Source organism: Mesorhizobium calcicola (genome assembly GCF_042682105.1).
GTDB lineage: Bacteria > Pseudomonadota > Alphaproteobacteria > Rhizobiales > Rhizobiaceae > Mesorhizobium > Mesorhizobium calcicola.
Genome location: NZ_JBHUGY010000014.1, coordinates 1 through 108,116 on the forward strand (window position 1 = coordinate 1; position 108,116 = coordinate 108,116).

The 108,116-nt window shown below is 63.9% G+C and carries 116 protein-coding genes, 1 tRNA gene and 4 pseudogenes (1 of these 121 running past the window's edge); 55 read left to right on the forward strand and 66 right to left on the reverse strand.

Annotation, left to right across the window (positions count from 1 at the left end; all coding sequences use genetic code 11):
- Positions 1-431: 431 nt before the first annotated feature.
- The 8 genes from ACFSQT_RS06670 to ACFSQT_RS06705 form a co-directional block, all read right to left on the reverse strand.
- On the reverse strand, positions 432-1,460 hold the full coding sequence (locus ACFSQT_RS06670) for a hypothetical protein (RefSeq protein WP_379017671.1): 1,029 nt from the start codon (positions 1,458-1,460) through the stop codon (positions 432-434).
- Positions 1,461-1,988 carry a hypothetical protein gene (locus ACFSQT_RS06675; protein WP_379017672.1) on the reverse strand — a complete coding sequence of 176 codons (528 nt, stop codon included), beginning with the start codon at positions 1,986-1,988 and terminating at the stop codon, positions 1,461-1,463.
- 3 nt (positions 1,989-1,991) lie between these two features.
- Entirely contained in the window at positions 1,992-2,711 is a 720-nt protein-coding gene (locus tag ACFSQT_RS06680) for a hypothetical protein (protein WP_379017673.1), read from the reverse strand.
- A gap of 113 nt (positions 2,712-2,824) precedes the next feature.
- A complete protein-coding gene (locus ACFSQT_RS06685; protein WP_379017674.1) occupies positions 2,825-5,284 on the reverse strand; it encodes a phage tail protein in 2,460 nt (819 codons plus the stop codon).
- Positions 5,284-5,883: a phage connector family protein gene (locus ACFSQT_RS06690; protein WP_379017675.1), complete on the reverse strand. Its 600-nt coding sequence runs from the start codon at positions 5,881-5,883 to the stop codon at positions 5,284-5,286. The genes ACFSQT_RS06685 and ACFSQT_RS06690 overlap by 1 nt, the downstream gene beginning before the upstream one ends.
- A 198-nt stretch (positions 5,884-6,081) precedes the next feature.
- Positions 6,082-7,071, reverse strand: coding sequence for a Coat protein (locus ACFSQT_RS06695; RefSeq protein ID WP_379017676.1), 990 nt, complete (start codon positions 7,069-7,071; stop codon positions 6,082-6,084).
- Positions 7,072-7,246: 175 nt separating this feature from the next.
- On the reverse strand, positions 7,247-8,152 hold the full coding sequence (locus tag ACFSQT_RS06700) for a hypothetical protein (protein WP_379017677.1): 906 nt from the start codon (positions 8,150-8,152) through the stop codon (positions 7,247-7,249).
- Positions 8,153-8,535: 383 nt separating this feature from the next.
- A complete protein-coding gene (locus ACFSQT_RS06705; RefSeq protein WP_379017678.1) occupies positions 8,536-9,108 on the reverse strand; it encodes a hypothetical protein in 573 nt (190 codons plus the stop codon).
- A gap of 313 nt (positions 9,109-9,421) precedes the next feature.
- Here ACFSQT_RS06705 and ACFSQT_RS06710 point away from each other — a divergent pair, with 313 nt between their 5' ends.
- On the forward strand, positions 9,422-9,739 hold the full coding sequence (locus ACFSQT_RS06710; protein ID WP_379017679.1) for a YMGG-like glycine zipper-containing protein: 318 nt from the start codon (positions 9,422-9,424) through the stop codon (positions 9,737-9,739).
- A gap of 344 nt (positions 9,740-10,083) precedes the next feature.
- Here ACFSQT_RS06710 and ACFSQT_RS06715 read toward each other — a convergent pair whose 3' ends face one another.
- The 6 genes from ACFSQT_RS06715 to ACFSQT_RS06740 all read right to left on the reverse strand — a co-directional run bounded on the left by ACFSQT_RS06715 (position 10,084) and on the right by ACFSQT_RS06740 (position 16,453).
- Positions 10,084-10,398, reverse strand: coding sequence for a hypothetical protein (locus ACFSQT_RS06715; protein WP_379017680.1), 315 nt, complete (start codon positions 10,396-10,398; stop codon positions 10,084-10,086).
- A complete protein-coding gene (locus tag ACFSQT_RS06720) occupies positions 10,395-10,673 on the reverse strand; it encodes a hypothetical protein (RefSeq protein WP_379017681.1) in 279 nt (92 codons plus the stop codon). Before ACFSQT_RS06720 ends, ACFSQT_RS06715 begins: the two co-directional genes overlap by 4 nt.
- 337 nt (positions 10,674-11,010) lie before the next feature.
- Positions 11,011-11,448 carry a hypothetical protein gene (locus ACFSQT_RS06725; RefSeq protein ID WP_379017682.1) on the reverse strand — a complete coding sequence of 146 codons (438 nt, stop codon included), beginning with the start codon at positions 11,446-11,448 and terminating at the stop codon, positions 11,011-11,013.
- Positions 11,448-14,015 (reverse strand): hypothetical protein, encoded by a 2,568-nt coding sequence (locus ACFSQT_RS06730; protein ID WP_379017683.1) that lies wholly within the window; start codon positions 14,013-14,015, stop codon positions 11,448-11,450. The genes ACFSQT_RS06725 and ACFSQT_RS06730 overlap by 1 nt, the downstream gene beginning before the upstream one ends.
- Before the next feature lie 336 nt (positions 14,016-14,351).
- Complete coding sequence (locus ACFSQT_RS06735) at positions 14,352-14,675, reverse strand: Bbp19 family protein (protein WP_379017684.1); 324 nt, start codon at positions 14,673-14,675, stop codon at positions 14,352-14,354.
- Positions 14,672-16,453, reverse strand: coding sequence for a portal protein (locus ACFSQT_RS06740; protein ID WP_379017685.1), 1,782 nt, complete (start codon positions 16,451-16,453; stop codon positions 14,672-14,674). Before ACFSQT_RS06740 ends, ACFSQT_RS06735 begins: the two co-directional genes overlap by 4 nt.
- A gap of 105 nt (positions 16,454-16,558) precedes the next feature.
- Here ACFSQT_RS06740 and ACFSQT_RS06745 point away from each other — a divergent pair, with 105 nt between their 5' ends.
- Entirely contained in the window at positions 16,559-17,176 is a 618-nt protein-coding gene (locus ACFSQT_RS06745) for a class I SAM-dependent methyltransferase (protein WP_379017686.1), read from the forward strand.
- Positions 17,177-17,404: 228 nt separating this feature from the next.
- Here ACFSQT_RS06745 and ACFSQT_RS06750 read toward each other — a convergent pair whose 3' ends face one another.
- Positions 17,405-17,974 carry a hypothetical protein gene (locus tag ACFSQT_RS06750; RefSeq protein ID WP_379017687.1) on the reverse strand — a complete coding sequence of 190 codons (570 nt, stop codon included), beginning with the start codon at positions 17,972-17,974 and terminating at the stop codon, positions 17,405-17,407.
- A gap of 143 nt (positions 17,975-18,117) precedes the next feature.
- Here ACFSQT_RS06750 and ACFSQT_RS06755 point away from each other — a divergent pair, with 143 nt between their 5' ends.
- Positions 18,118-18,489, forward strand: a complete 372-nt coding sequence (locus ACFSQT_RS06755; RefSeq protein ID WP_379017688.1) for a nuclear transport factor 2 family protein — start codon at positions 18,118-18,120, stop codon at positions 18,487-18,489.
- A 95-nt stretch (positions 18,490-18,584) separates the two neighbouring features.
- Here the strand turns inward: ACFSQT_RS06755 and ACFSQT_RS06760 are convergent, their stop codons facing one another.
- The 5 genes and pseudogenes from ACFSQT_RS06760 to ACFSQT_RS06780 form a co-directional block, all read right to left on the reverse strand.
- Entirely contained in the window at positions 18,585-19,013 is a 429-nt protein-coding gene (locus tag ACFSQT_RS06760; RefSeq protein WP_379017689.1) for a hypothetical protein, read from the reverse strand.
- 580 nt (positions 19,014-19,593) lie between these two features.
- Positions 19,594-20,349, reverse strand: coding sequence for a phage terminase large subunit family protein (locus ACFSQT_RS06765; protein WP_379017690.1), 756 nt, complete (start codon positions 20,347-20,349; stop codon positions 19,594-19,596).
- Positions 20,350-20,572: 223 nt separating this feature from the next.
- Positions 20,573-21,299, reverse strand: a pseudogene (locus ACFSQT_RS06770) (terminase large subunit domain-containing protein); the annotation flags it as partial.
- Entirely contained in the window at positions 21,229-21,624 is a 396-nt protein-coding gene (locus ACFSQT_RS06775; RefSeq protein ID WP_379017691.1) for a hypothetical protein, read from the reverse strand. The gene ACFSQT_RS06775 and the pseudogene ACFSQT_RS06770, both read right to left, overlap by 71 nt.
- Complete coding sequence (locus ACFSQT_RS06780) at positions 21,617-22,141, reverse strand: hypothetical protein (protein WP_379017692.1); 525 nt, start codon at positions 22,139-22,141, stop codon at positions 21,617-21,619. The genes ACFSQT_RS06775 and ACFSQT_RS06780 overlap by 8 nt, the downstream gene beginning before the upstream one ends.
- A gap of 594 nt (positions 22,142-22,735) precedes the next feature.
- On the opposite strand from ACFSQT_RS06780, the gene ACFSQT_RS06785 reads away from it, so the two are divergent.
- Both ACFSQT_RS06785 and ACFSQT_RS06790 read left to right on the forward strand, forming a co-directional pair.
- Entirely contained in the window at positions 22,736-23,005 is a 270-nt protein-coding gene (locus ACFSQT_RS06785; RefSeq protein WP_379017694.1) for a hypothetical protein, read from the forward strand.
- Positions 23,006-23,111: 106 nt separating this feature from the next.
- Positions 23,112-23,417, forward strand: a complete 306-nt coding sequence (locus tag ACFSQT_RS06790) for a hypothetical protein (protein ID WP_379017696.1) — start codon at positions 23,112-23,114, stop codon at positions 23,415-23,417.
- Between the two features lie 64 nt (positions 23,418-23,481).
- On the opposite strand, the gene ACFSQT_RS06795 is transcribed toward ACFSQT_RS06790, so the two are convergent.
- Entirely contained in the window at positions 23,482-23,952 is a 471-nt protein-coding gene (locus tag ACFSQT_RS06795; protein ID WP_379017698.1) for a DoxX family protein, read from the reverse strand.
- A gap of 223 nt (positions 23,953-24,175) precedes the next feature.
- Between ACFSQT_RS06795 and ACFSQT_RS06800 the strand changes: the two genes are divergently transcribed.
- The 4 genes from ACFSQT_RS06800 to ACFSQT_RS06815 all read left to right on the forward strand — a co-directional run bounded on the left by ACFSQT_RS06800 (position 24,176) and on the right by ACFSQT_RS06815 (position 25,589).
- The gene (locus ACFSQT_RS06800; protein WP_024501602.1) at positions 24,176-24,355 is read left to right on the forward strand and encodes a DUF3606 domain-containing protein; all 180 of its coding nucleotides are present in this window, start codon (positions 24,176-24,178) and stop codon (positions 24,353-24,355) included.
- A gap of 87 nt (positions 24,356-24,442) precedes the next feature.
- The gene (locus tag ACFSQT_RS06805; protein WP_379017700.1) at positions 24,443-24,886 is read left to right on the forward strand and encodes a GFA family protein; all 444 of its coding nucleotides are present in this window, start codon (positions 24,443-24,445) and stop codon (positions 24,884-24,886) included.
- Positions 24,887-24,985: 99 nt separating this feature from the next.
- The gene (locus tag ACFSQT_RS06810) at positions 24,986-25,216 is read left to right on the forward strand and encodes a DUF982 domain-containing protein (RefSeq protein ID WP_379017702.1); all 231 of its coding nucleotides are present in this window, start codon (positions 24,986-24,988) and stop codon (positions 25,214-25,216) included.
- A gap of 127 nt (positions 25,217-25,343) precedes the next feature.
- Positions 25,344-25,589, forward strand: coding sequence for a DUF982 domain-containing protein (locus tag ACFSQT_RS06815; RefSeq protein ID WP_379017704.1), 246 nt, complete (start codon positions 25,344-25,346; stop codon positions 25,587-25,589).
- Positions 25,590-25,802: 213 nt separating this feature from the next.
- Here the strand turns inward: ACFSQT_RS06815 and ACFSQT_RS06820 are convergent, their stop codons facing one another.
- Positions 25,803-26,099 carry a hypothetical protein gene (locus ACFSQT_RS06820; RefSeq protein WP_379017706.1) on the reverse strand — a complete coding sequence of 99 codons (297 nt, stop codon included), beginning with the start codon at positions 26,097-26,099 and terminating at the stop codon, positions 25,803-25,805.
- Positions 26,100-26,243: 144 nt separating this feature from the next.
- On the opposite strand from ACFSQT_RS06820, the gene ACFSQT_RS06825 reads away from it, so the two are divergent.
- Positions 26,244-27,170 (forward strand): alpha/beta fold hydrolase, encoded by a 927-nt coding sequence (locus ACFSQT_RS06825; protein WP_379017708.1) that lies wholly within the window; start codon positions 26,244-26,246, stop codon positions 27,168-27,170.
- A 5-nt stretch (positions 27,171-27,175) separates the two neighbouring features.
- On the opposite strand, the gene ACFSQT_RS06830 is transcribed toward ACFSQT_RS06825, so the two are convergent.
- Positions 27,176-28,264, reverse strand: coding sequence for a sensor histidine kinase (locus ACFSQT_RS06830; RefSeq protein ID WP_379017710.1), 1,089 nt, complete (start codon positions 28,262-28,264; stop codon positions 27,176-27,178).
- Between the two features lie 193 nt (positions 28,265-28,457).
- Positions 28,458-28,793, reverse strand: a complete 336-nt coding sequence (locus ACFSQT_RS06835; RefSeq protein WP_379017712.1) for a hypothetical protein — start codon at positions 28,791-28,793, stop codon at positions 28,458-28,460.
- Between the two features lie 22 nt (positions 28,794-28,815).
- On the opposite strand from ACFSQT_RS06835, the gene ACFSQT_RS06840 reads away from it, so the two are divergent.
- The 3 genes from ACFSQT_RS06840 to ACFSQT_RS06850 all read left to right on the forward strand — a co-directional run bounded on the left by ACFSQT_RS06840 (position 28,816) and on the right by ACFSQT_RS06850 (position 30,408).
- Positions 28,816-29,085, forward strand: coding sequence for a hypothetical protein (locus ACFSQT_RS06840; protein ID WP_379017714.1), 270 nt, complete (start codon positions 28,816-28,818; stop codon positions 29,083-29,085).
- Between the two features lie 106 nt (positions 29,086-29,191).
- A tRNA-Gln gene (locus ACFSQT_RS06845) sits at positions 29,192-29,265 on the forward strand.
- Positions 29,266-29,871: 606 nt separating this feature from the next.
- A complete protein-coding gene (locus ACFSQT_RS06850; protein ID WP_379017716.1) occupies positions 29,872-30,408 on the forward strand; it encodes a J domain-containing protein in 537 nt (178 codons plus the stop codon).
- Positions 30,409-31,064: 656 nt separating this feature from the next.
- Here ACFSQT_RS06850 and ACFSQT_RS06855 read toward each other — a convergent pair.
- Entirely contained in the window at positions 31,065-31,373 is a 309-nt protein-coding gene (locus ACFSQT_RS06855; protein WP_379017894.1) for a DUF1236 domain-containing protein, read from the reverse strand.
- 289 nt (positions 31,374-31,662) lie between these two features.
- Between ACFSQT_RS06855 and ACFSQT_RS06860 the strand changes: the two genes are divergently transcribed.
- Entirely contained in the window at positions 31,663-31,902 is a 240-nt protein-coding gene (locus tag ACFSQT_RS06860; protein WP_379017718.1) for a hypothetical protein, read from the forward strand.
- Between the two features lie 147 nt (positions 31,903-32,049).
- Here the strand turns inward: ACFSQT_RS06860 and ACFSQT_RS06865 are convergent, their stop codons facing one another.
- A complete protein-coding gene (locus tag ACFSQT_RS06865; protein ID WP_379017720.1) occupies positions 32,050-32,520 on the reverse strand; it encodes a hypothetical protein in 471 nt (156 codons plus the stop codon).
- A 125-nt stretch (positions 32,521-32,645) separates the two neighbouring features.
- Between ACFSQT_RS06865 and ACFSQT_RS06870 the strand changes: the two genes are divergently transcribed.
- The gene (locus tag ACFSQT_RS06870; protein WP_379017722.1) at positions 32,646-33,650 is read left to right on the forward strand and encodes an aldo/keto reductase; all 1,005 of its coding nucleotides are present in this window, start codon (positions 32,646-32,648) and stop codon (positions 33,648-33,650) included.
- Positions 33,651-33,777: 127 nt separating this feature from the next.
- Here the strand turns inward: ACFSQT_RS06870 and ACFSQT_RS06875 are convergent, their stop codons facing one another.
- From ACFSQT_RS06875 to ACFSQT_RS06890, 4 genes are all read right to left on the reverse strand, one after another.
- Complete coding sequence (locus ACFSQT_RS06875; RefSeq protein WP_379017724.1) at positions 33,778-34,218, reverse strand: lipid-binding SYLF domain-containing protein; 441 nt, start codon at positions 34,216-34,218, stop codon at positions 33,778-33,780.
- Between the two features lie 321 nt (positions 34,219-34,539).
- Positions 34,540-35,673: a substrate-binding protein gene (locus ACFSQT_RS06880; protein WP_379017726.1), complete on the reverse strand. Its 1,134-nt coding sequence runs from the start codon at positions 35,671-35,673 to the stop codon at positions 34,540-34,542.
- A gap of 69 nt (positions 35,674-35,742) precedes the next feature.
- A complete protein-coding gene (locus ACFSQT_RS06885) occupies positions 35,743-36,015 on the reverse strand; it encodes a hypothetical protein (RefSeq protein WP_120018142.1) in 273 nt (90 codons plus the stop codon).
- A gap of 91 nt (positions 36,016-36,106) precedes the next feature.
- Entirely contained in the window at positions 36,107-37,684 is a 1,578-nt protein-coding gene (locus ACFSQT_RS06890) for an HD domain-containing phosphohydrolase (protein WP_379017728.1), read from the reverse strand.
- Between the two features lie 229 nt (positions 37,685-37,913).
- Between ACFSQT_RS06890 and ACFSQT_RS06895 the strand changes: the two genes are divergently transcribed.
- The 3 genes from ACFSQT_RS06895 to ACFSQT_RS06905 all read left to right on the forward strand — a co-directional run bounded on the left by ACFSQT_RS06895 (position 37,914) and on the right by ACFSQT_RS06905 (position 40,418).
- On the forward strand, positions 37,914-38,087 hold the full coding sequence (locus tag ACFSQT_RS06895; protein WP_379017730.1) for a hypothetical protein: 174 nt from the start codon (positions 37,914-37,916) through the stop codon (positions 38,085-38,087).
- Positions 38,088-38,327: 240 nt separating this feature from the next.
- Entirely contained in the window at positions 38,328-39,728 is a 1,401-nt protein-coding gene (locus ACFSQT_RS06900; RefSeq protein WP_379017732.1) for a selenium-binding protein SBP56-related protein, read from the forward strand.
- A gap of 24 nt (positions 39,729-39,752) precedes the next feature.
- Positions 39,753-40,418, forward strand: a complete 666-nt coding sequence (locus ACFSQT_RS06905) for a hypothetical protein (protein WP_379017734.1) — start codon at positions 39,753-39,755, stop codon at positions 40,416-40,418.
- A 219-nt stretch (positions 40,419-40,637) separates the two neighbouring features.
- Here the strand turns inward: ACFSQT_RS06905 and ACFSQT_RS06910 are convergent, their stop codons facing one another.
- Positions 40,638-41,519 (reverse strand): alpha/beta fold hydrolase, encoded by an 882-nt coding sequence (locus ACFSQT_RS06910; RefSeq protein ID WP_379017736.1) that lies wholly within the window; start codon positions 41,517-41,519, stop codon positions 40,638-40,640.
- A 135-nt stretch (positions 41,520-41,654) separates the two neighbouring features.
- A complete protein-coding gene (locus tag ACFSQT_RS06915) occupies positions 41,655-43,178 on the reverse strand; it encodes a bifunctional AfsR/SARP family transcriptional regulator/alpha/beta hydrolase (protein ID WP_379017895.1) in 1,524 nt (507 codons plus the stop codon).
- 813 nt (positions 43,179-43,991) lie between these two features.
- Between ACFSQT_RS06915 and ACFSQT_RS06920 the strand changes: the two genes are divergently transcribed.
- From ACFSQT_RS06920 to ACFSQT_RS06935, 4 genes are read left to right on the forward strand one after another with little or no spacing between them, the layout of a single operon-like run.
- On the forward strand, positions 43,992-44,852 hold the full coding sequence (locus ACFSQT_RS06920; protein ID WP_379017738.1) for an FAD binding domain-containing protein: 861 nt from the start codon (positions 43,992-43,994) through the stop codon (positions 44,850-44,852).
- Entirely contained in the window at positions 44,852-45,328 is a 477-nt protein-coding gene (locus ACFSQT_RS06925; protein WP_379017740.1) for a (2Fe-2S)-binding protein, read from the forward strand. Before ACFSQT_RS06920 ends, ACFSQT_RS06925 begins: the two co-directional genes overlap by 1 nt.
- A 2-nt stretch (positions 45,329-45,330) precedes the next feature.
- The gene (locus ACFSQT_RS06930) at positions 45,331-47,595 is read left to right on the forward strand and encodes a xanthine dehydrogenase family protein molybdopterin-binding subunit (RefSeq protein WP_379017742.1); all 2,265 of its coding nucleotides are present in this window, start codon (positions 45,331-45,333) and stop codon (positions 47,593-47,595) included.
- Positions 47,596-47,618: 23 nt separating this feature from the next.
- Positions 47,619-47,864 (forward strand): MoaD/ThiS family protein, encoded by a 246-nt coding sequence (locus ACFSQT_RS06935; RefSeq protein ID WP_379017896.1) that lies wholly within the window; start codon positions 47,619-47,621, stop codon positions 47,862-47,864.
- Between the two features lie 142 nt (positions 47,865-48,006).
- On the opposite strand, the gene ACFSQT_RS06940 is transcribed toward ACFSQT_RS06935, so the two are convergent.
- Entirely contained in the window at positions 48,007-49,998 is a 1,992-nt protein-coding gene (locus ACFSQT_RS06940) for an AI-2E family transporter (protein WP_379017744.1), read from the reverse strand.
- Between the two features lie 382 nt (positions 49,999-50,380).
- Between ACFSQT_RS06940 and ACFSQT_RS06945 the strand changes: the two genes are divergently transcribed.
- The 3 genes from ACFSQT_RS06945 (at position 50,381) to ACFSQT_RS06955 (ending at position 51,463) form a co-directional block, all read left to right on the forward strand.
- The gene (locus tag ACFSQT_RS06945) at positions 50,381-50,626 is read left to right on the forward strand and encodes a DUF982 domain-containing protein (protein ID WP_379017746.1); all 246 of its coding nucleotides are present in this window, start codon (positions 50,381-50,383) and stop codon (positions 50,624-50,626) included.
- Positions 50,627-50,753: 127 nt separating this feature from the next.
- Positions 50,754-51,056 carry a DUF982 domain-containing protein gene (locus ACFSQT_RS06950; protein ID WP_379017748.1) on the forward strand — a complete coding sequence of 101 codons (303 nt, stop codon included), beginning with the start codon at positions 50,754-50,756 and terminating at the stop codon, positions 51,054-51,056.
- A 116-nt stretch (positions 51,057-51,172) separates the two neighbouring features.
- On the forward strand, positions 51,173-51,463 hold the full coding sequence (locus ACFSQT_RS06955; RefSeq protein ID WP_379017750.1) for a DUF378 domain-containing protein: 291 nt from the start codon (positions 51,173-51,175) through the stop codon (positions 51,461-51,463).
- Between the two features lie 182 nt (positions 51,464-51,645).
- Here the strand turns inward: ACFSQT_RS06955 and ACFSQT_RS06960 are convergent, their stop codons facing one another.
- The 3 genes from ACFSQT_RS06960 to ACFSQT_RS06970 form a co-directional block, all read right to left on the reverse strand.
- A complete protein-coding gene (locus ACFSQT_RS06960) occupies positions 51,646-52,713 on the reverse strand; it encodes a D-alanine--D-alanine ligase family protein (protein ID WP_379017752.1) in 1,068 nt (355 codons plus the stop codon).
- Positions 52,714-52,737: 24 nt separating this feature from the next.
- The gene (locus ACFSQT_RS06965; RefSeq protein WP_379017754.1) at positions 52,738-53,301 is read right to left on the reverse strand and encodes a C39 family peptidase; all 564 of its coding nucleotides are present in this window, start codon (positions 53,299-53,301) and stop codon (positions 52,738-52,740) included.
- Positions 53,302-53,416: 115 nt separating this feature from the next.
- On the reverse strand, positions 53,417-53,836 hold the full coding sequence (locus tag ACFSQT_RS06970; RefSeq protein WP_379017756.1) for a VOC family protein: 420 nt from the start codon (positions 53,834-53,836) through the stop codon (positions 53,417-53,419).
- 369 nt (positions 53,837-54,205) lie between these two features.
- Between ACFSQT_RS06970 and ACFSQT_RS06975 the strand changes: the two genes are divergently transcribed.
- Positions 54,206-54,454, forward strand: a complete 249-nt coding sequence (locus tag ACFSQT_RS06975) for a hypothetical protein (RefSeq protein ID WP_379017758.1) — start codon at positions 54,206-54,208, stop codon at positions 54,452-54,454.
- Between the two features lie 41 nt (positions 54,455-54,495).
- Here ACFSQT_RS06975 and ACFSQT_RS06980 read toward each other — a convergent pair whose 3' ends face one another.
- The 3 genes from ACFSQT_RS06980 to ACFSQT_RS06990 form a co-directional block, all read right to left on the reverse strand.
- Positions 54,496-55,695 carry an aminotransferase-like domain-containing protein gene (locus ACFSQT_RS06980; protein ID WP_379017897.1) on the reverse strand — a complete coding sequence of 400 codons (1,200 nt, stop codon included), beginning with the start codon at positions 55,693-55,695 and terminating at the stop codon, positions 54,496-54,498.
- Positions 55,696-55,857: 162 nt separating this feature from the next.
- On the reverse strand, positions 55,858-56,310 hold the full coding sequence (locus ACFSQT_RS06985; protein ID WP_379017760.1) for a GNAT family N-acetyltransferase: 453 nt from the start codon (positions 56,308-56,310) through the stop codon (positions 55,858-55,860).
- A gap of 126 nt (positions 56,311-56,436) precedes the next feature.
- Positions 56,437-57,189: a pyridoxamine 5'-phosphate oxidase family protein gene (locus ACFSQT_RS06990; protein WP_379017762.1), complete on the reverse strand. Its 753-nt coding sequence runs from the start codon at positions 57,187-57,189 to the stop codon at positions 56,437-56,439.
- Between the two features lie 5 nt (positions 57,190-57,194).
- On the opposite strand from ACFSQT_RS06990, the gene pdxR reads away from it, so the two are divergent.
- Positions 57,195-58,637: a MocR-like pyridoxine biosynthesis transcription factor PdxR gene (gene pdxR, locus ACFSQT_RS06995; RefSeq protein WP_379017764.1), complete on the forward strand. Its 1,443-nt coding sequence runs from the start codon at positions 57,195-57,197 to the stop codon at positions 58,635-58,637.
- 2 nt (positions 58,638-58,639) lie between these two features.
- Here pdxR and ACFSQT_RS07000 read toward each other — a convergent pair whose 3' ends face one another.
- Positions 58,640-60,361 (reverse strand): BTAD domain-containing putative transcriptional regulator, encoded by a 1,722-nt coding sequence (locus ACFSQT_RS07000; protein ID WP_379017766.1) that lies wholly within the window; start codon positions 60,359-60,361, stop codon positions 58,640-58,642.
- A 143-nt stretch (positions 60,362-60,504) separates the two neighbouring features.
- Here ACFSQT_RS07000 and ACFSQT_RS07005 point away from each other — a divergent pair, with 143 nt between their 5' ends.
- Both ACFSQT_RS07005 and ACFSQT_RS07010 read left to right on the forward strand, forming a co-directional pair.
- The gene (locus tag ACFSQT_RS07005; protein ID WP_379017768.1) at positions 60,505-60,780 is read left to right on the forward strand and encodes a DUF4242 domain-containing protein; all 276 of its coding nucleotides are present in this window, start codon (positions 60,505-60,507) and stop codon (positions 60,778-60,780) included.
- 64 nt (positions 60,781-60,844) lie between these two features.
- A complete protein-coding gene (locus ACFSQT_RS07010; RefSeq protein ID WP_379017770.1) occupies positions 60,845-61,045 on the forward strand; it encodes a YjiS-like domain-containing protein in 201 nt (66 codons plus the stop codon).
- A 45-nt stretch (positions 61,046-61,090) separates the two neighbouring features.
- Here the strand turns inward: ACFSQT_RS07010 and ACFSQT_RS07015 are convergent, their stop codons facing one another.
- Positions 61,091-61,582, reverse strand: a complete 492-nt coding sequence (locus tag ACFSQT_RS07015; protein ID WP_379017772.1) for a hypothetical protein — start codon at positions 61,580-61,582, stop codon at positions 61,091-61,093.
- A gap of 109 nt (positions 61,583-61,691) precedes the next feature.
- Between ACFSQT_RS07015 and ACFSQT_RS07020 the strand changes: the two genes are divergently transcribed.
- Positions 61,692-62,288, forward strand: a complete 597-nt coding sequence (locus ACFSQT_RS07020) for a DUF922 domain-containing Zn-dependent protease (protein WP_379017774.1) — start codon at positions 61,692-61,694, stop codon at positions 62,286-62,288.
- Here the strand turns inward: ACFSQT_RS07020 and ACFSQT_RS07025 are convergent.
- Entirely contained in the window at positions 62,260-62,823 is a 564-nt protein-coding gene (locus ACFSQT_RS07025; RefSeq protein ID WP_379017775.1) for an RBBP9/YdeN family alpha/beta hydrolase, read from the reverse strand. The two genes, ACFSQT_RS07020 and ACFSQT_RS07025, sit on opposite strands and share 29 nt — an antisense overlap.
- Positions 62,824-62,931: 108 nt before the next feature.
- Here ACFSQT_RS07025 and ACFSQT_RS07030 point away from each other — a divergent pair, with 108 nt between their 5' ends.
- Complete coding sequence (locus tag ACFSQT_RS07030) at positions 62,932-63,411, forward strand: Lrp/AsnC family transcriptional regulator (protein ID WP_379017777.1); 480 nt, start codon at positions 62,932-62,934, stop codon at positions 63,409-63,411.
- 156 nt (positions 63,412-63,567) lie between these two features.
- Here ACFSQT_RS07030 and ACFSQT_RS07035 read toward each other — a convergent pair whose 3' ends face one another.
- A complete protein-coding gene (locus ACFSQT_RS07035; protein ID WP_379017779.1) occupies positions 63,568-65,100 on the reverse strand; it encodes an acid phosphatase in 1,533 nt (510 codons plus the stop codon).
- Positions 65,101-65,483: 383 nt separating this feature from the next.
- On the opposite strand from ACFSQT_RS07035, the gene ACFSQT_RS07040 reads away from it, so the two are divergent.
- Positions 65,484-66,740 carry a cytochrome-c peroxidase gene (locus ACFSQT_RS07040; RefSeq protein ID WP_379017781.1) on the forward strand — a complete coding sequence of 419 codons (1,257 nt, stop codon included), beginning with the start codon at positions 65,484-65,486 and terminating at the stop codon, positions 66,738-66,740.
- Between the two features lie 45 nt (positions 66,741-66,785).
- Here ACFSQT_RS07040 and ACFSQT_RS07045 read toward each other — a convergent pair whose 3' ends face one another.
- From ACFSQT_RS07045 to ACFSQT_RS07055, 3 genes are all read right to left on the reverse strand, one after another.
- Positions 66,786-67,844, reverse strand: a complete 1,059-nt coding sequence (locus tag ACFSQT_RS07045; protein WP_379017783.1) for a Gfo/Idh/MocA family protein — start codon at positions 67,842-67,844, stop codon at positions 66,786-66,788.
- Between the two features lie 101 nt (positions 67,845-67,945).
- Complete coding sequence (locus tag ACFSQT_RS07050) at positions 67,946-68,650, reverse strand: SDR family oxidoreductase (protein ID WP_379017785.1); 705 nt, start codon at positions 68,648-68,650, stop codon at positions 67,946-67,948.
- Positions 68,651-68,777: 127 nt separating this feature from the next.
- Positions 68,778-69,239, reverse strand: a complete 462-nt coding sequence (locus ACFSQT_RS07055; RefSeq protein WP_379017787.1) for an Lrp/AsnC ligand binding domain-containing protein — start codon at positions 69,237-69,239, stop codon at positions 68,778-68,780.
- Positions 69,240-69,371: 132 nt separating this feature from the next.
- On the opposite strand from ACFSQT_RS07055, the gene ACFSQT_RS07060 reads away from it, so the two are divergent.
- On the forward strand, positions 69,372-70,367 hold the full coding sequence (locus ACFSQT_RS07060; RefSeq protein WP_379017789.1) for an ornithine cyclodeaminase family protein: 996 nt from the start codon (positions 69,372-69,374) through the stop codon (positions 70,365-70,367).
- Between the two features lie 138 nt (positions 70,368-70,505).
- Here ACFSQT_RS07060 and ACFSQT_RS07065 read toward each other — a convergent pair whose 3' ends face one another.
- On the reverse strand, positions 70,506-71,060 hold the full coding sequence (locus ACFSQT_RS07065; protein ID WP_379017791.1) for a cytochrome b: 555 nt from the start codon (positions 71,058-71,060) through the stop codon (positions 70,506-70,508).
- Between the two features lie 234 nt (positions 71,061-71,294).
- Here ACFSQT_RS07065 and ACFSQT_RS07070 point away from each other — a divergent pair, with 234 nt between their 5' ends.
- Positions 71,295-71,978 (forward strand): YoaK family protein, encoded by a 684-nt coding sequence (locus tag ACFSQT_RS07070; RefSeq protein ID WP_379017793.1) that lies wholly within the window; start codon positions 71,295-71,297, stop codon positions 71,976-71,978.
- Here ACFSQT_RS07070 and ACFSQT_RS07075 read toward each other — a convergent pair.
- Positions 71,975-72,445: a MarR family winged helix-turn-helix transcriptional regulator gene (locus tag ACFSQT_RS07075; protein WP_379017795.1), complete on the reverse strand. Its 471-nt coding sequence runs from the start codon at positions 72,443-72,445 to the stop codon at positions 71,975-71,977. The two genes, ACFSQT_RS07070 and ACFSQT_RS07075, sit on opposite strands and share 4 nt — an antisense overlap.
- A gap of 126 nt (positions 72,446-72,571) precedes the next feature.
- Here ACFSQT_RS07075 and ACFSQT_RS07080 point away from each other — a divergent pair, with 126 nt between their 5' ends.
- On the forward strand, positions 72,572-73,387 hold the full coding sequence (locus ACFSQT_RS07080; RefSeq protein WP_379017797.1) for a p-hydroxycinnamoyl CoA hydratase/lyase: 816 nt from the start codon (positions 72,572-72,574) through the stop codon (positions 73,385-73,387).
- Between the two features lie 32 nt (positions 73,388-73,419).
- A complete protein-coding gene (locus ACFSQT_RS07085; RefSeq protein WP_379017799.1) occupies positions 73,420-74,940 on the forward strand; it encodes an AMP-binding protein in 1,521 nt (506 codons plus the stop codon).
- 13 nt (positions 74,941-74,953) lie between these two features.
- On the opposite strand, the gene ACFSQT_RS07090 is transcribed toward ACFSQT_RS07085, so the two are convergent.
- Positions 74,954-75,679, reverse strand: a complete 726-nt coding sequence (locus ACFSQT_RS07090) for a 3-keto-5-aminohexanoate cleavage protein (RefSeq protein WP_379017801.1) — start codon at positions 75,677-75,679, stop codon at positions 74,954-74,956.
- Positions 75,680-75,896: 217 nt separating this feature from the next.
- Between ACFSQT_RS07090 and ACFSQT_RS07095 the strand changes: the two genes are divergently transcribed.
- A complete protein-coding gene (locus tag ACFSQT_RS07095) occupies positions 75,897-76,091 on the forward strand; it encodes a hypothetical protein (protein ID WP_379017803.1) in 195 nt (64 codons plus the stop codon).
- A 59-nt stretch (positions 76,092-76,150) separates the two neighbouring features.
- Here ACFSQT_RS07095 and ACFSQT_RS07100 read toward each other — a convergent pair whose 3' ends face one another.
- Positions 76,151-78,247 (reverse strand): EAL domain-containing protein, encoded by a 2,097-nt coding sequence (locus ACFSQT_RS07100; protein WP_379017805.1) that lies wholly within the window; start codon positions 78,245-78,247, stop codon positions 76,151-76,153.
- A gap of 257 nt (positions 78,248-78,504) precedes the next feature.
- Here ACFSQT_RS07100 and ACFSQT_RS07105 point away from each other — a divergent pair, with 257 nt between their 5' ends.
- A complete protein-coding gene (locus tag ACFSQT_RS07105; RefSeq protein ID WP_379017807.1) occupies positions 78,505-78,954 on the forward strand; it encodes an ester cyclase in 450 nt (149 codons plus the stop codon).
- Positions 78,955-79,023: 69 nt separating this feature from the next.
- Here the strand turns inward: ACFSQT_RS07105 and ACFSQT_RS07110 are convergent, their stop codons facing one another.
- Complete coding sequence (locus ACFSQT_RS07110) at positions 79,024-79,560, reverse strand: hypothetical protein (RefSeq protein ID WP_379017809.1); 537 nt, start codon at positions 79,558-79,560, stop codon at positions 79,024-79,026.
- Between the two features lie 121 nt (positions 79,561-79,681).
- Complete coding sequence (locus ACFSQT_RS07115; RefSeq protein ID WP_379017811.1) at positions 79,682-80,008, reverse strand: DUF1330 domain-containing protein; 327 nt, start codon at positions 80,006-80,008, stop codon at positions 79,682-79,684.
- Between the two features lie 176 nt (positions 80,009-80,184).
- Here ACFSQT_RS07115 and ACFSQT_RS07120 point away from each other — a divergent pair, with 176 nt between their 5' ends.
- Complete coding sequence (locus ACFSQT_RS07120) at positions 80,185-80,877, forward strand: winged helix-turn-helix transcriptional regulator (protein ID WP_379017813.1); 693 nt, start codon at positions 80,185-80,187, stop codon at positions 80,875-80,877.
- 40 nt (positions 80,878-80,917) lie between these two features.
- Here ACFSQT_RS07120 and ACFSQT_RS07125 read toward each other — a convergent pair whose 3' ends face one another.
- Positions 80,918-81,316: a helix-turn-helix domain-containing protein gene (locus ACFSQT_RS07125; protein WP_379017815.1), complete on the reverse strand. Its 399-nt coding sequence runs from the start codon at positions 81,314-81,316 to the stop codon at positions 80,918-80,920.
- Positions 81,316-81,612, reverse strand: a complete 297-nt coding sequence (locus tag ACFSQT_RS07130; protein ID WP_379017817.1) for a type II toxin-antitoxin system HigB family toxin — start codon at positions 81,610-81,612, stop codon at positions 81,316-81,318. The genes ACFSQT_RS07125 and ACFSQT_RS07130 overlap by 1 nt, the downstream gene beginning before the upstream one ends.
- A gap of 138 nt (positions 81,613-81,750) precedes the next feature.
- On the opposite strand from ACFSQT_RS07130, the gene ada reads away from it, so the two are divergent.
- The 4 genes from ada (at position 81,751) to ACFSQT_RS07150 (ending at position 84,722) form a co-directional block, all read left to right on the forward strand.
- Entirely contained in the window at positions 81,751-82,881 is a 1,131-nt protein-coding gene (ada, locus tag ACFSQT_RS07135; protein ID WP_379017898.1) for a bifunctional DNA-binding transcriptional regulator/O6-methylguanine-DNA methyltransferase Ada, read from the forward strand.
- 9 nt (positions 82,882-82,890) lie between these two features.
- Positions 82,891-83,127, forward strand: coding sequence for a hypothetical protein (locus ACFSQT_RS07140; RefSeq protein ID WP_379017819.1), 237 nt, complete (start codon positions 82,891-82,893; stop codon positions 83,125-83,127).
- Between the two features lie 309 nt (positions 83,128-83,436).
- A complete protein-coding gene (locus tag ACFSQT_RS07145; protein WP_379017821.1) occupies positions 83,437-83,982 on the forward strand; it encodes a methylated-DNA--[protein]-cysteine S-methyltransferase in 546 nt (181 codons plus the stop codon).
- The gene (locus ACFSQT_RS07150; RefSeq protein WP_379017823.1) at positions 83,979-84,722 is read left to right on the forward strand and encodes a 2OG-Fe(II) oxygenase; all 744 of its coding nucleotides are present in this window, start codon (positions 83,979-83,981) and stop codon (positions 84,720-84,722) included. The genes ACFSQT_RS07145 and ACFSQT_RS07150 overlap by 4 nt, the downstream gene beginning before the upstream one ends.
- Positions 84,723-84,730: 8 nt before the next feature.
- Here the strand turns inward: ACFSQT_RS07150 and ACFSQT_RS07155 are convergent, their stop codons facing one another.
- On the reverse strand, positions 84,731-85,633 hold the full coding sequence (locus ACFSQT_RS07155) for a LysR family transcriptional regulator (protein ID WP_379017825.1): 903 nt from the start codon (positions 85,631-85,633) through the stop codon (positions 84,731-84,733).
- Between the two features lie 117 nt (positions 85,634-85,750).
- Between ACFSQT_RS07155 and ACFSQT_RS07160 the strand changes: the two genes are divergently transcribed.
- Positions 85,751-86,665: an alpha/beta fold hydrolase gene (locus ACFSQT_RS07160; protein WP_379017827.1), complete on the forward strand. Its 915-nt coding sequence runs from the start codon at positions 85,751-85,753 to the stop codon at positions 86,663-86,665.
- Here the strand turns inward: ACFSQT_RS07160 and ACFSQT_RS07165 are convergent.
- The 3 genes from ACFSQT_RS07165 to ACFSQT_RS07175 form a co-directional block, all read right to left on the reverse strand.
- Complete coding sequence (locus tag ACFSQT_RS07165; protein WP_379017829.1) at positions 86,654-86,998, reverse strand: hypothetical protein; 345 nt, start codon at positions 86,996-86,998, stop codon at positions 86,654-86,656. The two genes, ACFSQT_RS07160 and ACFSQT_RS07165, sit on opposite strands and share 12 nt — an antisense overlap.
- 109 nt (positions 86,999-87,107) lie before the next feature.
- On the reverse strand, positions 87,108-87,989 hold the full coding sequence (locus ACFSQT_RS07170; RefSeq protein ID WP_379017831.1) for an SDR family oxidoreductase: 882 nt from the start codon (positions 87,987-87,989) through the stop codon (positions 87,108-87,110).
- A gap of 129 nt (positions 87,990-88,118) precedes the next feature.
- Positions 88,119-88,706: a dihydrofolate reductase family protein gene (locus ACFSQT_RS07175; RefSeq protein ID WP_379017832.1), complete on the reverse strand. Its 588-nt coding sequence runs from the start codon at positions 88,704-88,706 to the stop codon at positions 88,119-88,121.
- 152 nt (positions 88,707-88,858) lie between these two features.
- On the opposite strand from ACFSQT_RS07175, the gene ACFSQT_RS07180 reads away from it, so the two are divergent.
- A complete protein-coding gene (locus ACFSQT_RS07180) occupies positions 88,859-89,281 on the forward strand; it encodes a winged helix-turn-helix transcriptional regulator (RefSeq protein WP_379017833.1) in 423 nt (140 codons plus the stop codon).
- 34 nt (positions 89,282-89,315) lie between these two features.
- Positions 89,316-89,408 (forward strand): annotated as a pseudogene (locus ACFSQT_RS07185) (DUF899 domain-containing protein); the annotation flags it as partial.
- Positions 89,409-89,453: 45 nt separating this feature from the next.
- On the opposite strand, the pseudogene ACFSQT_RS07190 reads toward ACFSQT_RS07185, so the two are convergent.
- A pseudogene (locus ACFSQT_RS07190) lies at positions 89,454-89,771 on the reverse strand (DUF899 family protein); the annotation flags it as partial.
- 208 nt (positions 89,772-89,979) lie between these two features.
- Here ACFSQT_RS07190 and dinB point away from each other — a divergent pair.
- Positions 89,980-91,227, forward strand: coding sequence for a DNA polymerase IV (dinB, locus tag ACFSQT_RS07195; RefSeq protein WP_379017834.1), 1,248 nt, complete (start codon positions 89,980-89,982; stop codon positions 91,225-91,227).
- Between the two features lie 129 nt (positions 91,228-91,356).
- Positions 91,357-91,698 carry a hypothetical protein gene (locus ACFSQT_RS07200; protein WP_379017835.1) on the forward strand — a complete coding sequence of 114 codons (342 nt, stop codon included), beginning with the start codon at positions 91,357-91,359 and terminating at the stop codon, positions 91,696-91,698.
- A 17-nt stretch (positions 91,699-91,715) separates the two neighbouring features.
- Here the strand turns inward: ACFSQT_RS07200 and ACFSQT_RS07205 are convergent, their stop codons facing one another.
- Entirely contained in the window at positions 91,716-93,713 is a 1,998-nt protein-coding gene (locus ACFSQT_RS07205; RefSeq protein WP_379017836.1) for a DNA/RNA non-specific endonuclease, read from the reverse strand.
- A 299-nt stretch (positions 93,714-94,012) separates the two neighbouring features.
- On the opposite strand from ACFSQT_RS07205, the gene ACFSQT_RS07210 reads away from it, so the two are divergent.
- Positions 94,013-94,987: a DUF3616 domain-containing protein gene (locus ACFSQT_RS07210; RefSeq protein ID WP_379017837.1), complete on the forward strand. Its 975-nt coding sequence runs from the start codon at positions 94,013-94,015 to the stop codon at positions 94,985-94,987.
- Here ACFSQT_RS07210 and ACFSQT_RS07215 read toward each other — a convergent pair.
- From ACFSQT_RS07215 to ACFSQT_RS07240, 6 genes are all read right to left on the reverse strand, one after another.
- Positions 94,977-96,578, reverse strand: coding sequence for an FGGY-family carbohydrate kinase (locus ACFSQT_RS07215; protein WP_379017838.1), 1,602 nt, complete (start codon positions 96,576-96,578; stop codon positions 94,977-94,979). The genes ACFSQT_RS07210 and ACFSQT_RS07215 overlap by 11 nt on opposite strands.
- 180 nt (positions 96,579-96,758) lie before the next feature.
- Entirely contained in the window at positions 96,759-97,484 is a 726-nt protein-coding gene (locus tag ACFSQT_RS07220; protein ID WP_379017839.1) for an SDR family oxidoreductase, read from the reverse strand.
- Between the two features lie 22 nt (positions 97,485-97,506).
- Positions 97,507-98,766, reverse strand: a complete 1,260-nt coding sequence (locus ACFSQT_RS07225; RefSeq protein WP_379017840.1) for a sugar ABC transporter permease — start codon at positions 98,764-98,766, stop codon at positions 97,507-97,509.
- On the reverse strand, positions 98,763-99,602 hold the full coding sequence (locus ACFSQT_RS07230; RefSeq protein WP_379017841.1) for an ATP-binding cassette domain-containing protein: 840 nt from the start codon (positions 99,600-99,602) through the stop codon (positions 98,763-98,765). Before ACFSQT_RS07230 ends, ACFSQT_RS07225 begins: the two co-directional genes overlap by 4 nt.
- Positions 99,603-99,748: 146 nt before the next feature.
- On the reverse strand, positions 99,749-100,825 hold the full coding sequence (locus ACFSQT_RS07235) for an ABC transporter substrate-binding protein (protein ID WP_379017842.1): 1,077 nt from the start codon (positions 100,823-100,825) through the stop codon (positions 99,749-99,751).
- A 251-nt stretch (positions 100,826-101,076) separates the two neighbouring features.
- The gene (locus ACFSQT_RS07240) at positions 101,077-101,961 is read right to left on the reverse strand and encodes an AraC family transcriptional regulator (RefSeq protein ID WP_379017843.1); all 885 of its coding nucleotides are present in this window, start codon (positions 101,959-101,961) and stop codon (positions 101,077-101,079) included.
- A gap of 546 nt (positions 101,962-102,507) precedes the next feature.
- Here ACFSQT_RS07240 and ACFSQT_RS07245 point away from each other — a divergent pair.
- The 6 genes and pseudogenes from ACFSQT_RS07245 to ACFSQT_RS07270 form a co-directional block, all read left to right on the forward strand.
- Positions 102,508-103,290 carry an SDR family oxidoreductase gene (locus ACFSQT_RS07245; protein WP_379017844.1) on the forward strand — a complete coding sequence of 261 codons (783 nt, stop codon included), beginning with the start codon at positions 102,508-102,510 and terminating at the stop codon, positions 103,288-103,290.
- 91 nt (positions 103,291-103,381) lie between these two features.
- A pseudogene (locus ACFSQT_RS07250) lies at positions 103,382-103,510 on the forward strand (ABC transporter permease); the annotation flags it as partial.
- Between the two features lie 524 nt (positions 103,511-104,034).
- Complete coding sequence (locus ACFSQT_RS07255) at positions 104,035-104,700, forward strand: hypothetical protein (RefSeq protein WP_379017845.1); 666 nt, start codon at positions 104,035-104,037, stop codon at positions 104,698-104,700.
- Between the two features lie 94 nt (positions 104,701-104,794).
- Complete coding sequence (locus ACFSQT_RS07260) at positions 104,795-107,362, forward strand: OmpA family protein (RefSeq protein ID WP_379017846.1); 2,568 nt, start codon at positions 104,795-104,797, stop codon at positions 107,360-107,362.
- A gap of 13 nt (positions 107,363-107,375) precedes the next feature.
- Entirely contained in the window at positions 107,376-107,870 is a 495-nt protein-coding gene (locus tag ACFSQT_RS07265; protein WP_379017847.1) for a Rab family GTPase, read from the forward strand.
- A gap of 3 nt (positions 107,871-107,873) precedes the next feature.
- Positions 107,874-108,116 carry the beginning of an adenylate/guanylate cyclase domain-containing protein gene (locus ACFSQT_RS07270; protein ID WP_379017848.1) on the forward strand. Its footprint extends 828 nt past the window's final position, so 243 of the gene's 1,071 nt are visible here — the first part of the coding sequence; it begins with the start codon at positions 107,874-107,876; its stop codon lies off the right edge, out of view.

The following is a 108,116-nucleotide window of genomic DNA, read 5'->3' on the forward strand; positions in this document are numbered from 1 at the left end:
GGGTTTAGCAAGGCTGGAACGCTCGGCGAGCCTTGCCAACACCTGGCTGCCAACTGCACTAAGCCCTTCGGCAAGGACATTGCCGCCGGCACCCCAAAGCGCGCCATTGGCAATCCCCAGGGGATACTCCCGCCAGTGTTGTAGGCGGATGCCCCGCCAAAAGCGCCACCCGCCGCGCCCCTAGCGGCGGTTCGGGCGGCAAAGCCAGTCAAGCCGCTCTCCGCCGCCGCGCCGATCCCTGCCCGACCCAGCAAAGCCACTACGCCCTTCGCCAGGCCATATCCGGTCAAGCCAGCGCCGAGAGCCTCCGCCGCCGAACCAGGCGATCCATGCCGAGCTTCGGGATTTTGAACCCGGCCCCAACGGCTCGCCGGAAGAGCGCGAGCAATACGCACGGCGCATTTTGAAGAATGCATCGGCGACGCCGGTCGTTAGATTGAATATCTGGAAACGGACCGCGCCCTCGTCGGCGCCGTAGATGTTGACGAAATCCTGTGCGGCTGGTTTCTCCTCGGGATATTCGCCCGTGCTGGCGATGACCGCCGGCGCATTCTGCTCTGCGAGTTGCACCCTGGCGCGGGCATCGACCATTTGCGCGGCCGTTGCCGTGTTGGCCTGATCTCGTAGCGCGGCAATATCACCGGGCGCCAAATAGGTGATGGCGTCGAGGGGTGCAGTGGCCGTGTTGCCATCCAGCGTGTCGAGCTGGTTGCGCCAACCGCCTCGGCGGTCTCATCCTTGGCCCGGCCTCCAGCCTGCGCCGCCGCAAGCATCTCGGCAGCCCGCTTCGGATCCTGCGCGATCATTGCCTGGACCAGCGCCCTGGCCGTGTTGCTGCGCCAGGCCACTTCCGCCGCTTGCCGGGCGAGCGGGTTGCCGATCTTGGCGATCAGGTCGGATCCGCTCTGCCGGATCGCTGCGAAGGTCGCCGTGTCGTTCGGATCGCCTCGCGCAATGGAGCTGGTGGAGATGTTGTCGACCTTGGTCCACTCGGCCAGCTCATAGTCGTCGCGGCGCGCAAGCTGCTTCGCGGCCATGCGCTCGGAACCAGCCGCGCGCATCGCCTCCTTCTGCCTGGCGAAATTGGCGCGCTGGCTCTCGGGCATATCAGGCAAGGCATCGTCGAACAGCGCATCGAACAGGCCTGATTTGACCACCCGGCCGGTGCGCGGATCGACCTGGCCCCCGTACATCGCGTCATGCAGGCCTGCGGCGTCAGCAGGTGCTTTCGCCGTCACCTCGTCTTCCGCCTGCGCGATCCGGCCGTTGAACCGGCGGCGCGCGATCTCGGCGTCGAAGGCTTCCTGCTGCTCTTTCATCTGCTGGTAGCGCTCGGCGACGGCGGAAAGCTCGTCGCCAAAACCCTGCATCGCCCTGCCGACCGGCGAGCCCTCGGGATAGGAGACCGCATTGCCGGTATCGAGCCGGCGCTGGGCTATATGGAGCGGAAGGGTCGCCATTTAGGTGTTCCCCGCCCATGGAGCCCTGAGGGTCGAACCGCCGAAGGTCACCGACCGCGTTGGCGCGCCGGCGGTCGTGCTTGAGGCTGTCGCCTTCGTCGGGTCTTGGATTTTGGAGAGGCCGCCAACGAGCGCATTGCCGGCGTTGAAGATCGACGCCGTCACCGCCTGCCGGCCTGAGAAGCGCGAGATGGCAGCTTGGCTATTCAGATTGTTCTGGCGCAGCTGCGAGCTGTACCGGATCGCCTTGATGTCGATCTGGCCCTGCCGGGCATTGGCCGCCAGCACCTCGGCCGGCGAGCCTGCCATGCCGACGCCCGAGGCGCCGGCCTGGGCGCGCGCCTGCGACAGCAACAGGTCCTGCTTGTGGCGCTCCTGGCCCTGCTCGAAGGCGGCACTTTGCGCGTCGGCCCGCGCCTGCTGCTCGTAGGCCCTGGCCTGGGCGTCGGCCATCTGCTTCGACTGCTGGCCCTCGGCCAGCGCGCCGCCGACCGACAGTGCGGTGCCGAGAAGAGCGAGTGTGCACATGGTTCAGCCTCGTTCGCCCAAGGGTTTGCTTGCGGGGGTGCTTGCGGGAAGGAACTTGCTTTTGACGCTCCCGAAGCGCGTGACGTCGGCACGCTTGACTTCGGTGCGCTTGACCGGCGCGCCGAGCACCGGGCGCGGGTCGAGCGCGCCGCCGGGGCTGAGGAAGGAAAGCAAAAGCCTGTCGGCCTGCAGCGCCGGCCGGCCGAGCCGGGCGGGTGCGGCGGCACGCGGCCCGGCCATGGCGGTGCGCCGCGTGGTGGTCAGGTTGACCTTCAGCTCGGCGACGCCGGCGGCGTCGAACAGGCCGTTGGCGGTGACGATGGCGCGGGCCAGCGCATCGGCCTCGAACAGGTGCTGGCGCAGCTCTTCGACCAGCCGGTGGACGCTGCGCCAGCGCTCGCCGAGCAAAGCGGCCCTGGCCTTGATCTCGTCGCCAAGCGCGGCGATGTCGGCACGGGCCTCGCTGGCGGCGGCGTCAGTGCGGCGCTTGCCGGCGGCGTCGATGGTTCTTTCCAGCAGCGCGACCCTGTCGTTGCAGTCGTCGAGCGCGGCACGCGCGGCGGCCAGGTCGCCGTCGCCGAAGACCGCCCGGTCCTCGGCCTGCGCCAGCGCGCTTCTGCAGGCGATCAGGTCGTTGAGATCGGTGTCGAGCAAGGCGATGACGGCAGCGTATTCGGCAGCCGTCCGCGCCCTGCCGAGCTGTTCGGCATGGGGGGACGTCATGAGTGGGGTCCTTTTGGAGAGGAGTGAGAATGGATTTGCGCAGGGGAGCGCGGCACAGGAGCTGCCAATCTCCCCCCACGAAGGGGGAGATTGGCAGCTCCAGCGGCTCGCCGCTAAGGCTCCGCGTCGAACACCGGCGTCAAGGCGCGGATGGTGCAGGGCGTCGGGTTGACGTGGCGGATCCTCACCCTTCCCTGCCCTTCCCAGCTGTCGTCGATCGGCACCTCGACATTGCCGGTGAACAGCGTTGCCCGCCCATTGGGCGCGACAATCGAGGGCATCCGCACCGGCTCCCAGCGGCCACGCATGAAGGACTGGACTTCGAGCCCGGTGGTGTCGGTCTCGAGCAGTGACAGGATCACTTTCGCCACCTTCTTGCGGCGGCCGATGATGGAGCCGTCGCGACCGCCGACATCGAGCTCCAGCGTGTCGGCGCCGGCCGCATAGGGCAGGCCGAGCTGCCATTTGGCGGCGGCGGCCGATCCGGCCGGCAACGCCACCGTGCCGCCGCCGCTCACCGTCAGGCCGCGATAGACCTTGCCGTCGGCGAGCACATCGACGGACTGGCCGGCGAGGTGTACCGCGCCACTCACCGTGGTCACCGCGGCACCCGAGTAGGTCAGGCCGCAATCGACCTCGAAGGCGTCAGCGATCGCGCCATACTCGAACGGCGCGGTCTTGATCTCGATATAGCGCCTGGTCGCGCCGCCGATATTGCGCTTGACCACCAGCCAGAGATTGTCATTGCCGTCCTGGCCGGGGGTCACCGTGGCGCTCTCGACGGCCGCCCAGCTGGAGCCACTGAAGGTGCCGCCCAGGCGGTGCCGGTGCATGCCCCTGACATCCTGGGATGGCTGATGGGTGTAGCCGCCAAGCTCGCCATTGGCGAGCGGGAACCACAGCAACGGGTCGGGGTCGGTCTGAAAGGCGAGTTCGACCACGCCCTGCTTGGGGATATGCTCGGAAATCTGGCCGACATCATCGGAGGTGAAACGGCTCTGCGCGGTCTGCGTCAGCTCGGCGATCGATTTGCGCGAGCGGGTGACATAGAGGAACGACTGGCCGGCATCGACCGGGCGGATGCGGGCGCAACCGAAGGTGCGCGAACGCCGGTTCTTGAACGAGGTCGGCGTCAGCGCCTCGTCGATGCCCGAGCCCGACAGCGCCCGCACGCCGCCCGAGGTGCCGATCAGCAGCGCGCCGTCGGACTCGGCGATCCAGACGATGTCGTTGGCCTGGCCGCCGCCGGCCTGCACGAACTCCAGCGCGTCGTCGTCCTTCTCGCCCAGCGCGAAATTGTCGAAGTCGCCGGTGGCCGACGCATAGACCGAGAATTTGCGGCTGAAGGCCAGGCGCTCCTCGTAGAGCGAGCCCGACTGGACATACTTGCCGGGAACGAAGGTGCCGAGCCGCCAGCGGGTGATCGGGCTGAGGTTCGGCAGAGCGAAGCCATAAAGCTGGATGGCGACCACGGTCGTGCTGGTGCGCGCGATGATCTTGGCCCAGCGCCAGCGCCCATCCGAGCCGAACAGCCTGACGGCGCGGCCGACATCGCTGGTCTGGAAGCCGGTGCCGCCATTGATTCCGACGGTCGAGGAGGCCGTCAGGTTGAACGGCGTCTGGCTTGCGGCGGCGCGATTGAAGGTCAGTTCGGCGAAGTCGACATCGGTGGCGCCGTCGATCGCCTTCCATGTGAAGCGATGGTATTCGAATCCAGTCTTGTTGACGAACTCATAGAAGCGGGTTTCACCGGCGTTCCAGCCAGTCTCACTGGTTTGGCTGTCGAGCGCCACCCATGTCGTGCCGTTATTCGACCCCTCGAGCACCCAGTTGGTTGGCGTTCGGTCCTGCGTGCCGCCCGAGCGCGCGGTGAGCGTATAGTTTTCGACGATGACCTGCGCGCCGCCGGCCGTGCGGTAGGTGACGGAGCCGGCATCGCCGACAGTACCGACGTGACTGACGCTGTCTTTGTCGAACACTCTCCACGCGTCTGTGGACCCGCTGAAGCCGGACACCGTGCCGCTTGGCGCGGCGTTGGATGTCATCGGCGGCGTCAGCGAGCCATAGTCGGACGGTGAGAGCGTGGTCGCCGTGGCGTTGATCGGGTCATAGGGACCGTCGAGAAATTGGTAGTCGCTCAGCGCCCATGCGGTGTGCGCCGTGCGCGTCAGCACCTTGGTCGGGTAGTTCTCATGGGTGATCCACATCTGGTCCGCGGATTGCACGAATTGGAGGACGAACAGGTCTGCTTCGAGATACGGCGTGACCACCTCGACCGTGCCGACGCGGGCGCCATAGGCATAGACGCGGATATAGAGCTCGCCGAATTCGAGCGCGTAGGCCTGGTCGGCCGAGAAGATAAACGGGATCAGCCGCGTCTTCTTCGTCGAAATCTTCACCTCACCGGCAAAATAGGTGCCGCCGCGCTTGCGGATGCCGCCATGCGGCAGCGTGACGAAGTTCTCGCATTTGGCCAGTGCCGCCCGATAGAAATCGAGCGACGCGCGCGCATGCAGGCGCGGCGAGATCTCGCCGCGGGTGAAGACGTCCTGGACGGGATAGAGCGTCGTCATCAGCGCAAAACCCTGTTGTCGCCGCGCTGGCTCGCCCAGGATGCGCTGTAGAGCCGGCCGCCGCGCTGGATGGCGTTTGCATTGGTTGCGGCATCCAGCGCCCGGTCATAGGCCGAGCGGGCAATGTCGATCATGCCCGACTTGTGGGTCAGGGGATGCGCCACCTTGATGGCGAGTGCCGCCACCAGCACTTCGGTGAACAGCGCGTCCCAGTCGTTCGGGTCGGTGAGGTTGGCGACGTAGCGGATCGCCAGCGGCCCCGGCTGGTCGCTGTAGATCAGGTCGGCCTCCTGGCGCCACGAGACCGGAACGCCGTCGGGTTCGCCATTGCGGGTCGGTGGCAGCGGCCGCAGGCAGTCGGCGGGCAACTCATAGGCGAAGTTCAGCGTGCAATCGCCGCAGCCGGTATCCGAGCCCACGACCGTGGCGCGCAGGATCGCGAACACCCAGGCATATTTGGTCAGTTCCGCCTCGCGCGTCAGGTCGAAATGCAGATTGAGCAGACGCGCCGCCTTGACGTCCTGGTCGAGACTGTCGATCGGCGCCTCGTCGAGCACGGCGAGCGCCATGTTGGCGATGTCCAATGGGGTGATGGCCATGGGGCCTCCGTGAAGGATGTTGATGGGGCGGGCGTGAAAAAAGCCGCTGCGAAGCGGCTTGGGGATTGGATGGCGATATTGAGAGATCGCGCTCTACGGCGCCCCCGGCAGGACAGAGGGGGGCGCGAAGGAATGCTGTCTGATTGAGATCCATCGATGGGGCGGGCGCAACGCCCCCGCCCCCTCGCCTCGGCCCGATCAGGCCTCGGTCGTCCTCAGCGCGATGAACGTCATCGCCTTGACGCTCGAGGCGGTGCGGTCCCAGTTGGCCGCCAGCGCCAGCTCCGCATCGGTGGCGAACTCGCCGGCCGAGGAGGCGTCGAGGAAGCGGGTGCCGGGAACATGCGGGACGAAGTGCCGGCGCCCCACCATTTCGGTGACGCCGCCGCCATGGCCCTGGCGCGGCTTGCGGTCGAACTCGAGCGGCCCGCCTTCGGTGTTGACCGGCAGCTCGTTCCACAGGATCGCCTTGTCCTTGAACATGAAGGCGGTGTAGACGCCCGCCACCACCGGAATGTCGTCGTCGACCACGGCCCGCAGCCCCATGTAATAGGGGATCAGCGGCCCACCCTGCTGCGACGACGGCACGTAGTCGATGAGGTCGGCGAGCTTCAGCGCCTTCATCTGCTTGGAGTGCATCCAGATCGTCTTGAACTTGTCGGCGCGGTCGCCCATCAGGTAGGCCGCCTCGATGATGTCGGTGTCGACGATGGAGGCGCCGGTGGTGCGCACCAGGTCGCCGCCGTCATTGGCGATGTTGTCGGCGACGACACCTTTCAGGATGCCGAGCAAGGTCAGCTTGTTGGCGCGCTGCCAGTACTCGGTCTGCCGCTTGACGATCAGCTTCTGCGGATCGTCGCCCGCCAGGATCGAGGTCAGGTCCGGAACGCCCCACGCCTGGGCGCGGACATTGCGGGCGGCGACCTCGCGGCGCGAGCCGATCTTCTTCATCTCGATGGAATCGGCCGGATCGTCATTGACCGGCTCGGACGGGTCGTTGCCGAGATCCTTCCAGCCGGGCATGTCGACGGAGCGGCCGCCCATCGACAGTTTCGAGGCGATGGCTGGGTCGGAAAACAGGATTCCGGCCTGGTAGATTTCGAGCGACTGGACATGTTCCTCGAACGCATATTGCGCATAGACGGACGGAACGATCGCGTCCGCGATACGGGTGTAGGCATCTGCCATTTTTCTCTTCCTTCAGGTTGGTTTGGCGGAGAAGGTGTGTCGGGATTCAGGTCAGGCCGAGCCGAAAACGGTGGCTTTCGAGAACCGGAGCGGCGCGGACATTTGGGTCCGTGAGCACCGGAAGCGCGGAAAGCCGTCGTTTGCAGGCCGGCATCACCTGAATATCGACACAGCTTTAGAGGGGGTTGTTGGGCATCCATTGATCCGGATTTTCTCCGGCCTCGCGGGCCAGCCGCCGGGCGCGGGCGGGGTCGCTTTTGACGAGGGCTGAAATCGCCGAAATGTTGCGTTCGCCGGCGGCGTTGCGCTTGAACGGATTGCCTCCGCTGAAGGCAGCACCGCCGTCGATCGTGTCTTCCGTGAACATCGCCTCGCCAATGGCGTGGAACGCCTTGGCGATCTGCGGGTCGGTCAGCGCCCCGTCAGGCAGAAGGATGCCCTTCACCTTGTAGGCGTCGACCAGGCCGAGCTTCTTCATCGCCCGGTTGGCGACCTCCAGCTTCTGGCGAAAGCCGTCGCTGTCGGTCGGCCCCCAGTCGCGGACAAGATCGTCATGGGTGGCCTCGACCGAGCGGGCGAGCGCGATCTCCCGGCGCGCGGCCTGCTCGGCCATGTAGCCGATGAACTTGTCGTGATAGGCCTGCGCGATCTTCGGCGAAGCACCCGCTTCGACCGCCCAGGCCTTGGACGCAGTGGCGAGCTCGTCCGAATAGGCGAAGTTTTCCGGCAACCCTTCCGGGCGCCGGTATTCGACCTTCTCGGACGAGGTGAGCGGACGCATGGCCTCGGGCAGCCGGGCATGAAACCGGTCCCAGTCTTCCCGAGATGCGTCCGAGGCGGGAACGCGCAGGCTCTCACCCTGCTGCCGCTCCAGTTCCGCATAGGATGTGAAAACCCGATCGAGGCTTTCAGGCTTGGTCCAGCCCTTGGTTTCAGCGAGCTTGCGGTTGCCTTCGGAAAGACCGTCAAACCAACTTTTGGCCGGTGGCGCGGCGGACCCATTGTCCGCACCGGCCGGTGGCCGTACTGGGTTGCCCGCCGGCCGCATGGCCACGGACCCGGCGTCTGCCAGATCTGTCATGTGAGATTTCCTTTCTTCTCCTTCTCCTCCTGTGGGAGAAGGTGGATCGGCGCGCAGCGCCGAGACGGTTTGAGGGGTGTTGGAAGAAATGAGGCGTTGATGAATCCGCGCCTAGGCGCGACTTCGGACCGAGGGATGCGTCAAGCTGGAACACCCCTCATCCGACCGAGCTTCGCTCGGCCACCTTCTCCCACAGGGGGAGAAGGGAGAGCGTCAACGTCAGCGCCGCAAATCGGGCTTAGGGCATGTCGAGATTCCGGTCAGGCCGAGCCGAAAATGGCGGCTTCGAGAACCGGAGCGGAGCGTACGTTTGGGTACGTGAGCACTGGAAGCGCAGAAGACCGCCGTTTGCAGGCCGGCCTCACCGGAATATCGGCATGCGCCTAGACATTATCGCCCCAGTTCTCCCAGAGCAGCGTGATCGTCCCCGTCACGGCAATCGTCCCGTCGGCATCGATGTCGGTGCCGGTGGCGAAGGCGAGGTTGAGATAGAGATCGACGGGCGTCGTGGTGCCATCGAGCGTCGCCGCTGGCGCGATGTCGGCGGTCGAGGCGGTGGAGAGCGCGGCACCGGCACCATCCAGTGTGCGGGCGGTCGAGGCCAGCACATTGACCATGGTGCCGGCCAGCGTCGCGCTCGATGCCGGCGCCGAGCCTAGCGACCAGGTCAGTGCCGCATTGTCGTTGATGGTCGAGGCGCGGGTGCCGAGCACCGCGAACTGCAGCCGCGCCGTGCCGCCCTTGATGCGCACCTTGCCGTCGATGAAGTCGAAGATCTTCTGGCTGGCATAGGCCAGCGCGTCGGTGACAGGGACCGGCATGCCGGCGAAGGTGAAGACGGTGCGGAAGGCACCGCCCTGCCCTGTAGTGACGGCTTTCAGGCCGGGTTTGGGCGGGGCAAGGCCGGCCTCGCGGGCGGCGGCGCGGACAAGTGTTCGGGGAAGACCTCGGGTCATTTCATTTCTCCATTGTTGGGTGAGGAGTGGTGCGCACAGCGCATGGGACGCCAATTGCTTGGCTTTCCTGATGAGGAACGCCCGGAGCGACGGCGGAGGGCCGGCGTAGGCCAGGGCGAACCGCCAAACCTGAATCATCTTGACAAAGGTTTGGCGCTATCGCCTTGTTCGAAAGGGTTGTTTTCGCCTCTCGGTCTATCAACGCCCGAGAAACCATGACTCACTTCGTGAGAAAGCGCGCCGCCGTTCCGCCGCAATGCAACCGCACTTGACTGGGCATCGGCCCGCGTGGCCTCAAAAGGAGGTTCTTCAGATGATCATCAAGAAAGCGATTTTGGCCGTCCTCATGACCGCGGCACTTGCGGGCTGCGAGACGCAGACCGAAGGCCAGCAGCGTGCCACCACCGGCGCGCTGGTCGGCGGCGCCGGCGGCGCTCTCGTCGGCCAGGCCATCGGCGGCAACACCAAGAGCACGGTCATCGGCGCGGCCAGCGGTGCCCTGCTCGGCGCCGTCGTCGGCTCAGCCACGACACCGAAGCGCCGCGGTGAACAGATGTGCCGCTACCAGGCCCGCGACGGGCGCATCTACACCGCGCCCTGCGACGACCGGTACTACAACGGCGACTATTGAGGCGCCAGCGCCGGTCTTCCCTTCTCCCCTTGTGGGAGAAGGTGGCCGTGCAGCGGCCGGATGAGGGGTGTTCCAGAAAGCACCAGCGTCTCACTCCGTCCAGCATCCCTCATCCGTCTCGGCGCTAACGCGCCGATCCACCTTCTCCCACAGGGGGAGAAGGCAAGCGCTTAGGACTGCGCCCCGCGCCGCCTTCTCCAGCGCCACCAGCTTCGCAACGCTTTATTGGCGCCCGTAAGCGGCAAGGCATTTTTTCCATGTCGCTGCGGCTAGGCGCGGAGCTGTGAAGCTAGTGAACGGCAGGCAGGATAAGGGGCGCAATCACCGCAATTCCAATCAAACATTCAATTTCTGAAATTTTCGTCCACGAACATCTCGGCAAATTTCTGAGGTGGCAGGGTCACGTCGTTGACGCGGCCGATTTCGAGATTCCTTGCCCACATATCCCGGATGGCCGCCGGCATTTCCTCGGGCATGTGCATCGACCGGGCTATTGCGTCGTGCCATTGTCCGTCGCCGCCATAGATAGATTGCAATTTGGGGCCTATCCTTTTTAAGCCATCCTCCGACTCTTGAGAAAGTTCTCCGATCGCCCAGAGCACATAAAGCTCCAGCAGCCTGAGCAGCGGCTGTCCGTCATAACGTGGGTCAGTCGTCACGCATCATAGGTGGCGTAGTAAATCAGTCTTTCGCAGACGGCCGACAGGCTGGGCTTTTCTTTCAGCGATGCAACCCAGCCCTCGGTAACCTCGATCGCAATGTGGATTTCGAGAAAGTATGTCAGACCCTCTTTGGCTGCCTCCGCTGGCACCAATGCCCCTTCCGGCTGAGGCGCAACCATTGCATCTGAATTTTCGGTCCAAGGCTCCGACACATAAATCGTGTCCGCCTCGTCAAGTTCCGACAACCGTCCAACGATATCCAGTAACTTCATTATTTGCCCCATAAAGATATCCTCCCCGGCGCTTCGGATGTTGTGTTTTCTGGAAGATAGTGATGCCAAGTATAGTCGGGGGGGGGGCGCTCTGCGGGGAACGAGTCCTCTCTTTGTCCGCTGAAGGTTAATTCCTGCTTCTTGCAGAATTTTCGCGAAATCTGGCTCTCTTTCCATTAGCACCAACAGGGCTTCGTTGGCTGCCTGGAAATGGCGCGGGCGCGAAACATTCGGGTACAATGCCGGATCGACCCTTGCTGCGCGTAAACAGATCCTGCCCTCCGAGTTCGACCTTGGCCCTTTGGGCGCAATAGACGTACGAAGTCACCAGGATCATTCAATCCTTTTCCGGCTCGTCGAATGAACGAATCCCGGCTGACTCATTGCCGAGCCGCTCAAACACGTCTAGGGCACGTTCTGAGACGACAAGCTCGTGGCCGGGAGCCATGCCGAAGTCGTCATGTCCCGCCTGCCCATGGATCTTCATCCAGACGAAAGATGGAAGGTTCGTCCTTGGCTGCAGCCTTTGAAACAGCTCTGAGGCTGTCACCTCGACATCGGCAAACGTTACCCCTGATACACCTATCTTCAGCAATTCCCGCTCAGCTTCTTCGGTGACAAGATAGCAAGGAAAGCTCGTTATCAGGACATCGCCGATCCAGACATCGACTTCATAGTGGAGTTTGTGCACTATCGGCGGGTGAACGCGGTTGTCGAGAACTGTATTTCTGCCAAAGTCACCAGCGACAAATGGCTTTACGCAATAATAATCCATTACTCACCTACATTTTTTCCGACAGGCGGCACGAAATGATGGCCATATTTCTTATCCATCATTGTTGAATGGTCCAGAAGCTGCTGCTCCGTTGGGTTCGGGTACTTTGCGTAGAATTCGCTATTTTCAGCCCTGAGGATAACAAGGTGCAGAATATCGTTTAAACCCTTAGGGATCCCGCGAAGATTTTCGACTGAGTTAATCTTTTTCTCCGATATGAAATTTGGAAACCTCTTTAGTAATTGCTGCTCCGCTTGATGATGAATTACCAAATCCTCGATATTTACGCCCGGGTTCGCCTGAGAATACCCTTTCCGGTAATTATTTGTAGTCGCCTCGCCAAATTTTGCGCCGGGGTGCTCTACGCGGTTGGGGTCTCTGGCGAATAGCTCGCTCGCCACTTCGGCGATCATCTTGCGGTCCAGCTTTGACTTCCGAGGCGAACGGGTCGTCTGGCGTCCGCCTTGCGCGAGGCTGGGTGTCGTAACGCCGGAGAGGGCGTTGGAGTCAGCGACCAGAGGCTCCCCTGCGGCATTAAGCGACGTCGTGGGTTGCTTGGAGACGTTCTCTGGCTGTGGCTTTGCCGGTATGGCTCCTTTTGCGCCTTCGCCGGCACCTAGCTTCTCAACCTGCCTAGAAGCGACTTTAGACGTTGGTATATTTGCGGCTTCCAGATTGCCGATGGATTGTTCAGTTCGCGCCGCTGCTCCGGAACCAACCGCCTCAACCGCTCGCGCTATCCCTTCCTCGGCAACAGCAGCTCGACCAACTCCAGGCCACGGTATCGCCCAACCCAACGCATCAGACCCCTGATGCATCGCCAGATTCTCAACACGGTTCGCCGGGTTGTAATAGGCACCCTTGTAGTCTGGAGGGCTGATCGTTCCTCCGGACATGCCGTAGGCAACCCAATCGTTTACGTTGGCCAGGGCAATCCCTGCATTGGCAGCGACCTTGCCAAGGCCTTTCGCATATGATGCGAGCACCGAGAGCGTCGAAGGGGCCTCGTAGCCAGCACCCGGAATGATCCAGCCCAGATCGGCATCGGCCAGTTGCTGGGCCACGGCTGCTCGAGCAACAGGGCCTGACGTTCCCGCAAGCAGCGTGCTTACCCTCGAATTTTCGTCCTGCTGATAAGTACTTTTGCTGTCATAATTCTCGGAGAGATCACGGATAATGGACAACGGCACGGGCTGAGGGTTCTCAATACCCAATTGTTCCTGCGCAGCGACAGACATGGCTATCGCTTTGTCATAGGCGTCCTTGTCATAGCCGTTTGGATCCTCAAGTCCGCCGCCGATCACGGCTTTCCAGGCGGCAGCGATATTGGGGAACACTTCGCTGACGTAGCCGCCGGCATCGGCTCGCCTGTGATTCATGACCAGCCCTACCGCAACGGCGGTCGCCTCACGGCGCGCCTGGTCTTCCGGCGAACCGTTCGGCCCGGGCTCGGCATCGCGAAGGGCGGCATGGATCGCCTGGCTCGGCATGGTGCGCATGCCGAAAACTTGCCTGCCGACATCGGTCCACAAGTCGAAATCCCGGAAGCGTTTGTCGCCCTCGTCGAGCCCATAGGCGATCCTGAAGGCATCCCGGCCGGGCACCTTGCCGGAATAGGTGCCAGTCCGTGCGATAGCGCCCGGCGCGTTCTGCTCGGCAAGACCGATGTTGGTGCGAAGCTCAACCTGCTGAGCAGCATTAGTCGCCTGCGCCTTTTGGGTCAGCGCTGCCTGTTCCGGTGGGGAAAGGTCGTTCTGAAACGCCCGCGCCAGCATTTCATCCGGCGTCTGCTTGCCGACGCGGTCACCTTTCCCCGCCGCTTGTGCGGTATCGCCGATGGCATCGCTGCCGGAGGCCGGCGTCCCAACGCCGAACAACTCCAGCGCGCGCTTCGGGTCCTTGGCGATCAGCGCTTCGAAACGCAGCTTGGCGGCGGTACCGAACCAGTCCTTGACCTTCTGCTGCCTGATCCCCGGGTCGAGACCCATCTTGTCGATCAGGTCGAGCCCCTGCTGGCGGGCCGCTTCGAAGGTGACGTGATCGTCGGGATTGGCGTTGCCGATGGCGATGGCGCTGGTCTTCAGCGCCGTGTCGACCTCGGCCTGCTCGTAGTCACGACGCCGCTGAAGCTGCCGTGCCGCAATGCGCAGCGAGCCGGCTTCTCGCATCGTCTCCTTTTGCCTGGCGAAAGCGGCGCGCTGGCTCTCGGGCATGCCGGGCAAGGCAGCGGCAAACAACTTGTCGAACCGGCCAGTCTTCACCACCCGGCCATTGTACGGATCGACTTGGCCATACATGGCGTCATGCAGGCCGGCACCGTCGGCCGGCGCGTTCGCCGTCGCCTCGTCTTCGGCCTGCGCGATCTGGCCGTTGAACCGCCGGCGCGCCAGTTCGGCGTCGAACGCCTCCTGCTGGTCCTTCACCTGCTGGTAGCGCTCGGCGACGGCGGAAAGCTCGTCGCCAAAACCCCGCATGGCGTCGCCGATCGGCGATCCCTGCGGGTATTGCACCGCATTGCCAGTATCGAGCCGGCGCTGGGCAATCGTGAGGGGGATGATGCTGACCATTGACCGTTCCCTGATCGAGTGGCTTTGAAACAAAGGGACAGCTGCGCTGGCGATCACGGCGGATCGCACGCTGGCGGCTGCGTTTGCGGGCTTTGTCGGGTCGGAGGGTCTTGAAGAGACCAGTCGCTGCGCAGTTGGCCGGAACGGACTTTGCCGTCCCAAGGCGGAGCAGGGAGCGAAGCGACGCGGCGCCCCCGGGATCACTGCCGCGACCTCAGAGCGCTTCTACGGCGCGCATTCTGACGTGCTGCGCTCCTCGGCTGATGTCGCGGCACGGATTATCAAGTCGGGGCCGGAGGCGCCGTGACCACGCGGGGCTTGCACTGCAAAAGTGCCCTACCTCTCCTCCGCCCGCGCCGCTCTCTCCAGCGCCGCCAGCTGCGTCTCGTCCAGGGTCAGAAACCCCATGATGTGCTGCACCACTTCGGCACGCGCATTGCTGAGCGCGCTGTGCAGCTCGAAGCCTTCGGGCGTTCTGGTCCTCGCCATCCATTCGCCATAGGACGGCCGGCGGTAGTAGCCGACGGTCGCCGCGAGGTCGGCCAGCACCATCTCACCGTCCTCGCCGGAAAAGACGCGCAGATACGCCTTGGTCAGCGCGTCCCGCGCCTTGGCCGGGCCGCCGGCCTGGCCGGAGCGGGCGAAGCGTTTGCCGCTCATGCGCCGCCTCCCGCCGGCGCCTGGCCACCCGGTGTGCCTTGCCCGGTCTGAGCGCCCTGCCCGCCAGCCGCGCCCTGCAGCATGCCTTGCAAGCCATCGAGCAAACCGCTGTCGCGCGCCTGCACTGCCGCCGGCACGGCATCCTTGGCCGCCTTGCCCGCGGTGGCGATCGCCGCCATGCCGGCCTGCGCCTGGCTTGCCTTGGCGCGCGCATCGCGCATGCCGTCGACCTCTTCCTTGCGGCGGAAAATGCGCTGCGGGCTGCGGCTGGCGCCCTGCACGATCTTGATCGCCTCGTCGCTGTCGATGTTGTCCATCACGCCCGGATCGAACTGCGCAATCTGCATGGCCGTCGTCACCACCTGGATGGTGTCGCGCGCTTCGGCCGAGCGGCGCAGCACGTCGAGCGGGCCGGTGAAGGTCGGCCGCACCGCCTTGCCGGCCAGGCTCGCCGGCGGCAGGAAGCGGCTGTCCTCGTCATAGAGCCCCTTGTCCTCCAAAATGCCGAGCTCGCGGTCGAGATTGGTGGCAAAGCCGGCCTGGATGATCGAGCCGGAAGGGCCGAGCAGCGCGCCCTTTTCCTCCTGGCGGATCAGCGCTTCGGTGGCCGTCATCTGCGGGTTCTGCACCAGCGTCTGGAACAGATTGACGAACATCATGTCGCGGATCTCGTCGGCGCGGCTCTGCGCATAGTTGAAGGCATAGGTCGGATTCTGCCCGGTCGAGATCGGCACGATCATCGGCCTTCCATTGTCGTCGATCAGGCCGGGATAGTTCTCGCCCGGGTTGAGCACCGGCACATAGTCGAGCCTGGCTTTCGAGGCGGTCGCCGGATCGGTGATCTGCTGCAGCGCGCGAAGCCCCGAGCGGCGCACGGCATTTTCCTTGCGCACGGTCGTCAGCGCCTCGATGGTCGGCGAAATGCCGTAGGGGTCGCCCTCATAGCGGCGCCAGTTGAAGGTCGACACCGGGAAGGTGCGAAAGCCGCTTTCCCTGACGATTTCCTCCTCGTCCTCGATGACATGGTAGGAGGCAAAGGCCGTGTCGAGATACTGGGTGTGGCCGCCGAGCCTATACATCTTGCGCTCGTCGCGCGGCTGGATGCACTGGACCAGCGAAATCCTGGTCTCGCACTTGGCCGGATCGTCGACCAGCACCTTGATGCGTGCCGGCAGTTTCTCATAGCCGAGCAGCTGCGCCGCCTGCCGCGCGGTGCGCTCGTAGCGGCGGTGGAAAATGTCGACCTGGCCCCAGCGGTTGCGGCTGAGATAGCCTTCGACCACGGGGATCGAGGCATAGCGGATCAGCGTCGAGCCGAACCCCTCCTCGGCATAGAGATAGGCCGGGCCATAGCGCACGACATTGCGCAGGCAGGCCTGTGTCGCCGGCACGAAATTCGAATTGGCGGAGTAGCGCAGCGAGAACAGGAAATCGCGCAAGGCTTCCGCCCATTCCTTCTCCTCGTCGGTCTCCTCGTCGTTCATCTGCGCGGTCGACAGCCCGTGCCATTTTTCCGACTGCGGAATGATCAGGCTTTCCAGCCCGGCGGCGAGCCGGTTGGCGGCCGAGTTGATGGTGTTGGCATAGACACGCGCACCGCGCCGCTCCTGGCGTTCGGCCTGCGAATCCGCCCCGCCGCCGCGCCGGCCGCTCCAGATGTCGGGTGCATCGGGGTCGCAGAACTCCGCCACCTGCTCCCACACCGCCTCATACTGGCTGCGCTCGCTTTCGAGCTCGGACTGGCGGGACAGGATATCGCGGGCACGGGAATCGGTCATGTCAGATCTCACTTTGTTTGGCGCGACGGCATCGCGGCCCTGTCATTCTTTTGCGCGGTTCTCGGTCTAAGAAGGTCTCGCGGCGGGTTTTTGGAGGAGGTCGATGTGACGACGAGAAGCCTTGCCGGCACCCTGAAAAACCGTGGCAAACAGGTGGCCAAACGGCTGCTTGGCTATGATTCGCGCAACTGGCTGCGCATCCGCCAGATCGAGGCGTTCACGCTCTTCCTTGAAGCCGGAAACCGCAAAGCCGCCGACGTGATCGAGATTTCGCCCGGCTGGAACCGCACCTGGCGGGCGATGTGCCCCAACTACCGCTGCGTCGATTTCCCCGACTTCGACATCTGCAAGGACCGCACCGACGAGCAATATTCCATCGTCATCGCCGACCAGGTGCTGGAACATGTGCAGCGGCCGCTGGCGGCGGTGCAGAACATCCACGCCATAACCCGGTCCGGCGGCTGGGCGATGGTGGCGACACCCTTTTTGTTCAGGGTGCACGCCAGGCCGCACGACTACAACAGATGGACCCCCGCCGGCCTGAAGCAATTGATGGTCGAGGGCGGCTTTTCCGAAGCCAGCGTCAAGGTCCACGGCTGGGGCAACAAGGCCTGCGCCAGGGCCCACATCGGCGGCCCCGTCCGCGCCTACGGCCTGTGGCGCGATCTCAGCAACGACGAGGAATACCCGCTGATGGTCTGGGCCTTCGCGAAGAAGGGGTGAGCGGTGGATCTGCCGATCTCCCCCCTCGTGGGGGAGATTGGCCAATCACCGCCGCTTTACCAGCCGTGCATGCCGGCGCCAATACCACCACGCCAGCACGCGCTTCCTGAAACTGCGCTTCATCGCGGTCATGATCAGAGCCCCAGAAGCACGCGGCGCTGGCCGGTGAGGCTGCTTGGCGCGAGATCGGTCTTGATGGTGCTCAGCGTTCCTTGGCGCTGTTCGAGCTCAGCCTGGAGCGCTGCCTCGCGCGCCTGCACATCCTTGTCCTCGGCCGTCGGTGTCGGCGGCAGCGGCTTCAGTTCCGGTGGTTTTTGAAACAGGCACATGGGTCCAACCTTCTCTTGTCCAGTCGTAGAGGAAAAAATCTTCGCCGTTCCGGCCGTAGCCCGGCAGCCGGCAGCGTTGCGTCGCGCCGAGCCGGCCAAGCCAGCGCAGCGCCAAATCATTGGCGGCCAGCGCCCGGGCCTCCACCCGCCAGGCACCGCGTGCCGCGACTTGGGGTCCAAGTACGGCGTTAAAAAACGCGGTAATCCCCGGCACGCAGCGCCTCATGCGGCGCGTGCCCCAGCTCCAGGCGATCCACAACCCGCCACGCTGTTCGGCGGCGCCAAACCCGGCCTCCGGATTGCCGTCGAGTTCGGCGACATAGGCAAATCCCTGCAGCGCCGTCAGCGCCAGCAAAGCCGGCGACCATTGGTCGAGCTGGCAGTCGATCTCGGCGCGGTCTTCCGGGCGCAGGTTCGCGGCGATGTAGGAGAGGTCGCGCAGCGTAGCGGGGATGATGCGAAGGGTCATGAGCAGGCCGGAGCGATAGAGTGCGCTTCCTGTTTTTGGGCGGAGTCTCGAAGGCCCGCGCACTTGACCGGCCCCGTCGCCGGTGACCTACTTCGGACATCGAACGCGCAGCTATCTTTCATCCGACTGGAGGAGACGGGCGAATGGACATTCGAGCGACATTGACTGAGCTATGCGACGCCTTCAACGCGCACGATCTCGATCGCATCATGGCGTTCTTTGCCGACGATTGCGTCCTGGAGATGCCGAGGGGAGCCGAGCCTTGGGGCACGCGTTGCGAGGGCAAACGCAATGTACGAGACGCGCTGGCGACACGCTTCGAAAGCCTGCCCGATGTCCACTACGGCAATGGCGAGCATTTTGCGGATGCAGCCGCCAATACCGGCATATCGAAATGGACCCTCACCGGCACCACCCGCGACGGCACGAGAAAGGAAGTCCACGGTTGCGACTTCTACACGTTCCGCGACGGCAAGGTGATCCGCAAGGATTCCTACTGGAAGATCGTGGAGTAACCCACGGCGTCGGCTTCTTCGAATTACGAATTGAATTACGGTGACAGTGCACTATTCGCCGGTCGGGCATGTAAAAGTGCACTGTCACCGTAATTCTACTGGCCATCGTAAGGCTCGATCATAGCGAATGGAATTCCCAATGATTCCAGCAAATCAAGAACGCGCTTGGAGATGACGAGGAGATAATTCGCTGCGATCCCGAAGTCATCGCGGCCTGCCTTCCCATTCACTTTCAACCAGACGAAGGGTGGAAGTTCCTGCCCAGGTTGATCCTCATGAAACTCTTCGGATGTTGTCACTTCGACGTCAGCGAACGTCGCACCTGAAAAGCCCATCTTCTGCAGTGCGCGTTGGGTTTCTTCAGTGACGAGGTAACACGGGAACGTCGTAACGAGCACATCACCAAACCAGCCCTCTACCTCGTAGTGAAGCTTGGTCACAATCGGCGGATGGACGCTCGAGTCAAGAACGGTGGGGTTGCCAAGCCCACCGGCGACGTTCGGTTCTATGTAAAAATATTGCATCACTCACCTATTGGTGGATTGAACAGATGTCCGTACTTTTTGTCGATGTAAGTGACGTAGTCCAGCACTTGCTGGCGGGTTGGCTGCGGATGCGACCTATAAAATTTATTCCATTCGAATCGAAAATCAGTCTTGTGCAAAAGATTATCTAATCCTTTTGGTATGCCGCGAAGATTTTGAAGAGAGTGCATCTCATCTTCAGCAACAAGGTCGGAATATCTGGTCCATATTTGTCGCTCTGCAGTGGACGACAACCTCTCCCTCCAGATTCGGGTCGCGGCAGGGCCGGACCGCATCACATACGTACCCGCCACCGCGTTTGCGGGTTCCGTCGGATCAAAGGGTCTTGAGAGGCCCTGCCAGGGGGAGATGGCCGGAACGGACTTTCGTCATCCACGGGCGGAGCAAGGAGCGTAGCGACGCGGCGCAGACCCGAGGATCCATGCCGGGACTCTCGAGCGCCGCAATGGTGCAGAATTTCGCTCCGCTGCACTCCACGGCAGAGGTAACGGAATGGATCCCAGGGTCTCCGCGACGCCGCTGCTTCGCCTGGGATGACGAAGCAACAACTCTTCGCGTCCTACCGAAACGCCCCCAACGGATCAGTCTGTCCCACCGGCCGTCTCGCCGCCCTGAACTCCGCCGGATCGACCACCGCTTCGCGCAACATCATCACGCCATAGCGGGTCGCCGCCATCAGGTCGTCGCGCAGCTTGACCACCTGGCCGTCCTTGCGATGGAAAAGCCGAAACTCCTCGAACCAAGGCGCAAGCGTCGAAAACACCTTGAAGCGGCCGGATTGCATGCGGTCGAGCATTTCCATCAGCCCGGCCTCGACCGAGACCGAGCCGTCCGGGAATTGCGCGTGGCGGGTCAGCATGTTCAGCCCGTGCGCCGCATATTGCCGGGCGAGCGCCACGCCCGCCCCTTCCAGCGTCTCGCGGCGGCCGTCGCGCGGCCAGGCAAAGGGCAGCCATTCGCCCCACGGTTTGAGCGTCAACGCCTGCATCGCCGGCGTCTGCTGCGAGGCGCGGGCTGCCTTGGCGACATAGACGACATCGGCCTCCGTGTCCCAGGCAAGCTCGACCGCGGCCGACGGATGGTCCCAGCCGAAGTCGAGCGCCCCGATGCGCGGCCAGTAGCGCGGCAGCTTGAACGGCTCGCAGGCGATCAGCGCCTCGGCCACCGGAAAGATGCGGCCCGAGCCCAGCACCGGAATGCCGCGCGCGCGGGCCTCGCGCTCATGCGCCGGATAGGCGGCCACGATCGCCGCGCGCTCCTGCGGCGAATAGTGCTCGGCATCGTCGATGGTCATGAAGGTGACGTGACGGGTCATGGCGATTTCCTGAATCACCTTGTGAGGTGGCGGCGGTATGATGTTGTATTGATATGATTTTCTTGACCTGACGCGCCGGTCTTCCCTTCTCCCCCTGTGGGAGAAGGTGGCCTCGCGAAGCGAGGTCGGATGAGGGGTGTTCCAGCTTGGCAAAGACGGCAATCCGTCCAACACCCCTCAACCGTCTCGGCGCGCTGCGCGCCGATCCACCTTCTCCCACAGGGGGAGAAGGGAAGACCGGCGCCTCACCCCTTCCCCATACCCTCCACCTCTTCCGCCGACAGGAACAACAGCACCACATCCGACATGCCGAGTAGCGGCGTGAAGGTGACGATGGTGATGCCGCCGGTGGCGTTGGTGCGGGTCAGGCCTTCGGAATAGATGTCGAGCGGCGGCTCTTCGTCGAACCAGACGCCGTGCAGCGTCTCGCCCTGCCATTTCTCGCGGCCCTTCTCGAAACTCTTGAACGACAGCACCGATTCATCGGCCTGCACATCGCCGCCGCCGCCCCAGCGCACCACGACGCTGTCGAGCGCACCGGGCGCGCCGCGTCCCATGGCGGTCTGCACGATGGCGTCGGCCGGGATCATGCCGGTGCCCCAGGCCGCCTGCTGCTGCGGCGGGCCGACCAGCACGCGCTGCGGATTGTCGCGCGTGCCTTCGCCGGTGACGCCAGCCGCCCAGAGCCGAACCGCGCTGTCAAAGACCTTGCCTTGCCACCACGAGGGATAGCGGCCGGTCAGGTGCATCGCCCACTCGGCGCCCCCGGCCCTGGTCTTGCCGAGCTGGTTGCCGGCCATGAACAGCCGTTCGCGGTGTTGCGCACCCGCGGCATGGAATTCGGCCTGGCGTCGATACGGAGCGTAGGCGGCGAGCTGGTTAGTCCGACGCCGTCGGTCCAGTTCCGCCAGCAGCGCCAGATATTCCGTCCTCGCTGCCGAGCTCTTCAAGGAACGGCTTGAGGGCGGCTTCGAGGCCGCGGATGCGGCTGCGGATCTCGTCATCGCTTAAGCCGTCCAGATGGTTGATCGAAACATGTAAATCCTTGGGCAGCACCGAAAGCACGATCTTCAGATACTGGTCGGGCTTGTCGGCACGCACCTCGGCGATGACGCCGGCGCCATGGGCGCGGAAATCGGCGCGCACGGCGGCCAGGAAATCATCGCCCAGCGTCTTTTTCGCGCGCTTCGGCGAGCGCTTGGCGGGGGGCTTGGCGGCGGGTATCGCGGTCCGGCGCTTCGGCGTCCGACGAGCCGCCGGCGGCTTGTCAGCCATGCCCGGCCTCCATTGGTTCTGCGGCGGTCGGGGCGGATTTCGCCGCCCTGGATCTCGAGCGAGCGGATTTTTTCGTCCTGGATTTCACCACTTTGGATTTCGCCGCCCTGGATTTCGCCACCCTGGATTTCGACCGAGCGACACGTTTGCGCGGTTTCCCGGCCGCCCGCGCCGGCTTGGCCGGGCCGGCCTTCGCATCTGTCGTGCCGGCCGGTGCTGCCGCTTCGGAGCCCGCTACGCCGGGACCCGCCGCACCAGATTGGCCGGCAAGGCGCAGCCGCTTCATCAGCCGTGCCGCCCCTGTCGCTTGGTCGCTGCTACCCAGCGATCCCGAGGCAAACCCGAAGCCGCCGACCGCATCGACCGGACCGCCACGCACCATGCCGATGAGCACGCCGGGAACGACCTGCTCGACACGGCCAAGATGCACCTGCGGCGCCGCCCCCTCGAACTCGCCAATGGCGCTGACGACCTCGCGGCCGTCATCCCCGGTGATGATGGTGGCATAGCGGCGCATCGTTCGTCTCTTGATGGCTTGTTTTATTTAGTTCATCACAGACGAGTCGCGTCGCCGTGGCTAATGGCCAAGCCCAGATAGAAAGTGACACCGATTGCCTCGATACCACCCAATCAGCGTGACGCGACCTTTCAGGTCGTCAAGCGAATTTCAAGTTTCGACGGGGACCGGCAGGCGTCTCGGAGACACGGACGGCCTAGAAACAAAAAACCCGCCTCGGCGGCGGGTCGTTGGCGCAAATCAGCACCATGGACAAATTTATAGCATAGCTGCCCTCACCTGGTCAACGGCTTTCTGTGAAAAAATTCCTATTCCGGTTTCCCCGATAAGAAACCGCGCAGGTTCTGGCGCATTGCCAAAGGGCAGCCGGAAAAACAAAAAACCCGCCTGCACGGCGGGTCTGGAGGACGTGGCGCAAATCAGCACCATGGCCGAAACAATAGCACAACTGCCCCCACCGGACAACCCGATCGGCACAGGATCGGACGTCCAGGATCGGGCTTTTCGGGCCGGCTGGTCATTAGCCGGCAGCTGTGGAATCATTAGCTGAAGCGCATGGAATGATTCCCGTCACGGCCTTGTGGGAGAGGGGCGATGGACAGACCAGCCATGGCATCCGTGTTCAGGGTGCGGCATGCGCCGGCCACGGTTTCGGGTGTGCGCAGCACCGGCCAGGGCCAGGCGGATCCGATCATCCGCGTGCGCTCGCTCGGCGAAGCGATCCGCTTCGTCGCCCACGCTTTTCCCCAATACGATATCAGCGCCGTCGCCATCACCGCGGGCGATCCGTCGATCCCGCGCCTCGGTGGCCTGGAGGCGAAGGCGCTGTGGCGCGAATATGGCGAGCGCTGGAGCGAGGAGTAGGCCCCTTGCCCGTGGCCTACCTTCCAGCCGAAACCGGCTCCGCGCCGCCCTTCGGAGCGGAAACGCGGCTCGCGCGTTTTCGACCATAGCCACGGGAGCAATCGCCATGAACGTCGCCAACCTGCAACTCGAAGGCCTGCTGATGGCCGTCGCATCGATCAACCACCTCCTGGTTCAAAAGGGGGTGCTGACAGCGGAGGAAATAGACCAGGCCTTGCGCAAGGTCGAGGCTGGCGAAACCAGCGAGCAGCGATCCGAAGGCATGTCCGCGTCAAGCCGTGACGCCGTCAGCTTTCCGATACGGCTGCTGGAGCTCGCCAATCAGTGCCAGCCGGAGGCGGACATGCCCTCTTTTTCGAAGCTGGCCCGCATGGTCGGCCAGATCAAGGAGCCCTACAACGACCAGATGTGAGGACGCCGACGCGGGCTTGCCTTGGCTGGCCATGCGCTTCCATAGGGAGCCTGTCAGCCCTCGCCTACGCCCGGCCCGGCCATCCCAGGTTGAGCGAAAGCACCCGGCCCGGGCCATGCACCGCCGCGAACAGCAGTCCGGCCATGAACGAAAAATGGTCGACGAAGAAGCCGAACTCCGCCTGGTTGCCGGCCCAGTGGCTGGGTCCGTGGAAAGAAAAACCGAGGAACAGCACATAGGCGGCGGCGATCAGGGCCGCCGGCGTGAAGAAGGCGCCGGTCAGGAAGCACAGCACAAGGGCAACTTCCAGCAGCGCCGCGCACCAGGCCAGGAACAGCGGAAACGGAAAGCCGGCGGCGGCGATGTAGCCGGCGGTGGCGCCCATGCCCATGAACTTGAAGGTCACGGCCATCAGGAAGACGGCGGCAAAGATCAGGCGGGCGACGAGAATTGCCGCGGTCTGCCATGGCGCCTGAGTGGTTTGCGCCTGGGTTTGCGATTGAGTGGTTTGCAGTTGAGTGATTTGCGACGACATGCTTGTTCTCCAGGATTGCAATGGGCTTCGACCCAAGGACGCGCGACCGGCGCCATATCCGACACCCCGGGAGATTTTTTCTCAAGCTCCGCGACTGAAGCCTGCCTGGCCTTATTGTCGTGCCGGTGGAACCCGCGACGGCTGATCTGTGTTATGTCCTGTTGATCGTGGAATCGGGCGCCGATGGCTGCACGTTCCCCGGCAACAGAAAGCGAGGCCTGAGATGGCTGACGACAAGTCGAAGACGAAACAGGACCGCAAGCTGGTTTCGAGCGAGGAGCCTTACGAGGTCGCCGCCTTCGCCAGGAAATACGGCATTCCGCCAAGCGAGGCGCAGACCATCATCAAGCGCTATGGGCCATCGCGCAAGAAACTCGATGCCCACATGGCGGCTCGCGGCTAGGGGGCTTTGTCCTGGACGAACATCCGTCTGGGACGAGATTCTGTCCCGCCCGACCCGCAGCAGGCTGACAAGACGGAGGCTCGCATCATGTCCGACACCATACGCAGGACCGGCAGCTGCCTGTGCGGCGGCGTGCAGTTCGAGGTCCACGGTGCGCCGCTCAGAACTGGTCTATGCCACTGCAAGGACTGCCGCAAGGCCAGCGGCTCGGTCTATTCGGCCTATGCCATCTGGCCACGAGAGGCCTTCGAGACGACAGGCATCGTCAGCTCCTATGGCACGCGCAGCTTTTGCCCGACCTGCGGCGGTCGCGTCGCCTGGGTCGGCGAGGACGAGGTCGAAGTGATGATCGGCAGCCTCGACATCGCGCCGACCGATCTCACCCCCGAATATGAGTTGTGGATCAGCCGGCGCGAGACCTGGCTGCATGCCTTGCCCGACACCGAACAGTTCGAGCATGACCGGCCAACGACGAACACCGTCGAATTGGCCGAACCGAGGCCGTTGTCGGATGCCGTCGCGGGCGACTGAAATTTGATCTCGAGGGCACGGAACCCTGCCCGGTTGCCGACGTTATCCGGCGCCCGTTTTTGCGCATGTCCCCATTTTTTTGCGCCATGGAGACGACCGTTGAACGACAAGATGTTTCCCCGTCCCGTCAGGCTGAAATTTACCCCCGAGCGGGTGGTGCGCAGTGCCTGGGAGGGCTTGGAATGTCTCGGCGACTGGCCGGCGGGCCAGGGCCGTCGGTATCGGGCGGCGTTGCGCAGCTGCCGCGATGCACTGGATGGCTGGACGCCGCCGGAAAAGGCGATGCGGGCGATGATCGACGCCGCGCGCGAAGCAAAACTCCTCCACTAGAGCCGGATGATTTCAGGTCGAACGACCTGAAATCTGGATCCGCCTCCAACTCAAAGAGATAGAGCATGATGTCGTCCGAAAACCGCTTCACACTTTTCGGCATCGTGCTCCAGCGGGAAAACAGGACATGGCCGAACTGATGCTGTCGACGCCGATGCGGATCAAGCCGCATGGCACGGACACGATCCGCGACGTCACCACGCTGAAGGATGCCAGCGAAATCCTGATCGACTGGCCGCAGGCCGAGCGCGGCCCGTTTTATCAGGCCGCGCGCGAACAGGTCGAAGCAGCGCTGGAAGACAAGGCAGGCGCTGCCCAGGCACAGGAAGCGTTCGCTGCCCTGTGCAACCATGCCGGCGTGCTGGTTCGCTGATGCATGTCGCCCAAAAGTGGCCCCGGTTTCGGGACAACGACATGCATAAAACCAAGACCTGAAGCGCGTCGCCCGAATCCGTTCAAACGCGACCCGCTTTAGAGCAATTCCAGGAAAAGTGTGAAACGGTTTTCCGTCCGGAATTGCGTCAAAACAAAGAGTTAGCGCGGTTCGCCATTTCCGTGAAACGGTGAACTGCTCTAGACGTTTCGACTACTGCGCCGGCGGCTGGGGCGGCACTTCACCCGGCTTGATGATCGGTGTCTTGCCTTCATCAGGCGCCGGCGTCGCCATCTCCTGGTCGCCGGTGGCGGGCGGTTTCAGCACGCCGCCGCAGTCGCTGAGCGTGTCCGTCAGATTGTCGCCGCCGAGCTGCTGTTTGCCGCCTTGATCCGTCTGCACCCGGCATTTGTCGGTTTGCGGCGCCGCCTGCTGCTGATCCGTCTGGGCCGCGGCCGGCACCGCGAGTGCCAGCATCAGGCCGAATGGCACGATGGCGAGGGTTCTCATCTCGGCCTCCTTCTTCCCGGCCGCCCGTGGCGGCCTTCCCTTCACAGGGACAACGCATGTCGACCAAAAAGGTTGGCCGGCGCCGCCCGGCCGTACTGCAACCAAATCCGATCTCCGGCCGTTGCGCGTGCCGGAGGCACGACCATGTTCGACAGTTTTCAAACCCTGGAGGTCGGCACCGGCGACACCAGCCTGTTCGTCCGCTGCGCCGGCAGCGGACCTGCCGTGCTTCTGGTGCACGGCTTTCCGCAGACGCATCTCATGTGGCGCGATGTGGCGCCTGCGCTTACCGACCGGTTCAGCGTCGTCTGCGCCGACCTGCGCGGCTATGGCGCAAGCTCTTGCCCCGCCTCGAACCGGGATCACGCACCCTATGCCAAGCGCGCCATGGCCGCCGACATGGTGGCGCTGATGGGCAAGCTCGGTTTTTCCCGCTTCATGGTCGCTGGCCACGATCGCGGCGGCCGTGTTGCCTACCGCATGGCGCTCGACCATCCCGACAGCGTTGAAAAGCTTGCCGTGCTCGACATCATACCAACTGCCGATGCCTGGGATCGAGCCGACGCCAGGCTGGCGCTGGGTTACTGGCCGTGGTCGTTGCTGGCGCAGCCCGAACCGTTGCCGGAAAAGATCCTGGCTGGCGCAGCCGAAGCGATTATCGACAATGCCCTGAGCGGCTGGGGCTCATCGCCCTCGGTGTTTCCAGCCGGCGTGCGTCAGGCCTATGTCGATGCCTTGCGCGACCCTGCCCACATCCATGCGATCTGCGAGGAATACCGCGCGGCCGCCACGCTTGACCGCGAGCACGACCATTCGGACAAGGCCGCCGGCCGGCGCATCCGCTGCCCGGTGCTGGCGCTGTGGAGCGGCCAGGGCGCGCTCCAGGACTGGTATGCCGGCGAAGGCGGACCGCTGGCGCTGTGGCGAGGCTGGGCCGACGATGTGCGCGGCCAAGCGGTGCCGGGCGGGCATTTCTTTCCCGAGGAGGCACCGGCGCAGACCGCTAAGGCGCTGGCGAGCTTCTTTGGCGAACGAGGGCAGGCCGCTCAAGGGTTCCTTGCTCGCGGGTGAACCCCTCAGGGGCCGAAGGACGGCTCGGCGGCAGGCATTTCGGCGCCAAGCTGCGGAACGATGATCGATTCCAGCGGCGCCGTCAGCGACCAGCTGACCTGGCCCGGGCTGCGCGTCAGAACCGCCGAGCCGTTCAGCGATTGCGGCGCGACGCGCTGCAGGACGACGGTGCCGAAACCCTTGCGCGTGGATTCGTCTTGCCGTTCCCCTGGCCGCCCCCCTGGCCGGTCCCCTGCAGGCACCGGCATCGTCTCGTCCCAGACGAGATGGATTTCGCGCGTGCCCAAAACACCGGTGGCGATCTGCCAGGTGATCTCGAGCCGCCCGGCATCGCTCGCCAGCGCACCGTATTTGGAAGAGTTGGTGCCGAGCTCATGAAACGCCATGCCGAGATTTTGCACGGCGTTCGGCTGCAAGGTCAGCAGCGGTCCGGAGAGCGATACCTGCTCCTCGTGGCCGAACGGCTTGAGCTGCTCCTGGATCAGGTCGAAGAGGCTGGCGCCCGCCCATTCCGAGTTCACCAGCAGATCATGCGACCGCGACAGCGCCATGATGCGGGAGCGGATGAGTTCCTCGAACTCGCGCGGATCGGTCGCGCGCTTGCTTGTCTCCCTGATCATCGACAGGATCACCGCGAACTGGTTCTTGACGCGATGGTTCACCTCTCGCAACAACAACCTGATCCGGCGCTCGCTCTCCTTGGCCGCGGTGATGTCGCGCGCGATCTTCGAAGCGCCGATGATCTCGCCTGTGGCATTTCTGATCGGCGAGACGGTCAGCGATACGGCAATGAAGCCGCCATCCTTGCGTCGCCGGATGGTCTCGTAGCTGGCCACGAGTTGGCCATTGCGGATCCGGCCGATGATGTCGGCCTCCTCATCCCTGAGGTGATCGGGAATGAGCATCAGCACCGATTGGCCGACAGCCTCCTCGGCGGTGTAGCCGAACATGCGCTCCGCCGCCCCGTTCCAGCTGGTGATGACGCTGTTCAGATCCTTGCTGATGATGGCGTCGAAGGACGAATCGACGATCGCCGCCAGCCGTGCGCCAGCGGGAGTGTCGATCGGACCATCGATGCCTGCCAATCCTGTCATTGCCCCACCTTTCCCCCCAAACCACGACCGACCACCTTGCGTCTTGCAGTCTGCGAGGGATACCGCCGATGCCGAGCAATGCGTGGCGGGGCATTTGGTTGCAATCGGCACCCGACATTCCGCCTGCGACCGCCAGGCACTAGCCGCACCATGGCCACCGGCGCCGCCGAAGGGCCAGGACCGAACGTCGGCATCAGTCCGGTTTTGCGGTGGCGTCGTCCGGGTCGTCGGGCGGAAGATCGTCCGCGGGCTCTCGCTGCGGACAATCCTCGTAGCGGTGGTCGCGGCCGCCGCAGAAGGAACAGCACATGGCTTCGCTATCCTCGTTTCCGGGTGGCCATTGCGGGGTCTCGTAGGGCTTCCTGCCGTCCATTCCCAGCAATGCGCGACGCACCATTTGGTTGCGCCGCAAGAAGACGGCCAGCTGGCTGTTGCGGAACCGCTGGCCGGGATGCGAGTGTCGCGTGACCCGCTCGTTCGAGGTACGTGAAACGCCCGAGCTACGTGAAACGCCTGAGGTAACTGCCATGCCCCTCCGCCGAATTGCCTTGATGACAACAGCGATCCTGCTTGCGGCGACCAGCCTCGCGGAGGCCCGGCCCGACACGCGCACGATGGATTGCCAGCAGCTCCAGCAGCTGATCCAGAGCCGCCGCGCCGTGGTGCTGACCACCGGCCCCAACACCTATGACCGCTATGTCAGGCAATTCGGCAACGAATGCGACTGGCCGGAGGTGCCGATGTCGGCCTACGTCGCGACCCGTGACGGCCATTGCCCGGTTTACAGGTGCGACCAGCCGATCGGCGATCTCCCCAATTGATGGCGACGGCTTGCCGCCGATTGCCGAGCGCCAGTTGCCGATCGCAAGAGGATCGCGTTGATCCCGCGGCGCGAACCGGCTAGAGCTTCCAGCGTCTGCCGGCTTTTCCCGCTTCGTCTAATGGTAGGACAGCGCCCTTTGAAGGCGTGAATCGTGGTTCGAGCCCATGAGCGGGAACCAGCGCCGTCGCCGGGGCATCGTCAAAAACAACGAGATGTCGGCGCGACCGCGGACTGTATCATTTCAATACAATCCCCAATTGGTAGACACGCGCAATGCAGCGGCAGTTAGTGGTTCTTCCGCGGAGCCAAAGGAGGAAAAACACCCGTGGAATGGAGGAAGCGATGTCTGTGCAAAAAAACGACTATCGAACGAACAGAGCCGACTATGTGATTGCAGCGAAGCATGGTGCGGATGACGATCTCAATGAACTGCTGGCAAGAAAAAGGAAGTCCCTGTGGCTGAGAGACAGGCGATCCGCCAGACTGGTCGCGAACCCGTCGGAAAGCAGGCCAGGGCCGAAAGCCAGACCGCGCGGTAATTCGTGATCGCGCCATCCATCTCAGGCTCGCGCCGCCGCTGACAGGTGATGTTGCACATTTGAGACGCCGGATTATGACCTTGGGTCTATGGACTTTGGTCCAGCTTGCGACTGCGCGGCAACAGGCGCACTCTTCGAATGAACCCGACGACAAGGGCCTGTGATCGCAAATCTTTCGCGGCCAGGCCCTTTGTCTTTTCAGACCAGTGCATTGCCACTGATAGGCGACGTTGTGGAGCACCGATTTGTTCATTGACTATTATGAACTTCTGGAAATCAGCCCAAACGCCAATTCGGAAACGATAGAACGGATATTTCGTTATTTTGCCATGCGCTACCATCCCGACAACAGGGACACCGGCGACGAATCCCGCTTCAGTGAAATCATAGACGCCCACAATACGCTCAAAGATCCGGTCAAGCGTGCCCAGTACGACATTCAGTATAAAGATCATTTGAACGTTCGCCGCGAGTTGACCGAGGAAGCCAGAAACACCAAAGGCATCGAACGGGACGTCGTCATTCAGGCCAAACTGCTCTCGCTCCTTTATGTCAAACGCCGACAAGACGTGAACAATCCTGGCATTGGCGATTCAGAACTTGAACGCCTGGCAGGCTGTCCGCGCGAACACCTGGAGTTTCATCTCTGGTATCTCAAGGCGAAAGGCTGGATTGGAAGGATCGAAAACGGCACGTTCGCGATCACAGTCGAAGGCGTCGATCGCGCCAATGCCGAACATCGTCGAGACCCCACCACCAGACTGCTGGACCATACAAGCTGAGGCTCGTGTATTGCCAGGGTGGCAAGGCCGCTCGGTTTTTAGCGACAGCGAAACCAAGGTCGCACTTCCGCGTTGAGGCTCGTCCAGCATGGGAGCTCAGGGAATGGATCCGGCAACCGCGGCAGTGATGCTTTTGCTTTCCTGCAGCCCGGGAGAAGCTTCCGTATGCAAACCCGTCGATATGGCACCGACAATGTATGCATCGCTCGATCGGTGCCGGGCTTCACTGGCGCGGACGCTGGCAGACTCTCCCAACGGCGAAATCGTCGGAAGGTGCCAGTCAATCGACCCGACCGCCACCGCTTCGCTGCCGGCGGAATACACAACGGTCGTGGTGACGCGAGGAATTGGGCAAGGCGCCGTGACGAGCTATCTCGTGCCACGCGCGACGAACGGAGCCCGCCGGGGCAGCCCCAACGCCCTCCCCAGCGAGCCGGTCGCTCCGGTACGATGAACTATGGAGCAACTCCTGATCCATACGAGTTCAAGCGCCATTAAGTTTCAGCTCCAGCCATCCTGAAACCATTTCGCGGACCCTGGGTTGAGCGTCGCATTGAGCGCTCGCCAAAACACCCGAGACGCATCTTATGCCGCAGGCGAAAGATGAAACCGCCCACCTCCCGAATAGATCGGGAAGCGGGCTGGTCTGCCACAGATTACTCGATGATTTCCACGACCTTGCGTGTGCCCGGATCCACGAGGACGGCATGATCTCCGACAACCGTATACTTGTATTTGACGTCGGGCACGTCGATCGCGTGAAGCTCGACCGTATCCGGCAGAGCAGTGCCGACGTTGAGTTCGACACCAAGCAGGCTGACTGATGCGAGCTTGTGTTTGTGGACGTATTCGCGAACGACCGTCTGCTGTTCCGGCTTGAGGATTACGACGTCTTCCGCGAAGGAAGCGCCAATTCCAGCGGCGAGCGCAAGGCCCGCGGCTGCACTCACAAGATATTTTTTCATCACAAAGTCCTTCTCTGCTGTGTCAATTGGCAGCCAGGTTTTGACTGCCAATCATCGGTCAGCAACGAGCTCTGCCGCATTGCGTTCCGCCGGTGAGGCTTAGGTCCGAGGGATGGTCCGACTGAAGTCTTAGCGGGCAACCTTTGCCCGGCCGACACGTTAGAACCGCGCGTCGAGCACGAGTCCTTTCGTCGGCGACCAACCGAGTGTCCACCATTCCCCCTTAGCGGGGCACCAGATCCAGCGTCCCCGCAACCGCGGCGTGGCGTTTCCCATAGCGAGGCGAACAGTGACCTTTATCCCGAGACCGAGCACGCATGATGACGAAGACCGACCCGCAAATGACAACAACGCTCGTGTCCCAGAGGTTTTTTCCGTTCTTGACCTCATTCCTTCGACTGACGACGACGAAGTTGCCGACATTGTCAGGCGCACGGAGCGCCTGGCCATTGCGTTGGTCATCGGAATGGCGATTTGCTTGATCTCTGCACCGGCAGTCTATGTTGCCCTGACCTACTACTCTTACTGAGACTTGCGGGCTGAGGCCTGCGGGGCCGAGACCTGCGGCCGAGACTTGAGGGTTCGCTCGCCGCAGAGGAGCGGCGAGCGAACCCTATCAGCGCAGGAAGGGACATAGCTGCGCCGATGAGCAAAGCTCGAGGTCGATCTTGGAGGGTCAGCCGAAGGTGATTCCAATCACCAGAAAGGTGATGGCCATCGCGAAGATCGGCGCGAGCAACCAGCGGGCTTGGCCAACACTCCTGTCCATGGCTTCCTCCAGCAAATCCGCAGCGACAACGACCGTGGGAGCTGGCTGTTCCGAGGCGCGCCATTGGCAGGACCATTGCGTTTCATGATCGGACCTAGGTCGCATACGCCGCCCGACCGAAGCCCTGGAACGTTTGCACTTGTCCCAAGTGCGGTCTTCGGAAAATATCCGGTCGCCCAACAGGAGGAGGACGTTGTGAAAGGTCTGCGCAGTCTCCTTGCCGAACTGTCTTCCAGCTGGCTCAAGCGCCGCAAGGCGCAAGCGCCCCGGACTCGTGAACACGGTAAAAGCCGCTCCCCGCGCCGCCGGACACGCGACAAGGCAGCGTCCAACCCACAAGCCCAAACCACTGTCATCCCGCGACGTCGACTCAAACATGTGAGCGCCCGCCATCTCTTCGCCAAGAGGCTGGCATCTGCCCTCGATCGCGATGCGCCCGAATGGCTGTGGGGAATTGAGCGAGCGGCTGCTATAGTCTGGCCCCCCGCAGGAGAACGCCAGCCATGACCTTGAAAACACGCAAGCTCGGCAGCCAGGGGCTGCAAGTCTCGGCCATCGGCCTCGGCTGCATGGGCATGAGCCAGTCCTACGGTCCGGCCGACGAGGCCGAATCCATCGCCGCGCTGCACCGCGCCATCGAACTCGGCTGCACCTTCCTCGACACCGCGGAGGTCTATGGCCCGTTCACCAACGAGGCACTGCTCGGCAGGGCGCTGAAGGGCAAGCGCGACCAGGTCACCATCGCCACCAAATTCGGCTTCCGCATCGAAAGCGGCAAGCAGGGCGACGGGACCGATAGCCGGCCCGAGCATATCCGCGAGGTTGTGGAAGCCTCGCTGAAACGGCTCGCCACCAACCATATCGACCTGCTCTACCAGCACCGCGTCGATCCGGCCGTGCCGATCGAGGATGTCGCGGGCGCGGTCGGCGAGCTGGTCGCGCAAGGCAAGGTGCGGTTCTTCGGCCTGTCCGAGGCGGGTGCGGCCAACATCCGCCGGGCGCATGCCGTGTATCCGGTGTCGGCGGTGCAGAGCGAGTATTCGCTATGGGAGCGCAATCTGGAGCCTCAGATCATCCCGCTGCTCAGCCAACTCGGCATCGGCCTGGTGCCGTTCTCGCCGCTCGGCCGTGGCTTCCTCACCGGTGAAGTCAACCGCGCGGAAAACTATCCCGAGGGCGACTACCGCCGCAACGACCCGCGCTACCAGGGCGAAAACTACGACGCCAATGTCGAGGCGGCGGCCAAGGTGCGCGACATCGCGGCGGCCAAGAGCGTCAAGCCCGGCCAGGTCGCGCTGGCCTGGCTGCTGCACAAGGGCACCGGCTTCGCCGTGGATATCGTGCCGATCCCCGGCACCAAGCGGAGAAAATACCTGGAGGAGAATATCGCCGCCGCCACGATCCAGCTTGATGCCACCGAGATGGCCGCGCTCGACAAAGCCCTGGCGCCGGGAAAGATCGCCGGCCCACGCTATGGCAAGCGCGGCATGGCGATGGTCGATCGGTAGAGGGCGCTCCAGACCGCAGTTGGTGGGAAGCGGAAACGTCTGCTTCCTGGACGGTAGGGCTGGAAAGCAGACCTTCGTATTCAGCGTGGTGGGCCGACCGCAGGGACGACGAGCAGAGCGACGGCCCTTACTTCATCGAGATGCTCATGCCGCTGAGATCGGCGTTGATTTGCATGCCTATCTGCTTGCCTGAGAGTTCGAGTTGGGCGCCCTTGTCGTTGGTCATGACGATCACCTGGGCCCCTTTGCCGAGCGCGCCGCCACCGCCCGCCGCACCGTAGACCCCAGTCACATCTCGTGCGCGGCGAATGTGGCGAACGGTACCTTGGAAATAGGTCTTGGAAACCCCGAAGGCGAGGCCGCCCGAGATGCCGCCGACAGAGATGGGATAGCGGCGACCATGGAAAGTCAGCGTGCCATCGCCTCCAGAGCCACCCACAAAGAAGGCAGCCTTGTAGACGGAGAAGCGGATCGTGCCGCTGTCGGCATGCGCGGCGCTGGCGAGGCTTACGCCTGCAGCGGCGATGGCGGCAAATGCGGCTGAACGAAATGCGGGCGAAATCTTCATGATGAGAACTCCTCAAGATCGCCGCTGACCCAGCCGGCCGGGCACGTCAGCGTCGTGCCAAAGCTATAGTTGAACAATCTGGCCCCTCATTGGTTCCAAGCACGCGGACCGAATCCGGCCGCGAGAAGGCCGGTGGAATGCCATTTCAGGTCTCTCCTTCGTGCGAAGAAAGAGCCCGAGATCACTCTCGGGGCCTGGGCGATGGTCACTGTCTTGGGGCGGGTTAGGGTGTGGCTCGTCCAACCACGATCGGTCCGGTTGATCGCGAGGGCAATATCCAGCCGCCCCGCCATTTGGAAGGACAGTGATCGACGCCGCCAGTCACCTCGCGTCGCTTGGTTGGAATTTGTCGCTAAGCACGCGCTCGTTGGGATCGATCGGACCCAAATTCTTCACGACGTGGAACCGACCGCCCTGTGCCTGCGCGATATACATCGTCATGCGGACATGGTGCTGTCCGGGGACCATTTCGGCCGGACCACCCGGCCCCTCGGCGATCCGCGCGTGATCGAGCGCTCGGATGACCGGGTCGCGCTCGACGGTGCCGGCTTCCCTCACCGCCGCTTCCCACATCTTGATTGCGCGATAGTGGCCGGTGCACCCGCTGCCCGCGGTCAGCATCGCGCTGCCGGGAAAGCGTTCCTGGTAGCGACGCAGTAGCGCGCGACCGAACGGATCGTCCAGTTCCTGGTAGTAGTCGAGGCAGCTGTAAAGGCCTTCAATCTGCTCGGACGGCACGAGATTGAAGAAATTCTCGTCGAAGTACGTGCAGACGATCTTGCCGCCCCGCCTGCCGAAACCGGCCTTGTGCAACTCGTCGAGGAATGGCGTCAAGCCAGGTGGTACAAGCGTGTTGAAGACCACGTCAGCGTTGCTCGCCATGATCTGCTCGACAGTCCGGCGGAAATCAACGGTGTCGAGCGGGAAATACTCCTCACCGACAATTTCGCCGCCGTTGGCGCGCACCACCCGGCTCGCCGCCTTGTTCAGCAAATGCGGCCAGATGTAGTCGGCCGATGGCAGGTAGAATTTCTTCGCCCCAGTGCTCTTCATGAGCCATGGGAGCAACGGCTCGACCTGCTGCGCCGGCACTGGACCCGTGCAGAAGATCAGCGGATCGTTTTCCTGCCCCTCGTACTGCTCGGTGTAGATATAGAGCGTCCTGCCGCGGACGACTGCCTCGCTCTTGATAGCCTGGCGGGTCGAGCTGTAGATGCCGCCGACGACCAGATCGACTTTGTCGACGTCTATCAGTTTCGCGGTCCTTGCCTTGGCAATGCTTTCGGCGGTCTCGCCGTCCTCGATGATGAGTTGCACCGGCCGGCCCAGGAGGCCGCCCGTGGCGTTGATGTCGTCGACGAGCATGGTCGTCAGGTTTGCGTTGGCGATGCCCATGAAGGACAACGGGCCGGTGAGTTCGGCGACAAGGCCGATCTTTATGGGTTTCTGGTCCATCTCATTTCTCCGATATTGAGGTTCGTGGGGCGCGCCGCCGCGGGTCCGCTGGCGGCGCGAAGGGGCGTGTCAGGCCTCATAGTGGCCGAGCAGCATCGCCGCCTGCGGCTTGCCCACATGGCCGGCTTCCTGCAGGATCGCTGGCACTTCGGGGTCCGACACGAAGTTCTTCCAGCCCTCGGCGTCCCAGTCGAAGATCGCCCAGACGCGGTCGGGCTCGCTGGGGTCGCGGAAGACGGTTGCGCCGTTCGAGCCGTGCAGCCGGCGCTTGTCGGCGCCCTTGGTCGAAAAGATACGGATGAAGCGGTCGACGTCCGCCACTTTGGTCGTTGCGAGAAGCATTTGATTGTCCTCCTGTCTGTCGCGGCCACCATTGGTCCATCGATATGATCACGATGCGCGCCCCGGAGCGGGTGCACATGGGGTGGATTCCCTATGCCTGCGTTTCGCCCGGTCGGATAAGGCCGTGCTCGACGGCATAGAGCGCGGCCGCGGCGCGGGTGGTCACGCCGATCTTGGAATAGACGCCCTGGATATGGTGGTCCGCGGTCTTGGGCGAGATATCCAGCTTGCGCGCTGCTTCCTTAGCGGTAAGCCCGGCCGCGATCAGGCGCAGCACCTCGATCTCGCGTGACGTCATTCCGGCCAGCGGCCGGGGGGGCGCCCGGCGCGATGGCTGCCCCGCGAAGCTCAGCACGGCCTCGGCGGCGTCGGGGCACATGCAGCCGTCGCGAACGGCGGCGCGCAACCGCGCCGCCGCCGCCTCGCTGGACAGTGCCTTGCGGTGAGGACGCTCCTCCCGCGACGTCTGGAACGCTTCGGCGGCGGCCAGGATCCTTGCCGCAGGCGACAGGTCGGAGCCGCCGACCTTGCGGTGATACCCCGAGCCGTCCATGCGTTCGTGATGGCGCAGGACGAGCGCGGCCATCGCCTCGCCCTCGCGACCGAACGACGCCAGGGCCCGCTCGCCGTAATAGGCGTGCAGCTGCGCCGCGTCGCGCTCGCGCACCGACAGCGGACCGTTACGCATCCAGGTCGCCACCGGCACCACGAGTTCGCCGATGTCATGGATGCAGCCCGACCAGCGCAGCGCACGGACGTCAGCGGCGGGCAATCCGATCCGTCCCCCCGCACCCTCGGCCAGTTCCGCCACCATCCGTGAATGGCCGTACGTGAACGGCATGCGCATGTCGATCATGTCGGCGATGGCGAGGAAAGCCTCGTCGCAAGCCGCCTCATCCAGTGTCACCGGTGGATCGGGCTCGAGCGACAGGATCGTCTCGCGGTCGACTGTCGCGCCGATGCCTTCCATCAGCACCGCCGCGTTGGCCGCGACGAGCCGGGCCAGTTCCGCTTCGTATGGGCCATCGCTGCGGCTGGCGATGGTCTCGGCCATCCCGTCGATGCCGACGGCATCGCTGAGCGCAATCGCATCCTGCGCCAATGTGATCAGGCGCACGGCCGGCAGCACATCCTCGCCGCTCAGCCCGCGCGGCAGGCCTTTGCCGTCCCAGCGTTCGTAGATCTGCCCCAGATTGCGCCGGATCTCGTCGGACAGGCCGAGCCGCTCGCCGATCCGCTGCGCGACCTCGCAATGCGCTGTAAGCACCGGGCGGGCCACCGCGAGCGCCTGCGACATCGCGGCCTCGATCGCCCTGGCCTGCGCGTCAGGCTCGAGATCGTAGTAGAACCGCTTGAAGGCCTGCACGAAGACCCTGCCCAGTTCCGCGCGGTTGCCCATATCGAGACCGACAAGATCCTGGCGCAGGGCGATTTCGTCGCCAAAGGCGGCCGACAGCAGGTCGGTGTCGGCATTGCAGCCGACATAGCGCAGCATCGACTGGTGATAGGCGTTGCGCCGTACCTGCTCGGAAACGCCGGCAAGCTCGGCGATCCGCATCGCCAGCACGCAGGATTTCAGTGCAAAGTCGCGGGAATGGCCGGTGGCGAGGTCCGAAGCATAGGCGAGGATCATCATGAAGTCCGCCCGGCGGATCGAGATGCTTGTCATCGCCCCTCCCAGCGTCGCGTGCCAGGGTGTTGAGGTTCAGGTCAGGCCGTGTCGAAAACGGTGGGTTCCGAGAACCGGAGCGTGCTTTTGCGTACGCGAGCACCGGAAGCGCAGGAAGCTACCGTTTGCAGGCCGGCATCACCTGAATATTAGCATACCCTAATCCCCAAAACCGTTAACACCTAGGGGAAAAATCCCCTGCCCGATGCGCTGTCCTGCGAGAGACGAAATGTCGGCTTCGGGTCACGGAGTGCCGCTTCGGGCCGCGCCGTATCTGGAGGAGAATATCGCCGCCGCGACCAGGCTCGACGCCGAAATGGTCGCTCGACGAAGTCCCTGGCGCCGGGAAAAAAACTCCGGCCCGCGCTATGGCCAGCGCGGCATGGCGATGGTCGATCGGTAGGCGCTCACTGCAGTTCGTTCCGACCTATCGGAACGAACAACGAGCGCCGGAGCCGCGGCCTCGCGGTGAAACAAGTCGAGATTTGCAGTTCTCGCAAATCCGTGAAATTCTTCAAAAAGCCGCACGAAAATTGCGTGCGCAAAACAAGGCGCCCCGACGTTTTCGGCGGGCATCCAAGCGCATCACAGGTCTGCCCCTGATTGTCGGACGGGTTGCTCAATCCGCCAAGGGAGGACGACGATGACTGTACGGCCAGACCCGACTTTTCACGCGACTGCCAAGCTCGCAATGCAGGCGCCAGCCGAAACCTTTGCCTACGCCTTGATGTTGAGTGCCGACTTCTCTCAACCTGATGGACTGGCAATTGTTGACGTAAACCCGAAGTCGAAGGACTACGGCAAGGTGGTCCATAGCGTGATCATGCCGAACAAGGGCGACGAGTTCCACCATTTCGGCTGGAACGCCTGCTCCTCGGCGCTTTCGCCACTGAGCGGCCACGCGTTTCTCGAGCGCCGCTTTCTGATCATTCCCGGTATGCGATCGTCGCGCATCTACGTCATAGACACCAAGGGCGGACCGACCAAGGCCAAGATCCACAAGATCATCGAGCCGGAGGAAGTGTTTGCCAAGACGGGCTATTCCAGGCCTCATACGATTCACTGCGGTCCGGAAGGCATTTATGTCTCGACGCTTGGCGGCGGTGGCCCTGACGGCACCGACGGACCTCCCGGCATCTTTGTCATGGATTGCCAGACGTTCGATGTTATCGGGCGCTACGAGATCGATCGCGGGCCACAGGACAAGCATTATGATTTCTGGTGGAACCTACCGCGCGACTACATGGTGTCGAGCGAGTGGGCACTTCCGCCCCAGTTCGAGAACGGCATCGTCCCGGGAGATCTGCTGTCGAACAAATACGGACACCGGCTGCATTTCTGGAATTTGCGCGAACGCAGGAACGTGCAGACCATCGATCTTGGAGCCAATCACCAGATGGCACTGGAAGTCCGCCCCGCCCATGACCCGGTAAAGGAATACGGTTTCGTCGGAGTGGTCGTCGACACCACAAACCTCGAGGGATCGATCTGGACATGGTGGCGCGAGGGCGGCAAATTCCATTGCGAAAAGACGGCGACCATCCCTCCCGAGGCGGCCGCGAAGGATGACCTGCCCCCGCTTCTGCAGGGCTTCGAGGCGGTCCCGCCGCTGGTAACCGACATAGACCTGTCGCTCGACGACCGCTTCCTCTACGTATCCTGCTGGGGCACCGGCGAGATGCGCCAATATGATGTGACCGATCCGATGAGGCCCAAACTGGCAGGGTCCGTCCATATTGGCGGCATCACTCGCAAGACCAAGCATCCTGGCGGTGGCGACTACAGGGGCGGACCGCAGATGGTCGAGATCAGCCGCGACGGCAAACGCGTCTACTGGACCAACTCGCTCTATTCGACCTGGGACGGCCAGTTCTATCCCGATGGTATCCCGGCAGCCATGGTCAAGGCCGATGTGGGCGAGAACGGTGGGATCACCCTGGACAAGGACTTTTATGTCAAATTCCCCATGGGATACCGCTCGCATCAGATTCGTCTGGAAGGCGGCGATTGCTCGACGGATTCATTCTGCTATCCGTCGGTGTAACCGACTGCCCTGGTCGATGAAGCGATGAGCGCGTGGACAACGGCCGGTCTCTGGCTGGCCGTTATCGCCAGTGGCATTTATCACGGCGTCAATCCCGGCATGGGCTGGCCGTTGGCCGTCTCGGCCGGACTGTTCGGGAGACGTGCCAGCGAATTGTTCCGGGCGCTCGGCCTTTTAGCAGTGGGACACTTTGTGGCAATGATCGGTATCCTGCTGCCCTTCGGCGCGATGCTGACGCTGATTGTCTGGGAACGACAGATCCGCATCGCGGCGGGGCTGATCGTGATCGCAGCCGGGATCTATCTCCTGATCAACCGGCGCCACCCGCGTGTTCTTGCCCGGATCCCGCCGAAGCAACTGGCCTTGTGGTCCTTCGCGGCCGCCACCGCGCATGGCGCCGGACTGATGCTGGTGCCGATTTATATGGGCCTGTGCCAGGCCAGGGAACTCGACGCTGGACACCAGGCGGCCGCCACGCTCGTGACCGATAATCTGATCGCCGCCACCGCCGTCTCCGTGGTCCATACGGCCGCCATGATCGCAAGCGGTGGCATTATCGCCATTGCCGTCTATCGATGGCTCGGACCCAGGTTCATCTCACAAAGCTGGTTCAATCTCGACATTGTGTGGGCCGTAAGCCTGATCCTGGTGGGGGGAATTGGCATTGCGAGCATCGGATACGCCCGGTGAGTTGTACGCATCTGGAAAAGGAATTGCTTTTTCGGGAACGTCTGCAATGGCAGCGAGCGGCGCGACCGCCCCGGATTTCCAGCACCGGCGCAAGCATCGCGGCGGCGGCATCGTCGAGTGGACGAAACCCACCTTCCTTGAGATGGCCCGCCGCGCCGGGATCGGCACGGCAACGGTGGAGCGCGTGCTGAACGGCAGGGCCGCTGTCACGCCAGCCTGTCAGCCCACTCCGGCAAGAGCTATTCGATGGCTCGTATCCTCATCGACATATGATGTCCTCGCGCTCCGCACGAAGTCGGCGAGCTCGCGATTGAAGCGGGAGGCGTCTTCGATGAAGGGGGCGTGTCCGACTTCGGAATACCAGGAAGCGCTGCTCGTGAGGCACATCTGAAGGATGTGCTCGCCCATTGCCGGCAGAACCACCGTATCGCCGCGGCCGTGGGTCATCAGCACGGGTTTGCGCAGTGTGGCCAGAACGTCGTCGGAATTGATCGCGCGGGTGACGAGCGCGGCCCGCACCCTTGCCGGAACGACGATGTTCCAGCACAGCGCGGCCTCATATTCGACCCTCGGCAGTGGCCGCGCGGTGCAGCCCCGCACAAATTCGCGCATCGCCTGGATGTTGGAGGGAAGGTCGTCCGCCGTCGCGCCGGGCACGTGGTCGAGAAAACCCGGGCCGATCAGGACCCCGAACACTGCGCGGTCGAGTGTGACCGCCGCACCCACGAAGTTGATGCCGGCAATCGCGTCCTGGCCGTATGCGCGCAGGTAGTCGCAGATGATGAAGCCCGCATAGGACCAGCCGACGAGAACCGGCCGGTCGAGCCGGAGCTGGTCGATGATCGCAGCGATATCATCCGCCCATGGCTTCGGCTCCGTATACTGCTCCTGTGGCTCGGGCGCTTCCGACATGCCATGGCCGCGAAGGTCGAAGGCGACGAGGCGAAAGCTTTCCGCCAGCCGGCTCTCATACTGCTTCTTCCAGCACAGGTGGTTTTGCGACCATCCATGGATGAAGAGGATGGCTGGAGCATCGGCCTTGCCCCATTCGCGCACATGCAGCTTCACGCCGCCTCCGCCGATCACTGTGTGGATCTTCATCTCCGGTCCTCCTTTTGCCTGACTGGCGCTGATGGTCGCCGCCTGGCGTTGGAGGGACTGTTGTTGCGGGCGTTGAAATGAGCGTAGGAAATTCCAGGCTGCGGAAGCCGCCGTAGCGTCGGCCCGGCCGTTCCCTCACTCCGCCATGAAGGACCGGACTTCCCGCAGGAAATCGGCGAAGGCCGGCTCGTCGCCGAGCAGGATGTGGTTCGCGCTGTTGAGGTCGACGAAGCGCGCTCCCGGTATGCCGGCCGCGAGCACCTTGCCTTCCTCGAAGGGAACCACCGCATCGTTCCTGGCATGCAGCACCAGCGTCGGAACGCCGACGTCTCCCAGCATCGCCGAAACGTCTATGTCGCCGAAAGTGGTGTGAAGCAGGCTGGCGTTGAGTGGTGATGTGGTCTGCCTCTGGAGATCGTTGAACCAGGCCATCTGCTCGCGGCTGGCACCCGGAATGAATGCCTCGGTGAACAGCTGGCGGAACGCCGGATTGTCCTTGCCCCATCCCTCGCGGATCAGGGTGGTCATTGCTTCATGCGTGTCGAGCTGGTGGCTGTCACCACGCTTTCGCCGGCCCCTCGCATAGCCGCCATAGAGGATCAGGCGCGACACGCGCTTGGGGTGGCGGACGACATAGGCGATCGATATGGCGCAGCTTTGCGAGACGCCAAGCAGCGGGAACCTGTCGAGGCCAATGGCGTCGGCGACGCTTTCCAGATCGGTGACCATGGCGTCGAAGGAGATGTCGCCGACGTTCCAGTCGGAGAGGCCGTTGCCGCGCTCATCGTAGCGGATCAGGGTATTCCCGGTCGAAAGCGAATCGATCCAGTGTCGCCACACCGGGCTTTCCCATTCATATTGCAGATGCGACATCCAGTGCGCCGCGCGAAGCAGCGGCGGGCCGCTGCCCGAAACCGCATAGGCGAGCCGGACGCCGTCCGGGCTGCTGCAATAGTGTATCTCCTGGGAACGCTGGACGTCCGGCGCCGGGCCTTCGGCCAACGCCTGGTGCTCCTCGCGCGCCGGTGGCGGTTGCACCGCGCGCTCCCTGGCGGCAGCGGCCAGCGATCGAACCTCCAAGGTGATCTGCTTGTTGGCCGGATCGAGGGACTGCAGTGTCTCCGCGTACGTAAGCGCCCGCTCGGGGTCCGAGCGCAGCCGCTCGACAAGCGCCTGCAGGATCATCAATCGGGTGCGATCCAGGGCGTCGCCATGGAATGTGCGCCACGCCTCGAACACCGGACAGCGCGGCAGCTCCAGGTCCTCGAGGAACCGCCCGCGGAACAAGGCAGCCGCCGTCTCCAGCCGCTGGGTGTCGAGGGCGTGCACATCGCCGGCGGTCAAGTGGGCGACGCCGGGCAGATCGACGTCGAGACCGGTGGTGTCGAAAAGCACGCTGTCCCGATCGGTCCTGAGGCAGTCACCATTGTCGTCTATGGCGTGCCTGAGCTTCGAAAGGCTCCATCGCAGCGAAGCCCTCGGATCGTCCGGGATGTCCCAGAACATCTGGCACAGATGGTCGCGCCGCTGCCGCCGGTTCGTCACCGCCAGATAGGCGAGCAGGGCGCGGGTTTTCTTCGACGGCGGCAGTGCGATCTCCCGGGCGCCCCGCAGGACAACCAGTTGGCCAAGCACCTTGATCTCCAGCACGCCCTTCATTTGGGACACCGATCGCCTGTGCCCAGTTTAATCCGCCATGCCGCGCGGTGTAAATTTGCCCGATTTGCCACCGCTGCGCACCTTGCCGATGTCGATCCCGGCAGCGGCGCTCAGTATTCTACCTTAAACCTGTTAGAAGCAGAGAGATCTTCACGCGAGGTGCGAAAAAGCAACGCAGATACAGCTGATTGGTTACAGCGTAGGTACCCTCGCAGATATGGTATTGGTCATCTTGGGATTCCTGCACACGCTCCCGTGGGATGATGAAATTGTGTGGCAGGTAAATGTAACCACCGTCGATCCTCATTTGCACAGAAGACCGAGGTATGGCGTGGCAATCGGAACCACCGCAACACTTGAATTTCGTCTGTGGGTCAACCGTGTTTTCGTACCAATCGTGGGCGCTGGCGGCTGTTGCGGTCGCGATACACATTGCCGTGACGATGAACCTTCGCATGGCATTCCTCAGGTATCTGACAGGCGCTCCCTCGTTCGAACGTCTATGTATATTGGTGCCCCATCAAAAACACCATTGGTCCCGCTGCGACCGACCAACACAGCTGCGCCAAGCGACGCCCGCAACACCGCATCGGGTAGAGAGCGGACAAAAGCGAATGAGCACTATTGATCCACGCCCGAAATTTCCCGAAAGTCATCTCAAGGCCAGTTGCCGCCATTGAGCGGCCACGCCAGTTCGGTTTGGGACCGGGTTTTGCGGCGCCTGGCCCAATCGACGCAATTGAGGAACCGGATAGCCATTATGAGGAGACCGTTTATAACGGTCGCAGAAATCGCTATAACCAAGGGGAGACGATGCGCTACATACGTCCGCTTTCAATCGAAGATGCCGTTGGCCTGCTGGCCGGGTCGACCGGCACGGCCGCCATTCTCGCCGGGGGCAGTGACCTCCTGGTCAGGATGAAGGGTGGCTTTGTCGAACCCGACCTGATCGTCGACATCAAGGCGATCGAGGGCTTGAGCGAGATCAGGGAAACGGCCGACGGCTTCAGCATCGGTGCCGCGGTCCCCTGCGCCATCCTGGGAGAGAGCGCTGCCCTGCACAAAGCATGGCCCGGCGTCGTCGAGGCGGCCAAGCTGATCGGCTCGAAGCAGGTGCAGGGGCGCTGCACCATAACAGGCAATCTCTGCAACGCCTCGCCGGCCGCCGACAGCGTGCCGGCGCTGGTCGCCGCCAGCGCCAGGGCGCTGGTTGCCGGACCCGGCGGCAAGCGCACGATTGCGGTGGAGGCCGTGCCGACCGGGCCGGGCAAGACGTCGCTGGCCAAAGGCGAGATCATCGAGGCGATCCTGCTCGACAAACGCGCGCCGCGCTCGGGCGATGCCTATCTGCGCTTCATTCCGCGCACGGAGATGGACATAGCGGTGGTCAGCGCCGGCGTGAACCTGACGCTCGATGAGCAAGGTGTTGTGAAGTCGGCCCGCGTGGCGCTGGGTGCCGCGGCGCCGACGGTGCTGCTGGTGGAAGAGGCGGCCGAGGCCCTCATCGGCAGGAAGCTGGATGAAGCAGCACTTGAGCGGCTGGCCAAGGTCTGCTCGGGAGCCTGCCGCCCCATCGACGACAAGCGCGGCACCATCGAGTTCAGACGGAAAGTTGCGGGTGTGCTGGCCAAGCGGGCCGCCACGACCGCCTATGTACGCGCAGGAGGCAAATGATGGCTGGGGTAGCGGTTTCAACGACAATCAACGGCGATAGCGTCGAGTTCCTTTGCCAGCCGGACGAGACGCTGCTCGACGTCCTGCGCGATCGCCTGGGACTGACGGGCGCCAAGGAAGGCTGCGGCACCGGCGACTGCGGCGCCTGCAGCATCATCCTCGACGACCGGCTGGTGTGCTCGTGCCTGGTGCTCGGCGCGGAGGCCGAGGGCCGGCGCGTCGAGACCGTCGAGGGCATGGCGCATGGCGACAGGCTGCATCCGTTGCAGCAGAAGTTCCTCGAGCATGCGGCACTTCAATGCGGCATCTGCACGCCAGGCTTCCTGATCGCGGCCAAGGACCTTCTGGCCAAGAACCCCGATCCGACCGAGGAGGAAATCCGCTTCGGCCTCGCCGGCAACCTCTGCCGCTGCACCGGCTACGACAAGATCGTGCGTGCCGTTCAGGACGCCGCCAGCGTGATGAAGGGAGCATAACGATGAATTTCGACCCACGTTATTCCACTCGCAATTTCGCCTCCGTCGGCACGCGTCCCATCCGCCCCGACGGCGTCGACAAGGTGACGGGCCGCGCCCGCTACGGCGCGGATTTCAACATGGCCGGCCAGTTGGTCGGGCGTATTCTGCGCAGCCCGCACGCCCACGCAACGATCAGGAGGATAGACACCTCGAAGGCGGAAAAGCTTCCCGGCGTGAAGGCGGTGATCACCGCGGCCGACCTGCCCGACCTCACCGATGGCGATGCCGCCATGTACGACATCCTCGACAACTGCATGGCGCGCACCAAGGCGCTCTATGACGGCCATGCGGTGGCCGCGGTCGCTGCCGTGGACGCCCGCACGGCCAGGCAGGCGCTGAAGCTGATCGAGGTCGACTACGAGGTTCTGCCGCATGTCACCGATGTCGACGAGGCGATGAAGCACTCCGCACCCCTCATCAACGACGCCATCTTCACCGAGGGCCTCGAGGAAAAGCCGGTAAAGCCGTCCAACGTCACCAAGCGCAGCCAGTTTGGCCATGGCGATGTTCATCAGGGTTTCGGCCAGGCCGATTTCATCGTCGAACGCTCCTACAAGACCGAGCAGACGCACCAGGGCTATATCGAGCCGCATGCCTGCGTGGCGAGCGTCAGCTCGGATGGCACTGCCGATCTCTGGGTCTGCACGCAAGGGCATTTCGTCTACCGCCAGCATTGCGCCCAGCTGCTTGGCATGGAAGCCTCGAAGCTGCGCGTCACCTCGTCGGAGATCGGCGGCGGCTTCGGCGGCAAGACCCATGTCTGGGCTGAGCCGGTGGCGCTCGCGCTGTCGCGCAAGGCCGGACGGCCGGTCAAGCTGGTCATGACCCGCGACGAGGTGTTCCGCGCCTCCGGTCCGACCAGCGCGACATCGATCGACGTCAGGATCGGCGCCCGCAAGGATGGCACCATCACCGCCGCCGAGGCGACGCTGCGTTATAGCTGCGGCCCGTATGCCGGCTCATGGGCCGAGATCGGCGCCATGACGGCGTTCGCCTGCTACAAGCTCGATAACGTCAAGACCGTGGGCTACGAAGTGCTGGTCAACCGGCCGAAGACCGCGGCCTATCGCGCGCCGTCGGCGCCGATGGCGGCGTTCGCGGTGGAAAGCGCGGTCGACGAACTGGCCAAGGAGATCGGCATGGACCCGGTCGAATTCCGCATCAGGAACGCCGCGCAGGAAGGCACCAGATCGTCCTACGGCCCGGTCTACGGCCCGATCGGCATCGGCCCGACTCTCGAGGCGGCGAAGAACCATCCGCACATGAAGGCTTCGCTCGGCAAGAACCAGGGTCGCGGCATGGCTTGCGGCTTCTGGTTCAACTTCGGCGGCCAGACCTGCACGGACCTCAACATCGGCATGGACGGCTCGGTCTCGCTTGCCGTCGGCACGGTCGATGTCGGTGGTTCCCGCGCGTCGCTGTCGCTGGTGGCGGCGGAGGAGCTCGGCATTGCCTATGAGCAGGTCAAGGCGATTGTCGCCGATACGTCAAGCCTCGGGTACAACGACATGACGGACGGCAGCCGGGGCACCTTCTCGTCCTCCATGGCGACGATCTCGGCCGCCCGCAACGCGGTCAAGATCCTGCGCGAACGCGCCGCGCAGATGTGGGACATTTCCGTCGACGACGTGGTCTGGGAACAGGGCCACGCGGTTGCCAAGGGCGAGAAGCACGGCAATCTCGGCAAGCTGTCGCTGAAGGAGATCGCGGCCGCGTCGGGAAGGACCGGCGGACCGATCGCCGGCCACAGCGAGCTCGTCGCCGACGGCGCGGGCGTCTCCTTCGCCACCCATATCTGCGATATCGAAGTCGATCCCGAGACCGGCGCCACAAGGGTGTTGCGCTACACCGTCGTCCAGGATGCCGGCAAGGCGGTGCACCCGACCTATGTCGAGGGCCAGTACCAGGGCGGCGCAGCGCAAGGCATCGGCTGGGCGCTCAACGAGGAGTATATCTACGGCAAGGACGGGCGGCTGCAGAATCCCGGCTTCCTCGACTATCGCATCCCGGTCTGCTCGGACCTGCCGATGATCGACACGCAGATCCTCGAGATCCCGAATCCCAACCACCCTTACGGGGTGCGCGGCGTCGGCGAGACATCGATCGTGCCGCCGCTGGCGGCGATCGCCAATGCGGTGTCGAACGCCGCAGGCGTGCGGATGACACATATTCCGATGTCGCCGCCACGCATCCTGGCGGCAATCGAGGCTGAACGGGAAGGCTAGAGCGAGATGAGGTTCTCGCGGTGATGGTTGAAGTGACGCTCTGGGGATCGCTTGGCGCGCTCGCCGGAGGCAAGAGCAAGGTCGAGGTCGAGGCCAAGGACATAAGGGAGCTGTTCAGAAAACTGGCTGAACAGTATCCCGGCCTCGAGCCCTGGATCGATCGCGGCATCGCCGTCGCCATCGACGGGACGATCTATCGCGACACCTGGTCGAAGGAATTGCCAAAAGGCGCCGAGATTTTCCTGCTGCCGAGGCTGGCAGGGGGATAGTTGGGAGTTATCTGGCTTTGACCCTAGAGCCGGATGATTTCAGATCGAATCGACCTGAAATCTGAATCCGCCTCTAAATCAAAGAGATAGAGCATGATGTCGTCCGAAAACCGCTTCACACTTTTCGGCCTCATGCTCTAGTCTAGCTCGCGGCTGCGGCCGGAGGTTTTCTGGGCGTGGCCCGCGGTCGGCGCTGGCGGCGTTTGGCGATGAGCTTGAGCGCAACCGGCGGCTCTTTTGACAGCGCGCCCACCACGGCGTCGACCATGCCATGCGCGACGAAATCCGCGTTCATGTCTTGGGCCAGCCTGGCGGTCGCCTCCTTGTCGTCATTGCCGGTCTCCGACCAGAACACGATCCCTACCCGCAATGCCGCCTTCGCACGCTTCAGCCGGCGAACCAGGAAACGGGCGTGCTTGACGGAATCCCGGTTCAGGAAGCCGACCACGACGGTGTCGACGGTTTCGAGCTCAAGGCGGCGAATGCTCGCCGGTTCGATGTCGGCGAAGCCCGCCTTCGACGCCGTCGCGCCCTGCACTTCCAGGACCTGCGCCAGCATCGCGGCGGCGGCATCGTCGAGTTCGCCACGCCCGCCGGCGCAAAGCACCGACATATCCGTGCCATCAGGCAGGTCGGCGGCCTCGTCCTCGCCGGCGGCATCGCCATGGTCGCCCGCCTCCCCGGCCTCGGCCGGGACATCCTCCTCGGCCGCTTCCTCTTGCGCGTCCTCGTCGAGATTGGCCACCAGCGTCAGGGCGCTGGCCGCCAGCTGCCGTCTTTGCAGGTCGCCCATGACGCCGCGCGCACGATCGCGCTCGCCGAGCAGAAGTGCGGGAATGGCCACCTTGTCGTAGAATTCGACCAGATATTTCTCCTCCAGCATCTCCTCGGCGTGGTCGGTGGCTTCTTCCGGATCACCCGCCAGCAGCCGCTGGTAGAGGCGCGCATGGGGTTCGAGCACGGGCTCGTTGCCGAACAGCACGTCGAGGAATTCAAACTGCGGCACGTGTCTGCCCAGCACCACCAGGCAGACGGTCAGCGGCGTCGACAGGACCAGTCCGAGCGGCCCCCAGAGCCAGGTCCAGAAGATGGCCGCGACGATGATCGCCAGCGGTGACAGCCCCGTCCGCGAACCGTAAAGCCAAGGTTCGACGACGTTGCCGGTGACCAGCTCCATCACCACGAACAGGGCGGCCGTCCACAGGACCAGCGACCAGCCGGGCGCCACGGCCAGCGCTAGGAACAGCGGCAGCAGCATGCCTATGGCCGGGCCGATATAGGGAACGAAACGCAGCGCCAGCGCAAGCAGGCCCCACAGCAGCGCATTCGGAATGCCGAGGATCCACAGCCCGATCGCAATGGGTATGGCGTAGACGATGTTGACAACCAATTGCATGAGCAGATAGCGGCCCACCCGCTTGGCTGCATCCTGAAGCGCCTCGGTGGTGCGGTGAAGGTCGCCGTAACCGACAAGCCGGATGAAGCGGTCGCGCAGATCCTCCCGTTCGAGCAGCATGAATATGACCACGACGATGATCAGCCCGGCCGATCCGAGTGGGCTGATCAGCGGGCCGATAATGTTCTGCAGGACTTCGAGCGGCCTTTCGCGCGCGACGATCTCGACGGGCACCGGCTCGCGCTTTGGCTTGTCCGGAGTGGCGGCCGGCAGCGAAGCGTCCTGCCTGTTGATCTCCTGGCCGACACGTTCGATCACGTCGCTCAATTTGGCAATGATCCCTCCCCCGACGCCGGTTTCCTTGAGCGAACGGATCTTGGTCAGGATGTTGGTCTGATAGACCGGAATATTCTGTGCCAGTTCGCTGACCTGCGTGGCGACAATGAAGCTGAACAGGGCAAGTGCCGCGAAAGCGCTCAGCACGCTGACGATGACAGCGGGTATCCGGGGGATGCCGACCCGTTTGAGCGCCGAGACAAGAGGCGCGAGCGCGAAGGTCAGCAGCAGCGCGATGGCGATCGGCAGGAAAACCTCGCGCCCAAAATACAGCGCCGCCACTGTCGTGACGGTGGTCGCCACATTGGGCAATGACGTTCTCGGGCGGGGCGCGGCGGCCGAAAGAATGTCCTCCAGCCCATGAGTCGGAGACGCCGTGCCGTTTCGACGATTGGCCGCCACTTGGTTCCTCCCCTGCCAACCGCCATGATCGGGCATATTGAGCCGGTGTGCAACTTTCGCAGCCGGCGAACCGCTCGTCACCCGGGCAATGACCGGATGGCGCGCGACATGGCCGCGCTCGGCTATCGGTTTTCTCGAACTCGCCTGCCCGGCGCGGACATCACGGTGTCGCGCAGCCAACGATGCGCCGGGTCGGCATCCAAGCGCGGATGCCACATTGCCGATATCTTGAACTCCGGCACGGGGAGCGGGATTCGGTAGAAGGTCGTAGCGCTGCGCCGTGCGGATGCGTCCGCGGCGGCCTCACGCTACAAGTGATCGGCAAGGATGAAACCCAGCGCGGCCAGAGGCGTTATACGGCTGCAACGCAGTCGAGGTTCCAATGCAAACCGCATGGTTCTCCAAACCCGTGGTGGTTTCGGTCGGCGTCACCGGTTCCACCCGCCATCTCTCCAATACCCAGCAGGCCATCGAATTGCTCACGACACACTGGCGCGACGCCGGCAGCCTGAAACATCAGTCCGCGCTGCGCGCCTGCCGCAGAGCGACGAGCGGCGAGGTGTCCCCCGACATCGCCAGGGAGGCTTTTGTCGAGGCCGCGCGCGAGGCGCATATTCTGGTCGAGTAGGCCGGGTCGAGCCAGCTGGCCCGCGTCCATTCTTGACACCGAAAGGCGCGATTCGATATTTTTGACGGTCGCCGTCGCCATCGGCGCCGGCCAGTTCAAAGCATCGTTCAAGCGATTGGAGGAAGTGATGAACGATAGGCTTTTCGATCGCCCCGTGTTCGTCAAGGACGCGCGGTTGATCGTCCAGGAAATCGCCTGCCTTGAAGAAGCCCTCGACTTTCTCGACGAATGGCCGAGCAACCGGCGCGGCCCGATCTTCGATACGGCCCGGCGCGCCTGCCATCGCGCCTTTGATGGGCTGCTGCCCTTGTCGGCGGCTCGTGAAGCCTTCGCCGGCTGGGCAAAATCGGCCCGCATTCCGGAGGATGTCTCGAGCGTCCTGCCCTGGATGATCGGCCAGAGGTCTGGGCGCGGCGGCATGCCGGCCTGAGCTGCCGTTTTTACAATGCCGGCGCAGCCTCGCTTTGCAGGCCAGCCTGATTTCGCGATTGGTGGCTACTCACGGATTGTCGCCGCCATTCACAATTTCGTGATCGGCGGAACCGTTTGAAACAACAGGCGTTTTTTCTGAAGGCGTTTTACAGGCAACATCAGGAGGCGTTTATGCGCATCATGAACCTCGCCACCCTTGCCCTCATCATCCTTGGCGGTCTCAACTGGCTGGCCATGGGGGTGGCGGGCTATGACGTGATCGGCACGGTCCTCGGGGGCGCCACTTTGGCCCGCCTGGCCTATCTGATCATCGGCCTGGCAGCCGTCTGGCAGCTGATGCCGGGCTTCCAGAGCTTTACGGTTGGAGAAGTCGATGCCGAAAGGCATCTCCATCATCATCCGTGACCAGTAAGATGGGGGCGGCGGAAATCCGCCGCTCCCCATCGCGTAAAGCCGATCGAACGGCCGCCATATCGAACTGCCGCCATCAACATTCCCTGGCGAAGAGCGCGATGCCAGCGGCATAGGACAACTTTCAGCTCCCCAGTTCCAGACCACAGCATTGACCATATTGCTCCCGAGCGGGATCAGCGCGCCGCATGCCTGGCCAGTGCGTGCTCGATCAGCACGTCGATGGTCTGGCTGTAGCCGATGCCTGATGCCGCCAGCGCCTTGGCGTACATAGAGATATCGGTGAAGCCGGGAATGGTGTTGACCTCGTTGACCAGCAGGCTGCCGTCGGCGCGCAGGAAGAAATCGACGCGCGCCATGGCTTCGCAGCCGAGCGCCTGGAAGGCCTGCCGCGCCATGTCCCTCACCCGGTCGGCGACCGCGGCCGGGACATCGGCGGGCACCCTGACCACCGCGCCGTCGGCATCGAGATATTTGGCCTCGTAGGTGTAGAAGCCATGCTTGCCGGCCGGAATGATCTCGCCGGGCAGCGACACCGTCAGCGTGCCGTCGGCCCGCTGCAGCACCGAGCACTCGATCTCACGGCCGTCGACAAATTCCTCCACCAAAGCCTTGTTATCATGCTGGAAAGCCGCCTCGACGGCGGTGGCGAAACCGGCGCCGTCAGTCACCTTGCTCACCCCGAAGGACGAGCCCTGGCGCGCCGGCTTGACGAAGACCGGCAGACCCAGCCTTGCCCTGACGTCGTCGAAGGACATAGGCTCGTCGCGGCGCAAGGTGACGGAGCGGGCAACGGCAAGGCCGGCCTCGCGCATCAGCCGCTTGGCGACATCCTTGTCCATGGCGGCGGCCGATGCGAGGATGCCGCAACCGACATAGGCGACATCGGCGACCTCGGCATAGCCCTGCACCGAGCCGTCCTCGCCGAACGGCCCGTGCAGCACGGGAAACACGACATCGACGGGGTCAGGCTGCGTTCCATCCCGCGCCACGGCGACCAGCCTGCCCTTGCCGGCGGGCAGCAGCGCGACCTCCACCCCGTCCTCGGATACCGGAGCCCCTGCCGCGTCGCTGGCGGCCGACCGCTGCAGCAGCCATCTGCCGCTTCGGGAAATGGCGATCGGCACGATCTCGTAGCGCGTCCGGTCGATCGCCTTCAGCACATTGGCGGCCGAGAGGCGCGACACGTCATGTTCGGCCGACCGTCCGCCATAGAGGATGGCTACCCTTGTCTTTTCGGTCATCGAAATCCCTCAACCGTCAAAAAATCAAATGGCAACGGCAATGCCGCGATTGGCGAAGAAGCGGTCGAAATCGGCCGGCGCCAACACTGCGTTTGCCTGTGTGGCGCTGGTATGGCCGGACGGATTGTGAAAGCGGAAACCCTTGTCCGACGCCGCGGTGACCAGCACCAGATGGCCACCCTTCGATGGCGGCTCGCGCTCCGGCCAGCGGACCCAGCTGCTGACCGAAGCGATGAAGAAGCGCGACCGCGCCAGGATCGCCGGAATGTCCGCTGTCGCGACATTGGTCATCACCTCGGCTTGCAGGCTGAAGGCTTCCCGCACGAAGCTGACGAACGGCGCGTAGATCAGCCCCTTGATCGATCCCTCGCCGACGACATAGCCGCCATATCTGGTGCAGCGCCTGGCCAGTTCGATCGTCGGCACGATCTCGCCGCGCGTCGCCAGGATCATCTTCAGGCACGCCATGCCGCAGATGTTGGCGGCCCAGACTACGTATTCGTCTGGTGTCTCAGCCCCCGACCCCCGCCACAAGGGATCGCGCCGCAGCGCAACTTCAGCGCCTTCGGCGAGCACGTCCAAGGTCATGTCGGGCGTTTCCCACTAGCTGAAAAACGGCACGGTTTCAGGCAGTGGACTCATACGGTTCCTCGATCGGTTTTTGAGTCTCGTATACGAGGATACGCAACAGGTGGAAAACCACTCAAAAAGTAATCTTCACCGACGCAACGCTGCGCGTGTGCGGACCATGGTGAACCGCCTCGATGTTGTTGCCGTCCGGATCGAGCAGGAAGGCGGCGTAGTAGCCGGGGTGGTAGGGCCGTTCGCCCGGCGCGCCATTGTCCGTGCCGCCGGCGGCGAGCCCGGCCTTGTAGAAAGCTTCGACCGTGGCGTGGTCCCTTGCCTGGAAGGCGAGATGGTGACGGCCGGTGAGTTTTCCCTGCGCCGCCCGGCTGTCGGCACTGGAGACGAACAGTTCGTCGGCCCAGAAAAAGTCCTCGCCCACACCACCGATCGGAACACCGAGTGCCTGCAGGACCGCCTCGTAGAAACGCCGGCTGGCGGCGAGATCCCTGACCACCAGCTGGACGTGGTCGATAAGCCGGCCGCGATGCAGTTCCATGAACAGTCCTCCTCGTGAGCTTGCGAATCTAGGTTCGGACAGGGCGGCGTCAATGCGGGCGCTTGTCAGCCGCCAAGTCCTACCGCACGTCCAGCCCATGGAACCCTCGGTATATCTCTAACAAAAAAAGCCCGCCGGGAGGGGGATCCGGCGGGCCTTTGGAAAGCTGATACCGAGCTTTCTGATGTCTGACGGGGGATCAGACATGGTGAGAACTTCTATGTCCCGCAGAAGTTCCACTCGAACGAAAAAAGCCCGCCAGCGAGTTGTCGATTCACGAACCCCGGACCAAGCGTCGGGCACTCAATCCCGTTCAGATGGAACCTTTTGTTCGGAGCCAGGTTTTGTGGGGCGGCGGGAGGAATCGAATTGGACAGCTTTCAGAGGCTCGAAGTGCTGATCGACAGCGCCGGTGACGGCGAAGAAGCGAACACCTTGCTGCGCCGGTTCAAGGGCAGGTCGCAGACGGTCACGGCGGCCGTCGAGGAGTTCATGCTCGACTTCATGACATTAGTCTTCGTCATCGAGGCAGGCGAGGACGACTTCGAAAAACCGATCCGCAAGCTGGCGCGCAGCAGGCTTTCGAACCTCAAGCAGCTGGTCAACGTGGCGGCGTAGGATGCTGACTTCCGGCCCCGACTCTATTCCGGCAGCATGGCCTATCCCTTCAGGATCGCCGCCAGCCGTGGGATGCCCTCGCTCACCGCGCAACTATCGGCGAGCGTGAAGGAGAGCCGCAGCGTGTTGCGCCCTGTCCCGTCGGCAAAGAACGCGCTGCCGGGCACGAAGGCGACGCGCGCCTCCTTCACCGCCCGCGCCAGCAACCCGGTGGCGTCGGAGCCTTCCGGCAGCGTCACCCACACGAACATGCCGCCTTCCGGGCGGCTCCAGGTCACGCCCTCGGGCATGTTGGCCTCGAGCGCTGCGAGCAGGCCGTCGCGGCGCTCGCGATAGGCGCCGATGAGTTTTTCCACCTGGCCGTCGAACACGGCTTCGGCCACGCGATGCATTACCACCTGGTTGATCGACGGGCTGTGCAGGTCGGAGGCCTGCTTCATCAGCACCAGCTTCTCGACCACGTGGCGCGGCGCGCACACCCAGCCGACGCGCATGCCCGGCGACAGGATTTTCGAGAACGAGCCGCAATAGAGCGTGCGCGCCTTGTCGATGCCTCCGGAGCGGGCGCAGTCGAGCGCCAGGATCGGCGGCACGCCCTCGCCGTCATAGCGCAACGCGCGATAGGCGGCGTCCTCGATGACGGCGATGTCGAGTTCGCCGGCAAGGTCGAGCACCGCCTCGCGCTGCTGGCGGTTCAACGTCTCGCCGGTCGGGTTGGCGAAATCCGGCACCAGATAGGCGAACTTGACCCGGCCGCCATTGGCGGCGGCGGCGACGCGATAGGCTGCCGGTGTCATGTTGCGGCCTTCCGGCCGCAGCCGGTCGTAGCGCGGCTCGTAGGCGTTGAATGCCTGGAGCGCGCCGAGATAGGTCGGCCATGTCACCAGCGCGGTGTCGCCCGGCGACAGGAACAGCTTGCCGAGATAATCCAGCGCCTGCTGCGAGCCGGAGGTGATGAAGATGTTGCCCTCGTCGCAGGCGACGCCGAGCTTGCCCATCTGCCCGGCCAGCCATCGCCGCAACAGCAGATAGCCTTCCGAAACCTGGTATTGCAGCGCTGCTCCCGCCTCGCCACCGCCCAGCACATCGGCATAGGCATCGCGGATCGCCTCGGCCGGAAACAGCGCCGGGTCGGGAATGCCGCCGGCGAACGAGATGATGTCGGGCTGGTCGAGCAGCTTCAGCAGTTCGCGGATTTCGGACGCCTTCATGCGCGACGAGCGCGAAGCCAGCAGGTTCATCAAGGTCAAGGAGCGCCTCCCGCGACAATCTTTATATAGGTCAACCTGGCTTTATATAGGTCAACCTGGCTGACCTATATCAGCCCTCCCCGGCAATTTGAATAGGGCCTGACAGCCTTCCGGTATACGCCAGTCGCCGCCGGCCCGGAATGGTGCCGAGCATCACAAGGTCTTCTTGTAGCCGAGATGGCTGCCGGTGAAGCCGAGGTTCTCATAGAAGCGGTGCGCGTCCGCGCGCGACCTGTCGGTGGTGAGCTGGACGAGGTTGCAGCCGCGCGCCCGGCATTGCGCGATCGCCCATTCGATCATCTGCCTGCCGATGCCGCCGGAGCGCCTGTGGCCGGCGACCCGGACCGCCTCGATCTGCCCGCGCCAGGCACCCTTGTGCGAGAGCCCGGCAAGGAAGCTGACCTGCAAGGTGCCGATCACCTCGGCGCCGTCCACGGCCACCACCAGCAGCTGATTGGGATCGGCGTCGATGGCATTGAAGGCCTCGACATAGCCGCGCGCCAGCGGCACCGAGGCGTCCTCGCGGCCGGCGCCGAGCGGATCGTCGGCCAGCATCACGACGACATCAGGCAGGTCTGACGCTTGCGCTCGGCGGAATTCGATCATGGTTGCATGACTTACGGCGCAGTGCCGGTGGCGGCAAGTGGGCTCTCCTTCTCCCCGTGGGAGAAGGCAAAGCGCGCCCTCCAGGAGGCGCGGTTCGAATACGAAAGTTCGTTCCGTTTATATAAGTTACAAACCGCCCTCATACGCCAGCTGCGCCTCTGTCAGCGCCGCGTCCAGCCTTTCGCCCTCAGCATAACCAGCCAGATTCCCCGGCCGCTCGATGCCGGGCAGCAGCCTTGGGCATGGCTCTGCGGCGCCGATCACCGTCCGCACCGGGATGACACCGGCCCACACCGGGTGGCCGTAATCCTCCTCGTCGTCGCCGACGCCCTTGGCGCGCACTTTCGCCGACGCCTCTTCGATGCGCATGCCGATGACCGTCGTCGCCTTGGCTTCCTGCGCCGAGATCGGTCGCAAGGTCTCGCTCCGGCCGGGATAGAAGCGGTCGACGACGCCGGCCAATGCCTTCAGCTTTGCCCCAGGCTCATCGATGATCCGCGCCGTCCCAAAACACATCGCCGAGCGGTAGTTGGCGGAATGGTTGAAGCCTGAACGAGCCAGCACCAGCCCGTCGAGATGCGAGACAGTCAGGCAGGCGGGCGTGCCGCCGCGCAGCTGGCGCAGCATTCGGCTGGCCGACGAGCCGTGCCAGTAGAGCCTGTCGCCCTCGCGCCAGTGGATGGTCGGCGTGCAATAGGGCTGGCCGTCGAATGTGTAGGCGACATGGCACAAGAGCCCGGCATCCAGCACCGAGAACACCGCCGCATGGTCGTAGCTGCCGCGCTCATGCAGGCGCCTCACCCGGTTGCGGCTGGTGGTCGGAAAGCTGGCTGATACGTCGTCCACGGCTTGCATCCTTGTCTCTTGTCTGCCAACCATGCGCCATGGCATTGGTCGAGAAAAGAACCAATCGAGATAAGAAAATTCAGACCAATCTTCCGGATTGGTCGGCGCTGATTCCGGTCCTGCCGGGCGATGGTCCGCGCAGCCGCGAGCTCTATGCGGCGCTCAGGCGGCTGATCGAGACCGGCGCGCTGGCCGCCGGCGCCAAGCTGCCGACCACCCGCGATCTGGCGCAGCGCTTCGGCCTGTCGCGCTCGGCGGCGGTCGCCTGTTTCGAAATGCTGATCTCGGAAGGCTTTGCGACGGCAAAGGTCGGCGCCGGCACCTTCGTCGCGCCTGATGTGCCGCATCTGCCGGTGGCGATGATCAGGCCGCGCCCGCCCGAGGTCGATGACGCGGCGTCGCTGCCTTGCGGCCTTGGCGTGGCGGTGTCCGACCCGCGCACGCTGAACGTGTTCCGCATCCTGTTGTCGCGCCACCTCGCCCGCCCCGGCCCGGAGCATTTCCGCTATGGCGATCCGCGCGGCGGCCTCGCCCTGCGTAGAGCGATATCAACCTATCTCAGGACCGCGCGCGGCGTTCGCTGCGATGCCGGCCAGATCGTGCTGACCTCGGGCACGCAGCAGGGACTGGATCTTTTGGCACGCGCCGCCCTTCGCCCCGGCGATGCCGTCTGGATCGAAAACCCCTGTTATCCGATGGCGCATGCCGTGCTGGCCGGCAGTGGCGCCAGGGTTGTCGGCGTACCGGTCGACGAGGAAGGGCTCGATCCCGGGATCGGCGAACGCCTGTGCCCAACGGCGCGCGCGGCCTATGTCACGCCCTCGCATCAATATCCGCTCGGCGTGACGATGACGATGCGCCGCCGCCTGGCGCTGCTCGACTGGGCGCGGCGCAACGATGCCTGGATCATCGAGGACGACTACGACAGCGAGTTCCGCTACGCCGGGCCGCCGCTGACCTCGCTGCAAGGCATGGACGGCGCCGGCCGCGTCGCCTATCTCGGCACCTTCTCGAAAGTCCTCTTCCCCGGCCTGCGCATCGGCTACGTCGTGGTGCCGGAAGCGCTGCTCGATGCCGTGATGGCGGTCAGGGCGCGCTCCGACCGGTTCCCCTCGACGCTGGCCGAAGGCGCGCTGACCGACCTGTTGAACGAGGGCCATTTCGCCGCCCATCTGAGGCGCGTGCGCCGCCGCGTCCAGGCCGCGCGCGACGTGCTGGTCGCCGGCCTCGAGGCGCATTGCGGCGATGCCCTCGACGTGACCGTGCCCGAACAGGGGCTGCACCTGATGGCGACGCTGAAGGGTGCCGGGCCGGACACCGCGATCGTCGAGGCGGCAAGGGCCGCGGGCGTCGGCGCCCGCGCTTTGTCCGCGATGTTCATCGACGGCGCGCCGAAGCACGGCCTGGTGCTGGGTTTTTCCGGGTTTTCGGACGAGGCGTTGATGGCTGCCACGGTCAGGCTGGGCGCGCTGTTGCGGTAGGTTCAGCCGCGCCCCGCGACAAAGGCGGCGGCGCGGGCGACATGCGAATCGCGGTGCGTTCTGGCCGCCAGCGCCAGCCATTCGCGCGCGATGGCGTCGGCCGTCTCAGGCCGGTTCAGCTTCAGATTGACTTCCACCTGGCTCGCCAGGATTTCCACTTGCAAACCGGCATAGCTGTCGGTGTCGCGCATGCAGCGCCGGCGCGCGTCGCCCAACCACTCCATGGCCGGCCCGAACGCCTCTTCCGCAGCATAGGTCAACGCCAGCGCGCGGGCCACGGCCCCTTCCCAGCAGGGATCGTTCATCTGGCAGCTCAGCGCAAAGGCTTCCTCCAGCCGGGGACGCAAATCATCGGGGCGCGCTTGCTGGCGGGTGCGGGATTCGCTGAGCACCGCCACCGGCCAGGGCCGGAACGACATCCAGCGTTGTTCTTCGACCAGCGCCAGGCAGTCCGCCAGCCAGAGGTCGGCTTCCTCCAACCGATCGGCGGCGAGCAGCCCCCAGCCGCCAAGCCCCAGCGACCAGATCTCGCGGCGGCGGTTGCCGGCCGAGCGCGCATGCTCCAGTGACAGCGCGTAGTGATCGAGCCCTTCACCGACCCGGCCCCAGTCGACCAGATTGAAACCGATGACGCCATGGATGCCGGCCAAGTTGTCGTCCCCGCCGGCCAGTTCCAGCGCCTGCGCGAGATAGGTCGCGGCCGACGGACGCCGCCCGGCCAGCGCCTCGACATACCCGAGTTCGCGAAAGCCCGCCGAAGCGATGGCTGCGTTGCCCCCCTGACGCGCCAGTTCCGTGCTCTGGCGCAGCAGCACCGAGCCTTCGTCGTCATAACCCTTGACCGAATGCACAAGCGCTGCGCCAAGCTCGAACATGGCGCGCGCCGTCAGATGCGCATCCTTGTGCTTTTCGGCGTCACGCACGGCGCGGCGCAGGCAGTCGATGCCGGCATCCACGGCACCCGCCGAGAGCGCGGCAAGCCCCGACTGCATCAGCGAGGCGACGAAGGCCTGGCGTGAGATGCCGCTGGGCGAAGACGAGATGGTGCGCCGCGCCGCACTGCGCAACGCGGCGGACGGCTTTTCGCCAAGCTCGGCCACGAACACAGCCTCGGTCGCCTCGACCTGTTCGAGCGCCGCCTGGTAGCGGCCGGCCAGCGCCAGGCTCTTCACCAGCAAGATGTGCGCGCTTTCGTCATAGGGGCTGCGCCGTACGCCAAGTTCGGCCAGCCGGATGGCGCGGCCATGATCCTCGACCGACATGGCGCGGATGGTTTCCTGCCGAATCCGGGCTTCGACGATGCCGGCGATGCGCTCGCGCTCGACCAGCAGCCAGGTGGCGAATTCCGGACTGCAGCGCGGCTCCAGCGTGCCGAGCAGCGGGCCGGCGGCCTCGATGTCGAAATCGTCGCGGTCGAGCCGCAGCACGTCGATGTCCAAATCGTCGGCAAAGCGGCCCTCGATCGGGTCACCGTTCAGACAGTCGGCGGTGTTGAGCGCCTTGCGCAGTGAGGCCAGGCACCAACGCAGCGAACCCAGCGGATCGACGGTTTCGGGAAACAGCTCCGCCGCAAGTGCGCGCCGGTCGAGCGGCGCACGCGCCAGAAGCACGCGGGCCAGCAGCGCCCAGGCCTGATGACCACGCACCGGTTGGCTCCGCCCATTCGCATCGAGAATGGCCGGTTCGCCAAGAAGCCTGATCGCAGCGCCCAATTTTTCCACCATGTGCCTGCCCCTCGCAAATGGCATGCGCCACCACCGTGAGACGAAGCGTGTGACTGTTCTCGCGCCGTTTCCTTGGCGGGCAGCACAGCGGGTCGAACGTCGATCGGTTTTATCGGGCCGTCAACCTACAACGGAGACCGACAATGCCAACTTTCATCATCGAACGCGAGATCGCCGGCGCCGATAGGCTGAGTGCCAACGAGCTCAAGGAAATCTCTGCCAGGTCCAATCAGGTCGTGGCCGGCCTCGGCGTGCCCTACAAATGGCTCACCTCCTATGTCGCCGGCGACAAGATCTACTGCGTGCATGAGGCCGAAAGCGCCGAGATCGTCGAGCGGCATGCCCGCGAGGGCGGCTTTCCCGCCAACAAGGTGACGGAGGTCGCCGCCTTCATCGGCCCGCAGACCGCAGGCGCCTGACGTCTCGTCACGGTTTGCCGGCGCGACGCCGGCAAACCCTTGGCGCTGAAATTCCGAGGAAACCATGACCGAAATTGAAAGCGTCCCGAGGAGCGCCCGACAATGGCGCTTGCCCTCGACCCTGCTGGCACGCCTGCTGCGCCGCTGGCGCCACCATTGCGACCGGGGCCATCTGGAGGCGATGCCGGATTTCATGCTCAAGGACGTCGGCATCAGCCGGTGCGAAATCGACTGTGTCGCGACGCATGGCGAGACCGCGCGGTAGACGACGCATCACGCGAGGCGTTGGCGGTGATGCAAAGGCCGCCAATCAATCCCCGTCGTCGGCAGGCTTGGCCTTGCCGCACTGCGCCAGCACCTTGCCGATGGCCGCGCTCGAACCCTTCAGCGGAAAACCGGTCTGGCCGTATTTGGCGGTGCTGACCTCCAGATCGCCTTTCCCACGCAGCAGGTCGAGCAACGGATCGGCTTTGGCAAGGTTCACCACGAAGTAGTTGTACATGGCTTCGAGCTGCAGCGTCTTGGTCACCGTCTTGCCGCCGGCCTTGAAATCGAAGGCGCCGCTGATGCCGGGCTCCAGCTGCTGGCCGGCGGCACCCAGGTCGTAGCTCAGCACCGGCGTGTCGAAACAGACAAGCATCAGATGCGCATCGCCTTTCGGGCCGCCGCAGACCGAAGCGGTCAGCACGCTGCCGCCCTCGTCCTCCTCCATCTTGGCGCTCCAGCCGCTGCACGACGCGGCAAACGCCGGCTGCGCGGCCTGCAGGACCGCCACCGCGCCCACGACGATGAGATATCGCATGACTTCCCCCTCCGACATTGCCGCCGCGCCCGTCGGCATCCTATAGGAAAAGCGGTTCCGGTGGCATCGCCTGTCGCGGCACCAGTGCTGATTTTCGCGGAGAGCGGTGTTGAGAGCCTGTGTTCGTCTGTGTCTGTTGCTCGCCGCCCTGATGGCCTTGCCACTGGCCGCCCATGCCGACTGGAAGCCGGTCGAGAAGGTCGAGACCTACGCCATATCAGGCCAGTCCGGGCCGGAGCTCTACCGCTCGATCGGCGACAACGGGCCGAAGCTCGGCGTTGCCCGCGCCATCGCCCACACCAATTTCAAGCTGACCTGGACCAGGGACTATCAGGCACGCGCCGGAGCCTGCGTGCTGGCGACGGCACGGCCGAAGCTCATCATCACCTATACCTTGCCAAGTCCCTCCGCACCGCTGCCGCCAGCCATACAGAAGAACTGGGAGGTTTTTATCGCCGGCGTCAGCGCGCATGAGAAGGTGCACGGCGCTGACATCATCGACATGGTGCGCAAGATCGAGGCGGCGACCGTCGGCCTCAGCGTCGCCGACGATCCCAAATGCAGCAAGATCCGCACCGAGATGACGAAGCGCCTGTCCGAACTGTCACAGGCGCAGCGGCAGGCGAGCCGCGATTTCGACCGCGTCGAACTCGGCCAGGGCGGCAATCTGCAAAAACTCATCCTTGCCCTGGTGAATGGCGGCTGAGGCTAGCCTCCGAAACCAGACCGTCGAGAAGCGCAATACCTTCCGGCCAGTCGCCCAGACCACTGTCGGCATTGATGTGGCCGGCCGGCCCTATGACGGCCATGCGGCCGCCCCATTGCGTCGCCCTCGCCTCGGCATAGTCCGGCGCGCCATATGGATCGTTGGTGCTGGCCACCACCAGCGAGGCAAAGCGCAGCCGGCCTTGCGGAATATTGGCGAAAGCCATGCCATAGCCAGGGAAGACGGCCGCCGTCGGATCGGGAACGCCGACCAGCAAGGCCGCCTCGACCGGGCGCCGCGAGATTTTCTGCCAGTGCGCGATCAGCAGGCAGGACAAGCTGTGCGCGACCAGCACCGGCGGCTCCGGCGCGTCGATCACGGCGGCTTCCAGCGCCGCCAGCCAGTCGGTGAAATCGGGCAGGTCCCAGCTTGACGGCTGGAACCGCCGCATTGCCGGATTGGGGCTTTCCCAGCGCGATTGCCAGTGCGCCGGACCCGAACCGCCGCTGCCGGGCAGGATGATGAAATGCGTCATGTCGCCTTGCTCCTATCTATTGAAGGAGCATGGTGGCGTCTTGCCACGATCCCGAGAATGGGAAATCATCGGAAAAGTCGCGGCATTTCCGATGGATTCAAAGTATCTATGAAAAACAGCGATGAGCGCGCGCCGCTCGACCCGACCGACATCGCCATTGTCGAAGCCATGCAGGAGAACGGCCGCATCGGCATGTCCGAGCTTGGCCGCCGGGTCGGCCTGTCGCAGCCGGCGACCTCCGAGCGGGTGAAACGGCTGGAGGAACGCGGCGTCATTGCCGGCTACACCGCGGTGATCGATCCGGCCGCACTTGGCCTCGGCATGATGGCGATCATCCGGGTGCGCACCACGCATGAGCACATCCGGCCCTGCCTGAAGCAGTTCGCCGAGATGCCGCAGATCACCGAGGTGCACCGGCTGACCGGCGAGGACTGCTTCATCTTGAAAGTTGTCGTCCCCTCGCCGGCGCAGCTTGAAACCATCGTCGACGCGGTGGCCCGTCACGGCGCGGTCACCACGGCGCTGGTGCTGCGCAGCGAGACGCCGAAGCCGATCGGCCGCGACCTGATCCGCAGATCAGGCGGCTAGAGCCGGATGATTTCAGGTCGAATCGACCTGAAATCTGAATCCGCCTCTAACTCAAAGAGATAGAGCATGATGTCGTCCGAAAACCGCTTCACACTTTTCGGCATCATGCTCTAGACCAAAGGGCCTCGCCGCACTGAGGTTCTGCCAGACCCTGCCCTACCGGCTCAAATCAAGCGCCGCGCTCAGGTCGCCCATCGGCGGCTGGTCGTTGTTGCGCAGCGCCTTGTCGCGGGCGACGATGCCGGACAGCACCGGCAGATCGTAGCGCGCGGTGATGAAGCGCAGGATCGACGTCGTGTCGTATTGTGTGTGGTCGACCGTGCCCATCTTCGCATAGGGCGAGATGATGAGGGCCGGGACGCGGTTGCCCGGCCCCCAGCGATCGGCCTTCGGCGGTGCGACATGGTCCCAGAAGCCGCCATTCTCGTCATAGGCGACGACCACCAGCATGTGGCTCCATTGCGGGCTTTGCTCCAGATGCGAGACGAGGTCGGCGAGATGCTGGTCGCCGCTCGCCACATCGGCATAGCCGCCATGCTCGTTGAGGTTGCCTTGCGGCTTGTAGAAACTCACCGCCGGCAGCTTGCCGCCGTCGATCGCCTTGATGAATTCCGCGCCGTCGAGGCCGCCGTCCCTGAGGTGTTCGGCCCGCGCGGCGGTGCCGGGCGCGTAAGCCGCGAAATAGTTGAACGGCTGGTGGTGGAACTGGAAGTTCGGCACCGGCGTCGCGTTCTTGCCGTCGAGCGTTGCCTGCCAGGCGCCGGAATACCAGGCCCAGTCGACGCCTTTCAGCGACAGCAGGTCGCCGATGGTGATGTCGTGCTGTGGCGGCAGCGTCGTCGGCTGCGCCGGGTCGGCCAGCGCCTTGTCGCCGCCTTCGGCCGGCTTGTTGGCGCTCGGCTGATAGGGCGGCTGCATGGTGTTGACGGCATGGAAATCGGGCGTGATGGCGCCGTCATTGACGAATTTCGGCGCGCCGCCGAGGGCCGAGGCCGGCGAATTGTCGGCGACCTTCAGCATCGTGCCATCGGCCTCGACCACGGCGATCTGTCCCTTGACCGGGCTGGTGTCGGCGTGGGGATAGACCGGCACGCAGGCGCAGGCGAGCTGGAAATGGTTGAGGAACGAGCCGCCGAACGCGCCCTGGAAGAAATTGTCGGCCAAAACGTATTTCTTCGCCACCGCCCACATCGGCAGCACCGAGCCGTCATAATGGCCCATCACCAGGCCGCCGGAATCGGCCCAGGCGACGAACTTGTCGTTCTTCCCGCCATCGATCTGCATCTGCTCCTGATAGAAACGGTGCCAGAGGTCGCGCGTGATGACGGAGGTATTCTCGTTGAAACCTTTGGCGTCGTCGATGGCGAAGCTGGCATTGGCCAGATGCGCCGACTGCGCCTCGGTCACCGGCGGCGTCACGCCCTTGCCGGTCAGCCCGCCCCAGGCCGGCGGCAGTTCGGCCAGCGGCTTGCCGTCGCGGTCGAGCTGGCGCGCCTGATCGGCCGAGACGCTGGCCAACCCATTGGCGCCGGGAAAGCCGCCATAGAGATTATCGAAGCTGCGGTTCTCGGCATAGATGACGACGACGGTGTCGATCTTGTCGTAGCCAGGAGGAGCTGCCTGCGCGGCAGTGGCGACCGATGCCAGCGCCGTACTGGCGAGGCAGAGCGAGAGAAAAGGCCTGATCATGGAAGATGCCTCGTGGCTGGGGATGGCTGGAGGAACTTCAGCACGCTAGGACTGGCGCTTGTCAGCTTTGTGACAGAAACCGTTCTGTGCAACGTCACTGAAATCAGCTGATACGCCGGCGGGGCAGCACCCCCCTCTGTCCTACCGGACATCGCCCTCGCAAGGGGGAGATTGGCAGCTTCTGCGACCGCGCCTTCAAACTTTGGTGATTGGCGAAAGCCGAGGCGACATCCGATCCCCCCTTGCGGGGGAGATGTCCGGCAGGACAGAGGGGGGTGGGAAGGATCGCTGCCCATCCACCATGGAGCGGTCGGATGCACGGTCATCAATCCGTAGCAATGCCAGTACGAGATTGGCGGACCGGAAAAACGGAACCGGACGGCATGACAGCGCGACAATGGAAAAGGCGATCCATCGCAGTGGCAGCATTGCTCGGTCTCGTCACGATCCTGCCCGGCAACTCAGTCAGCGCCGGAAGCGGCAGCGTCCATCCCGGGCCGATGTCGCGCGCGGATGCCTTCGCGCGGGCGCAGGCGCTGACAGCGCTTGGCCGAAAAATGTTCTTCGACCCCTCGCTGTCGGCTTCAGGCAGACAATCCTGCTCGTCCTGCCATGACCCGCGCCATGCCTTCGGCCCCGCCTCGGCCTCACCAGTCGAGATGGGCGGGCCGCATCTCGACCAGCCCGGACTGCACGCCGTGCCGTCGCTGCGTTACCTCCAGGCGGTGCCCGCCTTCACCGAGCATTTCTACGATTCCGAGGATGAAGGCGACGAGAGCGTCGACAACGGCCCGACCGGCGGCCTGACCTGGGACGGCCGCGCCGACTGCGGCCGCGACCAGGCCAGGATCCCGCTGCTGTCGCCGTTCGAGATGGCCAACAAGGATGCCGCCACCGTCACCGCCGGATTGCGCATGGCGGCGTATGCCGATGAATTCAAGGCGGCCTTCGGCGACACCGTGTTCGACCACCCGGATGATGCCTTTGATGCCGCCGCGGAGGCGCTCGGCACCTTCGAGCAGAGCGCCGCCGACTTCTATCCCTATACCAGCCGCTACGACGCCTTCCTCGCCGGCAGGGCGACGCTGTCGGCGCGGGAATTGCGCGGCCGCGCGCTGTTCGAGGACGAGACCAAGGGCAATTGCGCCAGCTGTCATCTGAGCGAACCCGCCAATGACGGCGAGCCGCCGCAATTCACCGATTTCGGCCTGATCGCCATCGCCGTGCCGCGCAATCCGGCGATCCCGGCCAACGCCGACCCCGCCTATTTCGATCTCGGCCTGTGCGGGCCGCTCAGGACCGACTTCCATGGCCGGGCGCAGTATTGCGGTCTGTTTCGCACGCCGACGCTGCGCAACGTCGCGCTGCGAAAGAGCTTCTTCCACAATGGCACCTTCCACACGCTGCGCGACGCGGTTGCCTTCTACGCCAGCCGTGACGGCGATCCCGGCCACTGGTATCCCAAAAACGCCGACGGCACGATCCGGCAAAATGACGATCTGCCAAAGGCTTACTGGGCCAACCTCAACCAGGGCCCGCCCTTCGGCAAGAAGCCCGGCGACAGGCCGGCGCTGACCGACCCCGAGATCGACGACATCGTCGCCTTCCTGCAAACGCTGACCGACGCGGATCAGCAGTGACCAGCGCCTTCCCTTATCCCCTGTGGGAGAAGGGAAGTCTTGCTCTCACTGCGTGTCCGCGTGTGCCCTCAGTTCCGCCCGCTTCTCGTCCGACACCACGGCGAGGTCGAGCACCTTCTGCAGGCCGGCGGCGTGGCGGAAGCTGGGCTCGCTCTGCACGCCGCTGGTGACGGCGTCGACGAAACGCTGGTAGTTGGTCGCCACCGTGCCGGCGTCGAGCTCTTCCCATTTGGCGTTCTCGACATTCTCGCCGACGCAGGCCTTGAGCGCCGAGCCGTCCAGATTGTGCACCACCTCGATGCCGCCCTTGTCGCCATAGATGCGCAGGCGCAGCTCGTTGAGATGACCAGTCGCCCAGCGGCTGGCATGTACGACGCCGAAGGCGCCATTGGAAAAATCCAGCGTCATGGCGAAGCTGTCATTGGCGTCGAGCCCGTATTCGCCGATGCGGTTGCCGGGCGCCTTGTCGAAGGCGCGCAGCCGGCAGAAGACATGGTCGATGTCGAGAGCGGCCCCGTAGCTGGCGAAATCGAGGATGTGGATGCCGACATCGCCGAGCACGCCGTTCGAGCCGTGGCCGCGCGACAGGCGCCAGAGCCATTTCGGATCGGTGCGCCAATCGCCCCAGAATTTCGACACCAGCCAGCTTTGCAGATAGGACGCCTCGACATGCCTGACCGTGCCGATTTCGCCCGCTTGCACCATCTGGCGGGCCTTCTGCAGCGCAGCGACATTGCGATAGGTGAGGTTCACCATGTTGACGATGCCGGCGGCTTCGGCGGCGTCGGCCATCTCGGTGGCCTTGCCGAAGTTCTCGGCCAGCGGCTTCTCGCACAGCACCGGCTTGCCGGCGGCGATCAGCGCCATGGTGGTCGGGTGATGGATGCGGTCCGGCGTGACATTGGCCACCGCGTCGAAGCCGCCCCAAGTCAGCGCATCCTCCAGCGAGGTAAAGCGGTTGGGAATGTTGAAGCCGTCGGCGAATTCACCGACACGCGCCGCATCGACATCGACGGCGCCGACGATGTCGACACCTTCGATGGCGCTGAACCGCCTTGCATGTTCCAGCGCCATCCAGCCGGTGCCGAGTATCAAAAGCCGCATTTTTGCTCCTTGGGGTGAGATGTCAGAATCCGTTGTCTTAGAATGCTGCCAGATCGCCTCAGCGGCGAACCCATGAAGCGGCAGCCTGGTTCGTCGCCGCCTCAAATCGCGCGGATAATGCCGCCGTCGACACGGATGTTCTGGCCGGTGATGTAGCCGGCGCCTTCGGATGCCAGGAAGGCGATGGTCGCGGCGATCTCCTCCGAGGTGCCGTAGCGCTGCATCGGCACGCTGTCGCGGCGCTCCTCGGTAGGGGCAATGCTGTCGATCCAGCCGGGCAAAACGTTGTTCATGCGCACATTGTCGGCAGCATAGGTGTTGGCGAAGATCTTGGTGTAGGCGGCAAGCCCGGCGCGGAACACCGCCGAGGTCGGGAACATCGGGCTTGGCTCGACCACCCAGGCGGTCGAGATGTTGATGATGGCGCCGGCCTTCTGCTTGACCATCTGCGGTGCCACGATGCGCACCGGCCGGATGACGTTCAGCAGATAGACATCCATGCCGGTGTGCCACTGCTCGTCCGTGATCTCGAGGATCGGCGCGCGCGGCCCGTGGCCGCCGCTGTTGACCAGCACGTCGATGCGGCCAAAGCGCTCCAGCGTCAGGTCGACGAGGCGCTGCAGATCGTCGTTCGACTGGTTGGAGCCGGTGACGCCGAGCCCGCCAAGCTCCTTGGCGAGCGCCTCGCCCTTGCCCGAGGAGGACAGGATGGCAACCTTGAAGCCATCCGCCGCCAGGCGCTTCGCCGCCGCCGCCCCCATGCCGCTGCCGCCAGCCACGACGACAGCTGTTTTTTCTGAACTCATCTGATTTTCCTTCTTGGGTTGGCGGGCGGGCCTTGGCAGTTGGCGGTGTATAGCCGGTTTCGTCGGCCAGTTCGAACCAGAAAGCCTGAACCAGCATGCAGAAAAACGCGAGCATGTCGCTGGGAGTTCAGACAGGCAACAGGGCGTCGGGCTTCACATTGGCGATCGAGGCGTAGGTGTGCGTTTCCCGGACGCCGGGCAGCGGCAGGATGACCCGCTGCAGGAAATCCTGGAATACCGCCATGTCGGCGATGCGCGCCTTGACCAGATAGTCGAAACCGCCGACCACCATGTGGCACTCGATGATCTCGGGCGCCCGCAACACCGCCTCGGCAAAGCGGTCGAAGACATGCGGCGCCGTGTGGTCGAGCCGCACCTCGATGAAGACGAGCTGCGCCTGCCCGATCCTGGCGGGGTCGAGAACGGCTCGCACCGCGCGGATGAAGCCTTCGGCGAACAGCCGCTTGACGCGCTGCGCCGCTCCGGTCGGCGACAACCCGACCCGCCGCGCCAGGTCGAGCGTCGTGCGGCGGCCATCCTCCTGCAACAAGCGCAGCAGCGAGCGGTCGATACGGTCGAGATCGTCCATTTCAGGATTCACACATTTTAGCCAAGACAAGCGTGATAACCACGCAAAAATCGCAAAAACAGCATATTTCATCACGCCACCGGATCGCAATACCGTTGCCGTGCACTCCAGCCGACAACGAAAGCGGACCCCATGACGACAGCCCTATCGATCTCCCGCAGCGCCCAGGCCAAGGGCGATACACCAGTGCTCTTCCTGAGCGAAGCCGAGGTGAAGACCTGCATCGACCTTCGCCAGCTTCTCGAGGCGCTGGCCGGCGGCTTCAAGGCGCTAGCCGGCGGCAAGGTCGTCAATCCGGCGCGGCCGCAGCTCGACATCCCCGATGCAGGCTATTCGCTGGCGATGCCGGCCTGGATGGCGGGCATGCATCTGACGGTGAAGATCGTCAACGTCTTCGAAGGCAACATAGCCCGGGCCATCCCCAGCCATCTCGCCACCATCCATCTCTTCGACCCGGAAACGGGCATGCCGGTCTGCGTCATGGACGGTACCTATATCACCGCCGTGCGCACCTCCGGCTCGGCCGTGCTCTCGGTGCGCGAACTCGCCCGGCGCGACGCCAAGGTCGCGACGGTGGTCGGCGCCGGCGTGCAGGCCGGCCAGCACCTCAACCTTCTGCCGCTGGTGCGCGACTTCGCCGAGATCCGCGTCGTCTCGAAGGAATTTTCGGATGCGCAGGCGCTTGCAGCGCAGCATCCCGGCGTCGTCGCCGTCAGCGATCTTGAAGCCGCGGCACGCTCGTCGGATGTCGTCTGCCTGGCGACGCATTCCTATGCACCGGTGATCTCGGCCGATTGGGTGCGGCCCGGCACCCACGTCTCGTCGGTGGGCGTCGCACCGCCCGGTGGCGAACTGCCAGTCGACCTCATCAGGCAGGCAAGCCTGTTCGTCGAGACAAGCGAAGCCTTCGCCCCGACCCCGGTCGGCTCCTGCGAGCTCGCCGGTCTCGATCCGCAAACCGGAACTGAACTCGGCGAAATGCTGCTCGGGCTGCGGCCGGGTCGCGCCAGCGCCGACCAGATAACCGTCTACAAGGCCATGGGCGTTGCCATGGAAGACATGGTGGCGGCCGACCTCGCCTATCGCGAAGCGGTTCGGCGGGGATTGGGGCGGGCTGTTGCGTTGTAGCGGGCTGGCCGGGCTCATCGTTTAAGTCGGCGCTGCCCGGACGAAGGGCATTGGAAACGATAGTCTGCTCGAGAACCGGGGCGGACATTCGGGTCCGTGAGCAGCGCGGAAAGCCTTCGTTTGCAGGCCGGCTGACTATCAATGCGGCTTGGGCAAGCCGGGCAGCATCTGGCTCAACACCCGATCGCGAAGGAAGACGTGATGGAAGATGGCCGCGGCGGCATGCAGGCCGGCGAGCCAGAGGATGATATCGCCAAGCGTGCCGTGGATGTCCGCCAGCGATGCGCCAGCGCCCCACGGGTCGAAAAACGGACCGATGGCGCCGACACCGTAGACCGTCACCGGATGGCCGCCGAACCATGCGCCGAGCATGGCGGTCGCCGGAACCGCGAACAGCAGCGCATAGAGCGCCCAGTGCGTCACCTTCGCGGCGACGTCCATCCATGCGGGCATGGGCGGTGCATCCGGAACGCGGTCGAACAGGCGCCAGATCAGGCGAGCGACCAGCAGCCAGAAAACGGTGAAACCGAGCGACTCGTGAAGCAACAGGGTTGAGGCGCGGGCCTCGGAATAGACCCGCGCCGGCGGGCCACCTTCGGAGACCAGGAAGGCGATGAGCACAAGCAGTGCCGTCAGCCAGTGAAATGCCTGGCCAAGGCTTCCGTAGCGGGTTGTCGTACCGGACAGCGACATGCAAAAGCTCCGTTGGACACAATCCCGGCGAATTGCCTGAACGGGCCCTTGTTTCAGTTGTCCTCAAGTGAACATCCGAGTTTGCCGTTCGTGTGGCGGCGACCTCGCGATGGCGAAGGGGGCCGCGCGGGCGACGGCAAATGCCGCGCCGGCGACGGCAAATGCCGCGCCGAGGTGGAACGCTCCGCCGGGATGTGAGACGCTGTCCGCCAAGCCTGGCCGGGAGATGTAACGATGAAACCCACACTGCCGCTGCTGCTCAGCCTCAATGGCGGTTATGTCGACACGGCCGGGTTCCTGGCCCTGCAGGGCCTGTTCACCGCGCATGTGACGGGAAATTTCGTCACCCTGGGCGCCTCGCTGGTGCTCGGCATCTCGGGTGTGCTGGCAAAGCTCTTGGCGTTGCCGGTGTTCTGCATCGTCGTCATCCTGACCCGGCTGGCCGGCGAGCGCTTGCGCAGGCGGGGACGGCCGGCGCTTGGACCGCTGCTGGCAGCCAAGCTGGCGCTGCTGATTGCCGGTGCTGCGCTGGCGATCCGCTTTGGCCCCTTCGCCAGCGGTGACGGTGCGGCGGCGGTCGTCACCGGCATGGTGCTGGTCGCCGCGATGGCGATCCAGAACGCAGTGCACCGCGTCCATCTCGCGGCAGCGCCACCCTCGACGCTGATGACCGGCACCACCACCCAGATCATGATCGACCTCGGCGATCTCATCGGCGGTGTGAAGCCAGACGCCCGCCCTGCCCTCATAGCCCGCCTGCGGCGCATGTCGTCGGCAGTCGCCGTGTTCGCAACCGGCTGCGCCGCCGCAGCGCTTGGCTTTGCCTTCGCCAATGTCTGGTGCTTCATCGTGCCGCCGGTGATTGCATTCTTCGCCCTGCTGCTGCGGCTTTCGGAGCCGGACGGGGAAACCAGCTAGCCCCCTTCATCCGTCCAGATCAGGCGCAGCAGGCGCAGCAGCGTCGCCCGCTCCTTTTTCGTCAGCCGCTGCAGGAACCGGTCCTCGTGCCGGCGAACCTGTTGCCGCCATCCGGGCATCGCCTCCCTGGCGGCCGGCGTCAGGGTGAGCACCTGCACGCGTTTGTCCTCGGCATGATCGTCGCGTTCGACCAGCCCGCGTTCTTCCAGTTCGGCCAGCAGCGGCGCCATGTTGGCGCTCTTCATGCCGAGCAGGCGGCAGAGCTCGGCGGCGCGGATGCCCGGCTTCTCGGCGATCAGCGCCAGCATGCCGTAGGTGACCGGACGCAGCGCCGCATCGGCCAGTCCGACCGCGAAGTCATTGAGCGCAACGGCCGAGGCGCGCCTGAGGTTGTAGCCGATCTGCGCGTCGAGCGCGTCTTCGGGTGTCGCGCCTGGCGCACTGCTGCTGGTGTGAGCCTCGTCCATGCTGCATACCGATCGCCGTGATCAAGGCCCTTGTCAAGCGAAAAAGACTATGCGACATAGCAAATACGATAGCTATGCTGCATAGCCATTTCCACCAATATAGCGGCGAAACGGGAGGACCTGACCATGACCGAAGAGACCGTTGCCTTCGACGTCGAGAACGGCATCGCCTGGGTGCGTTTCAACCGCCCGGACAAGCGCAACTGCATGAACCCGGCGCTCAACCGGCGAATGATGGAGGTTCTCGACGAGTTGGAATTCCGCGACGATGTCGGCGTGCTGGTGCTGTCCGGCGAAGGCAGCGCCTGGTCGGCGGGCATGGACCTCAAGGAGTATTTCCGCGAGACCGAAGCCAAGAGCCTTGGCGCCATCCGCAAGGCGCAATCCGAAGCCTATGGCTGGTGGCGGCGGCTGCGCTGGTACGGCAAGCCGACCATCGCCATGGTCAATGGCTGGTGCTTCGGCGGCGGCTATGGCCCGCTCTTCGCCTGCGACCTTGCCTTCGCCGCCGACGAGGCGCAGTTCGCCCTGTCCGAGATCAACTGGGGTATCCTGCCCGGCGGCGGCGCCACCAAGGTGGTGGTCGACCTGCTGTCGATGCGCGATGCCATGTACCACGCGCTGACCGGCGAACTCATCGACGGCAGGAAGGCCGCCGCCTGGAAGCTGGTCAACGAAAGCCTTCCGCTGGCGGACCTGAAGGCGCGTGTCACCGAGGTCGCCACCCTCCTGCTGAAGAAGAACCCGATTGCCCTCAAGGCGACCAAGGATGCCATCCGCCGCGTCGCCGAGATGACCTACGACAACGCCGAGGACTATCTCGTTCGGGCGCAGGAGGCGGCGAACTCCCACGACAATGAGGGCCGCAAGGAAGGCATCCGCCAGTTCATCGACGAGAAGAGCTACAAGCCCGGTCTCGGCGCCTACGACAAGGCAAGGTGACCGTGCAAGCATAACGCAACCCTGGGGAGGAGATGCAGATGCCGGCCTGGACGACATCAGACCCCGTGGCCTTGCATGCCAGGACGCAGCCGGATCGTGTTGCTTGTGTCGACCTGGCATCCGGCCGGCGCTGGACCTACCTCGCGCTGGACAAGGCCATCCAGCGCGCCGTCGGCGTTCTCGAAATCGGCTACGGCGTCGAGCCTGGGCAACGGATCGCCACGCTTGCCCGCAACAGCGCCGACCTGCTCGTCCTGCAGCAGGCGGCGATGCGGCTTGGTGCCATCTTCGTGCCGCTCAACTGGCGGCTCGCCGGCGCCGAGCAGCAGGCGATCCTTGCGGATTGCGATCCGGTGCTGCTGCTGCATGACTCGGCCCTCGATATGGCGCCGCCCAAAGGTTGCAGGCCAGTCGAAGTCACTGCCTTCGCGGCGGCGGTCCAGGCGCATGCGCCAGCACCGCGCCGCCCGTTGCCGGCGGACGATACGCCGTCGATCATCCTCTACACATCCGGCACGTCGGGCCGGCCGAAAGGGGTCATCGTCACCGAGCGCAACGCCTTGGCCACCGCGATCAATTTCGGGGTGCTGGGACGGGTCGGCAATGCCAGCATCTTCCTCTGCGACGCACCGATGTTCCATGTCATCGGCCTCATCACCAGCCTGCGGCCGCCGCTGCTTCAGGGTGGCACCGTGCTGATCTCGCCCGGTTTCGACGCCGGCCTCACCAACCGTCGCCTCGCCGATCCCGCACTTGGCGTCACCCACTATTTCTGCGTCCCGCAAATGGCCAGGATGCTGCGCGATCATCCAGATTTTGCGCCCGTGAACTGGACTTCGCTCACCGCCATCTTCACCGGCGGTGCGCCCAATCCGGCCGCCGACATCCTCTGGTGGCTGGCACAAGGCGTGCGCATGGTCGACGGCTTCGGCATGACGGAAGCCGGCACCGTGCTCTGCATGCCGGTCGAGGCCGACCGGATCGCCTGCAAGGCGGGCTCGGCGGGTCTTGCGGCGCCGACGATCGGCCTGCGCATCGTCGACGGCGATGGCCGCGACGTCGCCGCCGGCGAGCCGGGCGAGATATGGCTGTCCGGCCCCGGCATCACATCAGGCTACTGGAACCGGCCGCAAGAGACGGCCCGCGCCTTCACCGCCGATGGCTGGTTCCGCACCGGCGACATCGCGCGGCGGGATGACGAAGGCTTCGTCACCCTCGTCGACCGCCGCAAGGACATGTTCATTTCCGGCGGCGAGAACGTCTATCCGGCCGAAATCGAGATGGCGCTGCTCGACCATCCCGCCATTGCCGAGGCAGCTGTCATCGGCGTCGCCGACGAACGCTGGGGCGAAGTCGGGCGCGCCTTTGTCGTAGTCAAAGCCGGCTGCGTTGTCGACCCGGCTGATCTGGCAAGCCATTGCGGCGCCCGCATCGCCCGCTACAAGGTGCCGAAGGAGTTTCTGCTCACCGACAAGCTGCCGCGCACGGCATCCGGCAAGATCCAGAAGCACATTTTGCGCGGCTTGACAGAACCGGCCGGCGGGCAGGCCTGAGGCAGACCGCGGTTCAGCCGGTGGGCACGGCGCGGAAAATTGCGACGGCCGCCGCAACGATTGCGGCATTGTCCTTCGCTGTCTTTCCGTCGGCGAGCGTCTTGCCGTCTTCCAGCCCGACCCGCGTCGACCAGCGCTTGCGATGCGCAAGCGCGACGAACGGCCAGACGGTGGCATCGACGCCGTGCAGCAGGATCGGCCGCCGCACGCCGGCGCGCTCGAGCACGGCGGCGATGCCATGCGCCTCGTCCAGTGCGGCGGACAGATCCTGGATGTCGATCTCGATCAGGATGCGCAGCACTTGGGCGTGGTCGGCAAGCCCGACAAAGCGCTCGGCATCGGCTGTCGTGGCAAGCCCGGCCTCGATGCCGACGCTGCGCTGGCGCAGCAGCTCCATCACCCCCGGCGCGTCGGCCTCCGACAGATTGACCGAGGCATAGTCGGGCAGTTCCCGCCACGCAGCGATCGCCGCGCGGGTTCGCTCGACATCGTTCTCGATCCAGGCGCCGGTCGACACGCCTATGAGCGTGCCGGGACAGACCTGGCGCACCGCCAGCACGGTGGCATTGACGGCCGCTAGGCTTTCGCGCCCGTCAATGCCACGTGGGTGGATGTGCAGTTCGGCCGCGCCGGCGGCGACGCAGGCCGCGGCGTCGCTGGCCATCGCCTGTGCATCGAGCGGCAGCCTGGGGTGGAAATCGCGTGGACGCGCGCCGTTGATGCAGGCCTGGACGATCATCGATCTCACCTCGGACAAGGGACGTCGCAGCCTAGCCGCGCGGCAAGACGTGGCAAAGAGCTGGGCGGAGCCTCTCCTGACAGCACGGCGGTGGAACTGCCGGGCGCGCCCTTCCCTGCAAAATTGGCGGCATTTGAATAAAAGACGCCTGTGGATATTTACCCCGCGTTCCGCCAGGCTCGGCAAAGTGCATTAGGGCGGGATCATGGAGGGACCATTGACCAGTGATTTTTCAGCCGCCCGTCTCCACCTCGAACGCGCCTATCATTATCTGCGTGGCAATGACGAGGCGAGCCGGACGGCGTGCGACGCCCTCGATCTGTTGATCGAAACGGTGGCGGAAGCGCAGCACAGGCGACCGGAGGCTGGAGTGCTGGAGTTTCCGCAACCGACGGCGCGGCAGGCCGGCTAAGATGTGCTGAGATTCAGGTCGGGCCGGCCGGCCCGACCTGAATCTCGACACACTCGGGATCACGATGCCTTGCGGGCCGCCACCCACCCGGTCGCGCGCGAAACGATCGCCTCCAGAGGTTCCGGCCGGTGCAGCAAAAACCCCTGGCCGAAGGCGACGCCCATATCGCTCAGCATCGTCAACGTGTCCTGCCGTTCGATCTTCTCGCCCACCACATCGCAGCCCAGGCTGCGGGCAATGCTGGTGATAGCCAGCACGATCTCGCGGTCGAAGCGGCTTTGCGTGATGTGCTCGATGAAGGACCCATCGATCTTGATCGTGTCGACGGGAAAGCGCCTGAGATATTCGAACGAACTCATGCCGGCGCCGAAATCGTCGAGGCTGACCCGGCAGTGCCGCTCGCGCGCCTTGCGCACGAATTGTTCGGCGGCGTCGAAATTGGTGACCGCGGCGGTCTCGGTGATCTCGAAGCCGATGCCCGAATGCGGCGCCCGGGCCTGCTCGATGACGCTGTCGACGAACTCCCACAATTGCGGATCGCTCAGCGTCTGCGCCGACAGGTTGAAGCCGAGCGTCAGCGCGCCCGAGCGCAAGGCCGCGCCGTGCCGAGACAGCGCGGTGCGGATGATCCAGCGGTCGAGCCTGGAAGCGATGCCGAACCGCTCGGCCACCGGAATGAACTCGCCGGGCGGCACCAGGCGGCCATTGCGCGCGGCGAGCCTGGCCAGCACTTCGACATGGCGGCTCTCCTGCCAGGGTCTGCCCAGCAGATGGATTTCCTGGCCGAACAGTTTCAGCCGTCCGTCTTCCATGGCATCGACGGTGTCGGCGGCGACGCGGGCCGCATTCAGCCCGCCAGATCCCGATTCCGCTGCCGCGGAGAACACCGCGAAACGGTTGCGCCCGGCGGCCTTGGCCGCGTAGCAGGCGTCGTCGGCGCAGGCCAGCGCGTCGGCCACCGTGGTGTTGGCGTCATCGACGAAGGCGATGCCGATCGAGGCCGCCAGCTTGCGCGTCGACGCGGCCAGGCCGAGATCGGCCTCGCGCACCGCGCCGAGCACGGCGGTGGCGATCCGCTCGGCCTGCGCTGCGTCGCAATGCGGCACCAGCAGCGCGAATTCGTCGCCGCCCAGCCGCGCCGCATGCGCCGATGGCGGTAGGCAGGCGCGGATGCCGGCGGCAACGCTCTTCAGTGCCATGTCGCCGGCGGCGTGGCCGGCAAAATCGTTGAGCGCCTTGAAGTAGTCGAGATCGACATAGAACACCGCCAGCGGCGCACCCGCCGCGATATGCTCGGCGAGCAGCCGGTCGAAGGCGGAGCGGTTCCACAGGCCGGTCAGCGCGTCATGGCGGGCCGCGTAGGCGAGCTCCTGCTCGCGCAGCTTTTCCTCGGTGATGTCACGCACCGTGCCGAGTATCTGGCCGGCGGCACCCGCGGCGGCGATGAAGCGGACCAGCGATTCGACATGGCGGATCTCGCCGTCGCGCTTGATGATGCGGTATTGATTGGCGATGACGCCGTCCATTCCGACCGGCGCCCGGTGCGCGCGCTCGGTGGCTTCTTTGTCGTCGGGATGCAGATAGGTGTGCCAAAGGTCGGCCGTCACCTCGTCGGTGTCGGCAACGAGGCCGAATATGTCCCTGGTGCGGGTGTCCCAATAGCTCTTACTGGTGGCGATGTCGTGGTGCCAGATGCCAGTGCCGCTGGCGGCGAGCGCCAGGCGGAAGCGCACATTGACCTGTTCGAGCTCGGCTTCGGCCGTCTTCTGTTTGGTGATGTCGGTCTGCACGCCCATCAGCCGCAGCGGCTTTCCATCCGCGTCGCGCTCGACGATGCCGCCGCGATCGAGCACCCACACCCAGTGGCCCTGCTTGTGCTTCAGCCTGAGTTCGGTCTCGATGGCGTCGGTCTGTCCGGCAATGTGGCGGTCGCCGCTGGCCAGCGCCCGCTCGCGATCGTCGGGATGGGTCAGCCGCAGCCACAGGTCGCTGGTGTTGGCAAGCTCGCTTTCATCATAACCCAGCATCCGCGCCCAGGTCGCGGAATAGAAGCAGTCGCCGGTCGCAAGATCCCAGTCCCAGACGCCAAGATGGGCCCGCTCCAGGGCCGTGGCCCAGAACGTTTCATTGCGGCTTTTCTTGTCCTGACCCGTCATCGTCCCGTTCGCTCATCCCCGTCACGCGGCAATCTGCGGCAAAACCAGAGAAGAAACAGTTACCGAAGGAAGACTGCCGAGAGCGGCGATCCTGCATTGCCAGCTGCGTGAGCGTTGCCGGCGCCTCCCCGCCTTTCGATTGGCCGGCAAGAAGCGGAGTTTTGCGCCCGCCGGATCGTCCTAGTCATGGCTCCAGGTCACCGGTGAAGACGGTGATCCCCAAGACAAAGACAAACAAACAAGAAGAGGACCTCCCAATGACCAAGCAAGAAGACAACAAGGCTATCATCGTCAGATGGTTCACCGACTTCTGGGGTGAAACCTGCGACCTGTCGGTCGTCGACGATATCGCCGCGCCGGACATGCTGCTGAAATACTCGCTGCATGAGCCGCGCCGTGGCCGCGACGACATCAAGGCCTTCATGACCGACTTCCGCGCCGCCTTCCCGGACCTCAATTTCTGGGCCACCGCCGACCTCATCGCCGAGGGCGACTATGTCGTCGGCCAGTGGGAGGGCGGCGGCACGCACACCGGCCCGCCCTTCAGCGATTTCCTCGTTGGTTCGCTGCCCGCCGCCACCGGCCGCACCATGCGCTTCACCGGCACCACCGTGCTGAAGGTGGTCGACGGCAGGATCTTCGAGGAGATCGGCCTCGACGACGGCGTCGCCGCCCTCACCCAGCTCGGCCTGATCAAGACCGCCTGAGGCGCTTCACGCAACCGCGTCCCGAATGGCTTGGGGCCAGGCGGCATTGGCGCCGCCTGGCCTCGCCGGTTACTGGCTCGGCGCCATCGCGTGTTCGCATGACACTTTCGGGTTCATGTCGGCGAAGGTGCCGGTCGGATTGCCCTTCCAGGCCCAGACATGCAGTTCGTAGAACGCGCCCAGGCCGTAGCGGTTGGGTGCGCTGTTGAAGTTGAACAGCTGGCCGTCCAGCGACGCCGGCCCCTTCGAGGTGATGTATTCGACCGCCAGCAGCTTGAGCGTGCCGTCGGCCATCGGCTCGTACATCACGGCTTCGGGACGGGCGATGTCGATCTTGTCGTCCTTCAAATACTGGCCGCTGACGTAGTGGATGCCCATGGCGCCGCCGGTGATGCCGCTGGCGCAGGGAATGGGCGCATAACCCTCGGCCATAGCTGCCTTGACATCGACAAACCGGCTGTTGGCAGCCCGTACCTTGTCGGCCAGTGGATTGGGGCCGGACGCGGGCTCAGCCGCTTGCTGATGCGCCTGCGCGAACGCGGTGCAGATGGCCAGCACGGCTCCTGCCATGAGAAGCCTGTTGCGGAAGTTTGACATCATGTTCATTCCATTCTTCTTGAAAGAGCACAGCTGGCCGGCCGCCGAAAATATGGAGGCCCGGCACGCAAGCGCTGTGACTGTTGTTGCTTGGAGATCCCGAAATCGATGTGACGAATGCCGGGAAGGGTCATCCTTTCGGCAGATACGGGATCGTTCCGGCCAGATCGGTGTTGTCGATCATCTGGAAACGGCTGTCGCTGCCATCCTGACGGGCCGAGACGAAGGGCGCATAGACCGGATCGCTGGTGAAGGCGCGCGCCGCCGCTTCCGACGGGAACGCCATCAGGGCGATCAGCGTGGTGTCGAGCGGCTTACCTTCGAGCGTCTTCACATTGCCGCTGCGCGCCAGATATCTGCCGCCATGCTTGTGGACGAGGTCGTGCACCGAGGCGGCATAGGACGGCATCCACTGCGGGTCCTTCACCTTGATGTCTGCGATGATGTAAGTGGTCATGGGTAGTCTCCTGGTTGCGGCGCATGGGGTATCCCGTGCGCTGGTCAAAGGGCTCGCATGGCAGGGCACTCGCCAACCAGTCCGCGATCTGTACCGGGGTGGTACAGTTTCCGTACTGGTCGCTTCATTCATGAAGGCCTAATGTTCAGCCAAGGTTCGAGGGAGAGGCACCAATCATGACCCAGCACGGATACAAGCAGTTCTGCCCGCTATCAATGGCAGCCGAGGTGCTGTGCACCCGCTGGACGATGGTGCTGATGCGCGAGCTGGTGGCGGGTTCGACCCGCTTCAACGACCTGCGCCGCGGCGTCCCCAAAATGTCGCCGACCCTTCTGTCGCAACGGCTGAAGGAGCTTGAGATCGCCGGGATCGTCGAACGCAGGGAGGTTCGGGGCGAGAAAGGGATCTTCGAATACCAGCTGACCGAGGCCGGCCGCGATTTGCGCCCGGTCATCGAGGCGATGGGCTTCTGGGGACAGAAATGGGTCGAGTCCCGGCTGTCGCTGAAAAACCTCGATCCGTCGCTGCTGATGTGGGACATGCGGCGCAACCTGAACCCCTCGCCGCTGCCCGAAGGGCGCACGGTGATACAATTTCTGTATCAGGAGCTCCCGGCGTCCAAACGGTCGTGGTGGCTGATCGTCGAAAAGCACGGCGAGGTCGATCTGTGCTGGTACGATCCTGGCTTTGACGTCGATCTTTACGTCTCGACCGACCTGCACACGATGACGGCGATCTGGATGGGGTTGATCACGGTCGAGAAGGCCGGGGCGAAAGTTGCCCTGACCGGCGACCAGGCTATCGGCAGGAAGATGCAGACCTGGCTCGGGCTCAGCCCATTCGCGATCGAACCCAAGCGCGCGGCATAGCAATGGGGCTCGGGGGCTGGTTTTCCACTGCCTTGACGGCTCAGGCGCGCTTGCGGCCCCTGGCATTTGCAAGGTGATAGGGTTGCACGAGGACTTCGGCAGGAATGTTCCACTCCTTGTTCAGTTTGAAGATCATATCCAGAGTGAGGGCGCGTTTTCTGTTCAGCACCTCAGTCGCCCGAGGCGATGACCCGATCACCTCAGCCAGAGCCTTTCGTGACAGGTTGAACAGTTCCATGTGTGAGTGAATAGCTTCGACGGGATCGGGTGCCTTAATCGGGAAGTGCTTATCCTCATAAGCCTCGATCAGAGTTGCGAGAATGTCGAAGCGGTCACCATCGAGGGAGCCAACCTCCGGCTCATTCTCAAAATACTTGGTGATTTCGGCGATCGCCCAATCGTAATCGGCTTCAGTCTTAATGGGTCGAATGTTTTCCATCACACCTTCTCCGGATCAACCTTGTCATACTCTTTGTTCGTCCCGACGAATTTGATCAGAACGCGGTGAAACTTGTAGGCGACCTGGACAATCAATCGGTACTTATTGCCGCCGATGTCGAAAATGACGCGATTGTCGCCTACGAAATCAACTGTCGCCCCAAACGCGTCCTTGATGTCAGCCGGGGTCTTCCAGTCAGCGTTGCCAACAGCCACATACCAGGCTGTCAAAGGAGCTTCGGCCTGATTGTGTTTGACCCAAAAGTCCTTCAGCGCTTTCTTGGCAATTATCTGCATGGCGTGATATAGTAAATTCCCAAATTGGGAACAAGGGGGACTTCCCAAATCGGGAAGGCAAGTGTGAGGCTTGCGCCCTCCTGACAGTTGTCAGGAAACGGGTGGCGAGGCCGGCTTTTGGCGGCTTCAATGCCGGCCATGTTCGTCACCCTGGCCAAAAATCTGAAATCCATGCCGCTGCCGGTTGCCGACGATCCGCGCTGGGCGCGCATCGTTTCGCGCGACAAATCGGCCGACGGCGAATTTTGGTATTCGGTGGCGACGACCGGTGTCTATTGCCGGCCTTCCTGCCCGTCGCGGCGGGCCAACCCGAAGAACGTGCAGTTGCACGACACGCTGGACCAGGCCAAGGTGACCGGCTTTCGCCCGTGCCGGCGCTGCAATCCGGATGGCCCGTCGCTCGAGGCCGGCAACGCCGCCATGGTCGCCGATGCCTGCCGCAGGATCGAGCAGAGCGAGGAGGAGCCGTCGCTCGGTGAACTGGCGGCCGCCGCCGGCCGCAGCGCCGGCTATTTCCACCGCATCTTCAAGGCCGTCACCGGGCTGACGCCGAAGGACTATGCCGCCGCGCAGCGCGCCGCCCGGGTCCGCCAGGGCCTGGAGGACGGCGCCAGCGTCACAATGGCGATCTATGATGCCGGCTTCAATTCGAGCGGGCGTTTCTACGAGAAATCCACCGGCATGCTCGGCATGACGCCGACACGCTATCGTGCCGGCGGCGCCCATGAGGAGATCCGCTTCGCCGTCGGCGAATCCTCGCTCGGCACCGTCCTTGTGGCATCGAGCCAAAAGGGCGTCGCCTCGATCCTGCTCGGCGATGACCCGGACACGCTGGTGCGCGACCTGCAGGATCGTTTCCCCAAGGCACGGCTGATCGGCGGCGACCGCGACTATGAGGCGCTGGTCGCCCGCGTCGTCGGCTTCGTGGAAGTGCCGGCGCTCGGCCTCGACCTGCCGCTCGATGTGCGCGGCACGGCATTCCAGCAGCGGGTCTGGCAAGCCTTGCGGGACATCCCCGTCGGCAGCACGGTTTCCTATGCCGAGATCGCGGAGCGCATCGGCGCACCAAGGGCGACCCGCGCTATCGCCGCCGCCTGTGCGGCCAACACGCTTGCCGTCGCCATTCCCTGCCACCGCGTGATCCGCAAGGACGGCGCGCTGTCCGGCTACGCCTGGGGAGCGGAGCGCAAGCGCGCGCTGCTCGGCCGCGAGACGGCGCCCAGTGGATCGGGCGGGGCGAGACCAGACCATCGGTCTGCGCGGCCCTAGGAGGCGCAAATGCGCGCGATGGCCAAGTCTCCCGACAACACCGCCGATGGGAGCAGCCAGACACGCGACCGTTCTCGCCACAAGCGCGCCGATGACGCGAAATCACTGGTGATGACCGTCATTGGCGAGCTTGTCGATGGCGGTAAAGCTGAGTGGGGCCGCACCGCGGGCGGCGATATCGAACTGCGGCTATTGACTGGCGAAGTGTTTTTGCTCGGCGAACTCTTCGTCATTCGTGTCGCGTGACGTGTAGACGGTTCAAAAGTCAGCGCTCTACGGCGCCCCCCTCTGCCCTGCCGGACATCTCCCCCACAAGGAGGGAGATTGGCAGCTCTGGCGCCGGCTCATTTCTTGCAACGCTGGAGATTGGCGAAAGTAGTGGTGACGGCCAATCTCCCCACTCGTGGGGGAGATGTCCGGCAGGACAGAGGGGGGCGCCACAGAACGCGACGACGGTGGTCTTCACAGATGCGATTTGAATTTGAAAGCAAGCACCGGAGTGAGCGAGGAAAGCCGCCTCTGTAGGGTTCAGGCACAGACAAAGGAGTTAGGGCAATGAACCTCTTGCAAACCCAAATAGCCACACCGGCGGCGATAGCCGCCCTCGACACCATCGCCTATGCCATCGGCGAATCCGCGATCGGCAGGATCCTGGCGGCGCGTAGCGACATCGGCGTCTGCGCCATCCTGATCGGCTCGGACGAAAGCGTACTGGAGCAGGACCTCGCCAACCGCTTCCCCGGCAGGATGCTGGTCGAAGACGCGGTCGCCTTGCGCGACGATCTGGCCGCCATAGCGCGCTTCATCGAAGCACCTGGCGCCGGCCTCGACCTGCAGCTCGACATGCGCCACGGCACACCATTCCAGCAAAGGGTGTGGGACGTGCTGCGCGCCATCCCGTGCGGCGCCACCATCACCTACACCGCCCTTGCCCGCCGCCTCGGTCAGCCGAACGGCGTCCGCGCCGTGGCGACGGCCTGTGCGGCCAACACCATCGCGCTCGGCATTCCCTGCCACCGCGTTGTCCACGGCACGCTGTCCGGCTACCGCTGGGGCGTCGAGCGCAAGCGGGCCCTGCTCGACAAGGAGGCCGCGCTATGAACGCCCATGCCAAGGTTGCCACTTCGGTGGTCGAGGCCGCCGAGGTGCGCGTTGCCGCTTACGACTGGCCGGCCCTCGCCGCCGAGCTCGACGGCTTCGGCTGCGCGGTGATCGAAAAGCTGCTTTCACCCGAGGAGTGCCGGCAGATCGCCGGCCTCTATCCCCAGGAAGAGCACTTCCGCAGCCACATCCACATGGCCAGGCATGGCTTCGGCAAGGGCGAGTACCGCTATTTCCGCTATCCTTTGCCGGACCTGCTCGGCGGCCTGCGCAGCGCGCTCTATCCCAGGCTGGCCGAGCTCGCCAACCGGTGGAACGAGCGCATGGCGCAAGCCACGCACTACCCCGCCACGCATGCCGAGTTTCTCGAACAGTGCCACGCCGCCGGCCAGACGCGGCCGACGCCGCTGTTGCTGCAATATGTGCCCGGCGACTTCAATTGCCTGCACCAGGACCTCTATGGCGACCTCGCTTTCCCGCTGCAGGTGGCGATCCTGCTTTCCGAGCCGGGCAAGGATTTCACCGGCGGCGAGTTCGTGCTGACCGAACAGCGGCCGCGCATGCAGAGCCGGGTCGAGGTGGTGCCGCTGCGCCAGGGCGACGCCGTTGCCTTCGCCGTCCACAACCGGCCGGTGCAGGGAAGCAAGGGCAATTACCGCGTCAACTTGCGCCACGGCGTCAGCCGCCTGCGCTCAGGCATGCGCCACACGGTCGGCATCATTTTTCACGATGCCAAGTGAGCGCCGGCTCACGCCTCCCAATAGGGTGGATCGCCAAAAGCATCGCGTAGCCATGCGGTGAGAGCGCGCAGTTTGGCGGATCCCCGCCGGTCCTCGGGACACGCGATATAAATGGTGGCCCCTTCAGGCTCGGCACCGACATCGATGACCGTCAATCGCTTGTCGGCGATCTCGGTCCGGATGAAATAGGCGGGGAGCAGCGCCAGGCCGAGGCCGGCAAGCGCGGCGTCGCGCATCAAGATGCCGTTGTTGACGCGCAGCGCGGTTTCCGGGCGGATCGTCACCAGCCGCCGCGAAATCTTGAACCGCCAGTCGGCGGCACCCCGGATGGAATAGATGATGCCCTTGTGGCGTTTCAGGTCGTCCGTGGTCGCGGGCCGTCCGAACCGCTCGATATAGTCCGGCGAGGCCACCAGGAAGCGACGGCTGGAAGCCAGCTTCTTGACGATGACAGGTCCGTCATCGACGACCGGCCCGTGACGCACAATGGCATCGTAGCCATCGGCCACCAAGCTGACGAAACGATCGTCGACATCAAGCGTCAGTTCGATCCCCGGGTGCCTGGCCAGAAAGCCATACAGAGCCGGGCCGAGATGGAGGATGCCGAAACTGGCCGGCGCCGATATCCTGAGCGGTCCAGCGAGTTCGCCGCGATGTTCGGCGATTTCGGCGCGGGCATCGGCCACCTCCTGCATGATGCGCTTGGCGCGCTCGTAAAAGCCGCGCCCCGCTTCGGTGATGAAGAGTTTGCGGGTGGTGCGGTCCAGCAACCTTGTACCGAGGCTGCGCTCAAGCTCCGACAGCCGCTCGCTGACGACGGATTTGGACAGGCTCATGCGCCTGGCCGCCTCGCTGATCGAACCGGATTCCGCGACGGCGACAAACGCGGCGGCGGATTCAAGCTTTAGCATTGTTCGGCTTCCCCGAATTCACAATCAGGCGACCGAGGCCTAACGAAATCAAGGGCATGGTGCCATAGTTGGAAAGACCGCGATACGTGCGGCGGCAAAAGCTCGGGGTAATGCATGATGTTTCGTCCTTTGGTTGTCCTGCTTGGTCTGCTGTCACTCGCCGCTCCGGCCTCGGCGCGCGTGATCCCGTTTCCAACGGGCTTCAAGACGCAGTCGATCGAGACCAACGGCACCAGCCTGTATGTGCGCGTCGGTGGACAAGGGCCCGCGGTGGTGCTGCTGCACGGCTTCGGCGACACCGGCGACATGTGGGCGCCGGTCGCGATAAAGCTGATGAAGGATCACACGGTGATCGTGCCGGACCTGCGCGGCATGGGCCTTTCGGCGCATCCGGACAGCGGCTACACCAAGAAAAATCAGGCGGCCGACATCGCCGGCATCATGGATGCGCTGAAGATCGACAAGGCGGAGCTGGTGACGCACGACATCGGCAACATGGTCGGCTATGCGCTGGCCGCGCAATATCCGAAGCGCATCACGAAATGGGTCGTCATCGACGCACCGCTACCGGGCATAGGCGACTGGGACAAGATCAAGCAAAGCCCGCTGCTCTGGCACTTCAACTTCCGGGGCCCCGACATGGAGCGCCTGGTCGCGGGCCGCGAGCGCATCTACCTCGACCGCTTCTACAACGAACTGTCGGCCGATCCGAAGAAGATCGACGAGGCGACGCGTGTCCACTATGCAAAACTCTATGCACGGCCGCACGCCATGCATGACGCCTTCGAGCAGTTCAAGGCATTCGACCAGGACGCCGTCGACAACCAGGCGTTGCTCTCCACCGGTGGCAAACTGCCCATGCCGGTGCTGGCGGCCGGCGCGGAAAAATCGGCGGGCACGACACAGGCCGACACACTGCGTTTCGTCGCGTCGGACGTGACGGGAGCCATCGTGCCCGCATCCGGCCATTGGATCATGGAAGAAAACCCGGATGCCACGGTCAACCTCATCACCGATTTCCTATCCAGATAACAACCGCCCGACGCAGAGCAGCGCCCGGCAGCCGACGGCCTTGGCCAGATGCCCGGTCAGCTTGCGGTGGGTGTAGATCGAGCCGCCGACAAAGCCGCCACCATGCGCATAGAACAGCACCCGCTGCTCGTCGGCGCCCTTCGGCACGATCCACATCGCCGGCACACCGCCGGCATCGACCTCGATATAGTCGACGCCGCCCGGTTCGCCGGTCAGCGCCGTCCAATGGGTGTCATTGTAGTCGATGATTGCTTGCGGGCTGGTCAGTTTGCCGGCATTGGCGGCAAGCGCCGCATAGTGGTTCCTGTTTGCCTCGCTCTGTATGCTCGCCATGATCATCTCCTGGGGTTGGCGGATCGCGGGCCGCGACCTTCGAAGCCTAGGACGAACGGGCGGCCCGAAAGGATACGTGGGGGCGCGCACTTTTTCCGCCGTGTGGGACTCAGGCTTGGCCGCCAAACATCGCGGCATGACGCCGGGCGAATTCGACGAACGGCGTTGCCCGCACGCCAAACATCTCATGCGTCGCCAGATGCACCCGCGATTTCGGCCGCCGCAGCCGCTCGGCCAGCTGCTCGTCTAGCGCATCGGCGAAGCCGGCTGAAATGCCGCTGGCCAGCAGGTTGCATCGCCGCACTTCGGGGCTGACATCGACATAGCGAACCGGCCTGCCGGTCGCTTGCGAGATCCGCGCCGCGACATCGCTCATGGTCAGCGCCTCGGGCCCGGTCATGTCGAGGCTCTCGCCGTCATGACCGCCGTCGCGCAGCAGCCGGAAGGCCACCTTGGCGATGTCCTCGACGTCGACCGGCGACAGCTCGGTATCGCCGAGCGCGAGATGGAAGGCGCCCTCGGCGGCAATGGTTGGCGCGTCGCGCAGATAGACCTGCATGAACTGGCTGGGGCGCAGATGCGTCCACGCCATGCCTGCCCCTTCCAGATAGCGCTCGATCTCCTCATGCATGCGCGTGAAGCGGAATTTCGTCGCGTCATAGCCGATGTTGGATTCCGCGCCGGAAAACTTCACTGCATGGGCAACGCCGGCCTGCTTGCAGGCGTCGATGAAGCGGCCCTGCGTTTCGGTCATATCCTCAGTGGCGGTCGAAATCATCAGCACGCAGTCGATGCCGTCGAGTGCAGCGCCCAGGGTTTCAGGCCGGCGCATGTCGCCCTCGACCAGTTGCACACCGGCAAGCTCGTCGAGGCCCGCCGCCGATGCCCGGGCCGGATCTCGCACCAGCGCCCTCACCTCATGCTTCTGCCGCGCGAACTCGCGCACGATCGCCTTGCCGTTCAGGCCGGTGGCGCCTGTCACCAGGATCATGGTCTTGTCTCCGTTCAGGATTGATGCAGCCGCCCTGCCGGCGACCGCACCTTGAAGACGAAGAGACGCGGGCAAAGGATTCCACCGGAAGCATCTTTTATCGGCAAGACGCCTTCGCCCTGCCTCCGGTCATCCCGCCAGCGCGTAGCGGTTGACCACCATGCCGCAGGCATAGGCTTTCGAGCCGAGCAGCCGCAGGGTCTTGAAACCGCCACGGTCGAAGATCCGGCGCCCCGCGCCGAGCACCGCCGGGTTGACGAACAGCTGGAACTCGTCGACCAGCCCGGCCGCGATCAGAGCGGAGGCAAAGCCGGCGCCGCCGAAGACGGCTATGTCGCCGCCCTCGCCCGCCTTCAGTGCGTTCACCTCGCGCGACAGGTCGCCGCTGGCCACCGTCGTGCGCTCCCATCGCGAGGCTTTGAGCTTGTCGCTCGGCACCACCTTCCGGGCGTCGACGATGCGCTGCGCAAAGGCATAGAACGGATCGCGCGGAAATTTCTTCGCCGCATTGCCCCAATGGGTCAGATACCCCTCCTCGGCCATCTTGCGGCTGAGCAGGATGGTGTCGATGCCGGCGAAGACGGCGTTGAAATCCTGCTTCAGCGCGTCGTCCCAGGCACTGTCGTCGGCCCATTCCCAGAGCTGCCAGGGATGGTCCTGATTGGCGCCGACAAAGCCGTCGACTGACATCTGCATCTGCAGGATCAGCTTTCTCATCGTCGATCTCCTCGGTTTGTCAGGGCTCATGGATGCGGGTGAACGCCTGTGCCGGCGCGCCGCCACCAGGCAAAACGGTTTACATTTGGAACCATTGACGCAAGACCAAAACAGTGTCAATAGTAAAGTGATTTACAAATGGAACCATAGAGATGTCGACGCGCGAAAAATCCGGTTGCCCGATCAACCTGTCGCTGGAGCTGCTCGGCGACCGCTGGACGCTGCTCATCATCCGCGACCTGATCTTCGCCGGGAAAAGGCATTTTCGGGAATTCCTGCAGTCCGACGAAGGCATTTCCTCGCGCACGCTGGCCGAGCGGCTGCAGACGCTGCAGGACGAAGGCATCCTCACCCGCAGCGACGACCCGACCCATGGGCTGAAGACGGTCTACCGGCTGACGGAGGCAGGCGTCGACCTGCTGCCCGTGCTGGCGACCCTCGGCGCCTGGGGCAGCAAGCACCGCAAGGCCGACGACAAGCTCGCCCGGATCGCCGACGAACTGGCGGCGGGTGGCGAGGCGGCGCTGGAGCGGATGAAGGTGGCGTTGCGGGCTGAGCATCTGGCGAACACATGATCGCCGAAGCTCTGAAAGACGCCCGGAGACCGACGACCTGACTCCCATCGGCCGCAATGAAAATGGGCCATCGCATACGCTGGGCGATTGGGTCCGTCTTCACGATGAGTATGATGATGGTCGATGACTATCCATTTATCGCCGCGCAGCTGGGCAACGCCCTGCCTTGGCGGTCGTGATGCATCAGATGCTGGTTGGCGGCATCGATGTGGTCGCAAAGGAATGAACAGCCGGTACACCGATAGTCGGCATTGGGCGGAAACATGAAGTGATAAATGATCAACTGGCTGCGGCTCTTGAAGAGATCGGCCAGCGATTTCCTTCCCTGGGTCGTATCGAACTCGTAGGGCTTGTCGATCCGCAACCAGGGCAGTGCTCGCCGGTCCGCCGCGAGTTGTTGGCGTTGGCGCGTAAACGCCTTTTCTTTCTGGAGATGCGCTTTGTGCGCTTCAAACCAATCCGTGTAAGGCGCGATGATGTGGTCGGTCATTTCGTCCTCCTTCCGCACTCTGGCGCATGCTGACAGTCTCGTTGCCTGTCTTTAAGACGCTGTTGAAAACCGCGATCCGACACGACTGTGCAATTTGTGTTGAAGAACGCAGCTGATACCACCGGACGCGGACATATCGCTTGACAGTCGTGCGCGCTTTGTTCTCCATATGTTCCGATCTATCAGCAACTGCGGATGAGCGGTCGGGATGGAAACGACAGCCACCATCCTGCATGCCGATCTCGACGCCTTCTATGCCTCCGTCGAGCAGTTGCTCGATCCGTCGCTGCGCGGCAAACCGATCGCGGTCGGCGGCGGCGTCGTGCTTGCCGCCTCGTATGAGGCGCGCGCCTTCGGCGTGCGCGGCGGCATGCCGGGACGCAAGGCGCGCGAGCTCTGTCCGCAGCTTATCTTCGTCGGCGGCAATTTCAGCCACTACCAGCGGCTGGGCGACGCGGCGATCAAAGTGCTCGACGATTTCACGCCGCTGGTCGAGCGCATCTCCATCGACGAGGCCTTTGCCGATGTTGCCGGCTGCACGCATCTGTTCGGCTCACCGGAGAAGATCGCCACAGCCATCCGCGGCCGCGTCCGCGCCGAACTCGGCCTGCCGATCTCGATCGGCGTGGCGCGCACCAAGCATCTGGCCAAGATCGCCTCGCAGGTGGCCAAGCCCGACGGGCTGGTGGTGGTCGACCCCGGCACCGAACTCGCTTTCCTGCACGATCTGCCGGTCGGGCTGATGTGGGGCGTCGGCCCGGCGACCAGGGCACGGCTGGCCGAAATCGGCATCGAGACCATCGGCCAGCTGGCCAGGACGCACAGCGGCGCGCTGACGCGGCTGCTCGGTCCCGCCGCCGGCGAAAAGCTCGCCGCATTGTCGTGGAACCGCGACCCGCGAAGGCTGGAGACGCATCGCCGCGCGCAGTCGGCCGGTGCCCAGTCGGCACTTGGCCAGAAGCCTGCCGTGGCGGCGGTCATCGTGCCCACGCTGCTGCACCTGGCTGACCGCGTCGCCAGCCGGCTGCGCGCCAAGGCAAGGCCCGGCCGCACGGTGACGGTGCGCGTGCGCTTTGCCGATCTCAGCACTGTTTCGCGCTCGATCACGCTCGACCAGCCGATCTCGGCCACCACCATGCTGGCCGAGATCGCCGGGGACCTGGTGCGCGGCGTGCTTGCCGACCACCCGCACGAGAAAACGATCTCGCTGCTGGCGATCTCGGTGTCGCATCTTGAGGAAAGTGCCGAGCTGCAGCTCGAACTGCCGCTCGGCCTCGCCGACGAGAAGAGCAGGCCGGGCACGCGCAAAGGCCTGGCGCGCTTCGGCGCCGACCGCGCCATCGACAAGATCCGCGAGCGCTTCGGCAAACAGGCGGTCGGCTACGGCACGGTGGCGCTGGAGGCGGCACGCGCGGTTCCCGACGAGTTCAGGGAACTGGCGCAGAAGGAGCTGTGAGGGCAGTCGAAGGGCATCGTGTCCTGCATGTGACCGCGCAAGGCGTCATAACTGGCGGCGGCAAAGAGTGACTTGATTTCCGCCCTGGCTATTCGAGTAAGGTGTAGCGGCCACAAGCCATGGAATCCGATGTTCGCACCCTTCATCGTTTGCGCGTTGGTCACAGCTCTCAGCGCGGTTGTCAGTCTCGGTTTCTCCTTGGCTGCCGCTAAGAACGCAACCGGCGACGCCCGGACAATGGCATTGTACGGTTGTGCACGCAGTGTGGCTTTGGTAGTCGCGAGCGCCGTGCCATTTTTTACAGGTTCTGTGGAATGGCTTGAAGCCGTCGCCTGGATAATGATCCTTGTGCAGGCTGGGGACGCTGTCATAGGCACCGCCATCGATGATCGGATGAAAACCTTCGGCCCGGCCGGCGCATCGCTCGCCAACCTTATGGCTCTCCTATGGCTCATCCAGTCTGTTCAATGAGATCGCGGCACACCGGATCAGATCAGGACATCGCTCATGTCGTTGATCCATCTGGTTTGCCGCGTCGCTTCGAGCGATCCATGCGCGTCGAGCGACCGGACCGCCGAAAAATCGAGGCCGGTTTCGGTTTCGATTGAAACGACGGTCGTCTGAATGAGCCGGTTGCGCATCTCATCGACCGTATACGGCTTCAGCCCGGAGAAGACCTTGGCCTCATAGAGCGCCTGGACATATTGCGTCTGCCCGACGATGAAGGCGGCGGCGACGGGCTTGGTGGCCGATTTCTGGAGCACCGCGACCTTCCAGAAGGACAGCGGAATCTGCCAGGGGCCGCCTTTGCGGGTCCTCCCGTAAAGCGGGTCGTCGTCACGGTAGATCGGTCCGGTAAAGATCGTGAGGCGCTTCTTGGAGGTTTGCGCCTTGTCGAGAAGATAATCTTCCAGATTGCCCCAATCGATGTCGTTGTAGGTTTGAACCTGCGGCGCCGCATTGGTGTAGTGGAACGTGTCTTCGGAGCCGAGCTGGGATTCGGCGAGTGCCTGTGCCGCGTTCGACAATGGGCTCCAGCAAGGGTCGAGCAGGCGCACCTGGTGGCCGCGGCTGAACTGGACTGGATCGGATCCCTTGGCCTTTTCGTAGAAATCGCCATCCGGCTGAAATTCATCGGCGATCCGCGCGTCGCGACGCCACGTGTCCTTGCGCTTGCCGGGATGGACCAATGCGTTGCCGTCGATATTGACCGCGGTGATCAGCGGGAATTTGCGCCCGGCGTGGATGACCGACGAGAAGTGGTGATAGGCAAGCTCATGTCTCGAACCGTCCAGCAAGGCCGCAACCTTGTTTTGAGCAAGCAAGGGCTGGTAGATTCGCCTCAGATCGATGCGCAACGGGGCCAGAAACGCCGGATCATAGCCTGCGACATTGACCCAGCGCACGGGGTCGAGTGGTTTTCGATCCGCTTCGAATGCCGCTTCGCCGACCGCTCCCTGTGACATGGCGGCAGCCTGCGACATGGCAGTGAGGCCAAGCGACATATCGAGCCTGTCGAGCACCAGCCCTGCCTGTGGCGTTGTGAACCGCTCGAATTCGAGCTGTTTGAAGATCGCGCTTATTCGAATTCCTTCGTTGGCAACCCAGATCGGCTGTTTGGCGGCCTTTCCCGGCTTTCCCAACCTTCCCGGCGCCGGAACCGCCTTGTGGTGCAACGCCAACACTTGCCACTGATCGTTGAGGACAGGCGCCCCCGATGAGCCGGGTTCGGTGTCGGTCGAATAATGAATGAACCGATCCAGATCGATGCGGAGTTGGAGAGCCAGTTTCGGGTCGAGTGTTATGATCTGGCTGGCGCGGATGGCGATTTGCTTGGGCTCGCTGCCAGGGTGCTGGATGATCGTCACCCATTCGCCGTCGACGGCCTTGCCCGATACCGGGATCAGCGGCAACCTGCCATAGCGGTGCAGCGGCACACCTTCATCCGACAGCGGCGTGACCGCAACGAATGTCACGTCGAGCTCGGCATTGGTGTAGAAAACCTCGTGCGGGCGCAGATTGAAACGAACCGGCTCGCTCAGCACACCGTCTACATCGTGCTCATAGCCGAACTCGGCGCTGCACTGACTCGCCTCGTCGGCATTGCCAAGCACATGATGGTTGGTGAGCAGGAGGCGCGGGCCGACAAGGAAGCCCGTCCCGTACCAAAATCCGCCATCGCTCGGAACCTTGATCCGGCAAACGGCCGCGGCTGCCTTCTTGCCGCGATCGAGGAAATTGATCGACATGAGGTCGCTGTCGCCGACTATCCGCTCGAAGCCCTTGGGATCGCTTTCCGGCGATTCCAGGAGGCTCAGGCGAAGATCGAACCGCTTGTCCGCTCTCGCCCGCGCGCGCCGCCTGCTCCGGCCTTCAGGCGTGACATAGACGGCGTCCGCCTTGGCGACCTTCTCGACTGCGGTCGAAAGTGCCTCCGACTGGGTTGAGACAATGTCCTTTAGAGAGTCGTCTGTTTCTGAACCCATCGCCCGCCCCTCCAGCGTTTGGTGTACTTGTATTTGATTGCTCCACCACCCGAGGCGATGATCTTATCGATGGCCATGGCAATTGCCAATCCTTGGAATGGAAGTCATAGACGCAATACACGGTTGCATTTCTTCCTATCAAATTGTATTTTTTGGTATAGTCATTTAGCCGTCTCTCGTTTTTCTTGAAAAACCTGCCTATGGTGCACTCCTTGCGGTGTCGGCCGGCAACGGATCCATCTGGAACAAGTTCCCGATGAGATCGGGAAGATCGCAATATCCACTCAGGGACAACGGATATGGCACTGCTTGAAACGCGACTTAATCGGGTGCGAGACATCGTCTTCAATTACGCAAACGCCCGAAACATCGATGCGGTGATGTCGAATATTTCCGGCATCGCCATCGACGGCGACTTTGCATGGACCGTTTCCGATGAGGGGCGGACTTTCGAATGTCTTTCGATCACCGAAGCTGGCTTCATGCTCGACAGGCAATACGTTTTGGACGATTTCTTCGCCGGCCTGCCCGAAGGCCATGAGGCCGATCTGGAATCCGTCGACGTCGCCAATGGCAGGCTCTGGCTGTGTGGCTCGCATTGCCGTGTCAGGCGCGAGCCGAAGGTTCCAGGCATCCTCGACCCCGGCTTTCGACGTCGTCCCAGCCGGCACCTTCTGGGCTCGATTGAACTGGATGGACATGGAAAGCTGAAGCCAGGCACGGCAACCGCCTTGCCCTATACCAGCGAGGGCAGCCTGCGGCGCTGCTTGCGCGCCAACCCGTTCCTGTCCGCTTTTCTCAATCTTCCGAGCAAGGAGAACGGCCTCGATATTGAGGGGATGACGGTCCTTCCAAAGCAGGTCTTGCTCGGCCTGCGGGGCCCGGTCATCGACAGTCATGCGGTGGTTGTCTCCTTGCCGCGCAAGGGCGCTACCGTCGATGGCGATCCGCACCTTCACATGCTTGATTTCAAGGGCCTCGGCGTGCGCGATCTCGCACGCGACGGCAACACGATCCTGGTTCTGGCCGGCCCGGTCACCGGAGCGGATGGACCATTTCGCATCTACCGATGGCGGCCGTCGGCCTCTGGCGAAGTCGAAACCGCCGATGTGCTGCACGAGTGGGCCATAAGTCACGAACACCCCGAGGGGTTGTGTCCCTTCACCCGCAATGACGAGCCCGGTGTCCTTGTCGTCTATGACACGCCGGACCAGCATCGGCGCTCCGGAACGCAAGTGACCGGCGACTGGTTCGCATTGCCTCTCAGCTCCTGATCGCCTTGCCGGCCTGCTGCAGCAATTCGAATGCCGCGAAGCGCTTGGCGTGCCAGCCGGCCAATGACGCGTCGGGATGATAGACCTCGCCGAGTTCCGACATGCCGGCCATGGCGCCCACCAGATCCTTGTAGATCCCGGCGGCGACGGCGCCCAGTATCGCCGAGCCCAGCAGTACCGGCTCAGGCGAGGTCGACGCCACCACCACCATGCCCGTGGTATCGGCAAGCAACTGGCGTACCAGCGGGCTTTGCCCGGCGCCGCCGCTGACGACCATGGTGTCGACGGGAATGCCTTTCTCATGCTCGGCCCGCACGATCTGACGCGCGCCATAACCCAGCCCGCAGACCCCGGCGACATAAAGCCCGACCAGACTGTCGAGGCTGCTGTCGAGATCGAGCCCGGCAATCAGCGCGCGCGCATCCGGGTCAGCCAAAGGCGCGCGATTGCCAAGGAATTCCGGCACGACATGGATGTCGCCGACCAGCGCCGGCGTGGCCACGGCACCGTTGCGGCTTTGCGCCTGCAGCGCCAGCCAGGCGCTGAGGCTGAGACCCTCGGCCTGCGCCTTGGCCGCCGCTTCGCCAGCCAGTGGATGCATGCGCACCAGATGGTCGATGGCCGCACCCGCCGCCGATTGGCCGCCCTCGTTCAGCCACAGGCCCGGCACCATGGCCGAGAAATACGGCCCCCAGACGCCGTCGACGAAGGCGGGTTCGGCGGTCGACGACATAGTGCAGGCCGAGGTGCCGAAGACGTAGGCCATGCGGGACAGAACGCTGCCGAATTCGCCGCGCGCGCCGACCGTGCCGACGCCGCCGGCATGCGCATCGATCAACCCGGCGGCCACCGCGGTGCCGGGGACAAGGCCAAGGTCGGCCGCAGCCTGCGCGGTCAATCCGCCGCCAAGTGCGGCACCGGCCGGCACGATCTCGGTGCCAATGCGCGCGAACGCCTCGTCAGCCAGTGCGCCGAGGCCGATGTTGCGGAAATACGCCTCGTCCCAGCGGCTTTCATGCGCCAGATACGTCCATTTGCAGGTCACCGTGCAGACCGAACGGGCAAGGCTGCCGGTCGCCCGCCAGGTCAGGAAGTCGGCAAGGTCCATGAACTGCCAGGCGGCGCTGAAGGTGGCGGACATGTTTTCCGCCAGCCACAAAAGCTTCGGCGTCTCCATCTCCGGCGAGATGACGCCGCCGACATAGTTCAGCACCGCTGCGCCGCTGCGGTTGATGCGGCGAGTCTGCTCGACCGCACGGTGATCCATCCAGACGATGATGTTGCGTTCCGGGTTTCCCGACGGACCGACCGGCAACGGCACGCCGCCCTCGCCCAGCACCACCAGAGAACAGGTGGCGTCGAAGCCGATACCGACGATCGCCTCGGGCGCTATGTCAGCCTGGGCGACGGCGGCGCGGGTGGCCGTGCACACCGCGCGCCAGATGTCGTTGCTCGACTGCTCGACGATGTCGCCGGCCTCACGCCAGACCTCGATATCCTGCTTGGCCGAGGCGAGCAGGTTTCCCGTGTGGTCAAACACCCCGGCGCGGGCGCTGCCGGTGCCGACGTCGATGCCGAGATAGTGGGGCATTGGGAACCTCCGGTTCAGGCAGTAGGGAATAGGGAATAGGGAATAGGCAGTAGGCAGTAGGGGAATAGTGCGCAGGTGAACAGCGACTGGGCTAGATATGGGCCGCAGAACGAGCCTACTGCCTACTGCCTACTGCCTACTGCCTACTGCCTACTGCCTACTGCCTACTGCCTACTCCCCTCACAAATCATTGCTCTGCGGCAGGATCACCAGATCCCGGATCGTCACGTTGCGTGGCCGGGTCAGCATGAACATCACCGCCTCGGCCACCTCGCGCGGCTGCATCAGGCCGCCGGCGGCGAGCTCTTCCTCGAGCTTGGCCTTCGGCCAGTCGTCGACCAGTGCCGTCACCACCGGGCCGGGCGCCACCGCGCCGACGCGCAGGCCGTGCTTGGCAACCTGCCGGCGCACCGTGTGGACGAAGGCCTGCACGGCATGCTTGGAGGCCGTGTAGATCGGCTCCCAGACCACCGGAACCAGCCCGGCGATCGAACTGGTGACGATGATGTCGCCGGTCTTGCGCTCGACCATGTGCGGCAGCACCGCGTGGATCGAGCGGAAGACGGCGTTGATGTTGAGGTTCAGCATGCGGTCCCAGGCATCGGGATCGCCGGTCAGCACCTCGCCGCCGACATAGGCGCCGGCATTGGCATGGAAGATGTCGAGCTGCCCGGCTTTCTCCAGGATCTGCGGCATCATGGTGGCGACGCTTGACGGCTGCGTCAGGTCGATCACCAGCGGGATCGCGTTGGGGCCAAGCTCCGCGCACAGGCTGTTCAACGTCGCCTCGGCGCGGTCGACCAGCACCACCTTGGCGCCCGCCGCCAGCATATATCTGGCGCATTCGAGGCCGATCCCCGACGCGGCACCGGTGATGGCTGCAACTTTTCCGGACAGTTGACTCATATCTCTCTTCCTGTTGAGGGGGTCAGGCCCGGCCATGCGAAACACGAGAACGGCGTGCCAGCGAGTCGACGATGACTGCGATGGCAAGCACGGCGCCTGTGATCATGTACCGAAGCGACGAGGACAGATCGAGCAGCGTCAAGCCGCTGGCGATCGACTGGATGACGATGATGCCGAGCAGCGCCGAATAGGCGCTGCCGCGGCCGCCAAACAGGCTGGTGCCGCCGATGACGGCCGCCGCGATGGCGTTGAGGTTGACGTCGCCGGTGCCGGCCTGCTGGCTGGCCGAGGCAAGGCGGGCCGCCGACAGCACGCCGCCGAAAGCGGCCAGCATCGAGCACAGCACGAAGGCGCTGGAATAGATCAGCCGCACGTTGATGCCGGCGCGCCTTGCCGCCTCGCGGTTGCCGCCGACCGCCGACATCGAGCGGCCCCATTTCGTCCGCGTCAGCGCGTAGTGCATGGCGATGACCAGACCGACGAACAGGCCGAACATCCACGGAATGCCACGCGCCTGGTTGAGATAGAAGACGATGAGTTCGGTCATGACCGTGATCGCCACCGCGCGCGTGATGAGGCCGCCGGTCGAGGGCGCCGACAGGTTGGCGGCGCGGCGGCGCGCAACGGTGCGCAGGCCGGTGACCAGCATGACGATGCCGGGAACCGCCGCCAGCCCGAACGACACGAATTTCGGCATCACCAGCAGCTGGCCGAAATTCACCAGGTTCGAGCCGTAAGGCAGGTTGATCGAGCCGGTCGAGCCAAGGATGTAGAGCTGCAGGCCAAGTACGGCGAGAAGACCGGCCAGCGTCGAGACGAAGCTCGGCATGCCGAGCCGGTTGAACAGCAGCGCGTAGAGCGCGCCGATGAAGCCGCCGACGGCGACCGCGGCAAGGATGGCGAGCGCCACCGGCCAGCCCTGGTTAACCCACAGCGTGCCGACGAGAGCCGAGGCAAAGCCGCTGATCGAGCCGACCGACAGGTCGATCTCGCCGACCATCAAAACGCAGACGATGCCGAGCGCGATGACGCCGACGGTGGAGGAATCGAACAGCAGATTGACCAGATTGCTGCTCGACAGGAAGATCGGGTTGATGCTGGCGAACACCGTCCAGATGATGACCAGCCCGACGATCACCGGCAGCGAGCCGAGATCGCCCGAGCGCACGCGGTCGAAGAAGGCGCGGATGCTGCCGCTCAAGCCGGCCTCGTGCTTGACGCGCACATCGGCGCGGTCGAGCTGCGGCGGCACCGGGGCGGCCTGCTCCACTTGGCGGCTCATGGGCGTGGCTCCTGGGTTTGGTCGTGCCGGCCAATGTGATCCTGTCGCGCCTGCCGGCGCTCGGCACGCCGCGACACCGAATTGTTCGACGCGCCGGTGATGGCGCTGACCAGCTCCTGGTTCGAGGCGTCGGGGGTGAAGATGCCGTTGTTGCGGCCAAGCCGCAGCACGACGATGCGGTCGGCCACCGCACGCACATCCTCCATGTTGTGGCTGATGATGACGACGCCGAGGCCGCGGTCGCGCACCCGCTCGATCAGGTTGAGCACTTCGGCGGTCTGCGCCACGCCGAGCGCCGCCGTCGGCTCGTCGAGCAGGATGAGCTTGGGTTCGAGCAGCAGCGAGCGGGCGATCGCCACCGTCTGGCGCTGGCCGCCCGACAGCGACGCGACGACCACGCGGACGCTGGGAATGCGCGCCGACAGCTCGTTGAGCAGCGTCCAGGCGCGCACCTCCATCGCCACCTCGTCCAGCCGCAGCGGGTTGAGCTCGCGGCCGAGGAAGATGTTGGCGACGATATCGAGGTTCTCGCACAGCGCCAGGTCCTGGAACACGGTGGCGATGCCGAGCGTCAGCGCGGCGCTCGGGTCGGGCAGCGTCACCTGCTTGCCGCGAAAGCTGATGGTTCCCGAGTTCGGCTGATGCACGCCGGCGAGGATCTTGACCAGCGTCGACTTGCCGGCGCCATTGTCGCCGACCAGCGCCACCACCTCGCCGGCATGGACATCGAGATCGATGTCGGTGAGCGCCGAAACGGCGCCGAAATTCTTCGAAATGCCGCGCAGGCTGAGCACCAGCTCGCCTGTCGGAACCGGTTCGTCCGGGATATCGACCATGCCTGGAACACCTTTCAAAAAAGACCGGTTCAAAAAAAGCGGGTGAGCGCTGCCTGGCCGCCGCCGGAGCTCCACCCCGATGCGTTCGGGGTGGAGCTCTGGCTTATTGTTCGGCGGCCAGGCGGCGGAGCGGGCAACGGTCGCGGTCAGTTCCCGATGCCCAGTTTCTTGCAGCCTTCCGCGTAGCGATCGACGCAGAGTTCTGCCGCGGTGTTGATCTTCTTGTCGATGATCTCGGCCTTCAGGTTCTCCTGCGTCACCACCGCCGGCGTGAACAGCTGCGAGGGCGTGTCGTACAGCGTCATCTCGGCCTTCGGGGTCTCGCCCGAAAGCAGCTTAATGGCGACGTTGGCGGCTGCCGCGGCCACGATCTCGCTCGGCTTGGAGATAGTGTTGTACTGGTCGCCGGCAATGATCAGCTGCAGCGCGGCGATCGTCGCGTCGTTGCCGGTCACCGGCGGCACCGGATCGACACCGGCCGCCTTGAACGCCGCGATGGCGCCGCCGCCGGTGCCGTCATTGGCGGCGACGACGCCGAGGATCTTCGGCCCGAAGCGGGTGATCTGGCCGCCGGCCCATTGCTGCGCCTTCGGCGGCGCCCATTCCGGCGTGTCGTATTCGGCCAGGATCTGGTAGCCGCTGCTGTCGAGTCCTTCATGGATGCCCTTCTTGATCAGGCCTGCCGCCGCGTCGGTCGGCGAACCGTTGATCTGCAGCACGCCGCCGGTGGCCGGGTCGACCTTCAGCGCCTTCAGGTGCTCGACCAGCGAGTCGGCGATCGCCTTGCCGATGCCTTCATTGTTGAACGAGACATAGAAATCGGCCGGTGCGGTCGGGATCGGCCGGTCATAGGCGATGACCTTGATGCCCTGGCTCTGCGCCAGCTTGACCAGCGAGGCGGCGGCGGTCGAGTCGACCGGGTCGAGCACGATCGCCTTGGCGCCCTGCGAGATCACCGAGTTGAACTGCTGCTGCTGGCGCGAGGCGTCGGCATCGGCGTTCTGATAGAGCACCTTGCAGCCCGGGCACAGCTTCTTCATCTCGGCGGCGAAGCCGGGATAGTCGTGCTGTTCGTAGCGGGTCGAGGCCTGGTCGGGCATCAGGAAGGCGACGGTGGCGTCGGTGACCTCGGCGGCCCTGGCGATCGCGGCGGTGCCGGCCAGCAGCGACAGCGCAAGCGCTGCCATGCCGGCGGACTTCAGTGAAGATGAAAATCGGGTCATTCGGTCTTCTCCGTTTCTGGATATGGTTGTAAGAAGGTCGTTGACTGCTTTTGTGCGAAGATACGCCCCCGCCCTCGCCCCAACTGCCATTGGGAACCAGGGCCCGGCGCCGGCTTTTTGGCCGCGCCGACATCCTCCGCCAAGGGAGGATTTTCGGGACAAGCGCTCTCCATCGCGGACCGCTTCATGGCGGCCCACGTTGTCATGCGAAAAATTCTGGTTCCTCCCTTGGTTCCTCCCTGGCTCCTCCGTTAAGCGGCTCTTCCCGCGTTGATGTTGTCGGCCAGCAGGCGCCTGAAACGCGAGGGCGGCATGCCCTTCTCGGCTAGAAACTGCCGGTTGAAATTGGACAGATTGTTGAAGCCGACCTCGTAGCAGATGTCGGTGATCGAGGCCTGCTCGTCGCTCATCAGGATCTGGCAGGCGAGGTTGATGCGCAGCCGCTTGACATACTGCACGAGCGACATGCCGGTGTGGCGGCGAAACGAGCGCGAGAAGGCGCCGGTCGACTGGCCGGCAATGGCCGCCAGGTCCGCCTCGTCGAAAAGCTGCGTTAGGTTCTCCCTGATATAGGCAAGCGCCTTGTTCATGCCGGCGGTCATGTAGCCCGAGGGGTCGGGCCGGTAGCTGGCGCTGGCGAGCAACTGGAGCTCCTGCGCGCGGCTGAGCAGGCCCGATATCATCATGAACAGCTCGATGCGGCGCACGCCTTGCGCCTGCATCATTTCTTCCATCAGCGGCGCCAGTTCCTTGCTGGTGCGGCTGGAAAACAAAACACCGCGCCGCGAGGCCTCGAGCAGAGGCGCGAGCCCCGCCAGTTCCGGCAGCACATGCATGGCATCGCCGATAAAACTTTCCGAAAACTGGATGATGCGGCCGCGCAGCGGAATGGAGCTGTCCCTCGGGATATCGCTGACCCAATTGTGCGGCAGGTTGGGACCCGTCAGCACCAGATTGCCCGGCTCGAATTCGCCGATGAAGTCGCCGACGAAATAGCGCCCGTTGGTGAAGATCACCTGATGCAGTTCATATTCGGGATGGAAATGCCAACGCACCGTGTGGAAGGGATAGCCATGCGACCACGCCTTGAAGGACTCACCGCGTCGTATCTGGACAACTTCCAGGTCCGGTTCCATGTCCGTTTCCTCCGGGCCGGCACGGATCGCCGCGTTCGGCCCACATTCCCTAAACCGGCCGAATTGGTTTCGGCTCTGCATTTCGAAACCACGCTACCGGCTCATGACTTGAGGCGCCACCTCGATTCAGAACAGCGGATGATACTTTTTTAACCGGAAGGGGATGCGCAGAGGCGATATTCGGGCAGGACGGGGTGAGCGCTGCTGACGGCAACGCGCATGGGCAGAGGCAACTGCTCCTCTTGAACCTGCGCTCCCAGCCATCAGCCTCGGCACGGGCACCTGCGCCGCGCGCGCTCCTCCAGGGCGGATTGTTTGAGGACTGAGCCCGATATCCGGCTAATTCCTCGCCCGCCGTCGAGCGGCTACCTTTGAACCGTTCATGTCCTTTCCCGGAGACCACGGCCCTCCAGTCGAACACGATTTCCAATTTCCATATTGTAAAACGATCGTGCCGAGCTAGCCTGAAATCATGAGTGGGGCAGGCATAACATCGGGACGGTCTGTCGCCGGAGGGGCCGACACGCAAGCGCGGGCGGAGGAGGAATGGAGCTTCAGCTCAACGGCAAGGTGGCGCTGGTCACTGGCGCCACGCAAGGCATCGGCCGTGCGATTGCCGAAACACTCGCGCGTTCGGGTGCCGGCGGCCTGCTGGTCACGGGCCGCGAGGCGGCGCGCGGCGATGAGGTGGCGGCGGAGCTTTCGCAATTGGGCACGCCGACCGTCTTTGTCGCCGCCGATCTGTTCGACCCGACAACCCCTGCCCTGCTGGCGCAAGCCTGCATCGATCGTTTCGGCCGCATCGACGCGCTGGTCAACGCCGCCGGCCTGACCGACCGCGCGTCCTTCCTCGATGCCGACCTCGACGACTGGGCATCGCTGTTCGCCGTCAATGCCCGCGCGCCTTTCTTCCTGATGCAGGCGGCGATCGCCGACATGAAGAAGCGCGGCCAGGGCGGCGCCATTGTCAACATCCTGTCGATCAACGCGCATTGCGGCTCGCCGGAGCTCGCCGTCTACTCCGCCACCAAGGGCGCGCTGGCCACGCTGACCAAAAATGCCGCCAACGCCCACCGCTTCGACCGCATCCGCGTCAACGGCATCAATGTCGGCTGGACCGACACGCCGGCCGAACGCGCCATGCAGGCCGACACGCTCGGCAACGGTCCGGGCTGGCTCGACGCGGCCAACGCGTCGCAGCCTTTCGGCCGCCTGTTCTCGACGAGCGATGTGGCGAACCTCGCCGCCTTCCTGCTTTCCGACGCGGCGGGACCGATGACCGGCACGCTTGTCGACCAGGAACAGTGGGTGATCGGGGCGAACCGGTGAGCGCTGCCGCCTCCCTTGAGACACTTGGGACGGCGCTACTCCACGGGCGCAAAAATCCCCGACTCCCTCGCCTGGCTCGGCAACGGCCTGACTGATCCTGACGGTGCTGACAACGCTGCTGACCATCTTGCAAATGCCGGCGGGGGCAAGGCGGATTTTGTTCGGGCTGATCGTGCTGTTCGTGACGGCGGCGTATTTAAGGATTGTGGAGGAAAGGTAGGGGGCGGCCGCGGAAGCGAATGTCCGCGTCGCGCCTCGTTTCGGCCACCGAGGCAACCGGCAGCTTTGCGCCGACAACGGTCGCTGTCCCCTGCATCTCGGACAGCCATTCTCCGTCCCGAAAGAAGACCTTCCTTCTGGCTTTGGGCCCGCATCGGAAGCCGATGGTCGCAGTATACAGCCGGATGTGAGGCAGTATGTGCGCCGGCATGTCAGCGAGTCGCGATGCATCGAAATAGCATGCGCAACTGACTTTCGCTTCTGCAGCTATAACCGACGTTGTATTACTCCATTCACAAGTAGGTTTTGTCAAATGGTCGGTTGAGTTATTTGGTTTTGGCCGCTACTACAAAGAGATACCAGAGTGACACCAATCGGAACTCGGGTATTTGTTGCTGGTTCACGAGGCAAAAAAGGGACGCAGGGATCGGCTTAAGCTGGGAAGAATCCAACTTGCAGCCCAGCTAATTTACTGACATATTTATCCGTTTCCGAGTTTTGCAATGTTGCAATTGGGGCAAAAAGATGGCCAAGGAATCTGCGAATGCCGCTTCTCCAGCACTTAAAGCGGACGTAAATCTGATGGGTAATGCAGAGGGAAACGGGCTGAACTTCATGGCGGCCCAGGCTCGCGAGGGCGGAGGCTCCGGCGACGCTGTAGGTGTCGACAAGATACGTGATCTGCTGTTCGGCAACCAGATGCAGGACTATGACCGCCGTTTTTCCAAGCTTGAAGAACGGTTCTTGCAGCGCTTCAAGGATGTCGAATCCGAGGCCAAGCGCAATCTCGAAATGTACGAGTCAAATGCAAAGAAGCAGGTCGAATCGCTTGCGGCGCAATTGCGGAACGAAAAAGACGCACGAGCCGAGGCCGACAAGGAGATTGACCGGAATCTTCGCGAGCAAAATCAGGCACTTGAAAAGCAGGTGCGCGCGCTGTCGGATCAATTGAGCGAGCTTGAGCGCGACGTTGCGGATCGGATGAATCGGAATGATCATTCGCTGCGTGAGGAAATCAAGCAAAAGAATGAAACCGTTCAGATGATCATGGAGAAAATGTTCTCCGATCTCAGCAACGTCAAGACCGACCGGAATCTTTTGGCTGGCCTGTTTGTCGAGGTTGCAAAATGTCTGAATCAGGATCCCGTCGGTAACAAGAACAACTCGGAACGCAGCTGGAAAGTGAGTTGATCGGAATTTGACGTCGACCGTCGACCCAGTCAGCCTTCCTCAAAGTACAGCTTCGAACGATACCGAGATTGATCGCGAAGCTCTGGCTAGGCTGTTGGTCGAAATTGCCAGGAACGTAGATCCGGACAATCATGCGCATTTCGACGTTCCAGCCGCCGATCATCGCATGGACACGCTTCGCGAGCTGCTGGTCGGCCGCGAAATTTCTGAGCTTTCACGCGTTACGCACCTGCTCGACGAACCTGAACAGCTTGCGGCTGCAGTGGGGGACGTTCTCCCCAGCGCAGCCGCATCGGCGTCTCATGCACAACTCGGCGAGGCCTTTGCCCCAGTTGTCGAGAGGGCTGTGCGACGGTCCATCCAGAAGAACCCGCGCACGCTGACGGATATATTATACCCGGTGTTTCTGCCGGCTATTCGCAAGTCGATCGGCGAAAAGATCGACCAGACCTTTCAGTCGCTGAATGAATCCTTAAGACATATATTTACCTGGCATGGACTTAAGTGGAGATTTGAAGCTTGGAGAACAGGCACAAGCTTCTCAGAAGTTGTTCTTAAGCATTCCCTTGCCTATCAAGTAGAGCATGCCTTTCTCATTAACCGAAATTCCGGACTTTTGATTACACATGTAGCTGCCGAAAATGCAACGAGTGAGGATCCCCAACTAATTTCTTCGATGCTTAGCGCCATTCAAGATTTTGTAAAGGACTCATTTAACGAGAAAGAACAGAGCGGCCTGGACACTATCCGTTTCGGGGAACTTCGTCTCTGGTCGGAAGTTGGACCGTTTGCGACCTTGGTTGCGGTGATTCGCGGAAACCCGCCAGAGGAATTACATGAAATAATTCGCGATGTACTGCTTCGCATCCACGATGAAAGCTCACAGGCTCTAGAGCAGTTTGACGGCGACAGTTCGCAGTTGGCCGGCGTTGAGGCGCAGTTACAGACCTGTGTTGAACTGAAGCACGAGGATTCAAACGAGGGATTTCCGTGGCTGGTGGTGGCTGCCGTCCTGCTGGTTTTGGTACCGGCAGGCGGATGGTTCTTTCTTTCCTGGCAAGCCGGGCAGCGCTGGCAGGCCTATGTGTCGCGACTGGGGACCCAGCCGGGCATCATCGTTGCCGAACACGAGATGCGCAATGGCCAATTCTATATTGCCGGCCTGAGAGACCCGCTTGCCGCCGACCCGCAGTCCCTGTTGTCCGGAACGCAGGTCGATCCCGCTCGCGTTCATTCGCAGTGGCAATTCTATCAGAGCCTTGAGCCGGAGTTCGTGTTGAAGCGGCTGACGGCGTCGCTGGCTCCGCCGGATACAGTACGACTTTCGATCGTCGATGATCGCATCCTTGCCAAGGGTGAGGCTCCCGACACGTGGATCAACCGGGCGCAGGCAGCCGCCCAGCAGCTTTCGGCAGGCGGGCCGGTCTTCGATATCTCCAGGGTCCGCGATGTAAGCCCCGAAGTACGCGAGGCGGAGCGCTGGCAGGCCTATGTGTCGCGACTGGAGACCCAGCCGGGCATCATCGTTGCAGAACAAAAGATACGCGGCGGCCAATTCTATATTGCCGGCCTGAGAGACCCGCTTGGCGCCGACCCGCAGTCGCTGTTGTCCGGAACGCAGGTCGATCCTGCCCGCGTTCATTCACAGTGGCAATTCTATCAGAGCCTTGAGCCGGAGTTCGTGTTGAAGCGGCTGACGGCGTCGCTGTATCCGCCGGATACAGTACGACTTTCGATCGTCAATGATCGCATCGTTGCCGAGGGTGAGGCTCCCGACACCTGGATAGATCGGGCGCGCGCAGCGGCCCGACAGCTTTCGGCAGGCGGACCGGAATTCGACATCTCCAAGGTTCGTGATGTGAGCCCCGAAGCACGCGCGGCAGAGCACTGGCAGTATTATGTGTCGCGACTTGAGGCCCAACCGGGAATCATCGTCGCCCAGCAAACGGAGAGGGGCGGACATTTCTACATTTCCGGCCTGAGAGACCCGCTTGCCGCCGACCCGCAAGCTCTGCTGTCCGGAACGGAGGTTGATCCTGCCCGCGTTCATTCACAGTGGCAATTCTATCAGAGCCTTGATCCGAAGTTCGTGGTGAAGCGGCTGACGGCGTCACTGACCCCGCCGAAATCGGTTCAGCTTTCGATCGTCCAGGGTCGCATCGTTGTCGTGGGTGAGGCTCCTGCCGCCTGGATCAACCGGGCGCAGGCCGCCGCCGAGCAACTTTCGGCGGACGGGGTGGTTCTGGATGTCTCGCAGCTGAGTGAGCTGAACCTTGCAGAACTTAGTTATTTGAGAGAGGCCATCCAGACGACCGATATTTTCTTCTCTTCCGGCAAAGTTGTGCCGGGACCAGAGCAGATGCCGGTTCTCGACAGGTTGGCGGATCAAATAAAGGAACTCGCCCAAAATGCCCGCAAGTTAGGCGTAACAGCGCGGTTCATGTTAACCGGGCATTCGGACGCCACTGGCCGTGAGACGGCCAACGCGTCGATCAGCGCGGCCCGCGCCGAGACAGTTCGTGCGCTTCTCAACAAGCGCGGCGTCGCTCCGGAACTGCTGCTGGTTCGGGGCGCGGGCACTTTTGAGCCGTTGGTGCCTGAAAATAGTCGAACTGGGAGCTCCACCAATCGCCGGGTTTCCGTTACGGTAAACCTAGACTAGGGCGGGGCCTACGATGCTGCAAAAAAAGATCTGCATGTTGGGCGGGTTCGCTGTCGGAAAGACGAGCCTGGTGCGCAGGTTCGTGCAAAGCATCTTTTCGGAAACCTACCTGACCACGGTGGGGGTGAAAATCGACAAGAAGAGTGTCGTACTCCCGGATAAAACCGTGGATCTGATTTTGTGGGATTTGGCCGGCGAAGACGATATCGGCTCATTCCGCGTGAGCTATGTCCGAGGTGCGACCGGGCTCGTACTTGTCGTCGATGGAACCCGCGCCGCAACTCTTGCCGTGGCGCTCACACTGCGCGAGCGGGCCGAGGCCGAATTCGGGCCTATGCCGTTCGTATTGCTGTTCAACAAATCCGATCTGGCCGACCGGTGGGCAATACCGGATAGTGAGATTGACGGACTGAGGCAACGTGGATGGCAAATCTATCTGACAAGCGCGCTTTCGGGTGAATGTGTCGATGATGCGTTTCGTCAGCTTGCTTCGATGGTCACCGAATAGACCATGCATGGATTGCCAAGAGAAGTCAGAAGCTGGATTTTCAACTTCTTCTATCGTGGGCACTCTGTCGCATATCTGAAAATTGACGCAGAGCTTTGCATAGCTGCAAAGGGCGGCAACCTTAAACATTACGGGCTCTCATCACTTCGCGTTGGTAAGCCTGTTGCCGAGCAGCTTGAATTCATGGAAGGCTTGCTGCCTTGTCCGGAGCTTCCATTTCATATGGCCATGGTCGAACTGCCCGGC

Excerpts from the sequence above, each read along its gene's own strand:
- ACFSQT_RS06735 (WP_379017684.1), bottom strand. The coding sequence starts at position 14,675 with ATGAGCGGCAAACGCTTCGCCCGCTCCGGCCAGGCCGGCGGCCCGGCC.
- ACFSQT_RS07015 (WP_379017772.1), bottom strand. The coding sequence starts at position 61,582 with ATGCGATATCTCATCGTCGTGGGCGCGGTGGCGGTCCTGCAGGCCGCG.
- ACFSQT_RS06805 (WP_379017700.1), top strand. The coding sequence starts at position 24,443 with ATGTCCGACACCATACGCAGGACCGGCAGCTGCCTGTGCGGCGGCGTG.
- ACFSQT_RS07090 (WP_379017801.1), bottom strand. The coding sequence starts at position 75,679 with ATGATCGTCCAGGCCTGCATCAACGGCGCGCGTCCACGCGATTTCCAC.
- ACFSQT_RS06930 (WP_379017742.1), top strand. The coding sequence starts at position 45,331 with ATGAATTTCGACCCACGTTATTCCACTCGCAATTTCGCCTCCGTCGGC.
- ACFSQT_RS07140 (WP_379017819.1), top strand. The coding sequence starts at position 82,891 with ATGCGCGCGATGGCCAAGTCTCCCGACAACACCGCCGATGGGAGCAGC.
- ACFSQT_RS07210 (WP_379017837.1), top strand. The coding sequence starts at position 94,013 with ATGGCACTGCTTGAAACGCGACTTAATCGGGTGCGAGACATCGTCTTC.
- ACFSQT_RS06835 (WP_379017712.1), bottom strand. The coding sequence starts at position 28,793 with ATGGCAGTTACCTCAGGCGTTTCACGTAGCTCGGGCGTTTCACGTACC.
- ACFSQT_RS06880 (WP_379017726.1), bottom strand. The coding sequence starts at position 35,673 with ATGGACCAGAAACCCATAAAGATCGGCCTTGTCGCCGAACTCACCGGC.
- ACFSQT_RS07235 (WP_379017842.1), bottom strand. The coding sequence starts at position 100,825 with ATGACCCGATTTTCATCTTCACTGAAGTCCGCCGGCATGGCAGCGCTT.
- ACFSQT_RS07230 (WP_379017841.1), bottom strand. The coding sequence starts at position 99,602 with ATGGTCGATATCCCGGACGAACCGGTTCCGACAGGCGAGCTGGTGCTC.
- ACFSQT_RS06755 (WP_379017688.1), top strand. The coding sequence starts at position 18,118 with ATGGACATTCGAGCGACATTGACTGAGCTATGCGACGCCTTCAACGCG.
- ACFSQT_RS06875 (WP_379017724.1), bottom strand. The coding sequence starts at position 34,218 with ATGAAGATTTCGCCCGCATTTCGTTCAGCCGCATTTGCCGCCATCGCC.
- ACFSQT_RS06725 (WP_379017682.1), bottom strand. The coding sequence starts at position 11,448 with ATGGATTATTATTGCGTAAAGCCATTTGTCGCTGGTGACTTTGGCAGA.
- ACFSQT_RS07155 (WP_379017825.1), bottom strand. The coding sequence starts at position 85,633 with ATGCTAAAGCTTGAATCCGCCGCCGCGTTTGTCGCCGTCGCGGAATCC.
- ACFSQT_RS07120 (WP_379017813.1), top strand. The coding sequence starts at position 80,185 with ATGACCCAGCACGGATACAAGCAGTTCTGCCCGCTATCAATGGCAGCC.
- ACFSQT_RS06960 (WP_379017752.1), bottom strand. The coding sequence starts at position 52,713 with ATGACCGAAAAGACAAGGGTAGCCATCCTCTATGGCGGACGGTCGGCC.
- ACFSQT_RS06920 (WP_379017738.1), top strand. The coding sequence starts at position 43,992 with ATGCGCTACATACGTCCGCTTTCAATCGAAGATGCCGTTGGCCTGCTG.
- ACFSQT_RS07115 (WP_379017811.1), bottom strand. The coding sequence starts at position 80,008 with ATGACCACTTACATCATCGCAGACATCAAGGTGAAGGACCCGCAGTGG.
- ACFSQT_RS07145 (WP_379017821.1), top strand. The coding sequence starts at position 83,437 with ATGAACCTCTTGCAAACCCAAATAGCCACACCGGCGGCGATAGCCGCC.
- ACFSQT_RS07240 (WP_379017843.1), bottom strand. The coding sequence starts at position 101,961 with ATGGAACCGGACCTGGAAGTTGTCCAGATACGACGCGGTGAGTCCTTC.
- ada (WP_379017898.1), top strand. The coding sequence starts at position 81,751 with ATGTTCGTCACCCTGGCCAAAAATCTGAAATCCATGCCGCTGCCGGTT.
- ACFSQT_RS06765 (WP_379017690.1), bottom strand. The coding sequence starts at position 20,349 with ATGACCCGTCACGTCACCTTCATGACCATCGACGATGCCGAGCACTAT.
- ACFSQT_RS06795 (WP_379017698.1), bottom strand. The coding sequence starts at position 23,952 with ATGTCGTCGCAAATCACTCAACTGCAAACCACTCAATCGCAAACCCAG.
- ACFSQT_RS06980 (WP_379017897.1), bottom strand. The coding sequence starts at position 55,695 with ATGAACCTGCTGGCTTCGCGCTCGTCGCGCATGAAGGCGTCCGAAATC.
- ACFSQT_RS06775 (WP_379017691.1), bottom strand. The coding sequence starts at position 21,624 with ATGGCTGACAAGCCGCCGGCGGCTCGTCGGACGCCGAAGCGCCGGACC.
- ACFSQT_RS06950 (WP_379017748.1), top strand. The coding sequence starts at position 50,754 with ATGAACGATAGGCTTTTCGATCGCCCCGTGTTCGTCAAGGACGCGCGG.
- ACFSQT_RS07200 (WP_379017835.1), top strand. The coding sequence starts at position 91,357 with ATGTTCGCACCCTTCATCGTTTGCGCGTTGGTCACAGCTCTCAGCGCG.
- ACFSQT_RS06690 (WP_379017675.1), bottom strand. The coding sequence starts at position 5,883 with ATGGCCATCACCCCATTGGACATCGCCAACATGGCGCTCGCCGTGCTC.
- ACFSQT_RS07000 (WP_379017766.1), bottom strand. The coding sequence starts at position 60,361 with ATGGTGGAAAAATTGGGCGCTGCGATCAGGCTTCTTGGCGAACCGGCC.
- ACFSQT_RS06700 (WP_379017677.1), bottom strand. The coding sequence starts at position 8,152 with ATGACAGATCTGGCAGACGCCGGGTCCGTGGCCATGCGGCCGGCGGGC.
- ACFSQT_RS07070 (WP_379017793.1), top strand. The coding sequence starts at position 71,295 with ATGAAACCCACACTGCCGCTGCTGCTCAGCCTCAATGGCGGTTATGTC.
- ACFSQT_RS06685 (WP_379017674.1), bottom strand. The coding sequence starts at position 5,284 with ATGACGACGCTCTATCCCGTCCAGGACGTCTTCACCCGCGGCGAGATC.
- ACFSQT_RS07170 (WP_379017831.1), bottom strand. The coding sequence starts at position 87,989 with ATGATCCTGGTGACAGGCGCCACCGGCCTGAACGGCAAGGCGATCGTG.
- ACFSQT_RS07105 (WP_379017807.1), top strand. The coding sequence starts at position 78,505 with ATGACCAAGCAAGAAGACAACAAGGCTATCATCGTCAGATGGTTCACC.
- ACFSQT_RS07180 (WP_379017833.1), top strand. The coding sequence starts at position 88,859 with ATGTCGACGCGCGAAAAATCCGGTTGCCCGATCAACCTGTCGCTGGAG.
- ACFSQT_RS07165 (WP_379017829.1), bottom strand. The coding sequence starts at position 86,998 with ATGGCGAGCATACAGAGCGAGGCAAACAGGAACCACTATGCGGCGCTT.
- ACFSQT_RS06840 (WP_379017714.1), top strand. The coding sequence starts at position 28,816 with ATGACAACAGCGATCCTGCTTGCGGCGACCAGCCTCGCGGAGGCCCGG.
- ACFSQT_RS06990 (WP_379017762.1), bottom strand. The coding sequence starts at position 57,189 with ATGGTTGGCAGACAAGAGACAAGGATGCAAGCCGTGGACGACGTATCA.
- ACFSQT_RS06935 (WP_379017896.1), top strand. The coding sequence starts at position 47,619 with ATGGTTGAAGTGACGCTCTGGGGATCGCTTGGCGCGCTCGCCGGAGGC.
- ACFSQT_RS06965 (WP_379017754.1), bottom strand. The coding sequence starts at position 53,301 with ATGACCTTGGACGTGCTCGCCGAAGGCGCTGAAGTTGCGCTGCGGCGC.
- ACFSQT_RS06780 (WP_379017692.1), bottom strand. The coding sequence starts at position 22,141 with ATGCGCCGCTATGCCACCATCATCACCGGGGATGACGGCCGCGAGGTC.
- dinB (WP_379017834.1), top strand. The coding sequence starts at position 89,980 with ATGGAAACGACAGCCACCATCCTGCATGCCGATCTCGACGCCTTCTAT.
- ACFSQT_RS06760 (WP_379017689.1), bottom strand. The coding sequence starts at position 19,013 with ATGCAATATTTTTACATAGAACCGAACGTCGCCGGTGGGCTTGGCAAC.
- ACFSQT_RS07080 (WP_379017797.1), top strand. The coding sequence starts at position 72,572 with ATGACCGAAGAGACCGTTGCCTTCGACGTCGAGAACGGCATCGCCTGG.
- ACFSQT_RS06945 (WP_379017746.1), top strand. The coding sequence starts at position 50,381 with ATGCAAACCGCATGGTTCTCCAAACCCGTGGTGGTTTCGGTCGGCGTC.
- ACFSQT_RS07030 (WP_379017777.1), top strand. The coding sequence starts at position 62,932 with ATGAAAAACAGCGATGAGCGCGCGCCGCTCGACCCGACCGACATCGCC.
- ACFSQT_RS07130 (WP_379017817.1), bottom strand. The coding sequence starts at position 81,612 with ATGCAGATAATTGCCAAGAAAGCGCTGAAGGACTTTTGGGTCAAACAC.
- ACFSQT_RS07060 (WP_379017789.1), top strand. The coding sequence starts at position 69,372 with ATGACGACAGCCCTATCGATCTCCCGCAGCGCCCAGGCCAAGGGCGAT.
- ACFSQT_RS07255 (WP_379017845.1), top strand. The coding sequence starts at position 104,035 with ATGGCCAAGGAATCTGCGAATGCCGCTTCTCCAGCACTTAAAGCGGAC.
- ACFSQT_RS07265 (WP_379017847.1), top strand. The coding sequence starts at position 107,376 with ATGCTGCAAAAAAAGATCTGCATGTTGGGCGGGTTCGCTGTCGGAAAG.
- ACFSQT_RS07225 (WP_379017840.1), bottom strand. The coding sequence starts at position 98,766 with ATGAGCCGCCAAGTGGAGCAGGCCGCCCCGGTGCCGCCGCAGCTCGAC.
- ACFSQT_RS06680 (WP_379017673.1), bottom strand. The coding sequence starts at position 2,711 with ATGACGTCCCCCCATGCCGAACAGCTCGGCAGGGCGCGGACGGCTGCC.
- ACFSQT_RS07110 (WP_379017809.1), bottom strand. The coding sequence starts at position 79,560 with ATGAACATGATGTCAAACTTCCGCAACAGGCTTCTCATGGCAGGAGCC.
- ACFSQT_RS06900 (WP_379017732.1), top strand. The coding sequence starts at position 38,328 with ATGACTGTACGGCCAGACCCGACTTTTCACGCGACTGCCAAGCTCGCA.
- ACFSQT_RS06825 (WP_379017708.1), top strand. The coding sequence starts at position 26,244 with ATGTTCGACAGTTTTCAAACCCTGGAGGTCGGCACCGGCGACACCAGC.
- ACFSQT_RS06970 (WP_379017756.1), bottom strand. The coding sequence starts at position 53,836 with ATGGAACTGCATCGCGGCCGGCTTATCGACCACGTCCAGCTGGTGGTC.
- ACFSQT_RS06710 (WP_379017679.1), top strand. The coding sequence starts at position 9,422 with ATGATCATCAAGAAAGCGATTTTGGCCGTCCTCATGACCGCGGCACTT.
- ACFSQT_RS06915 (WP_379017895.1), bottom strand. The coding sequence starts at position 43,178 with ATGAAGGGCGTGCTGGAGATCAAGGTGCTTGGCCAACTGGTTGTCCTG.
- ACFSQT_RS06730 (WP_379017683.1), bottom strand. The coding sequence starts at position 14,015 with ATGGTCAGCATCATCCCCCTCACGATTGCCCAGCGCCGGCTCGATACT.
- ACFSQT_RS06905 (WP_379017734.1), top strand. The coding sequence starts at position 39,753 with ATGAGCGCGTGGACAACGGCCGGTCTCTGGCTGGCCGTTATCGCCAGT.
- ACFSQT_RS07215 (WP_379017838.1), bottom strand. The coding sequence starts at position 96,578 with ATGCCCCACTATCTCGGCATCGACGTCGGCACCGGCAGCGCCCGCGCC.
- ACFSQT_RS06910 (WP_379017736.1), bottom strand. The coding sequence starts at position 41,519 with ATGAAGATCCACACAGTGATCGGCGGAGGCGGCGTGAAGCTGCATGTG.
- ACFSQT_RS06695 (WP_379017676.1), bottom strand. The coding sequence starts at position 7,071 with ATGGCAGATGCCTACACCCGTATCGCGGACGCGATCGTTCCGTCCGTC.
- ACFSQT_RS07010 (WP_379017770.1), top strand. The coding sequence starts at position 60,845 with ATGACCGAAATTGAAAGCGTCCCGAGGAGCGCCCGACAATGGCGCTTG.
- ACFSQT_RS07040 (WP_379017781.1), top strand. The coding sequence starts at position 65,484 with ATGACAGCGCGACAATGGAAAAGGCGATCCATCGCAGTGGCAGCATTG.
- ACFSQT_RS07005 (WP_379017768.1), top strand. The coding sequence starts at position 60,505 with ATGCCAACTTTCATCATCGAACGCGAGATCGCCGGCGCCGATAGGCTG.
- pdxR (WP_379017764.1), top strand. The coding sequence starts at position 57,195 with ATGGCATTGGTCGAGAAAAGAACCAATCGAGATAAGAAAATTCAGACC.
- ACFSQT_RS06870 (WP_379017722.1), top strand. The coding sequence starts at position 32,646 with ATGACCTTGAAAACACGCAAGCTCGGCAGCCAGGGGCTGCAAGTCTCG.
- ACFSQT_RS07245 (WP_379017844.1), top strand. The coding sequence starts at position 102,508 with ATGGAGCTTCAGCTCAACGGCAAGGTGGCGCTGGTCACTGGCGCCACG.
- ACFSQT_RS07205 (WP_379017836.1), bottom strand. The coding sequence starts at position 93,713 with ATGGGTTCAGAAACAGACGACTCTCTAAAGGACATTGTCTCAACCCAG.
- ACFSQT_RS06820 (WP_379017706.1), bottom strand. The coding sequence starts at position 26,099 with ATGAGAACCCTCGCCATCGTGCCATTCGGCCTGATGCTGGCACTCGCG.
- ACFSQT_RS06800 (WP_024501602.1), top strand. The coding sequence starts at position 24,176 with ATGGCTGACGACAAGTCGAAGACGAAACAGGACCGCAAGCTGGTTTCG.
- ACFSQT_RS07125 (WP_379017815.1), bottom strand. The coding sequence starts at position 81,316 with ATGGAAAACATTCGACCCATTAAGACTGAAGCCGATTACGATTGGGCG.
- ACFSQT_RS07025 (WP_379017775.1), bottom strand. The coding sequence starts at position 62,823 with ATGACGCATTTCATCATCCTGCCCGGCAGCGGCGGTTCGGGTCCGGCG.
- ACFSQT_RS06815 (WP_379017704.1), top strand. The coding sequence starts at position 25,344 with ATGGCCGAACTGATGCTGTCGACGCCGATGCGGATCAAGCCGCATGGC.
- ACFSQT_RS07100 (WP_379017805.1), bottom strand. The coding sequence starts at position 78,247 with ATGACGGGTCAGGACAAGAAAAGCCGCAATGAAACGTTCTGGGCCACG.
- ACFSQT_RS06740 (WP_379017685.1), bottom strand. The coding sequence starts at position 16,453 with ATGACCGATTCCCGTGCCCGCGATATCCTGTCCCGCCAGTCCGAGCTC.
- ACFSQT_RS07035 (WP_379017779.1), bottom strand. The coding sequence starts at position 65,100 with ATGATCAGGCCTTTTCTCTCGCTCTGCCTCGCCAGTACGGCGCTGGCA.
- ACFSQT_RS07075 (WP_379017795.1), bottom strand. The coding sequence starts at position 72,445 with ATGGACGAGGCTCACACCAGCAGCAGTGCGCCAGGCGCGACACCCGAA.
- ACFSQT_RS06750 (WP_379017687.1), bottom strand. The coding sequence starts at position 17,974 with ATGACCCTTCGCATCATCCCCGCTACGCTGCGCGACCTCTCCTACATC.
- ACFSQT_RS06865 (WP_379017720.1), bottom strand. The coding sequence starts at position 32,520 with ATGTTTGAGTCGACGTCGCGGGATGACAGTGGTTTGGGCTTGTGGGTT.
- ACFSQT_RS06855 (WP_379017894.1), bottom strand. The coding sequence starts at position 31,373 with ATGAAAAAATATCTTGTGAGTGCAGCCGCGGGCCTTGCGCTCGCCGCT.
- ACFSQT_RS06720 (WP_379017681.1), bottom strand. The coding sequence starts at position 10,673 with ATGAAGTTACTGGATATCGTTGGACGGTTGTCGGAACTTGACGAGGCG.
- ACFSQT_RS06830 (WP_379017710.1), bottom strand. The coding sequence starts at position 28,264 with ATGACAGGATTGGCAGGCATCGATGGTCCGATCGACACTCCCGCTGGC.
- ACFSQT_RS06670 (WP_379017671.1), bottom strand. The coding sequence starts at position 1,460 with ATGGCGACCCTTCCGCTCCATATAGCCCAGCGCCGGCTCGATACCGGC.
- ACFSQT_RS07220 (WP_379017839.1), bottom strand. The coding sequence starts at position 97,484 with ATGAGTCAACTGTCCGGAAAAGTTGCAGCCATCACCGGTGCCGCGTCG.
- ACFSQT_RS07160 (WP_379017827.1), top strand. The coding sequence starts at position 85,751 with ATGTTTCGTCCTTTGGTTGTCCTGCTTGGTCTGCTGTCACTCGCCGCT.
- ACFSQT_RS07065 (WP_379017791.1), bottom strand. The coding sequence starts at position 71,060 with ATGTCGCTGTCCGGTACGACAACCCGCTACGGAAGCCTTGGCCAGGCA.
- ACFSQT_RS07045 (WP_379017783.1), bottom strand. The coding sequence starts at position 67,844 with ATGCGGCTTTTGATACTCGGCACCGGCTGGATGGCGCTGGAACATGCA.
- ACFSQT_RS06675 (WP_379017672.1), bottom strand. The coding sequence starts at position 1,988 with ATGTGCACACTCGCTCTTCTCGGCACCGCACTGTCGGTCGGCGGCGCG.
- ACFSQT_RS06895 (WP_379017730.1), top strand. The coding sequence starts at position 37,914 with ATGTCGGCTTCGGGTCACGGAGTGCCGCTTCGGGCCGCGCCGTATCTG.
- ACFSQT_RS07175 (WP_379017832.1), bottom strand. The coding sequence starts at position 88,706 with ATGAGAAAGCTGATCCTGCAGATGCAGATGTCAGTCGACGGCTTTGTC.
- ACFSQT_RS06925 (WP_379017740.1), top strand. The coding sequence starts at position 44,852 with ATGGCTGGGGTAGCGGTTTCAACGACAATCAACGGCGATAGCGTCGAG.
- ACFSQT_RS07150 (WP_379017823.1), top strand. The coding sequence starts at position 83,979 with ATGAACGCCCATGCCAAGGTTGCCACTTCGGTGGTCGAGGCCGCCGAG.
- ACFSQT_RS06785 (WP_379017694.1), top strand. The coding sequence starts at position 22,736 with ATGGACAGACCAGCCATGGCATCCGTGTTCAGGGTGCGGCATGCGCCG.
- ACFSQT_RS06790 (WP_379017696.1), top strand. The coding sequence starts at position 23,112 with ATGAACGTCGCCAACCTGCAACTCGAAGGCCTGCTGATGGCCGTCGCA.
- ACFSQT_RS06890 (WP_379017728.1), bottom strand. The coding sequence starts at position 37,684 with ATGACAAGCATCTCGATCCGCCGGGCGGACTTCATGATGATCCTCGCC.
- ACFSQT_RS06885 (WP_120018142.1), bottom strand. The coding sequence starts at position 36,015 with ATGCTTCTCGCAACGACCAAAGTGGCGGACGTCGACCGCTTCATCCGT.
- ACFSQT_RS07055 (WP_379017787.1), bottom strand. The coding sequence starts at position 69,239 with ATGGACGATCTCGACCGTATCGACCGCTCGCTGCTGCGCTTGTTGCAG.
- ACFSQT_RS07085 (WP_379017799.1), top strand. The coding sequence starts at position 73,420 with ATGCAGATGCCGGCCTGGACGACATCAGACCCCGTGGCCTTGCATGCC.
- ACFSQT_RS06705 (WP_379017678.1), bottom strand. The coding sequence starts at position 9,108 with ATGACCCGAGGTCTTCCCCGAACACTTGTCCGCGCCGCCGCCCGCGAG.
- ACFSQT_RS07050 (WP_379017785.1), bottom strand. The coding sequence starts at position 68,650 with ATGAGTTCAGAAAAAACAGCTGTCGTCGTGGCTGGCGGCAGCGGCATG.
- ACFSQT_RS06985 (WP_379017760.1), bottom strand. The coding sequence starts at position 56,310 with ATGATCGAATTCCGCCGAGCGCAAGCGTCAGACCTGCCTGATGTCGTC.